The organism is Frankia sp. RB5, from assembly GCF_059816245.1.
This window is the reverse complement of record NZ_JCBATA010000009.1, coordinates 1-115343: the sequence shown is the minus strand read 5'-3', so window position 1 is coordinate 115343 and position 115343 is coordinate 1. Positions and strand designations below refer to the sequence as shown.

Genomic DNA, 115343 nt, shown 5'->3' with positions numbered 1-115343 from the left:
TGTGCGCCTCGACGTGCGGGTTCCCGCCGACGCGCTGGTCGGGGGCATGGCCGGGCTGAGCCTGCTGGTGGCGCAGGTGATGCCGCAGTGGCTGGTCGCCTCCTACGCCGCCGTCTACGCCGGGGTCGGCCGGGCCGTGTTCGACGCTGGGATCGAGCATGCCCGCGGCCGCACCGGCACCGGGCTGCCGCGGGGGCTCGCCGGGCTGCCCGCCGTGCGCGCCCGCTTCGGCCAGGCCGACGCCGCCCTGTCAGCGCTGGACGCGGTCGTCGACGAGTGCGCCCGCCGCGTCGACGCCGACCCGGGGTCACCCTCGACGAACCGGTGGGTGTGGCGGGCGAAACTGCTCGCCGGGCGCACCGCGCAGGACGTCGCCGCGTCGATCGTCGAGGCCTGCGGGACGTCGGTGACCCGCCGTGGGCATCCGCTGGAGCGGCTCTACCGCGACGCCCGCTGCGGTTCGCTGCACCCCGCGACGAGCGACGTGTGCGCGGACTGGCTGGGCCTCGCGGCGCTCGGCGGCGACCCGGACGCCGACGCGGATGTGGCCCGGTGGTGACCGCGGCACCGTCCGCCGCCGTGATCACCGGCCTGGGTTCGGCCTTCCCCGACCCCTACGCCCAGCAGAGCCTGTGGGACGACTACTTCGCGCATCGGTACCGGGGTGACGCGCTGGCGCGCCGGCTGTTCCTCGGCTCCGGCGTCCGCACCCGACACAGCGTGGTCGATCCCCGGCGGGAGGACATCAGCGACTGGTCGACGGCGGCCCGGATGCGCCGGTACCTCGACGAGGCCCCGCCGCTGGGTCGCCGGGCCGCGGGTGAGGCGCTGGCGGACGCCGGGATCGGCGCCGCCGAGGTGGGGCTGTTCGTCGTCGTGTCCTGCACCGGGTACGCGACGCCCGGCCTGGACATCCACCTGGCCCGCGAGCTGGGCATGGAGCCGTCGGTGCGCCGGCTACTGATCGGCCACATGGGCTGCTACGCCGCCATTCCGGGCCTGGGGGCCGCGGCCGATTTCGTCCGGGCCCGCCGGCAGCCCGCGCTCGTGCTCTGCGTGGAACTGACGTCCCTGCACGTCCAGCCCGCGGTCACACACCGCGACCTGGAACAGGTCATCGCACACGCCCTGTTCGGCGACGCCGCGGTGGCGGTCGTCGTTCTCCCCGACGCCCCCCACGGCCTGGAGATCCTCGACACCACCGCCGCGACCGCGCCCGCCAGCGAGGACCTGATGACCTGGCACATCACCGACCACGGTTTCCGGATGGGCCTGTCCCCGCAGGTGCCCGACGTGCTCGCCAAGCATGTCGAGGAGGCGACGGCGGCACTGCTCGTGCCGATCGCCGCGGACGTCACCGACGTCGGCGCGTGGGCCGTGCATCCCGGCGGCCCCCGCATCGTCGACGTCGTCGAGGAACGGTTGGGCCTGCGCCCTGGGCAGACCGCGGCGACCCGTCGGATCCTCGACACCCGTGGCAACTGCTCGTCGGGCACGGTCCTGCTCGTCCTCGACCAGCTCCGCCGGGGCCTGGCGACAGACGCGACCGTCGTCGCGATGGCCTTCGGCCCCGGCCTGACTCTGTGTCTCGCGCTGCTGCGCGCCCGCTGACCGACGTTTCCCCACCGACCTCAGCGTCCTCGACCCGACCGCAGCGTCCTCGACCTGAAACAAGCGGTTTCCGGCCGCCGACCGGTCGCCGAAGGCGGCGGGGAGGATCTCGCGCAGGAGGAGATCGAGCTGCCCCCGCCCGGGTTGCCCGAGGTAGGCGAGGCCGTCGCAGGGCGTCAGAGCCTCTCAGGCTTCGCGAAGCCGGACTCGAAGGCGATGATGACTGCCTGTGTGCGGTCCCGGGCACCGAGTTTGGCCAGCACGCTGCTCACGTGGGTCTTGACGGTCTGGACGCCCAGGTAGAGCCGGTCCGCGATCTCGTTGTTGGACAGTCCCTGGCTGATCAGCCGGAGTACAGTGGCTTCCCGGTCAGTGAGCGTAACCCGCCGCATCACCTCGACGGCCGCCTGGTCTATTGATCTGCTCGCCATGTGCCGGATCGCTTCGGGGAAGAGCAGGGTATCGCTCGATGCGACCAGATGTACGGCCTGGACGATCTCCGTGGGGCGCGCGCGTTTGAGTAGGAAGCCGGACGTCGACGGTCCAGTGGTCGTCCTGGCGACTGGCGCTGAACTCGCCGCCGAGGAGGATGGCCCGTTCCCGCAGTCCGCGCAGGCCTTTCCCCCCGCGTGGAAGGGTGGTGGACCTGCTCATCGCGTTGACGACACGCAGGTCAAGGCACGTGTCGTCGACACCGATATCGATCACCACCGCGCAGCCCGGCGCGTGCCGCAGGGCGTTGGTCACCGCCTCCTGCAGGATCCGGTAGGCCTCCTGGGACACGACGCCGGGGATGTCGCCGATCCGCGGACTGACGTCGGCGGTGACCGGGGCGCCGGCAGCCCGGGCGATGTCCAGGAGCGCGTCGAGATCAGCGAGAGTGGGTCGGGCGCGCACGCCTACTGGAGTGTCGCGGAGTATCCCCAGGGTTCGTTCGAGGTCGTCCATGGCGCGCCGCCCGGTCTCCTCGATGACGGTCAGGGCCCGCTCGACGAACGCGGGATCGGCGCCCGCGACCTGCCTGGCCGCGCCGGCCTGCAGGACCGTCACGGTAAGCGCATGACCGATGGAGTCGTGCAGTTCCGCGGCGAGCCGGTTACGTTCCAGGAGCTGGCCGGCACGATGTTCGACCTCCGCCAGCCTTTCGGCCGGTGACGGGCCGAGGAAGGCTTGGGCCACTCGTACCTGTAGCTCACCGACGGCGACCACGATCCACAGCAGCACAAGGACCAGTGGCGGGACGAGGAGCGGGCCCAGCAGCAGATGATCGCGGTCCAGTACCTCGATTCCGGCGGTGCGTAGCGGTCCCTGCCGCAACGGGGCGACCATGAGCTGGATGGCGAGAGCGACGGCGTTGACCGTCAGGGCCAGGACGGCGACTCCGAACCAGACACGGAGCAACAACCAGAGCCCGGTGCGGCGCAGGTCGGACAGAGTGCGCGAGCGGGCGACGCTGATCCTTGTGCTGTCCTGCGGTTTCAGGAGCAACCGTGCCTGGACGCCCTCCGCGTGGCGGGTCACGGGCACGAACGCGGCGAGAGCCAGCACCGGCAACGGGGACACCAGGCAGGTGAGCAGGGTGGTTGCCAGGGACTCGTCGAAGCCGGGCGCCACCATGACGCAGATACCGGCGAAGATCCCGCCCATGGCCAGGTGCAGCCAGCGCGTGTAGACCGCGGGCCGGAGCACCAGGGAGACAAGGATCGGCACCCTTCCATGATGCCTACGGCGATCCCCCGGGTGCCTCCCCCACAGGAGGGAGGGAAGCAGCGACGATTGGGGGATCCGCGCACAGCCCGGCGTGTCGCTCACTAGGAGCATGGCGACCGAGAAGGAACCACCGCCCAGAGCGCGTATCGACGTTCGGGATGTCACTAAACGCTACGGATCGACTGTCGCTGTGAAGCGGCTGAGTTTTCAGGTCGAGCCGGGTCGGGTGACCGCTTTTCTCGGACCTAACGGCGCGGGCAAGACGACCACCATGAGGATGATGCTCGGCCTCGACCGACCGACGGACGGCGAGGTGCTCATCAGTGGCAGGTCCTACGCACGGATCCAGGAGCCGCTGCGGCATGTGGGTGCGCTGCTCGATCCGGCTGCCGTGCATCCCGGGCGACGGGCTCGCGATCAGCTACTGGTCCTCGCCAGGAGCAACCGCATCCCAGATGTTCGGGTCGACGACATGCTCGACCGGGTCGGCCTGGCTGGTGCCGCCAGGCGTCGGATCGGCGGATTCTCCCTGGGTATGCGTCAACGGCTCGGGCTCGCAGCCGCTCTGCTCGGCGATCCTCAGGTGCTGATCCTGGATGAACCGCTCAACGGCCTCGACCCGGAGGGCATCCAATGGATCAGGAACCTGCTCCGGGAACTCGCCGACGACGGTCGGGTGGTCTTGTCCTCCAGCCATCTCATGAACGAGATGGCCGTAACCGCCGATCATCTCGTCATCATCGGAAGAGGCCGGCTACTGGCCGACGTCAGCATGACCGAGTTCAGTGCCCGGTACGGCCACGGCCGGGTCCGGTTGCGCACGACCCGACCCGAGCGGCTGGGCAGGGCACTGGCCGCCGAGGGGTTCACCCTGACCGCGACGAAAGGCGGGCTGTGGGAGGTACTCGAGGCACAGCCGGATCAGATCGGCGCGATCGCCGCCCGCGAAGGCGTGCCACTCCAGGAACTGCAGCCGCACAGCGACTCCCTGGAGGAGGCGTTCCTGCGGATGACCGCGGGTTCCGCTGAGTTCACCGCCGCTGCTGGACGAGAGGCGCTGACGTGACCCTGCGGCCGGTGCTGTATTCAGAGTGGACCAAGATCCGATCGGTCCGATCGATCGTATGGGCCCTGATGATGGCAGCTGTCCTGCTCGTCGGCTTCGGCTCCTTTGCCTGCGGGGCCTACGGCGACGGCGAAGCAGCACAACATGATTTTGATCCCCTGGCGCTGGCGTTCTGGGGGGCGAACTTCGCCCAGGTTGCCGTGGCCGTTTTCGCGATGCTGGCAATGGGAGGCGAGTACGAGAAGGGCACAATAACCACCTCTCTCACCGCCGTTCCCCAACGGACCCGGTTTTACGTTGGAAAACTCGCGGTCACGGCGGGAACTTCCCTGGCCGTCGCGGTTCCGGCCACCCTTGTCACGTTCTTCGCAGCGCAGGGTCTACTGGATGAACACGGAGTCCCCTTTGGCGATCCCGGCACGGTGCGCGGCGTGATTTCTCTGGTCCTCTACTTTCCGCTGCTGACCCTCCTCTGCGTGGGGCTCGCCACGATCTTCCGCGCGCCGGCTGCGACGATGGGGATTTTCCTGCCATTCCTGTTCCTTCTGTCTCCGCTGAGCATGGAGGTTCCCAGCCTACGGACGGTCGCTCAGTTCCTGCCTGATCGGGCTGGGCTGTACGCAGCCATGAACCTCCATTCGAATTCCGGCTTCGTCTACGACGCATGGCTGGGTCTACCGATTATGGCTGTATGGACGGCGGTGGCGGTCCTCGGTGGCTGGCACGCCTTGCACAGCCGTGACGCGTGAGCGACGTCCGGCTCGCACTTTGAGGCACCTGTCCGCCGCACCGATGCGCGGCCGCACTGTCGTGTCCACGTGTCCGCCGGGCGAGCAGGCGGCTGGTCACCCGGTCGCGCGTGGCCGCGGTCGTTTCGTCCGCTGGTGTGGGACCAGGCGCCGGCTCGTTCACAGGCTGCGTGTCATCCCGCCTCGAGTCATCCCGCCTCGACAGGTCCGGATGGTGTGGGCCAGGCCGTCGGCCAGCCGACAGGCGGTCCGATATGCACGGGAATTCCGCTGTGGGAGGATGCGCCCACCGTAGCGAGTCCAAAGAGCACAGTGACCCAGGACGGGACGTGCCGGCAGTCGATCGCAGCAGCATCATCGCCGCGCTCCCCGACTACGACGTCGGCCGCGAGCTCGGCTCGGGCGGGTTCGGCCTGGTCCTCTCCGGGTATCACCGTCCCCTCGCCCGCGACGTCGCCATCAAGGTGCTCTCAGCGCGCCCCGGTGCGACGGAGATGGATCTGCGCACCGAGGGGCGGGCGCTGAGCCGCCTCGACCATCCGCACGTCGCCCGCGTGCACGACTTCGTCGCCCGAGGCCGGCTGTATGTCCTGGTCATGGAACTGCTGCCCGGCGGCAACCTGGCCCACCAACGGCTGTCCGGGCCCGACGCCTGCCTGCTCGGCCTCGCCGTCGCGGACGCGCTGGCCCACGCCCACGATCTCGGCGTGCTGCACCGGGACATCAAGCCGGACAACATCCTGTTCACCACGACCGGACGGCCGAAGATCACCGACTTCGGCATCGCCGCCCTGCTGGCCGACCGGCCGCCGGCCACCGGCCAGCCGGCCAGCCCGGGCCACACCGTCATCGGAACACCGCGGTACATGGCGCCCGAGCAGGTTCACGGCACGGCGCTCGGGCCGTGGACCGATCTGTACGCCCTCGGCGTCACCCTGTACGAGCTGCTGACCGGGGCCGCGCTCTACCCACCCGGCCTGCCCGAACCCGAGATGCTCCGGCATCACTGCATGGTGGCGCCGCCGACGCCGTTCGGGGTGCCCGAGCCGATCGGGCGGGTGGTGCTGCGTGCGCTGGCGAAGGCGCCGGCGGCCCGGCAACCCGACGCGCGGGCCTTCGCCGCCGATCTCGCCGCCGCCGCCCGGGTCGTCTACGGCGCGGGCTGGCAGCGGCGCAGTGGCCTCGACGTACACCTCACCGAAACCGCCCGGTTCGTCGAAGCCGCGCCCCCCGATAGCGGGCACGTCGCCAGCGCGGCACCGCGGCCCGCGCGCGGCGGCGATCCCGCTGGCCCCGGCGACGAGGACACCACCCGCCTCGATCCATCACCCGCCAGTGACCCACCCGTGTCCAACCCGCCCGCGTTCCTCCCACCCGTATCCAGCCCGCCCGCGCTCCTCCCACCCACCTCCAACCCGCCCGCGCCCAGCCAGCCCGCCCAGAGCCCGCCTCTGCTGGTCCCGCCCGCCCACAGCCCGCCCGTGCTGGTCCCGCCGACCGGCGGGGCGCCCACGCAGGTCCCGGGTCCGCCGGAGGGCGGCGCCCGGGATGCCGAGACCGCAGCCGAGACCGCAGCCGAGACCGCGCCCGCGGCGGCGCCCGCGGCGCCCGGCGGCGGCGATGCCCGGGCCGGGAGGTGGCGGCGGGTCTGGCGCCGGCGGCGGGTGGCCGTCGTCCTGCCGGTGGTGCTGGCGCTGGTCGCGGCCACGGTCGCCCTGCTGTACCCGCGCCACGACGAGCGGGACGCGCCGCCGGCCGCGCTCCGCCCGCCCGCTGTGGCCCCGACGACGCCGCAGGTCACCAGCGACCCGGGGGCCAGGATCTGGCCGGTCGCCGGGACGGGCGGACCGGGCGTGCCCGTCAGTGGCGCGTTGGCGCTGCAGACCAGCCTCGGCGACCCGTTCGGCATCGCCGTCGACGCGTTCGGCAACCTCTACTACGCGGACTTCGGCAGCGACCGGGTGATGCGGATCAGCGCCCAGGGTGTGATCACGACCGTCGCGGGCAACGGCACCGCCGGCTTCAGCGGTGACGGCGGGCCGGCCACCGCCGCACGGCTCAACCAGCCCGCCGGCATCGCCCTCGGTCACGACGGCGACCTCTACATCGCCGACACGTTCAACCACCGGATCCGTCGCGTGGACCGCGACGGGATCATCAGCACCTTCGCCGGTACCGACGAGCACATCGTGGTCGGCACCGCGATCGGCTACCGCGACGCCGGTGCCGGGGATGGCGGCCCGGCGACCGAGGCGCCGCTGTCCTACCCGGGCTCGGTCGCCCTCGACGCCGCGGGCAATGCCTACATCGCGGACTTCGGCGAGAACCTCGTCCGCAGGGTCGACACCCGAGGGATCATCACCACGTACGCGGGCTCCCCTGGAGTCGGGTCCTTCGGCGACGGCGGGCCGGCCACCGCGGCGCTGCTCGATCATCCCTACTGCGTCGCGGTGGACGCGGCGGGCAACCTCTACATCGACGACTCCAACAACTCCCGGATCCGCAAGGTCGACACCCACGGCATCATCACCACCTTCGCGGGCGACGGCCGGCGTGGGTTCGCCGGCGACGGTGGCCCGGCCACCCGGGCGTCCCTGCAGGTGCCGCGGGGCGTCGCGGTCGACGCCGCCGGCAACGTCTACATCACCGACCGTGGCAACGGGCGGATCCGCAAGGTCGACCCACGCGGCGTCATCACGACCCTCGCCGGGTCCGCGCGCACCACCTACTCGGGGGACGGCGGCCCGGCGGGAGCGGCAGGCCTCGGCCGGCCCGACGGTGCGGTCGCCGTCGACCACCAGGGCCTCGTGTTCCTCTCCGAACGAATCTCCAAGCGGATCCGTGTGGTGGCGCCGTCGCGGCCGCCGGCCCGCGGCTGACCGTCGGATGGACGCTCGGAACAGTCAGATCGGGAGGCCGCGATGCCAGTCATCGACCGTGAGCGGGTGATCGCCGCCCTGCCCGGCTACGCGGTGGGCGACGAGCTGGGCTCCGGCGCGTACGGGCTCGTGCTCGCCGGGCGCCATCTGGGCCTGGGCCGGGACGTCGCGATCAAGGTCATGACCGCCGGCCTGGCCGGCAGCGCGGTCGCGATGGCGGGTTTCCGCACCGAGGCGCGCATACTCAGCCGGCTGGAGCATCCGCACATCGTGCGAGTCCACGACTATGTGGACGGCGGCCAGGTCGATCACAATCGGGCTGGCAACGGCGACCTGGCACTCCTGGTGATGGAGCTGCTCGGCGGTGGCACCCTCACCCGCCAGCGGCTGGGGCAGCGGGCCGCCTGCGCCGTGGCGCTCGCCGTCGCCGACGGGCTCGCCACCGCACACGAGGCCGGGGTGCTGCACCGCGACGTCAAGCCGGACAACATCCTGTTCACCGAGGCGGGTCAGCCGAAGCTGTCCGACTTCGGCATCGCGAAGATCTTCGACGGCACCGCGTCCACCGCCAGCCGCGTCGTCGGCACGGGCCGGTACATGGCGCCCGAGCAGATCACCGGTGGCCGGCTGGGGCCATGGACCGATCTGTACGCCCTCGGGGTGCTGTTGCACGAGCAGTTCACCGGGCGGCCGCTGTTCGGCTCCGGCCTGTCCGTGCCGGAACTGTTCCGGCACCATCTGCAGGTCATCCCGGCCGCGCCGGCTGGTGTGCCCGAGGGTGTCGCCGCGGTGGTGATGCGGGCGCTGGCGAAGCAGCCCGGGCAGCGGCAGCCGGACGCCCGGGTGTTCGCGCACGCGCTCGCCCTCGCCGCGGTCCGCGCGTACGGCCCGGACTGGACGGCTGGTACCGGGATCGTCCTGCGGCTTCCGGAGGAGTTGCGGGACCCGGTGCGCCACCGTGCGCGCCGCGCCCGGATCCCCGCCGGTCTCGGCGGATCCGGGCCGCGAGCGGACGGCGCCGCGGGCGCCACCGATCCGTTCGGCGGGGACGGCCCCGCCGGTCGCCGCGCCGCACGGTTCGCCAGGTTCGCCAGGTTCGTCGGGATCGGCGGGATCGGCGGGATCGGCGGGACCGGCGGGGCCGGCGGGTGGAAGCGCCGGCGGGTCGCCTTCGTCGCCGCGGCCGCCGCGGTCGTCCTGGCCGCCGCCGGCGGGGTCACCTACCTGGCCGTCGGCGGGCGCGACTCCGACCGGATGCCGGGCTGGGTTCCGACGACGCTCGCGGCGGGACGCATCACCGTCGCGATCGGCCTGGGCACCGAGGGTTTCTCCGGCGATGGCGGACCCGCCAGCCAGGCCGCGCTGAACAGTCCGCGCGGGATCACGGTCGACCGCCACGGCGACCTCTACGTCGCCGACACCGGTAACAACCGGATCCGCCGGGTCGACCGCCACGGCACCATCACCACCGTGGCCGGCAGCGGTATCCACGGCTTCGCCGGCGATGGCGGCCCGGCGACCAGGGCGAAACTGGCGTCCCCCGTGGGCGTCGCGGTCAGTGACGCCGGCGACCTGTACATCGCCGATCAGGAGAACCGCAGGGTGCGGCGGGTCGCCCCGAACGGTGTGATCACGACCGTCGCCGGCACCGGCAAGGCGGGCTATTCCGGAACCAACGACCCGCCCTCGCCCGGCTTCTCCTCCGACGGCGTCCCGGCCGTGTTCGCCCAGATCAGCGGGCCGAGCGGGGTCGCGCTCGGCCCGGACGGCAGTCTGCTGGTCGCCGACGGGGGGAACATGCGGGTCCGCCGGATCGACCGCGACGGCCTGATCTCGACGGTCGTCGGCTCCGGCGGGTACGGCTTCGGCGGCGACGGCGGGCCGGCGACCGGCGCCCGGCTGACCTACCTCGACGCGATGACGATCGACCCGTCCGACGGCGGCCTGTACGTCACCGATTCCGGTAACAACCGCGTCCGGCACGTCGACCCGCGCGGCATCATCACGACCGTGGCCGGCAACGGCACCGCGGGATTCGCCGGTGACGGCGGCCCGGCCACCCGCGCGCAGCTGACCGGGTACGGCGCCGCTGTCGCCCCCGGTGACGACGGCACTCTGTACCTGGCGGACGCCTCGGCGCACCGGATCCGCCGGATCGACCCGCGTGGCATCATCACCACGATCGCGGGGACGGGAACCTCGGGCAGCGCCGGCCTCGGCGGCCCGGCGACCGGCGCCGAGTTCGCCTGGCCCGAGAACATCCTGTACTACCGGGGCTACCTGCTCGTGTGCGACGCCAACGCCCACCGCATCGACGTGATCGCGGTGAAGCCGGGAACGTCCGGGCGAGGGCGCTGATGGTCGCCGTCGACCGGGACCGGGTCGCGGCGGCGCTGCCCGGCTACGCCGTCGGGCCGCAGCTCGGCGCCGGCGGGTCCGGCCTGGTGCTCGCCGGCCGCCACCGGGACCTCGACCGGCAGGTCGCCATCAAGGTGCTGGCCACGACCACTGCCGACCCCGCGGTCATGGACGCATACCGCACCGAGGCGCGCCTGCTCAACCGCCTCGACCATCCGCACATCGTCCGCATCCACGACTTCATCGCCCGCGACGATGTGTGCCTGCTCGTCATGGAGCTGCTGCCCGGCGGGCCGGTGGATGCCCGCCGGCTGACCCCGCCGGCGGCCTGCGCGGTCGCGCTCGCCGTCGCCCACGCCCTGGCCCGCTCGCACCAGGCCGGCATCCTGCACCGCGACGTGAAACCGGCCAACATCCTGTTCACCGCGCGCGGCCAGCCGAAGCTCACCGACTTCGGCATCGCGAAGATCTCCGAGGGGGCGGGCGGTGCGGCGAGCCGGCTCGCCGGCACTCCCCGCTACATGGCACCCGAGCAGATCCGCCGCGGCCGGTTGGGCCCCGCCACCGACATCTACGGGCTCGGCGCGGTGCTGCACGAACTGCTCCGCGGCGCGCCGTTGTTCCCCGCCGACCTGCCGGTGCCCGAGCTGTTCCGCCGGCACGTCGAGGTTGACCCGCCGCCGCTGCCCGGCGTCCCCGAGGCGCTCGCCGTGGTCGTCCAACGGGCCCTCGCCAAGGATCCCGCCGCCCGCCAGCCCGGCGGGACGGTGTTCGCCGAGGAGCTCACCGCGGCGGCCGACGCCGCGTTCGGACCCGGCTGGCTGCCCGGCAGCGGCGTCACCGTCGTGACCACGGCGTTCACCTCCGGCACGATCACCCCCGGCACGATCACCCCGGGGACGATCGACAGTGGCAGCACCGCTCGTGGTGCCGCGCCCGTCCACGTCACCGACGCCACCCGCCTCGCGCACCCCAGCCACCCCACCCATGCCCCCCACCCGTCGGACCCCTCGCAGCACCCTGTGGACGCCCCGGCCCCCGTGGACGCCGCACAGGCCGTGGACGCCCCACCGGCCGTGCGGCGCTCCGAGGTCCCGCGGCCCGCGCACCTCCCGCAACCCACCCCGGGAGCCTCGCCCGTCCCAGCGCCCAGGCATGTCCCCGCCAGCGGCGCGGGTGCGCGAGCGCCTGCCCCCCCGCCTGCGCCGGGGGCCTTCCGGCCCGGCGGGTATGCGCCCGGCGACCCGGCGGTCCGCCCGGCGGAGCTCGACGCGCCGACCTCGGCGCCGGACGGCGAGCGTCGCCGGCGGCGGTCACGGCGGCGCGCGGCGGCACTGGCGGGCACGATGGCCGCCGTCGTCGCCGGGATACTGGCCTGTCTGGGTGGGCTCGACGGCGGCGGGACGCAGCCGTCGCCGCGACCCCCGGTGACCAGCGCGGCGGACGCCGCCGACCTCACCGCGCCCGGACCGGACGGCATCGCGACCACCGGCCCGTTCGCCGCTCTGGCGGTGGCCGGCGACGGCACCGTCTACCTGGCCGACCGGGACAACCCGCGGATCATCGCCGTCGACCCGCGCGGTTACCTGCGCACCATCGCCGGCGGCGCGGAGAGCGGCTCGGCCGGCGACGGTGGCCCGGCGCTACGCGCGACACTGCAGCGTCCCCAGGGTCTGGCCGTCGATGCGGCCGGGGCATGCTACATCTTCGACGGCAGCAACCGCGTTCGCCGCGTCGACCCACGCGGGATCATCTCCACGATCGCCGGCGGCGGGACGGCGGTCGGCAGCGGCGGCGACGGTGGTCCGGCGCTGCGGGCGAGTCTCACCGCCGGCGGGCTCGACGTCGACGCGGCGGGCAACCTGTACCTGAGCTCCCTCGGGGTCCGCCGGATCGACCGGACCGGGATGCTCACCACGCTCATCGACACGACGTCGGACACCCGTCCCCGCCCGCTCGGCGACGGCGGGCCGGCCAGCGGCGGGGCGGTACGCTCGGCGTCCGCCGTGGCCGTCGACCACGCCGGCACCATCTACATCGCCGACTGGCAGGACAACCGGATTCGCCGGATCGACCCGCGCGGCATCGTCACCACCGTCGCCGGCAACGGCACGAAAGGCCTGTCCGGCGACGGCGGGCCGGCCACGGCGGCGCAGCTGAACGGTCCGCGCGGAGTCGCGGTGGACGCGGCCGGCACGCTGTACATCGCCGACACCTACAACCGGCGCATCCGCCGGGTCGGTGTGGACGGGATCATCACCACCTTCGCCGGCTCGAGCACCCAGGACCCCACCGCGTGGGACGGGGTGCCGACGCATGTCTCGCTCTGGAACCCGGAACAGGTCGCCGTCGGTCGCGCCGGGGACCTGTACATCGGCGACTCCCCCCGCGTCCTGCGGATCGACCCCCACGGAGTCGGCCACCTGCTCGCCCACTCGAGATCCTGACAACTCCCCGTGGCCGGGTGCGCGGGCCTCGAGATCGTGGACGGGATGATCGTCGCACGCCCCGATACCTCCAGACGCCACAACCGCCTCGTCAGGATCCTCACCGTCGCGCTTTCATCTCGCATTTCGCGGCGCGGCAGCCTCCCACGCCGGTCTGGCGCTGGTTCGGCCGACCGTCAAAGACAGGGAATCTGACAGAGAGTTTCCATTTTTCTGAATGTCTCCTGCTTGACCGTTTCGATCCACGGCAGCAATCTCAAGGTATGACCGGAGACGCCGGTACCGCACGCGAGGTCGTTCCGGGGCCTACAGAGCGTTCGCCGTCGGCGCTGCTGCGTGAGCCCACGGTCGGTCTGCCGGGGGCGGTCATTGTGGCGCTGCACGGGCCTGACCTGCGAGCGGGTTACCCCGATACTCCGGCGGCGCCTGGTCTTTCCCTGATGGAGCCCGGCGCGGCCCGGGAGTCCGTGGTGCCCGCGGTTGCCCGACCGAGGCTGTGCCCGATCCGCGCGCAGGTCCTCCTCCGCCACCTGGGACGTCGCCGAGGTCCAGACGTGGCCACATCGGTTCCCGGGCGTCCCCGGGCCGGTCCGGCCCACAATCCCGGAGCATGAACGCCACTGGCCCCATGACGGTGCGGCCGGTTCGCGGCCGCGCCACGCGCCGAGGTAGAGCGGGCACCGGCCGCCGGGCACGGCATCAGGTTCGGCCGGGCGGCCCAGACCTACCATCCCCGCGTCATCAGCCTCGCGGATGAGTGTCTTCCGGCGCGCAGCGGCTGAGCGTGGTGGGCGGCCCCCACTCCGGGGCTTCAGATTGCCTGCCGCCCTTTTGGGCAACTAAAGGTCCGTCGGCCGCCGTAATAGCAGTACAACGTCCAGGGACTGCGGCCGATCTCACATTTAGATCGATCAGCGACAGAACGCTGCGGCGATGTTTCCGGCCGGTGTGCACTGGAGTTGACCCTCTCAATATCGACTGTTAAAGTGAGAAATGATCGCCTTCCGGCGGGACCATCCGCCACGCAAGAAGGCAGGACGGCGATCATTCAGCCAGTGGCCAGTAATGCCGTCGATCGATGATTCGCAGTGAAGTGGGTGCCGCGCCCCTACCAGGCCTTCCGGCGCCCCAACCCCCATTCGCCGCGGGCGCTTGTGCGGGTGCCCAGGAATGTTGGAGCTGGCCCACGACCGCGGGCCGGTCTTTCGTGTGCCCGCTACCCGCGGGCCTGTCCCGACCACGGGGAGTGAATCATGCGTCTGCTGCTGGCGGAGGGAGACGAGGACGCGGCGCGCGACCTCGCCGCGCAGCTACGCCGCCACGGTTTCACCGTCGGCCTGGAGAGCACGGGGGCGGGCGTTCTCGCCTGGCCGACCAAGGTTGACTGCGTGCTGCTCGGCCTGGACCTGCCGGACCTCGACGCGCTCGAGGTCTGTCGGCGGCTGCGCAGCTACTGTCAGGTGCCCCTCATCGCACTGTCGTCGACGGGATCGGGGCAGCCCGACGCGGAGCCGCGGGACTCGGAACTCGACTGCGTGCTGGCCCTGCAGGCGGGATTCGACGACTACGTCCCGGCGCCGTTCCTCGGTCTGGAAGTGGCCGCGCGCATCGACGCCGTCCTGCGGCGGGCCCGGCCCATCCCGCTGGAGCACGACACGATTCCACGGCAGCCACCCGGAACGCGCGACCTCATCACACACGGCCGCCTGGTCATCAATCTGCGGACCCGCGAGGTCACCGTGGGGACCCGCCAGATCACCCTCACTCGCAAGGAGTTCGGGCTGCTCGTCCTGCTGGCAACCGAACCGGGCACGGTCTTCTCCCGGGAACGGATTATGGCGAGCGTGTGGCAGGACGAGACGTCGTTGTCGAGTCGCACCCTCGACACCCATGTGGCGACCCTACGGGCGAAGCTCGACTCGCGGGCGTGGATAGTCACCGTGCACGGAATCGGTTTCCGTATCGGCGGCGATGACTGAACGCCTCTTCTTGCCGTGCGACTGCACGCGCGTTTGAGCGTGCATGAACTGATCGGAGGCAGACGTGACTCGGATACTCGTGGCGGAGCGAGATCCGGCGGAGGCGAGCCGGGTCCAGGAGTCCTTTTCCCGGCAGGGGTTCGAGATCGTCGCGGCGTCAAGCGGGACGGCGGCGGCACACCTGGCCCGCAGCGCCGACCTGCTGGTGCTCGCCCTCGACCTGCCAGACCTCGACGGCCTGGAGGTCTGTCGACGCATCCGGCGGGCCAGCGCCGTCCCCGTGATCGGCACGGCGGCTCCGCACGCCGGCATCGACAACGTCGTCGCCTTCCGGTCCGGGCTCGACGCCTACCTGCTCCGCCCCTGTAGCCTGCGCGAACTGGTAGCCCGCGCTCAGGCGATCCTGCGCCGCACCCAGGGCCGTGCGCCGGTCGTCCCACCGATCTCCGCCGGCCCCGTGCACATTCACACCCAGGCCCGGGAGCTCTACGTCCACGGCCGCCCGGTCCGGCTGACCCGCAAGGAGTTCGACCTGCTGGCCCTGCTGGCAGCCCAGCCGGAGATGCTGTTCAGCCGCCGCCACATCATGGCCGCGGTGTGGGGCGACGAGTCGGCGCAGTCCAGCCGGACCCTCGACACCCATGTGAGCAGCGTACGAACCAAGGTGGGAGACGCGTCCGTCATCCGGACGGTGCGAGGGATTGGCTTTCGCATCGGCTACCGGGACGGCGACCTCGCCGCCACAGATGTTCCCGGCCAGTCGCTTGGAATTTCTCTGACGTAGGTTTACGGAAAGCTTGTCCTATTGCTTTGTTGACCTCTCCGGTGAAGTAGCGCAACAATGAAGGTGCGCGGAACGTGCGGCGGACGACCTGATCCGCATCCCTTTGCCCGCGGCCTTCATCACGGCCTGCGGCGTCTCCCGATTTCCCTGGAGGAATCGTGGCGTTCATCTCGGCCGGCGACGGCTATCTCACGGTCCTGAATCTTTTCGGTACGGACAGTCCGGACGGTCAGCGGCGACTATTGGAGGTCATGCGGGACATCATTGACTCGGCCGACTACGACGGCTGGATATCGTCCACCCTGTTCGGCGGCGAGGACGAGCCCGGCACCGCCAACTACATCCAGTGGCGCAGCGCGGCAGACCTCGAACGGCGCTACGAGGGAGAGAAGTTCCGGCACGAGACCATTCCACTGTTCAACGAGATCTCGACGTCCATCAGGCTGCTGAAGACAGAGGTGGTGTTCAGCCGGCTCCACCCGTCCCGGGAACGGATCGAGATCTCTCCCCAGGTCGACGACTACAGCGTGATCGTGGTGATGGGAGTGGAACCGGACAACCAGCAGGAACTCGTCGAGCTGTTCGGGCAGGACGACGAGTGGGTCACCACCGTGCCGGGCTACCGGTCCAACAGCATTCTGCGCGGCCTCGACGGAACCTTCGTCGTGAACATCGCCCAGTGGGAGAGCAAGGAGCGTTACGACGCCTTCCACCAGCTGCCTGAACAGGAGCGCCCCGCGGACGTGCGGGCGATACGGGAACGCGCACGGTCCCTGCTGACCTCACGGGACGCGAACACCTACCGGGTGGTGCACACCCGGTCCGCGGACGTCAGCGCGCCGTCATGACCGGCCCGGTGCTCATCGCCGGCGCGGGTCCCGTCGGGCTCATGCTCGCCGGCGAGCTGCGCCTCGGCGGCGCGGAGGTGGTGGTGATCGAGCGCCGCGAACGGCCCAGCGGCGAATCCCGTGGTCTGGGCTTCACCGCACGTACCGCCGAGGTGTTCGCCCAGCGCGGGCTGCTCGACGCCTTCGGTCCGGTCGAGACCAACCGGCAGGGTCATTTCGGCGGCATCCCGATGGATTTCGGCGTGCTGCCCGGGGCGTACTTCGGCGTGCGCGGTGTCCCGCAGGACCGCACCGAACGGGTGCTCGAGGACTGGGCCCGCGGGCTCGGCGCACAGATCCTGCGCGGTCACGAGCTTGTCGACCTCGCCGAGCAACCCGATGGCGTGCGGGTCGGGCTGACCGCGCCGGGCGGCCACGGCGAGCAGCGCGTCGAGCTCACCGGCTCCTACCTGGTGGCCTGCGACGGCGGGCGCAGCACGGTTCGCGCCCTCGCCGGCTTCGACTTCCCCGGCACTGACGCGACCAGGGAGATGTACCTGGCCGACGTCGTCGGTGCGTCGATCCGGCCCCGGTTCATCGGTGAGCGGGTCGCCGGTGGCATGGTGATGTCCGCGCCGCTGACCGACGGCGTCGACCGCATCATCGTCTGCGAACAGGGCACCGCGCACCGGCCGGGCCGGCGTGAACCGGAGTTCGCCGAGGTCGCCGACGCCTGGGCGCGCCTGACCGGGGAGAGTCTGCACGGCGCGCGGGCGAGCTGGGTCAGCGCGTTCACCGATGCGACCAGGCTCGTCACCGAGTACCGGCGTGGCCGGGTACTGATCGCCGGCGACGCGGCCCACGTCCACCTGCCCGCCGGCGGGCAGGGCCTGAGCCTTGGCGTGCAGGACGCGGCGAACCTCGGGTGGAAACTCGCCGCCGCCGTCGCAGGTCGGGCGCCGGCGGGCCTGCTCGACAGCTACCACAGCGAGCGTCGCCCCGTCGCCGAGCGGGTGCTGCGCAACACCCGGGCGCAGGGCCTGCTCTATCTCAGCGGCGCGGAGATCGAGCCGCTGCGGGCAGTCTTCGGCGAGCTGATGGAGCTGCCCGAAGTAGGCCGTCGGCTGTCCGGGATGGTCAGCGGTTTCGACGTCCGCTACGACGTCGGTTCCGATGACCATCCGCTGCTCGGCGCGCGGATGCCGGACGTCGCGGTGGGCTCGACCACGGTCGCGGCGGCGCTACGGCCCGCCCGCGGTGTGTTGCTCGATCCCGCCGGCACCACCATGCCCACCGGCTGGGCCGACCGAGTCGACGTCGTCACCGGGACACCGGGCGCCGGCTGGCCGGCGGACACCACGGCGATCCTGCTACGCCCGGACGGCTACGTCGCCTGGACGCGAGGCACGGCGGACGGCGGCCCGGCGCACGGCGAGCGCGGTCGCGGTCTGGTCGAGGCGCTCCGGCGCTGGTTCGGGCCGCCGCGCGGTGGCGCCCAGCACGGTCCGGCCCGACGCCACGCCGCCCTCGCCGGATGACGGCGTCCCGCCCCCACGGCCAGGAACGGAGGCCAGCCATGTACAGCACGCTGATCGTGGCGCGGATGAACCCGACCTCGAGCGGCGAGGTCGCGGACCTGTTCGCGCGATTCGACGACACCGAGATGCCGGGGCTGATGGGCACCCGGCGCCGAGAGCTCTTCCACTACCGCGGCCTGTACTTCCACCTGCAGGACTTCGACGGCGAGGCGGGGGAGACATCGATCCAGCAGGCGCGCGAGCGTCCCGCGTTCGTGCGGATCAGCGCCGACCTCACCCCGTTCATCGATGCCTACGACCCGGCGACCTGGCGTTCCCCGAAGGACGCGATGGCGACCCGCTTCTACCACTGGGCCGCCCGGTGAGCCGCCCAGCACCCGTCGAGCGGCGACGGGTGGTGATCACTGGAGTGGGCGTGCTGAGTCCCGGCGGGCAGGGGACCAAGGAGTTCTGGAGCCTGCTGTGCGAGGGGCGGACGGCCACGCGCACGATCAGCTTCTTCGATCCGTCGCCGTTTCGCTCCCAGGTCGCCGCCGAGATCGACTTCGATCCGCTCCTCGCCGGGCTGACCGCGCGGGAGGTCCGCCGGATGGACCGGGCGGCGCAGCTCGCCGTGGTCGCCGCCCGGGAGGCGGTGGCCGACAGCGAGCTCAGCTTCGACGAGCTCGACCCGTCCCGTCTCGGCGTGACGATCGGCACCGCGGTCGGCGCCACCACCGGCCTGGAGCGGGAGTACCGGGTCGTCAGCGACGACGGCCGGCTGCACCAGGTCGATCATCGCTACGCCACCCCGCACCTCTACGACTACCTGGTGCCCAGCTCGTTCGCGGCGGAGGTCGCCTGGGACCACGGCGCGGAGGGTCCCGTCGCGGTGGTCTCCACGGGGTGCACCTCCGGCCTGGACGCCGTCGGCCACGCCTGCGGGCTCATCCGGGAGGGTTCGGCGGAGGTGATGATCGCCGGCGCCGCCGACGCGCCGATCTCCCCGATCACTCTGGCCTGCTTCGACGCGATCAAGGCAACGACGAACCGCAACGACGACCCGGCGCACGCCTCCCGTCCGTTCGACGCCACCCGCAACGGCTTCGTCCTCGGCGAGGGCGCCGCGGTGTTCGTCCTGGAGCCCCTGGAGCGGGCGCGACGGCGCGGCGCGCGGATCTACGCCGAGATCGTCGGCTTCGCCTCGCGCTGCAACGCCTTCCACATGACCGGTCTGCGCCCGGATGGCGCGGAGATGGCCGAGGCGATCGGCCTCGCGCTGCGCGAGGCACGCCTGCGCCCCACGGCGGTCGACTACATCAACGCGCACGGTTCGGGCACCAAGCAGAACGACCGGCACGAGACCGCGGCGTTCAAGCGTGCTCTCGGCGACCACGCGTACCGCGTCCCGGTGAGCTCGATCAAGTCGATGATCGGTCATTCCCTGGGGGCGATCGGCTCGCTGGAGATCGCCGCGTCGGTGCTCGCGATCCAGAACGACGTGGTGCCGCCCACGGCGAACCTGCACTCCCCTGATCCGCAGTGCGACCTGGACTACGTGCCGCTGAGCGCGCGGGAGTGGCCGACCCGCACGGTGCTGAGCGTCGGCAGCGGCTTCGGCGGCTTCCAGAGCGCCATGGTGCTGCGCGGTGAGCCGTCGTGACCACGCTCGTGACCGGGATCGGGGTGGTCGCCCCGAACGGCCTCGGGGCCGACGACTTCTGGGCGGCCACTCTCGCCGGCCGCGGCGCGCTCAGCCCTGTGCGCCGCTTCGACGCCCGCGACTACCCGGCCCGCCTGGCCGGGGAGGTGCCGGGCTTTGACGCCGCCGCGTACCTGCCGAGCCGGCTGCTGCCGCAGACCGACCACATGACCCGGCTCGCGCTGGTGGCCGCCGACTGGGCGCTCGCCGACGCGGGTGTCGGCCCGGACACCTACGACCCCTACGACATGGGAGTGATCACCGCCAGTTCCGCCGGCGGGTTCGAGTTCGGCCAGCGGGAACTGCGCAACCTCTGGAGCCAGGGCAGCGAGTACGTCAGCGCTTACCAGGCGTTCGCCTGGTTCTACGCGGTGAACACCGGTCAGATCTCCATCCGCCACCAGATGAAGGGCCCCAGCGGCGTGGTCGTGACCGACCAGGCCGGTGGGCTCGACGCGCTCGCCCAGGCGCATCGCCAGCTCGTCCGGGGCAGCCGGCTGATCGTGTCCGGCGGGGTGGACGGCTCCCTGTGCCCGTGGGGCTGGGTGGCGCAGCTCGCCGGCGGCCGGCTGAGCACCAGTGCCGACCCCGACCGCGCGTTCCAGCCGTTCGACGACGCCGCCGCCGGCCACGTCCCCGGTGAGGGCGGCGCCATCCTCGTCCTGGAGGACGCGGGCGCCGCCGCCGAGCGCGGCGCGCCGCGCGTATACGGCGAGCTCGCCGGCTACGCGGCGACCTTCGACCCGTTGCCCGGCAGCGGACGCCCACCCGGGCTGCGCCGCGCCATCGAGGGGGCGCTCGACGCGGCCGGCGTCGAACCCGCCGAGATCGACATCGTCTTCGCCGACGCGGCCGCGGTTCCCGAGCTCGACCAGGTCGAGTCCGACGCGATCACGGCCGTGTTCGGACCGGGCGCGGTCCCCGTGACCGCGCCGAAGACGATGACCGGCCGGCTGTACGCGGGCGGCGGCGCCCTCGACGTGGTCGCCGCGCTGCTGGCCATCCGGGACGGCGTGGTGCCGCCGACCGTCAACGTCGAACGGGCCGCGCGCCACCGGCTGGATCTCGTCACCAGCCGCGCACGGCCGATGACGGTGAGCCGCGCGCTCGTGCTCGCCCGCGGCCACGGCGGCTTCAACTCGGCGCTGGTGGTGCGCGCCGCCCCCGGGACGTCTCGACACGCGAACGAGGAGGTACATGATGCGACTGACTCTGGATGATCTCAAACGTGTCCTGATCGAGGGCTCCGGCGCCGGGGAGGGCGTCGATCTCGACGGCGACATTCTCGACGTCACGTTCGAGCAGCTCGGCTACGACTCCCTCGCGCTGCTGGAGACCGCCTCGCGCCTGGCCCGCGAATACCGGATCGACCTGGACGACGACGCCGCGGTCGCGGCGAGCACCCCGCGTGACCTGCTCGACCTCGCCAACGCAACGGAGGGGGAGCCGGCATGACGGGCGTCGTGGCGCACCCGGAGGCCGCCGCCGCGGACTGGACGGTGTGCCCGGGCTGCCGCACGATGCTCTACGGTCGGCGGCTCGCCCGTGCCCTCGGGGTATGCCCGGACTGTGGCCATCACCACCGGCTGACGGCGGCGCAGCGCCTCGAGCAGCTCTACGACCCGGGCACCGTGGACCTGCACGACCTGCCCGCGAGCAGCCGCGACGTGCTCGGCTTCACCGATACCCAGCCCTACCCGGCGCGGCTGGAGCAGGCCCGCCGGCGCACCGGCCTCGCCGAGGGCGTGCTGGTCGCCAGCGGCCGGATCGACGGGCACGAGGTCGTCACCGCGGCGATGGACTTCCGGTTCCTCGGCGGCAGTCTCGGCACGGCCAGCGGCGAGCTCATCACCCAGGCGGCCGAGCTGGCCCTACGCCGCCGGGTACCGCTGTTGATCGTCTCCGCGTCCGGTGGCGCCCGGATGCAGGAGGGCCCGCTCGCGCTGATGCAGATGGCGAAGACGAGCGCGGCGCTGGCCCGCCTCGACGAGGCCGGCATCCTCACTCTCTCCCTGGTCACGGACCCGACCTACGGCGGGGTGGCCGCGTCGTTCGCGACGCTCTGCGATGTGATCATCGCCGAGCCCGGGGCCCGGCTCGGCTTCGCGGGCCGCCGGGTCATCCAGCAGACCATCCGCGAGTCCCTGCCGGACGACTTCCAGACCGCCGAGTTCCTGCTCGAGCACGGACTCATCGACGCGGTGCGCCCCCGCGCCCAGCTGCGTGCCACCCTCGGCCGTCTGGTGGCCGCCGTCCGCACCCACCCACCCGCGAGATCGGTGCCGGTGCCCCGGGCGCGGCCGGATGACCCGCCGTCGCACCAACCGGATGATCTGGTGGTCCGCGATCCCGAGGGGTTGGCGCAGGTCGACCCGTGGCGGGCGGTCCAGCAGGCGCGGGAACTCGACCGGCCGACGACCCTGGACTACGTCCACCGCGCCTTCGACGACTTCGAGGAGCTGCGCGGTGACCGTCTCGGCGCCGACTGCGCCGCGCTCGTCGGCGGCCTCGGTCGGATCGACGGTCGCGGTGTCGTGGTGCTCGGGCACCAGAAGGGCAGTACCGTCGCGGAACTCACGGCGCGCAGCTATGGCATGGCTAGCCCGGCGGGTTACCGCAAGGCGGCCCGGCTGATGCGCCTGGCCGCCAAGCTCGGGCTGCCGGTGGTCACCTTCGTCGACACCCCCGGGGCCTACCCGGGGCGCACCGCCGAGGAGGACGGGCAGGCCCTCGCGATCGCGCGGAGCATCTGGCTGATGGCGAGCCTGCCGGTGCCGGTGCTGACCCTCATCATCGGCGAGGGCGGGAGCGGCGGCGCGCTCGCCCTGGCCGTCGCCGACCAGGTGCTCATCGTCGAGCGCGGGGTGTACTCGGTCATCACGCCGGAGGGTTGCGCCGCCATCCTGTGGAACGACCCGTCGAAGGCCCCCGCCGCCGCGTCCGCGCTGCGGCTGGACGCCCGCAACCTGCTCCGCCTCGGCGTGGTCGACGGCGTGCTACGGGAGCCGGCCGGCGGCAGCCGCGCCGACCACGCCGAGGCCGCCCGGCGGGTACGGGCCGTGCTCACCGCCGAGCTCACTCGGCTGTCCGCGCGGGACGGCACCGAACTCCTGCGCGCCCGGCGCGAGCGGTTCCGCGCGTACGGCGCCGAGCTGACGGCGCGTGTGTCGTGACGGCGCCGCCTCCCACTCCCACCGACGAGCCGCAGGTGCGAACGCCGCTGGAACAGGTGCGCCAGCAGGCGGTCGAGTTGCTCGGCGAGCTGGGCCGCACGCCGCGCACGCTGCGGGTACGGGTCGGGGACACCGCCGTCGAGATCGAATGGCCCGAGCCCGCCGCGGCGGTCGCCCCCACCGCGGTCCTCGCCGGCACCGCATCGGCCGCACTCGGCCTCGAAAGCCCTGCCCCGGCGGCCCTGTCCCAGGCCGAGAACCCCACGTCCGACGGCGGACGGACCGCCGGCACGCCCGCGGCGGACGACGCCAGGTACGTCACCGCGCCGACCGTGGGGACCTTCTACACCGCGCCCGCACCCGGTTCGCCGCCGTTCGTCCAGGTGGGCGACGTGGTGTCCGCCGGGCAGCAGATCGGGATCATCGAGGCGATGAAGCTCATGATCCCGATCGAGGCGGACCAGGCGGGCCGGGTCACCGCGGTGCTACGGGTCGACGGCGAGGCCGTCGAGTACGGCGAGCGCCTGCTCGCCCTCGCCGATGGGGAGGCGTGAGTGGTGCGCAAGGTGCTCGTCGCGAACCGGGGTGAGATCGCGGTGCGAGTGCTGCGGGCCTGCCGCGAACTCGGCGTCCGCACCGTCGCGGTGTACTCGACCGAGGATCGCGAATCCGCCGCGGTGGCCCTGGCCGACGAGGCGGTGCACATCGGCCCGGCCCCGGCCAGGCGCAGCTATCTGCACATCCCGGCGCTGATCGAGGCCGCGCGCAAGACCGGCGCGGACGCTGTGCACCCCGGCTACGGCTTCCTGTCCGAGGATCCCGACTTCGCCGAGGTCTGCCGCGACAACGACCTGGTCTTCATCGGGCCGCCGCCGGAGGTGATCGCGGCGCTGGGGGACAAGACGGCCGCGCGGGCGCTGATGGCGGGCGCGGGCATGCCGCTGCTGCCGGGCAGCCTCGAGCCCCTGCGCCGCGCCGACCAGGCCCATGGCGTGGCCGAGGCCATCGGATACCCGGTCATCATCAAGGCCGCCGCCGGCGGTGGCGGCCGGGGCATGACGGTCGTGCGCGACGGCGAGGACTTCGTGCGGGCGTACACCGAGACGTCCGCGAACGCCCGGGCGCTGTTCGGTGACCCGCGGGTGTTCGTCGAGCGCTACCTGCCCTCGGCACGGCACGTGGAGATCCAGATCCTCTGTGACTCCCACGGCGGCGTCGTGCACCTCGGCGAACGGGACTGCTCGGTACAGCGGCGTCATCAGAAGCTGGTCGAGGAGAGCCCCGCCCCGGGACTGCCCGCCGACCTGGTGGAGCGGATGGCACAGGCGGCGGTGGCCGGGGCGAAGGCCGCCGGCTACGTGGGCGCCGGCACCTTCGAGTTCCTGGTCGGGCCGGACGGCGCGTTCTCCTTCATGGAGGTCAACTGCCGCATCCAGGTGGAACATCCGGTGACCGAACTGCGCACCGGGATCGATCTGGTCCGCCAACAGCTGCTGATCGCCGCCGGCGGCCGGCTGGACTTCGCCCAGGACGACATCAGCGCACGGGGCGCGGTGATCGAGTGCCGCATCAACGTCGAGGACCCGGACCGCGCCTTCCTGCCCGCCCCGGGACGCCTGGAGCGGTTCGTCCCCGCCGGCGGGCCCTTCGTCCGCGTCGACACCCACGGCTATCCCGGCTACCGGATGGCCACCAGCTACGACTCACTGCTGGCCAAGCTGCTGACCTGGGCGCCGACCCGCGCCGAGGCGCTCGCGCGGATGGACCGCGCACTCGCCGAGTTCACCGTGTCCGGGCCGGGCGTACGCACCACCATCCCGTTCCTGCGCCGCGTCCTCGCCGACGAGCACTTCGCCACCGGCACCCACGACACCACGATCGTCGACCGGCTGACCGGCCGGCCGGACCAGCGTTAGGAGGCCGCGCAAGCATGTCCGAGCAGACCAGCAGGACCGCCCTTGTCAGCGGAGCGACGAGCGGGATCGGACTCGCCGTCACCGAACTGCTCGCCGGCCGCGGGCACCGCGTCTACCTGTGCGCCCGGGACGCCGACCAGGTCGCGCTGACCGTGAAGCGGCTGCGGGCGGACGGCCACGAGGTCGACGGCTCCGCGGCCGACGTGCGCTCCCCCGAGCAGATCCGGGCGTTCGTCGTCGCGGCGGTCCGCCGTTACGGCAATGTCGACATCCTCGTCAACAACGCCGGTCGCAGCGGCGGTGGCGTCACCGCCGACATCGCCGACGACCTGTGGTTCGACGTGCTGCACACCAACCTCTCCAGCGTCTTCCTGATGACCCGGGACGTGCTGTCCGTCGGCGGCATGCGTGACCGGGGCTGGGGGCGGATCGTCAACATCGCCTCCACCGCCGGCAAGCAGGGCGTCGTGCTCGGCGCGCCGTACTCGGCGTCGAAGCACGGCGTCGTCGGGTTCACCAAGGCCCTGGGCAACGAGCTGGCCAGCACCGGGATCACCGTCAACGCCGTCTGCCCCGGCTACGTGGAGACGCCGATGGCGCAGCGGGTGCGCGCGGGCTACGCCGCCGCCTGGGACACCTCCGAGGACGAGGTCCTGCGGCGCTTCCACGCCAAGATCCCACTCGGCCGCTACTCCACCCCGCGCGAGGTCGCCGCGATGGTCGGCTACCTCGTCACCGACGACGCCGCGTCGGTCGCCGCGCAGGCGATCAACGTCTGCGGCGGTCTCGGCAACTTCTGATCCACACCCCTCGGGAGGGAACCCATGCCCGCGACCCGCACCGTCGAGCACGAGATCACCGTCGCCGCGCCGCCCGACCACCTCTACCAGCTCATCGCCGACGTCGAGAACTGGCCGTCGCTGTTCGCGCCGACGGTGCACGCCGAACAGCTCGAACGCGGCGAGTCCCACGAGCGCATCCGGCTGTGGGCGACCGCGAACGGCGCCGCGAAGACCTGGACGTCGCGCCGCGAACTCGACCCGGCGGCCCGCACCGTCACCTTCCGCCAGGAGGTCTCCCAGCCTCCCGTGGGCGCGATGGGCGGCGCGTGGATCATCGAGCCGCGCCCGGACGGCACCAGCCGCGTCCGGCTCACCCACGACTACCACGCCGCCACCGACGACCCCGCCGACCTCGCCTGGATCGACACCGCCGTCGACCGCAACAGTCGGGCCGAACTCGCGGCACTGCGCGACACCGCCGAGCTCGACCAGGGCGCCCCCGACCTCCTGCTGACCTTCGACGACGCCCTCGAGATCGATGGCAAGGCCGCCGACGTCTACGACTTCATCAACGACGCGCATCTGTGGGGCGAGCGGCTGCCGCACGTCGCCCGGGTCTCGCTGGTGGAGGAGACCCCCGGCCTGCAACTGCTGGAGATGGACACCCGCACCGCCGACGGCTCGACACACACCACCACCTCGGTGCGGGTCTGCCAGCCGTCCGAGCGGATCGTCTACAAGCAGGTGCGGGTGCCGGCACTGATGACCCTGCACACCGGGCGCTGGCTGCTGGAGGACCTCCCCGGCGGCGGTGTGCGCGCGACGTCGCGGCACACGGTCCGCATCAACGAGAGCAACATCCGTGCGGTGCTCGGCCCGAGCGCCGGGCTCGCCGACGCCCGCCAGTACGTGCGTACCGCGCTCGGCACGAACAGCCTCGCGACGCTTCGACACGCGAAGTCCTACGCCGAGGGACGCTGAGATGCCGGCGGTCCCACCCGACCCTGCCCCTGGAGCCGGCGCCGGTCCTGGCGCTGGCCCGCGCGCCGACGTCCTCGTCGTCGGCGCCGGTCCAGTGGGGCTCATGCTCGCCGGCGAGCTGCGGCTCGCCGGGGCGGCCGTCGTCCTGGTCGACCGGCTGCCCGCGCCGATGACCCAGTCGCGCGCCGCGCAGCTCAACACCCGCACCGCCGAGATCCTGCACGCCCGCGGCGTCGACGAGCTGCTGGCCGAGGCGCGGCCAGAACCACGCTCGCACTTCGGCGGGCTGGGTTTCGAGCTGTCCCACCTGGACAGCCCGTACGCGGGGAACTGGAAGGTGCCGCAGTACCGGACCGAGGCGGCGCTCGCCCGCCGGGCCCTGGCCCTCGGCGTTGAGCCGCGCCGCCCCTACGACCTCATCGCCCTCGACTCCCCCGCGGACTCGCCGGCCGGCTCCGCTGACGCCGGGGCCCACGTCGTCGCGACGGTGGTCGGCCCGAGCGGGCCGGTCCGGCTACGGGCCCGGTTCGTCGTCGGCTGCGACGGCGAGGAGAGCACCGTACGCCGTCTCGGCGGTTTCGACTTCCCCGCGAGCGCGCCCACCCGGGAGCTGCTGCGCGCCGACGTGCGCGGGATCGACATTGCCGAGCGCCGGTTCGAACGGCGCCCAGGCGGTTTCGCGGTCGCCGACGCCCGCGACGGCGTCACCCGGGTGATGGTGCACGAGCACGGGCGGACCGTGACCCGTCGCACCACCGCACCGACGTTCGCCGAGGTCGCCCAGCGCTGGTTCGCGGTGACCGGGGAGGACATCCGTCACGGCACCCCCGTGTGGGTGGACGCCTTCGACAACTCCCACGGCCAGGTGACCGGCTACCGCCGCGGCCGGGTACTGCTCGCCGGCGACGCCGCACACCGTCACCTGCCGATCGGCGGGCAGGCCCTCAACCTCGGCCTGCAGGACGCGGTCAACCTCGGGTGGAAGCTCGGCGCCGCCGCCCGCGGCGACGCCCCGGCCGGCCTGCTCGACACCTACCACGACGAACGCCACCCCGTCGGCGCCCGGATCCTGCGCGCCGTCGTCGCGCAGGAGGACCTGCTGCTCGGCGGCCCCGCGATCGACCCGCTGCGCGCCGTGCTGGCCGACCTGCTCGCCGAACCGACCGCGCGGGCCCAGCTCGCCGGCCTCACCAGCGGCGTGGACGTGCGTTACGGAGACGACCCCGACCCGCTCGTCGGCCGCCGGCTGCCCGCGCTGGACCTCGGCGGACGGTCGACCGACGAGCTGTTGCGGTCCGGCAGGGGCCTTCTGCTCACTCCCGACGCGGCCGACCCGAGCCGGCCGCGGCACCCGCGCGTGCGGGCCGTCTCCTGGCCCGAGCACATCCTGGTTCGCCCCGACGGCCACGTCGCCTGGCGGGGTACCGGCCGCGGCACCCCGGCCGGCCTGCCCGCCGCGCTGCGCCGCTGGTTCGGTCCCGCCGCCACCGACGTCAACCACCCGATCTCGCCCCGACCGGATGAGGAGCTCGCGCCATCATGACCCCCGAGCGGATCCCCCCGCACGCCCGCATCCTGCAGCTCGCGACGTCCAGCTGGATGTCCGCGGCCGTGAGCGCCGCCGCCACCCTGGGCGTCGCCGACGCCCTCGCGGACGGCCCCCGCGGCGTCGGCGAGCTGGCGAGCGCCGTCGACGCGCACCCGCCGACGCTGTACCGCCTGCTGCGCGCCTGCACCGAGTTCGGCCTGTTCGAGGAACTCGACGGGCAGGTGTTCATCCTCACCGACGTGGGCCACGCGCTGCGCTCGGACAGCGCGAACTCCATGCGCGCCTTCGCCCGCTGGGTCGGCGAACCCGCCGAGCGCTACACCTGGTCGAACCTGGTCACCTCGGTGCGGACCGGCCAGCCCGCCTTCGAGGTGACCCACGGCCGCGACGTCTGGGACTTCATGGCCGGCCACCCGGACACCGCCGCGGTCTTCAACGACGCGATGACGAGCGCCTCCAACCAGATGATCGCTCCCGCGGTGCGCGCCTATGACTTCACCGGGCTGCGCCGGATCGTCGACGTCGGCGGCGGGCACGGCGCGCTGCTTGCCGAGACGCTGCGGGCCTACCCCGACCTGCACGGTGTGCTGTACGACCAGGCGGACGTGGTCGCCGGCGCCGGCGAGTCGCTGCGCGCCGCGGGCGTCGCCGACCGGGTCGATATCGTCGCCGGCAGCTTCTTCGACGCCGTGCCGCCCGGCGCCGACGCCTACCTGCTGTCGAACGTCATCCATGACTGGGACGACGACGCGTCAGGGCGGATCCTCACCCGGGTCCGCGACGCGATGTCGCCGGCCGCGCGGGTCCTGCTCGTCGAGGTCCTCATGCCGAGCAAACCGGAACCGTCGCCGACGGTGAAGCTGATGGACCTCAACATGCTCGTGCTGTGCGGCGGCAAGCAGCGTACCGAGGCCGAGTTCAGCGACCTGCTGCGCGGCGCGGGCCTCGAACTGACCCGCATCGTGCCCGGCGGCTTCTGCAGTGTCGTCGAGGGCGCGCGGGCATGACGCCCCCCGAGACGCCCGAGCCGGGGCCGGGGTCGGCGGGGTCGGCGGGGCTGGGGCTGGCGGGCAAGGTCGCGGTGGTGACCGGGGGTGCGGGCGGAATCGGGGCCGAGACCGCGGCGGCGCTGGCGCGGGCCGGCGCGAACGTCGTGATCGCCGACGTCCCGACCGCGCCGCTCGACAAGGTCGCCCACGAGCTGTCCGCCGCCGGCCTGACGGCGGTGGCCCATCCGGTCGACGTCGCCGACGAGGACAGCGTGCGCGACCTCGTCCGGTTCACCGTGGACACCTTCGGCGGCCTGGACGTGCTGGACAACAACGCCGCGCTGACGTCGGCGATCCCCCGCGACCGCGACGTCGTGACCATGTCCGTCGAGCTGTGGGACGAGGTCATGGCGGTGAACCTGCGCGGGCCGATGCTGCTGTGCAAGCACGCCGTGCCGGTCATGATCTCCCGCGGTGGCGGTTCGATCATCAACATCGCCAGCGGCCAGGGCCTGGCCGGAGATCGCGCCATGGTCGCCTACGGCAGCTCGAAGGGCGGCCTGATCGCGCTGACCCGCTTCATCGCGGCGGCCTACGGGGAGTTCGGCGTGCGCTGCAACGCGGTCGCGCCCGGCCTCATCCGGACGCCGGCGCTCGACGCCGACATGCCCCCGTTCGTGCGGGAGGCGTTCCGCCGCGACAACCTGGTGCCGCGCCTGGGCACCCCCGCGGACGTCGCCACCGTGGTGGCGTTCCTCGCGTCGCCGGCGGCGGGCTTCGTCACGGGGCAGGTCCTCCCGGTGGACGGCGGCTTCCTCGCGCACCTGCCCACGATGTCCCCGGCCGCCCAGTCCCCACCGGCGCCGTCCCCACCAGCGCCGGCGCGCCTGTGCTAGATTGGTTTTGGAAACCAACTATCGGTAATCCTAACTAGATCGGTAATCCTAACTAGAACGCCCAGGCTGACGCGAACGGCCGGGCCTCGAGAACAGGGAGTCGCATGAGCACCGTGGCAGTCGTCGGCGGCGGTTACGGCGGCATCACCGCCGCGAAGGCCCTGGACGACGTCGCCGACGTCCTCCTCGTCGAGCCCCGCGACACCTTCGTGCACAACGTGGCCGCCCTGCGCGGCCTGGTCGATCCGAGCTGGCTCGAGCGGCTGTTCCTGCCGTACGACCGGCTGCTCGCCCGCGGCCGGGTGGTGCGCGACCGCGCCGTCGGCGTCGACCCCCATGGCGTCACCCTCGCGTCCGGTGACCGGATCGCGGCCGACTACCTCCTGCTCGCGACCGGTTCGACCTACCCGTTCCCCGCCAAGGTCGACGTGCACGACAGCCGCCTCGCCCGGGACCGCATCCGGGCCACCCACGAGGCCCTGGCCGGCTCGGCGAACGTGCTCGTGCTGGGCGCCGGGCCCGCCGGGCTGGAACTCGCCGGCGAGATCAGCGCCGCCTGGCCGGACAAGACCGTCACGGTCGTCGACCCGGCAGGCGACCTGCTCGCCGGCACCGGCCTGCCGGACGAGCTGCGCGCCGAGGTCCGCGCCCAGCTCGTCGCCCTCGGCGTCACCCTGCTGCTCGGCGACTCGCTGAGCGAGCCCCCGCCCTCCGACCCGGGCACCGCCAAGACCTTCACCGCCACCACCACCGGCGGCGCGCGGGTGGACGCGGACATCTGGTTCCGCTGCTACGGCGTCACGCCGACCACCGACTACCTCGCCCCCGAGCTCGCCGCCCACCGCACCCCAGGCGGCCAGCTGCGGGTGACCCCGGCCCTGCACCTGCCGGGATACCGCCATGTCTTCGCCATCGGTGACATCACCGATATCGCCGAGCCGAAGATGGCCAAGGCCGCCGAGCAGCACGCCGGCGTCGCCGCGACGAACATCCGCGTCCTGCTCGGCGGCGGCGACACGTTCGTCGACTACGAGCCCGGCCCGCCGGGCATCTCGCTGCCCCTCGGGCCGGCCGCCGGCGCCTCCTACGCCCCGTCGGTGGGTGTCCTCGGCGCCGAGCAGACCTCCCAGATCAAGGGAACGACCATGCGCATCGAGTCCTACCTGGAACTGCTGAATCTCCGATGACCAGCGAAGCAGCGCCGGCGGCCGGGCCCGCGGGCCCGGCCGGGTCGGCGAGCGTCGTGGTGGTCGGGGCGGGCCCGACGGGCCTGCTGCTCGCCGGTGACCTCGCCGCGGCCGGGGTGGCGGTGACCGTCGTCGAGCGGCGCCCGGCCAGCCAGAGCAACCTGACCAGAGCCTTCGGCGTGCACGCCCGCACGCTCGAGTTGCTGGACGCCCGCGGCCTCGCCGAGGAGCTGGTGGGCACCGGGCAGGCGATCGGCGAGCTGCGGCTGTTCGGCACCGTGCCGTTCGACATCACCCGGCTGCCGTCGCACTATCCCCTGCTGCTGGTCACCCCGCAGTACGAGGTGGAGAAGCTCCTGCTGCGGCGCGCCGAGCGGCACGGTGTCCGATTCCGCCGCGGCACCGAGCTCGTCGGCCTCGCCCAGGACGCCGAGGGCGTCACGGCGTCACTGCGCCAGGGCGCCACGGCCTCGACGCTGCGCGCCGACTACCTCGTCGGCGCCGACGGGGTGCGCAGCACCGTGCGCGCCGCGATCGGGCTGCCCTTCCCCGGCCGGCCCGTGATCAGCTCGGTGGTCCTCGCCGACGTGCTGGTCACCGCCGAGCCGCGCCTGGCCGTGCAGGTGCGCGGCGATGGGGAGGCGTTCGGCTTCCTCGCGCCGTTCGGCGACGGATACTGGCGCTTCGGCGGCTGGGAACGGTCCCGCCGCGACGTGCCCGACACCGCCCCGGTCGAGTTCGAGGAACTACGGTCCATCATTGAGCGCGCCTTCGGCGACGACTACGGCATGCACAGCCCGCGCTGGCTCGGCCGCTACTCCAGCGACGAGCGCCAAGTGCCACGCTACCGCGTCGGCCGGGTGCTGCTCGCCGGCGACGCCGCGCACCAGCACTCGCCGGCCGGCGGCCAGGGCATGAACACCGGACTGCAGGACGCGGTAAATCTCGGCTGGAAACTGGCGGCCATCACGCGCGGCTGGGCGCCCGACGCCCTTCTGGACACCTACCACGACGAGCGGCACCCCGTCGGCCGGGCGGTGCTGCGCAGCAGCGGGCTCAACCTGCGCCTCGCGATGGCCCGCGGCCCGGCCGAGGTCGCGCTGCGCACGGTCCGCAAGGCCGTCGTGCGGCACGTGCCCGCGGTGAGCCGCGCGGCGATCGGCGAGATCACCGGCATCGGCTACGCCTATCCCGCGCCGCGCGGCGCCCACCGCCGCACCGGCCGCCGTGTCCCCGACCTCCCCCTGGACGTCGGTCGGCTCTACGAGGCGCTGCGCGGTGGCGGATTCGTCCTCATCCTCCCACCGGGAACCGCGTTCGACGTCCCGGGCGACTGGGCCGATCGCCTCACCGTCTCCCACCGGTCGGACGGGGGCGATCCCGACCTCGCCCTGCTCGTCCGCCCCGATGGCTACGCCGCCTGGGCAGCCAGCGCCCCGACGGCAGCGAAGCTCGAGACGGGCCTACGCCCCTGGCTCGGCGAGCCCACGACTCCCGGCACGCTGGCCAGCACCGGCTGAGGGCCGCCGCCGTCCAGGGGCGCGAGACGGCCCGCGGAGCGCGCACGGCCGTGGGCGCGTGCGCGGTCCACGAGGGTGGAGAGCGTGATCGGCCCGGCGCGGCTGCGACGCGCGCTACGAGGCGACCGCTACGAGGCGACGGGGCCGAAGACGGCGGGGACGTCCTCGGTGAGGACGAGGTGGGTGGCGATGCGGTTCAGGTGGTCGCGGTCGTCGGTGGGCATGCTGGTGGCGAGGTCGGTCAGCCGCTGGCTGATCTCCTCGTAGAAGGTGTCGGTGAGGGCCTTGCCGGCGGGGGTGAGGCTGACGGTGATGGCGCGGCGGTCCGTCGCCGACATGGAGCGGCGAAGGTAGTCGCGCCGCTCCACCCGCTCGACCAGGCCGGTGACGCTCGACTTGTCCAGCCGCAGCATCGCGCTGATCTCACCCATGCCGCGAGGCGAATCCTTCAGTACGCACATCAGCTGGGCCTGCGGGACGGACAGGCCATGCGTGGCACAGACATCCGCGTAGATCGCATTGACCAGGTAGGACAGCCGTACCAAGGCCACCGGTGTCGTGAACACGCCGCTCACCGTGGGATCCCACCTTCTCCTCGCGTGAAAGGCCACCTTATCGCCCTCGGGCGGTGTGGCCATGGACGATGGTTTGTGATACCTACTATATGTGATGCGTATCAAAATGTGGACAGGCGTCAGGACGCGAACGGCCGAGCCGGCGGGAGAGTCCTCATGAGCGCCGAGCCGGCCGCCGCCGCGGTGGGGGCACCGGCCGCCACTGCGAGTGACGGGGTGCGCCGAGCAGGGGTGCCGCTGGGCGCGGTGGTCGCGATCGCCTGCACCGCGCAGTTCATGGTGGTGCTGGACACCACGATCGTGAACGTCGCGCTGCCGGACATGCGCCGGGCGCTGGACCTCTCGGTCGCCGGGCAGCAGTGGGTGGTCACCGCCTACCTGGTGACCTTCGGCGGCTTCCTGCTGCTGGCCGCCCGGGCGAGCGACCTGCTCGGCCGGCGCCTGGTGTTCCAGGCCGGACTGGTCGTGTTCAGCCTCGCGAGCCTCGCCGGGGGCCTCGCGGGCAACGGCGCGACGCTGCTGGCCGCACGGGCGGTGCAGGGGCTCGGCGCGGCCGCGCTCGCCCCGGCGAGCCTCAGCCTGATCACCGCCAGCCACCACGAACCGGCGGACCGCACCAGGGCTCTGAGCGTCTGGAGCGCGGCCGCGTCCAGCGCCGGGGCCGCCGGGATGATCCTCGGCGGCGTCCTCACCGACGGGCTGAGCTGGCGGTGGGTGCTGTTCGTCAACGTTCCTATCGGGTTGGCGCTCTACCTGGCCACCGTCCGACTGCTCGCCACCTCCGCGCCCAGTCGGGAGCGGCGCCTCGACCTTCCCGGCGCCGTCCTCATCACCGCCGCGGTCGCCGCGCTGGTGTTCGGCATCTCGCGGGCGACCCAGAGCGGCTGGGGCTCGGCGGAGGTCGTCGCCTCCCTCGTCGGCACGGCGGTGCTGCTGGGTGTGTTCGTGCTGGTCGAGACGCGGGTGGCGCAGCCGTTGATCCCGCCGAGCATCTACCGCCATCACAACCTGCGACTGGCGAACCTGATCACGGCCGCGCTCGGCGCACTGATGACCTCGACGATCTTCTTCCTGTCCGTCTACCAGCAGCAGCTGCTCGGCTACAGTCCGCTGCGCACCGGCCTGTCGCTGGTTCCGTGGACGCTCGTACTGGTCGTCGGCACGTTCGCCGCGCGTCGACTGATGCCGCTGCTGCGGCCCGTGCCGCTGCTGGTACTCGGCTCGCTGTGCACCGCGTCCGGGCTGGTCTGGCTGTCCTGGCTGCCCGCGAGCCCGGCCTACCTCACCCATGTGCTGGGGCCGACGATCGTGCTCGGCGTCGGGATGAGCCTCGTCGTCCTGCCGGTCACGGTGCTCGCGACCAGCGGGGTCGCGCCGACCGAGGCTGGCCTGGCCTCCGGGCTGCTCAACATGGGCCGCCAGATCGGCGGCGCGCTCGGCCTGGCCATCCTGGTGACCGTCGCGACCACCGTCACGAACCACACCCACGGCCCTGGCGCCACCGCGACCGTACACGGGTATCACATCGCGTTGCGGGTCGCGGCCGGGCTGAGCGCGGCCACCGCCCTCGGGGCGTTGCGGCTGTTGGCCCGGCGGCCGGCCGAGCCCGAGCCGCACCCATCCCGACCTGGATAATTGGGATTGACGATGGTGGGCGAAGCGGACTAACTTGTGGGTGTCGCGAAAGGTCGGCACTACTAACTAATACGCCGTAGGCACACTCTGGAGTGACGCACGGCGACGGGGGGAGTGGTGGTCATGCCTCTGCGGCGGCCCGTCCCGCTCGTCGCCCGCCGCCATGTCGACCTGTGCCGACTGTGCGCGGCGCTCTGTCGGACGGCGAGCTAGCGCCACCACTCCGCTGCTCCGTCGCCCGGCCCTCGAGATCGTCCGCTGGCAGGGCGCTGTGGGCATTTCTTCACCTTTTCGACCGAAAATGAGGTCTTCAATGCCCGCACGTCGGCACCGACTCATCCCTGTGCTGCCGGTCGCCGCTGTCGCCGCACTGCTCGCGCTCACCTCCTGTGGCAGCTCCTCCGACGGTGACGCCACCGGCGCCGGCCAGCCCGGTGGCACCCTGCGGATCGCCGCCGACGCCGACCCCGGCTGCCTCGACCCGCAGCAGACCGGCCAGCTGCAGACCCTGGACATCACCCGCGGCCTGGTCGACTCCCTGACCGACCAGGACCCGAAGACGGGCGCGATCGTCCCCTGGCTCGCCCAGTCCTGGACCATCAGCCCCGACGCCAGAAAGTTCACCTTCACCCTGCGCTCCGGCGCGACCTTCAGCGACGGCACCCCGGTCGACGGGCAGGCGGTCAAGGCGAGCTTCGACCGCCTGTCCAAGCTCCCGCCCAACGGCGCCCCGGCGTACATCAAGGGCTACACCGGCACCACGGTCACCGACGCCACCCACGTCACCGTCGGCTTCACCCAGCCGAACGCCCAGTTCCTGCAGGCGACCTCGACGACCGGCTTCGGCATCCTGTCGGTGGCCACCGCGAGCAAGCCCCTGGCCGCGCGCTGCCGCGGCCAGATCATCGGGTCGGGACCGTTCGTGCTGAAGAACTACACCCCGAACCGCTCCGCCACGATCACGAAGCGTGCCGGGTACGGCTGGCCGTCCTCGCGGGCGGTGAACAAGGGCCAGGCCCACCTCGACACGGTGGCCTTCACCTTCGTCGCCGAGGACGGCGCGCGCACCGGTGCGCTGCGGTCCGGGCAGGCCGACGTCGGTGAGGCCATCCAGCCCAGCGACCAGGCCCAGTTCACCGACGGCGGGTCGGCCAGGCTGTTGCTCGCCGCCGCGCCCGGGCTGGTGCCGCCCCTGTCGCTGAACCACCGCGGCATCCTCGCCGATGAGAAGGTCCGCCGGGCGCTGCTGATCGGCGTCGACCGCGCCGCGCTGGTCTCCACCGTCTTCAACGCGAACTACCGGCCCGCGACCAGCGTCCTCGCCTCCACCACCCCCGACTACGTGAACCTGGCCGACAAGCTGCGCTTCGACCCCGCGCAGGCCGACCGGCTGCTCACCGAGGCCGGCTGGGTCCCCGGCGCGGACGGCATCCGGACCAACGGCGGCCGGCGGCTCTCGCTCACCTGGCTGATCCCGGCCCCGATGCCGCCGGCGGACGAGGCGGTCCAGGCGCAGCTGCGCAAGCGCGGCGTCGACCTCCAGCTCGACGCGGTACCGCCGGCCCAGTACGTCGCGCGGCAGAGCGCCGGCCAGTTCGACCTCACCGCCGTCGCCGTCACCCGCGCCGACCCGGACGTGCTGCGCAACATCTTCTCCACCCGGGGCGCGAACCTGTGGCACCTGACACCCAGCCCACTGGACGGCTACCTCGACGCCCAGGCCGCCGCGACCAACCCGGCGGACCGGCGCACCGCCGTCACGAACGCGGTCACCTGGATCCTCGACCACGCCGACACCGTGCCGCTCTACGAGGGCTCCGTCGTCCACGGCGTGTCGACGAAGGTGCGCGGCCTGCGGCTGACCGCCTCCACCCAGCTTGACCTGCACGAGGCATCCCTTGGGTGAGCCGGCCGGGCAGCGGCCGTCGTCATGGCGGCGGTTGCCGCCGCGGGGCGGGCCCGGGTCGCGGGGCGGGGTGGGCGCGGGCGCGCACCTGCTGGGCCGGGTCGCGCTGCGCCGGGTGCCGCAGGCGGTGGCCGTGGTCTGGGCCGCGTTCACGGTCACGTTCCTCGCCGTCCGCGTCCTGCCCGGCGACCCGGTGGCCCTGATGCTGACCGGCAGCAACGGCTTCTCCACCCCGACCCCGGAACAGATCGCCCAGGCCCGCGCCGACCTCGGCTTCGACCGGCCGCTGGTCGTGCAGTACCTGCACGCCCTGGCCGACGCGGCGCATGGCGACTTCGGATCGTCGATCCAGACCGGCCGATCGGTCTCCTCGGTGATCACCGAGGCGTTGCCGTCGACGCTGCGGCTCGGCGCCACCGCGCTGCTCATCGCCCTCGTCCTCGGCTGCGCCGTGGGCCTGCTGGCGAACCTCGCCCCGGCCGCGTTCCTGCGCCAGGTCCTGCGTTCGGTGCCGGCCGCCGGCATCTCGCTGCCCTCGTTCTGGGTCGGGCTGATGCTGCTGCAGCTGTTGTCGTTCCGCTGGCACCTGTTCCCCACCCTTGCCGGCGGCGGCCCGCGCGAGCTGGTCCTGCCCGCCTGCACGCTGGCGCTGCCCGGCGCCGCCCTCGTCGCCCAGGTGGTCGGCCGCAGCCTGCACGACAGTCTGCACCGCCCGTGGGCGGACACGATGCGGGCCGCCGGGATCGGCCCCGGCCGCCTGCTCGTCGGCCACGGGCTGCGGCACGCCGCCCTGCCGACGCTGACCGTGCTCGGCCTGCTCGTCGGCAACCTCATCGGCGGCGCCGTCGTCGTCGAGACGGTGTTCTCCCGCCCCGGCATGGGGCTGATCGTCCAGGCCGCGGTCGGCGCGCAGGACCTGTCGGTGGTGCAGGGCGTCGTCGTCGTCGCCGCGGTCGGCTACGCCATCACGAACCTCACCGTCGACCTGCTCTACCCCGTGCTCGACCCGCGGCTACGGGGCGGCGCTCTCGTGGCGGCGGCCCAGGAGGGTGAAGCCGGATGAGCGCCGTCGACTCCGCACCCACCACCGAGGCCGCACCCACCACCGAGGCCGCGTCCAGCACCGAGGCCGCACCCAGCACCGCCGAGGCCGGGCGGATGGGGGCCGTGCGCCGGGCGGCCCGGTACGCCGCCAGGCATCCCGGCGTCGTGCTGTCCGCCCTCGCGCTGCTCGTGGTACTCGGCTGGATGATCGTCCCCGGCTGGTTCTCCCACCAGTCCCCGAACACCGGGGACGGCGCGCACCGGCTGCGAGCGCCGAGCGAGCACCATCTGTTCGGCACCGATCAGCTCGGCCGGGACGTCTACGCCCGGGTCGTCCACGGCGCGTCGCTGTCGCTGCGCACCGCGCTGGCCGCCACTGGCGTCGCCCTCGGCGCTGGCGTGCTGCTCGGTCTGCTCGCCGGCTACCTCGGCCGGTGGGTGGACCTCGCGATCATGCGGATCGTGGACGTCACCCTGTCCATCCCGCCGGTGCTGCTGTCCCTGCTCATCATCAGCGCGCTCGGATTCGGCACAGTGAACGTCGCGATCGCGGTGGCGCTCACCAGCGTGGCGAGTTTCGCCCGCCTGACCCGCGCCGAGGTCCTGCGGGTGCGCACCGCGCCGTTCGTCGAAGCGGCCACCCTCTGCGGGGCCCGCTGGTGGCGGATCCTCGCGCGGTACGTCGCGCCGGCGTCTGTCGGCCCCGTGCTCGCGCTCGCCGCACTGGACTTCGGGTTGGTCGTCCTCGCCGTGTCCGCGTTGAGCTTCCTCGGCTATGGGCCGCCGCCGCCCGCGCCGGAATGGGGAGCGCTGGTCGCCGGCGGCCGCGACTACCTGGCCACCGCCTGGTGGCTGACGGCGATGCCAGGCCTGACCATCGCGGTCGTCGTACTCGCCGCGAACCGGCTGTCCCGGGTCCGCGAGAACGAACGGAGCCGGCCATGAGCGTCGCGGCCCACCAGGATCCGGCCCAGCCCTCCTCGGCCGCCCTCCCCCACGTGGCCACCTCTCCCCACGCAGCCGCCTCGCCCCACGCGGCCGCCTCGCCCCACACGGCCACGTCGCCTGACGCGACCGCCTCACCCGGTGCGGGCCGCCCGCTGCTGCGGGTACGCGGGTTGCGGGTGACCTACCGGGCCGAGTCCGGTGGGCGCGCGATCGCGCTCGACGGCGTCGACCTCGACGTGCCGGTCGGGCGGATCACGGCGGTCGTCGGCGAGTCCGGCTCGGGCAAGACGACGCTGGCACATGCGCTGATCGGCCTGCTGCCCGAGGGCGGCCAGGTCGACGCGGGCAGCATCGACCTGGCCGGACGGGACCTCGCAGGCCTGCCGGAACGGGCCTGGCGGGAGGTCCGCGGCGCCCGCGTCGGACTGATCCCGCAGGACCCGGGAGTCAGCCTCGACCCGGTGTGCACGATCGGCCGGCACGTCACCGACGTCCTGCGTGCCCACCGGCGGCTGCCCCGCGCCGCGGCCCGGGACCAGGCCATCCGGTTGCTCACCAACGCCGGGATCCCCGACGCCTCGACCCGCTTCCGGCAGTACCCGCACGAGCTCTCCGGCGGTCTGCGCCAGCGGGTGCTGATCGCGATGGCCACGGCCGCGGGCCCTGAGCTGCTGGTGGCCGACGAGCCGACGTCCGCGCTCGACGTCACCGTGGCCCGCCGCATCCTCGACCACCTCGACACCCTGGCCGCCGCCGGCACGACCATCCTGCTGGTCACCCACGACCTGCTCGTCGTCGGCGACCGCGCCGACCACGTCGTGGTGATGTCCGGCGGCCGGGTCGTCGAGGCCGGACCCACCGAGCGGGTGCTCACCGACCCCCGCGAGCCCTACACCCGTCAGCTTCTCGCCGACATCCCCGGGCGCGCCCTGATCTGCCGAGCCGCCGGCCAGCCCGTCGGATCCGGTGAGCCCCACGAACCCAGCGAGCCCAGCGAGCCCGCGGACAGTCCCCCCTCCGCGACCACCCGACGCCGACCCGCGGCGTTCGCGACGTCGCAACGTGCGCGGACAGCGGATCCGAACGCGTCGGCCCCGGACCTGCCCGTCCCGGCCTCGCTGGTCGCGCCGCCGCCGTTGCTGGTCGCCGAGGGGCTGCGGCTGGTGTACCCGGGGCGCGGTCCGCGTACGGCGGCGGTCGACGACGTCAGTTTCACGATCCCGGCGGGTACGACGATGGGGCTCGTCGGCGAGTCCGGCTCGGGCAAGAGCAGCATCGCCCGGCTGGTGCTGGGCCTCGTCCGGCCCACCGCCGGCACCGTGCGGATCGGCGACCAGGAGGTCACCGGGCTGTCCGGCGCCCGGCTGCGCGCCCTGCACCGCAACGTCCAGCTCATCTACCAGAATCCCTACAGCTCGTTGAACCCGCGATTCACCGTCGAGGAGATCGTCGCCGAGCCGCTGCGCAACTTCGGGATCCTCGGGCGCGCCGAACGGCCGGCGCGGGTCGCGGACCTGCTGGCCGACGTCGCGCTTCCCGCGGCCGTCGCCCGGCGCAGGGCGGCGGAGCTGTCCGGTGGGCAGCGTCAACGCGTCGCGATCGCCCGCGCCCTCGCGCTGACCCCGCGACTGCTCGTCTGCGACGAACCGGTCTCCGCGCTCGACGTGACCGTGCAGGCCCAGATCCTGCGGCTGCTGCGGGAGCTGCGGGACTCCCACGGGCTGACCTATCTGTTCATCTCGCACGACCTCGCCGTCGTGCGGGAGCTCGCCGACCAGGTCGCGGTGCTCCACCGTGGCCGGCTCGTCGAGTTCGCCGACACCGAGCGGCTGTTCGCCGATCCCCGCGACGACTACACCCGCACCCTGCTGGCCGCGATCCCCGGCACCCGATGATGAGGACACGATCATGGATCTTGGGCTGATCAGTTTCGGCAGTCTCCTGCCGGACCCGCGTACCGGCGTCGCGTTGAGCCAGCGCCAGCGGCTGCGCGACGTCGTGCGCGCCGCGGCGGACGCCGAGGAGTTCGGTTACGCCTGGTACGCCGTCGGCGAGCACCACTTCGGAGAGCGTGACGTGATCCCGTCGCCGGCCGTCGTGCTCGCCGCCATCGCCGAACACACCAGCACCATCCGGCTCGCCACCGGCACCACACTGGTGGCGAACCGTGACCCGGTGCTTGTCGCCGAGGACTATGCCCTCGTGGACCTGCTCAGCGACGGCCGCCTCGAGCTCGTCGCCGGCGCGTCGTTCTTCCCCGACCCGTGGACGGTGTTCGGACACGACCCGCAGGTGAAGGCGGCGCGCAAGCGCGAGGCCGTCGAACTGCTGCTGCGGTTGTGGACCGAGGACCGGGTGACGTGGCAGGGCCGGTTCCGACCGCCGCTGGACGACGTGCGGGTGCAGCCCCGCCCCGCCCAGGCCGCCCCGCCGCTGTGGATCAGCGCCGGGGTCGGCTCGGGGTCGGTCCGCCTCGCCGTCGACCACGGCCTGCCGCTGATCGCCGGGACCACCGCGCGCCCACCCGTTGACTTCGTCGACGTGTTTGACGCCTACCGCCGCGAATGGTCCCTCGCCGGTCGCCCCGGACCCTCCGGGCGGCTCGGCGCCGCGAGCCACGTGTTCGTCGCCCCCACGTCCCAGGCGGCCCGCGCCACCTGGTCGCAGTACATCACCAGCTACCTGTCGGCCCGGCTCCCCTCGCACGGCGGCTCGCCGCGCCCGTTCGACTTCGACGAGTACATCGGTCCCGACGGCCCGGCGATCTGCGGCAGCCCCGCCGAGGTCGTCGACCGCCTCGGCGCCCTGCACGGCCTGTGGGGCCACGACCTGCACCTGCTCGCCATCGACATCGGCGGCATCCCCGCTGACGAGGTCCGCGCCGCCACCGAGCTGCTCGCCTCCGACGTCCTCCCGCAGGTCGCCTCCCTCGGCGCCACTGCCGCGCGACCCCCGGCCGACCCGGTGGCGTCGCGTGCTTGACCCGGACGTGCGTGAGCTCGCCGCCGGCCGCAACCTCGGCTATCTCACCACGCTGATGCCCGGCGGCGAGCCGCAGACCAGCATCGTCTGGCAGCACGCCGACGACGAGCACATCCTCGTCGGCACCCAGACCAGCCGCCAGAAGTACCGCAACATCCTCGCCGACCCGCGCGTCACCATCCTCCTGCACGACGCCGCCAACCCCCGCCGCTACATCGAGGTCCGCGGCCGCGTCGTCGCCACCGAGACCGGCCCGCCCGCGATCGACCTGGCCCACATCACGTTCACCAAGTGGACGGGCAGCCCCACGCTGCGCCCCGCCGACGGCGAACGCGTCCTGCTGCGCCTGCGGGCCGACCGCATCCATCGAAAGGACTGAGTTGACCCCACCGGACCTCCCCCACGGTGCCAGCGCCGGCCCTGCCACCAGCCCCGATGTCGGTACCGTCGTGGGCGGTGACCCGGTGCCGCCGCTGGTCGACGCCGCCTGGCTCGCCGTCCATCGCGATGACGTGATCATCGCCGACGTCCGCTGGTACCTTGACGGACGCAGCGGGCACGACGCCTACCTCGGCGGCCACCTGCCCGGCGCCATCTGGGTCGACGTCGACACCGCCCTGTCCGCGCCACCCGACCCGGCCGGCGGGCGCCATCCGCTGCCCGATCCGGCCGCGTTCGCGCGTTCGCTCGGCGACCTCGGCATCCCGGCCGATGCGGTCGTCGTCGCCTACGACGACGCCGGCGGCGGCTACGCGGCCCGGCTGGTATGGCTGCTGCGCATCCTCGGTCAGCCCGCGGCCCTGCTCGACGGCGGCCTCGCCGGCGCTGGTGCGCTCGAGACCGGACCGGTGCGCCGCGAGCCGGTCACCCGCGCCGTCCTCGACTGGCCCGCTGCCCGGTTCCGCACCGCTGACCAGGTTGAACAGGCTCTCGCCGCGGGCACGTCCGTGGTGCTCGACGCGCGCGCGGCCGGCCGGTACAGCGGCACCGAGGTGCTGCCCAGCGATGTCCGCTCCGGGCACATCCCCGGCGCCCGCAACGCCCCGTGGGCGGCGAACCTCACCGCCGCCGGCACGTTCGCGCCCCGTGGCGAGCTGTACGACCGTTACCACGCCCTGGGCGTCGAGGAGGACACCGAGGTGATCGTCTACTGTGGCAGCGGAGTCACCGCCTGCCACGATCTGCTGACGCTGGAGCTGCTCGGCGTCGCCGACACCGCGCTGTACCCCGGCTCCTGGTCGGCATGGTCCGCCGACCAGACCCGGTCCGTCGCGACCGGCGCGGAGGCCGGGACCGCTCCGTCCGCGCCGGGTGTGGGGACGGTCGAGCGATGAGCGCACTGACCGGTTGTAAGGTTCCGAATCGGGCGCTCGATCTCGCCCTGCGCCGCGCGTAACACCACGACCGGCTCAGTCGGGTCCTCCCCGTCCGCGCCGGCGAACCCGAAGCCCACTCCTGCCCGGCCGATTCACCGTCAGTGTCCCGAACGGCAGGCGCCAGGACACCGGAATCGACGCAACGCCTCACAGGACACGTCCCGGACCACATCCACGATCCTGCAGACCGGGGCGGTAGGTCAGCTTCCGCTGGTCATCCCGACCTTGCCGGCATCGCCGTCGGTACCTTCTACCGAGCCAGAAAAGGCCGATGGCAGCACCCGTCCCCGACCGTGTGGCCACCGCCCGCCACCTACCGAGAGATGCGAGAGTTGGCTACCGAGATCCTGCCCGGCTGCCAATACCGCCGCCACCTGCTATTGCGCTACAGCATTATCTGGCACCGCCCCACCACTCTATAACTGAGACAGGCCACCATGCTCGGGAAGGGCGAAAGATGTGAGGATCGAACCGGCGGACGACGCCATGTTCCGCGAACGCGACGCCTGGCGCTACGACCCGCCTTACGACTTCTACGACAGCGACGGCCTGCCCGTGAAGAACCCTGAGCTGTTCTTCGCGGTGCGCGACGACGACGGCGCCCTCGTCGGGTTCTACTTCTTCGAGCCGGTCGACGACGGGCTGTTCTACGGGTTGGGCCTGCGGCCGGATCTCACCGGTCGTGGGCTCGGCGAACAGTTCGCGCTGGCGGGTCTGGAGTTCGCCCGCCCCATCTACGGCCGGTGCCGCGTGGTGCTCGATGTCGCGTCCTTCAACGAACGCGCCATCCGCCTGTACCGGGGCCTCGGTTTCGCCGAGACCGGCCGGCATACCGAGACGTTCGACGGTTACGGGCCCGTGGAGTTCGTCGACATGGAAAAGCCCGGCTGAACGCCCTCCGCGTCGGGCTGGTCGATGCGGAGCCCCCCTCGGGATTGACTCGTCCGCTGCCCCACACCCGGCCCTTGATGGCGGGCAGCACGCCGCGCAGCCGCTCGTCGTCCTCGAAAAGGATCCATGCCCTGGTCGAGGATCTTGCCATGATGGTCTTATGAGCCCTGCCATCGTGGGAATCCGGATGTGGTGCGAGCTCGCCTCAGCCGGCCCGATGGCTTCTTTCCGTCGAGACCCGCACAACGCCGCCGGTGGCGAGGGTGGTGCCGGGGGCGGCCGGGCGGTGGCCAATGGCCCGCTCGGCCCGGTGCTTGCCCCGGCGCCGGGGGTGGTGCCGGATCCGACCTCGGCTCCAGGGCTGGTTCCGAGGCCGGCCGCATTGCAGGGTTACCGGGATGCGGGCAGCGGGCTCTCCTTCACGGTGCACGAGTTCGCCGAACTGTCGGACGGCCTGGAGGTCACCCTCCTGGATGACCGGGGCTGGGGCATGTCGCGCCGCGGTGGGACTCCCGACGAGATCCTGGCCGAGCTGACGGTCGAGGAGATCGCACGCATGGTCTATATGGTCCTGCTGCCGGATTGGGCCGATGTTGACCACCCGCTTCCGCCGCACCTCGCCGCGGTCGAGGGCAGCGGAGGGGCACAGGACTGGGATCTGCTCGTGGAACGGCTGCGAGCGTTCGGGGTGGTCTCCACGCCGGCCGAGCTCATGCGGATACCGCGCCGCCTCGACCTCGGCGACCACCTCCGCGCGTCGCTGGCCACCCCTGCTGAATAACACGTGTGGCTCCGGACACCGGCCGGCCCGAGTCGGCCACCGGCGACCCGTCCGGCATCGTCGCCGAGGACGTCGACAGCTGCAGCTGCGCGGCGGACGACGGCGCCCAGCCGCTCGCCGTGTCGGCGTGCTGTCGTTGCGCTACAAGCAAGCACCCCCTGTCATCGCCGTCGTCGGGGGGTCCCATCATCTGCGCGGTGAGCGAGAGCGCGCAGGCGAACGGAGGCCCGGCTGCCACTGATGGCTTTCCCTGGCGGCCATCCGCCTCGGCGGGGCCGGTGACCGCGGTCGCCGGCCCAGGCGCGTCGCTGGCATCGGGGTCACCGGCCCCGGGCCCGGCCGTCGAGGCGTCGTCGACCGAGGAGCCGGACCTCTGCGCGGCGGTGCTCCAGGCACAGCGCGGTGACGAGCGGGCCTTCCGGCTGATCTACCGAACGATCCAGCCCGGTCTGCTGCGGTATCTCCGGGTGCTCGTCGGCGACGACGCCGACGACGTCGCGTCCGAGGCCTGGCTGCACATAGCCCGGGACCTGGCGACGTTCCGCGGCGACTTCGACGCCTTCCGCGGATGGACGGCCACAATCGCCCGCCACCGTGCGCTGGACCACCTTCGTCGACGGACCCGTCGCCGCAGCGAGTCCATGCCCGTCGAGATGATGCTGACGGAGGTGGCCGCGCCCGACGACACCGCGGGGGGAGCCCTGGAGTCCATCTCCACCGAGGCCGCCCTGCGCCTGATCGCGGCCCTGCCGTTGGACCAGGCGGAGGCGGTGCTCCTGCGGGTGGTCCTGGGGTTGGACGCGAAGACCGCCGGACGTGTCCTCGGTAAGCGCGCCGGCGCGGTCCGCGTCGCGGCGCATCGGGGGTTGCGCCGGCTTGCCGAGCAGCTCGGTGAGCGCGGGATCACCGAGGCCGCTCCCCCGGAGGCGGGTGAACATGGACGCAGGCACGGCACACGGCGATGATCATGGTCTGTGGCCAGGTGTAACACCGGAGACGGCTCCAACGCTGAAGGACGTGAGATGACCACACGCCGACCCCGCCGGATCGGTCGGGGCGACGCGGAGCGGATGCTTCGCGGCGCTCCGGTCGACGCTGGGGCCGGTCCGGATCACCTCGCCGACCTGCTCGCTGCCGCGGCCGCCCCGGCCCGCGACGGCGAACTCGACGGTGAGGAAGCGGCCGTGGCCGCGTTCCGGGTGGCGCCTCTCGCCCCTGTCACCCAGCCGCGGAGAGAACCCATGTCCAAGCTGTTGCTCGCGAAGCTCCTCACCGTGAAGGTCGCCGCCACGGCACTGGGCGCCGTCACCCTCGGCGGCGTCGCCGTCGCCGCCACCACCGGGAACCTTCCCGTCACCGGTGGACGTGGCGGCGCGGCCGTTTCCTCGACGGCCACCCCCTCCGCCGAGGTCACGGCGCCGTCGCTGCCCACGCCGAGCGCCGGCGCGCACGTCTCGGCGCAGCTGCTCGGGCTGTGCCACGCCTACACGGCGGCGGCCGGCGCCGGCGCCGGCGCCGACGCGGCTCTCGCCTCCCCGGGCATGAGCGCCCTGGTCACAGCCGCTGGTGGGCGTGCCCAGGTCGACGGCTTCTGCGCGAACGCCCTGGCCGCGCAGACCGGTGTCACGGCGGCACCAGGCGTGGCCGGGGGTGCGGAGGCCGGGGCGACAGGTGCCGGTGTCGGCGCGAGCACCGGGCCGACGGATGTCGGCGGGCGGGGTGTGGGTCTGGGTGTGGGCGCGAGTGCGGGCCCGAACGGCGCGGGTCTCGGCGTTGGGGTGGGGTCGGGTGCCGGCGTCGGCACGCACGCCGGGCCGACGGGCGCCGGCCTCGGCGCGCAGGTTCCGGGTGCGGGTGTGGCCGCGACCGCGAGCCCGGGTCGGGTGGGACTCGGTGTCGGGCTGGGGTCCGGTGCCGGCGCGACGACCACCGCGTCGCCCGGTGCCGCCGGTCTCAGCGCCGCTGTGAGCGCCGGCGCCTCGCCGTCGGCGCACCGCTGATCGGATGGTATTCGCACAGCCTGCGCTCCCGCCGCACCGCGCGGTGGGAGCCCGGGCGAGATCGCTACGGAGACCACGACCAGCGATGACCGACGACCTTCGCCGTTCCTGTCCGTCGTGGTGCCGGGAGCCCGCCGGGCACCTGCACCCGCAGAGCGGCGGGCCGGGCGACTGCCACGCCGCCGAGATCGCCGCGGTCCGCCTCGGCGAGATTCCCGGCCTGCGCGGCGCGACGCCGCCGATCCACGTGAAGATCGAGCAGTATGTCACCGACGCGACGGCGTATCCGCCGGTGATCTCGCTTGATTTCGGCGGCGCCGGCGAACCCAGCGGCAGCGACTTCCTCACCCCCGAGGAGGCGTACGCCCTCGCCGCCGCCCTTCGCCAGGCGGTCATCACCCTGCGGACCGCCGGTTGCTCCAGGGGTGGACAGCAAGTTCCCCCAAGTGCAGGGGTCGTGCCAGGTCGTCAAGCAGAACCGGGGCGCTGAACGGTTTCTGGCTGTGGACGATGTCGGGCCGCGGGCCGGCCACGACCGTTCGGCCCGGGTGGTGTGGCCGACATCAGCATGACTGGCAGCTCAGGGCGGATCCGGAGAAGCCGCGCGATGAGCTGGCAGCCGGGCTCGATGTGTTCTCATAAAACATGGAGAAACACTCTGGCCGCTCACCCGCTCACACCACTCCGCCCCCGCCGAGGCAAGAGACCACACGCCGATCACTGGGGCTGTAACACCAGTCGACGAGCGTGCCGGTCGGGAGCGCGGTTCAGTTCCACAGAGTGGCGATCGGGGCGGCGACAATGCCCTCGCCGAGCGGGTAAACCCGCTTGCCAGTGTGCAGGACGACACCGGCGACGAAACGGTCACCGAGTTCGTCGCGCAGCCAGGCAAGGTGGCGTGCCGCGTCACGGCCGGGCCCGGCGTCGGCCTTGACCTCGACCCCGATCACCCGCCCGCCACCCAGCTCGACAAGCACGTCGACCTCATGGCGACCACCCTCCTGACGCAGATGGAACAGGCGCGGCCGACTGGCACTCACCGGCACCTCAGCCCGCAGCTGCGCGACCACCAACGTGTCCAGCAGCCGACCCAGCAGATCACCGTCCCGCAGCACCGCCCGGACATCGACCCGCAACGCCGCCCCGATCAGCGCCGGATCCACCACATAACGCTTCGGAACCTGCACCAGACGCTTCAACCGATTAGTCCACCACGACGGCAGACTGTCCACGACCAGCAGATTGCGCAACAGACCGTCGTAGGCATCGGCGGTCTTCGCGTTGATCCTCGCCGCCTCGAACACCGTCCTGTTCGCCACGATCCCCGCGGAGTTCAACGCCAGCACCTCGACATAGCGGCGCAGCCTGTCCGGATCCCGCGACTCGCCCAGCAGCTCCACATCACGGGTCAGAAGCTGATCCAGATAGCTCTCCAACCACTCCTGACCCCGGGCAGCCGACAGGCGCAGCGCCGGCTCGGGAAAGCCACCCCGCAACGCCAGCCCCAGATAGCCGGGCAGATCCGGCGGATCAGCCGGCGACGACAGCGCCTCCACACCCGCCTCGGCGATCCGGTCGACAAACGACGGCCCGTCCACCCGCCCGGCGATCTCCCGCAACGACAGACCACTCATCGCGACCCGGACCAGACGACCCGTACCCGGCCAGTTCTCCGCCTGCAGATCCGCCCGCACCGACCCCGTCACCAGAAACCGGCCCGACCCCGGCCACGCATCCACCGACCGCTTGATCGCCCCCAACACCCCCGGCACGACCTGCCACTCATCCAACAGCACCGGCTCGGGAAACTGACGCAACGCCGCATCCGGATCCGCCCGAAACGCCACCGCCTCCGCCGGCTCATCCAGACGCACCACACTGCGCGCATGCCGCGCCGCCGTCGTCGTCTTCCCCGCCGCCCGCGGACCGACGATCAGCACCGCCGGCAACTCGCCGAACATCTCATCGATCTTCGCATCCACCAACCGAGGCAGATACGAACTCTCCACAACCCCTCCGACCTGGACAGCAATCGATGGCTACCGGCACCACACGGAGACCGATACCATCATCCTACAGGTGGCACTACCAGTTTCACGCGCTCTCTGCTGCCACTCCGCTGCACTCCGCCCGCTGGCCCACCGCACCCGCCACTCCCGCCACCGCGCGGAGAAACCCACCCCCGGCAGGCAGCAACACAGCCGGGTCGTCCCCGGGCGGTCAGCGGGACGGGCACGATGGCGGTCTGGCCGGTATGGCCGGTATGGCGGTCGGCGGGATCGCCATACCGCGCACCGGGTGCTGGCGTCACTCGCTGAGCGCCGGTCGGTCAGGCACCGAAGGTGATCGTCTGTGTGGTGTGGTCACCGACCTGGATCGCGGTCGGTCCGGCGAACGTGTTGCCGCTCAGGACATGCCCGCCGGCCTGCTGGTCGGCGGACTGCGCGACGGCGACGGCCTGGGCCAGCGCGGCGGCGAAGGCCCGATCACGATCGGCGGCATCCTCCAGTGCCAGGCTGAGACGCTGACGGGTGCGCTCGGACAGTTCCCCGGCGCCGGCCTGCGCTTCCTCCTCGACGTGGGCGAGGACGGGGTCGTCCTCCCCGAGTGCCTGGCTGACGAGGTCGTGCACGCGGTCGAGACCGGCGTCGACGATCCGGCCGGTCTCCTCCTCCATCCGCTCCCCGACCCGGCGCGCCCTGCGCACGGCCCAGGCGAACACCACACCGACCGCAATCTCGATCCCGGTCACGCTCACTCCCCGAACCTGCGTCTCCGCGCGTCGTCGCCGGCACTGTGCGCTCGTCGCCGGCACTGTGCGCACCAGTATTCCGCGCGTCTCCCCACTGCGGCGATGCGGACGGCCCGATGTCGTCCACGTCGGACGAACCGTGGCGGACCGGCACCCCTCGTGCGCCACGCCGCACCAGAGTGGTCGTCCGCTCAGGACCTGGTGTCGGCCTGCCATCTGTGCAGCACGCCAGCGATCGCCACGGTGTTCGGATGCTCCGCGCCCAGCACCCGGGTGAAGTCGGTGATCACCCGTTCCAGCAGGGTCATCGCCTCCGCGGCGCGCCCCGCCTGCCAGTAGAAGGCGGCCAGGTTGCCCCGCATCATCAGGGTGTCGGGATGGTCGGGGCCCAGAATCCGGCGTCGGTCGGCGAGCAGCGTCTCGGTGGCCGCTGCCGCCCCGGCGGCGTCGCCTGCCTGACCCAGCCAACGGCACAGGTGGTGGCGGGTGGTGAGGGTGTCGGAGTGATCGGGACCGAGGATCCGCAGCTGGTCGGCGAGCAGGGCCTCGAACGCGGCCACCGCCCCGGCCGCGTCCCCCCTCTGGCCACACAGGGAGGCGAGGAGGTGGCGGGTGGTCAGCGTGTCGGAGTGATCGGGACCGAGGATCCGCAGCTGGTCGGCGAGCAGGGCCTCGAACGCGGCCGCCGCCTCGGCCGTGTCTCCCGACGTACCCCGCCAGCGGGCCAGCTCATGGCGGGTGGTCAGGGTGTCGGGGTGGTCGGGGCCAAGGATCCGCAGCCGGTCGGCGAGCAGGGCCTCGAACGCGGCCACCGCCCCGGCCGCATCCCCCTGCTCCCCCTGCCAGTAGGCCCGGTTGTGGCGGGTGGTGAGGGTGTCGGGGTGCTCGGGACCGAGAGTCCGCAGCTGGTCGGCGAGCAGTGTCTGCGTGGCCGCCGCCGCCCCGGTCGCGTCCCCCGCGCGCCCCCGCCAGTGGGCCAGCTCATGGCGAGTGGTCAGCGTGTGGGGATGGTCGGCGCCGAGAATCCGCAGCTGGTCGGCCAGGATGGTGGTGAGCGCGGCGGCCGCCCCGGCGCTGTCTCCGGCCTGCCCCCGCCAGTGGGCCAGCTCATGGCGGGTGATCAGGGTGGCGGGGTGGTCCGGCCCGAGAAGGCGCAGCCGGTCGGCCAGCAGGGTGGCGGACGCCGCTACCGCCCCGGCCACATCCCCCGACTCCCCCCGCGAGCGCGCCAGGTTGCCCCGCGCGGCCAGGGTGTCGGGATGCTCGGGGCCGAGAAGGCGCAGCCGGTCGGCGAGCAGGGCCTGGAACGCGGCCGCGGCGCCGGCGGCGTCCCCCGCCCGCCCCCGCATGAAGGCCAGGTTGTGGCGGGCGGTCAGGGTGTGGGGATGGTCGGGGCCGAGAACGCGCAGACAGTCGGCGAGCAGGCGGTCGAAGGCGACCGCGGCCGCGGCGGCGTCCCCGGCCTGCCCCCGCCAGGAGGCCAGGTTGTGACGGCTGGCGAGCGTGTCGGGGTGGTCGGGCCCGAGGGTCCGCCGGGCGGTGGCACACAGCCGGTCGAAGTATCCGGCGGCGGTGGTGGCCAGGCCGCTCTGGCCAAGACTGGTGCCGGCGTGAAAGAGCACCGGGTGCACGCCGGGGTTCCACAGCCCCTGGGCGGCGGTGGTGTGCACGGCGTTGGTGTTGGCCCGCAGGATCTGCGCATGCCCCGGGTCGGACTCCACCCGCGGCCAGACGGCGAGCAGCCCGTCGCCCGCCACCCGGGCCACCTCGGCCAGCCGGTCGGGGGCGAGCCGGTCACGCACGGCGCGTTGGATCAGTTGATGCACGCGTAGCAGCCCCCCGCCGGGGGTGGGGGTGTGCTCGGCGAGGCTGAGCAGGCACAGGCAGGCAACCGCGTCCGCGGCGTCCTGCGCGTCCACCGGCAGGTGGTCCCCCGCCGCATCGCCTCCGTCGTCGCCAGGCGGGCGGCGGTGTGCGGCCAGGTAGGTCCGGGCCGGCGGGCTGGTGAGCACCTGCGTGGGAATGCCGTTGGGGTCCAGCACCGCGGCCAGCTCGAGGAGAGGACCGGCCAGGCCGCGTGGGCGCAGGGTGTTGGCGCGGTCGATGGACAGGGCCCAGGCCGCCGCCACCGGGGCGAGCTGACTGTCCGGCAGGCTGTGCGGGGCCAGCTGGTCCAGCGTTCTGGCCTGGTCGGCAAGGCGGGCGCGGTAGGCGGCGCAGTCGAGATGCGCGGAGTCCGCGAGGTAGGCGGCCGCCTGCGCCAACGCCAGCGGCAGGTGGTTCAGGTCCGCCGCCAGCCCCTGGATCTGCCCGGGGTCATCGGTGCGACCGTGCGCGGCCAGCGCCGCTGTGACATAGGCCTGCGCCTCGGCTGGGGTGAACAGGCCGAGGTCGACCCGGACCCGGCCGGAGCCGGTCAACGCCGCGTCGCGACGCCGGGTGGTGATCAGCACCTGCCCGGCCGCGGTGTCGGGCGGCCACAGACCGGTCAGGTCGGCGGGGTCGGCGACGTCGTCAAGGACGATCATCCAGCGCTCCTCGGTGCGCACCAGCCAGTCCAGCAGCTTCCGGGCGGCTGCCCGCGGATCAGCCGGGTCGGCGCCGAACAGGGCCTCGGCGGCCTCGGCGTAGCCGGTGAGGATCTGCTCGCGGTGGGCCGCGGTCACCCACACGAGTGCGTCCACCCGCCCGGATTTCCAGACCTGGTCGGCGTGGTGGGCTGCGAGCTGGGTCTTGCCGACCCCGCCCATGCCGGTCAGAACCTGGCACGTGCCTGCGCCGACCGCCGCGCGTGCCAGCTGATCGACGGCGGCACGAGGGTGGAAGAGGCCGGCGACCGGCGGCACGTTCCCCACCCTCACCGGCCACTCCACTGCCGGCCGCGCCGCCGGGAGGTGAACGTGAACGTGCTGGTTGTTGCGGTCGCCCATCTGCACGGCGGTGGGTCCGTGGAACAGGCTCCCGATCAGGCCGCGCCCGCCGGCCTGCCGCCGCGCGCGGCCCACGTCGACGGCCGCCCGAGCCAGCGCGGCGGCGAGGACCGGATCCTGGTCGGCGGCCTCCTCCAGAGCCAGCCGCAGTCGCCGGCGGGTGCGGTCGGTGGGCTGCTCCCGGCCGTCGCGGGCTTCCTGGCGCACCCGGGCCAGCACCGGGTCGTCCTCGCCCAGCGCCTCGCGGACCAGGTCGTGGACGCGGCCGAGAGCCGGGGCGACGATCCGGTCGGTGTCCGCGTGCGCCTGCTCGCCGACGTGGCGCTCCTGGCGCACCATCCAGGTGAAGACCGCTCCGACCGCGGTGTCGATCCCGTTCATCCCCGGCCCTCCGATCCACCTGTGCATGTTCGCCCACACAAGGTAGTCGACAGCCTCCCCCGCCCGGTGGCCGCGTGACCCGGCTCGACGATCCGCTCGGCGACCTGGCCCGTCGACCAGTGGCGAGGCGGCGGCGAACACGCCTTCGGCTTCAGCGTCGGCGGGCCGGGATTCTTCTGGACCTGGCCGGCGGTGTTCGTCGGCCAGGTCCTGGTCGCGCTGATGTCCGCCGGGCCTGGGCCCAGCGGGCCGAGGGCAGGCTGTACCGGCACGTCGACACCCAGGAGCTCGACCTGGACGAGCGGATGCACACGACGCCCTGGTTCCACGCGACGAACATCCCGAACGCGCCGGCCACGAACCTGGTCCAGATCGGCATCGGCGGCTGGCAGGCGCCCCGGGCCGGGGTGAAGGTCGGCCGGGCGCGGGGCACGCCGGTCATGACGGTGGGCGACGTCGAGCGGGTCGGCATCGACAAGATGCGTTCACCAGCCCCTCAGCAAGACACCATCGTCGGTGTCGAGCGTGCAGGCAGCACAGACGAGGGTGTTCGCCGCGGAGTCACTGCGGCTCCGGCGCGTCGCTGTCCGGGTCTGCCAGGTACGCGTTTGCGAGGTACGCGCCGTTGAGCGGGGTGCGTCGCGCCAGGATGACCCGATGGCGCAGGCGCCAGCCGTGATCGGTGCGCCTCAGAGTGTCGAGGTAGGTCGCGCTGACACACCGCCCGTCTGCCATGACTGCCAAGCCCTTGGATTGGGCGGTGGCCTCATCGCCGTCGTCGCCGGTGATGACGACGTTCGTGACGTGATGAGCGATCGGGTTGCCTACCCCGAGTTCCAAGCCGGCGCGACGGATCTCGTCGATCCCCACGAACATTCCCATTCCCATCCCCATCCCGACGTCGGTGACGTCGTAGACGACATCTGGGGTGAACAGCTCCTCGAGTCGGTCGAGCTGACCCTGGTCGAAGAGGTGCCCGTGCAGCGACAGCGTTTCGGCGATCGCCCAGCGATCCTCAGCGCTCAGCACACAAACTCCTTTCCGGGGACTTCCTCGCTTCACTGCCAGGTAAGCTAGCGGGGATGTCCCCGGAAAGCAACCCAATCCAAGATCGCGACGCCGGACGCAGAGCCCGCCGCGTCGATGCCGCGCGCAACCGCGCCGCGCTCGTCGCGACCGCCCGGAGACTGTTCGACGAGCGCGGCGTCGACGTACCTCTGGACGAGATCGCCAAGATCGCGGGACTCGCCAACGCCACCCTCTACCGGCACTTCCCGACCCGCGCCGAGCTGATCGTGGCGGTCTACGCCACCGAGCTGGAGGACCTCAGACAGGCAAGTGACGACCTGCTGGACCGACCCGACCCCGGCCAGGCGCTCGCCGCCTGGCTGCGCCTGTTCGCGCACCACCTGGCTACCAAGCGTGAGCTAGCGCTCGCGCTGCCCGACGGCAGCGAACGCGGGGCGCTGTTCAGCTCATGGCACGCCACCATGCAGGACGCCGCCGCGCAACTCCTCAACCGTGCCCGTTCCGCCGGTGCCGTCCGGGGCGACGTGTCTACGCCCGACATCCTCGCGCTCGTCAGCGGCATCGCCCTCACCGGTCTGCCGAACTCCCGGCTCGACACACTGCTGGACCTCGTCAGAGACGGCTGGGCCTCATCGGCCAGGGCTCTGCCGGGCGGGTAGGCATGTTCAGGACGCCACAGCAGCACGACGTGCCGGCGGGCGCTTCGGGACGCCATGCCGGAGCAGGCACGACCGGATAGTGCTGGCCGCGCCGCCGTACTGGCCTGCGGTCTCGACCAGCGTCAGCCCGTCCAGGTACATCCGCTCGACCTACTTCGGGCTGCTCGTCGGTGAGTCGCCGACCTCGGCGAACACCAGAGGCGCACGCGAGCTGGAGGAGGACACGCTGAGCCGCCGACGCTGGAGCTCGGCCCCGACCACCGCACGACTCCTGACAGTCGCACACATCGATGGGACCACGACTGGCCACGGTTGCCGGCTCAGTCCTGGCGCCTGAGCCATTCCGTCAGGACTTCGGTCTGGTGCTCGCCGGGGGCCGGCGGCGGAGCCAGGGCGCTGCCGGCCCGCTCGTCGCAGTCGTGCCAGCGGATCGCGCTGCGCATGAGTGGCCAGCTCCCGGGCTCGCCCTCGATCAGTTCGCGCGCGGCGAAGTGCGGATGCTCCATGATCTCCGGAGTCCGCAGGACCGTCGCTCCGGGGCAGTCCCAGTCGACGAAGCGCTGGTCCCACTCGGCGGCGGTGGCGGTCGCGAAGATCCCGCCCAGCTCCCGTCGCAGCGACGCGTCCTCCTCGCCGAACTCGATCTCGCCGCCGGTGTGCAGGTCGACGAGGTCCGGCCGTCCCACGCCGGCGCAGAAGTTCACCCAGAACTTGCGCTCGAGCGCGCCGAGCAACACCGGCCTGCCGTCCTTGGACAGGTAGGTGTCGTAGAAGGGGCCAAGCGATCGTTCGTGGGCGTCCCACGGCTCGCCCGTTCGGGTCGTCAGCAGGATGTCGGTGCGGTGCGCCTCCACCGCGGCGTCCCAGCAGGAGATGTCGATCCAGGCACCGTGACCGCCTCGGCGGACCTCGGCGATCGCGGCGCAGACGGCGATCGCCGCGTTACTGGCCCCCAGTTCGTTGCCCCAGCTGGAGAAGCTCCAGCCCACCCGTGGTTCACCGTCACGCGTCTCCAGCACCACGCTGTCGGCGAGGGAGTCCATGTTCAGGCCGTGCGACGGCAGGTTGGCCAGCGGTCCGGTCTGACCGAATCCCGTCAGGGAGCAGACAATCAGCGACGGACGCGCACGCCGCAGCGCCGCGAAATCGATGCCGATGCCGGCCCAGAAGCCGGGGAGCTGGTTCTCCAGGATGACGTCGGCGACGTCGGCCAGGGCGAAGAAGGTCTCCCTGTCAGCCTCGTCCTTCAGGTTCAGACAGATACTGCGCTTGCCCCAGTTGTAGCCGACATGCTGCGCGCTCTCACCGTCCACGAGCGGCGGTATCGCTCGGATGCGGTCGCTGCGACCCGGGTTCTCGACCTTCACCACGTCAGCGCCCAGCGCGACCAGCTTGTTGCCGGTCAGCGCGGGCGGAATAAGAATTCCGAGGTCCAGAACCCGGACGCCGGCCAACGGAAGATAGGACATACGAGGTCTCCTTGTCTGGGAAGCGGCTTCTCCGCCTGGCGGCGCTCAGCTCATTGCCCGGACGTCCGCGTCAACGCCCGTGAACCCCCCGTCTCGGCTCGCCGGCCCGGCTGGCTCGCTCACGGCCGCAGCCCGATGCTTGCCGACGTTCGACATGAGTGTCAACATCTCGACATCATGTCGAACACGCAGGACCGCGGCCGGCCGCCGAGCGCGACGGCGGATGACGAGGCGAGCGCGCTGAACGCGGGCGGACGGAGCCAGGCCCGACGCGGGCTGATCGAGGCGCAGGTGCGGTCCACCGCGGCGGAGGTCTTCGCGACGAAGGGCATCGCGTCCACGCGCATCCAGGACATCGCCGACGCGCTGGGCACCAGTCGCACCGCGCTCTATCACTACTACCCGAGCAAGGACGACCTGCTCGCCGACCTGGTGCGCGACATCGCCGACGAGGCCACGGCCGTCCTGCGGGCCGCCGTCGACCGTGCGCAGCCGGCGGACCCGGCGGCTCGCCTGCACTTCGCCGTCCGGGCGCTTGTCCACCTCTCCGTGGACAATCCCGGTCGGGCCCGCCTGCTGGACCTGGTCGCCCGTGACCTTCCCCAGCCCGCGAGCCAGGAACTCGCCGAGCGCAACAGCCGCTTCTTCCGCGGCCTCGCCGAGCTGATCAGAACCGGCATCGACGCCGGTGTCCTGCGCAGGGTCGACGAGCACGTAGCGGCCCAGACCATCGGCGGCATGACCCGCGCGGTGGCCTGGTGGTACGACCCCGCCGGTTCCCGCTCCGCGGACGAGATCGCCGACCAGATCGCCGACACCGCCGTGGCCGGACTACGCAGGTCCACGGCCCCCCGAACGATGTCCACCGGCGTCCTGGCCTCCGTCGCCCGACTGCGAGCAGAACTCGACCGCTTCGAACAGACCACCACCGACCCGCCGTGACCTCGCAGGACGTCCCCCGGTTGGCTCCAGGTCGGCGCCGGATGTGAGAGCAGGTGACCCGGTAGCGACGAACCGCCCGGTGACCCGGATCATCGGGCCGGTCCGCCCTCGGCGCACAACCGCCGCGGGCCCAGACCTCACACCGACGAGAGGACACCATGATCGACGATGTCGCGCTCATCACCAGCAACGAGGGCAAGGCCCGCGAATACACCCTTCTTCTGGGCAGGGAGATCGTCGCAACCTCGATGGACCTCATCGAGATCCAGTCCCTGGACGTCGTGACCGTGGCGGAACACAAGGCCGCTGACGCCTACGCGAAACTCCGGCGCCCGGTACTCGTGGACGACTCCGGTCTGGCCGTGACCGCCTGGAACGGCCTTCCCGGCGCGCTCAGCGCCCACTTCCTGGGCGCCGTCGGCATCCCCGGGCTCCTCGCCATGGCGGCAGGCCTTCCCGATCGCGGCGCCTCTATCACGACCGCGATCGGCTACGCCGACGCCACCGGCGTCCACGTCGTCGCCGGCACCGTGCACGGCACCCTGACCAGCGTCCCCCGCGGCAGCAACGGCCACAGTTTCGACACCGTCTTCATACCCGCCGGCGGCACACAGACCTTCGCCGAGATGCCCACCGAGCGGAAGAACGCGATCTCCCCCCGCCGCCGGGCCACCGACGCCCTGCGCACACACCTCACGCTCGCCCGTTCCTGAACCACCACCGGCACGGTGGATGTCGCTGCGTCAGTGCGGCGCGACGCGCCGGTCGGCCTCGCCGTCGAAGAGCACCTCGCGCCTGTCCGGGAAGTGCCGGAAGAAGGCGCGCTCGAGCGGGTGTTCTCGTCTTCCGCACGACGCCGCTGATCGACTCCCGCCGGCGTGGCGCGGCATCGGGCAGAGTGGGGCGATGCGCCTGATGCTGCTCCGCCACGGCCAGACTCCCCACAACATCGTGGGTGCGCTCGACACCACGCGACCGGGGGCCGAGCTGACCGCCCTGGGTCACGCGCAGGCACGGGCCGTCCCCGACGCCCTGCGCGGCGAGCGGATCTCGGCGATCCACGCCTCCGTCCTGATTCGCACGCAGCTCACCGCGGCACCCCTCGCCGAGGCGCGGGGGCTCGCGGTCTCGGTGGCGGAGGGCATCGAGGAGGTCTCCGCGGGCGAGCTGGAGCTGCGCACCGACAGGGCATCCGTCGCCCGGTACATCGGCGTCACCCACAGCTGGATCGACGGTGACCTGGACCGCGTCATGCCAGGCGGGTCCAGCGGCCACGAGTTCCTCGCCGGCTACGACGCCGCCATCGCCGCCATCGCGGCCGCGTGGGACGGGCAGGGCGCCGTCCTGGTCGTCAGTCACGGTGCCGCGATCCGGGCCTGGGTGGCCATCCGGGCCGGCGGCGTCGGGACCGTCGAGGATCGGTGGCTCGCGAACACGGGCATGGTCACCCTCGACGGCGACCCGCTGGCCGGCTGGAACCTCGTGCGATGGCACGCCGAACCGCTCGGCGGATCCGCCTCCGCCGCCGTCACCGCGCACGACGTCACCGGCGCCCCGATCGACGAGGCCGAGAGCCGCGCCACCGGATAGCGCCGCCGCTGTGGGCGTGAGCTTCGGGTGGGTTCCCGTTTCACCGCGTCGCCGGCTACCAGGGGAGCCAGCGCAGCTGTTGGGTCCGTTCCGCGTCCGCCCAGGAATCGGCCGTCGGGTCCGGCGTCGGCAGCGGGCGCAGGATGCTCAGCGGGAGGGTGTTCTCCGGGTCGTCGTGGGGGGTCGGCCTGGCGGCGTCCGCGACCGGGCGCCGCGCGTGCCGGGAGGCCGGCCGGGCGTCGCCTTTCCTCGCCGGGAACTTGCCGTTGAACATCGTCCGCAGAAACGCCGACCGTGCGATCACGAACTGGTGGATGGCCAGGGTGATGCCGATGACGAGCGCGGTGACCAGCAGCATCTGCGGCCAGGCGAGCGAGGTGTCCAGCCCCAGCAGGTTCGCGACGATGTAGATCCAGAAGAAGTGGAACAGGTAGACCGTGTACGCGGAGTCGGCGAGATAGCTCACCCAGGCGCGCGGCCCGGGCACCAGTCGCGCGCCGAGGGCGAGCAGGGCGGAGACCAGCGCGGTGGAGAACACCGTCTCGCTGAGCACCTGCCCGGTGCCGTAGCCGGCCTGTGCGATCCAGCCGCGGTTGCCGGCGAGCACGACCAGACCTGAGGCGACGAGCAGGATCGGCGCGGGCCGCTGGAAATGTGCGAGCAGCCGGCGGCGGTCGAGATAGAGCAGCAGGCCGAGGCAGTAGAACGGCAGGTGCTGCAGGGTCATCCGGGCGATCTCGCCGACCGCGCCGGTGCCGAGCACCGGTTCGGCCACGGCCCGGCGGAATCCGTGCAGCACGATGGTGAACGCCAGCACACCCAGCACGATCACCGCCATGGCGGGACTCCGCGACACGGTCGCCCGCTGGTAGAGCGGAAGCCGGACCAGCCGGGTCAGCAGCATCACCGCGGGAGGTGTGCAGAGCACGTAACACAGCAGGGAGATGAGGAACCACAGATGCAGCGGCCAGTGCAGCTCCCCCTCGGGGTGCGGGATGGTCCGCCCACGTAGGAAGTCCTGGAACGAGATGTTCGGGTCGTTGTGGAAGTTGTAGGTCATCCACAGGGTGGGTGGGTTGAACAACACGAACGTGCAGACGAGCGGGGTTCCCACGGCGGCGAAGCGGCGGCGGACCGTGCGGGCCGCCCCGTACTTGCCGACCAGCATCGCCGAGAGGAATCCGGAGATGAGGAAGAAGCCCTGCATCCGGAACAGGCCGGAGGCGAAGGCGATGCCGTGGAAGACCCGGTCGTGGCCGAGCGTGGACACGTGGACGAAAACGCCGACCAACATGAACGTGCCACGCAGCCCGTCCAGATGGTAATAGTGCGCGCCCTGGCCGTGGGCATCCCGAGCGGCTCTCCCCAGGTGCGCCGTCGACCGATAATCCTCATCAGCTTCACCTGCGGGCACTGTGCAGACAGTAGCGTTATGATCACATCTTTACCACTACACGGCAGCAAGCAGACCCAATGAGACGCAGGCGCGTCGCGAGTTCTGCCCGCAGGCCAGCCGGTCCGTCGACAACCGGACATCAACGCGCTCGGCACGCAACCTCGTCGATTAGGGCATAAAACGGACAGGCGTCTGGCGTCGGCGCGTCACCCCGCGGGCCGGGCGGACGACAGGCCGGACATTCTCATGGCGACGCGATACCAGGAATGCGCCGACCCGCTCGCACAGCGGCGCGATCAGGCCGGACCGGCGGGCGTGCTCAGGCCCACCAGGCGTCGAGCGCCTGCAGGTGACGGCGCATCCGGTACTGGGCGAGCGGCCCGTCGCCGGCGAGGATCGCCTCGAGGATCCGGCCGTGGACGTCGTGCACGGTCCCGGCCTCGGTCCCGGCCTCGGGCGTGGCCTCGGGAGTGGGCTGCACCGCCGGGGGGATGCCGGGCGCGGGGGCGTCCGCGTCGGCGGGCCACCGGTCCTCGCCTGGCGGGACGGGAGCGCCGGCGTGCCGGGCGGAGACGGTCAGCATGATCTGCAGGAACAGCGCGAGGATCGGGTTGCCGGCGAGTTCCGCGATCCGCAGGTGGAAGTGGTGCGACAGCGCCGCGACCTGCTCAGGCGGGGTGGCGGCCGTGACCTGGTGCGCCGCCCGCAGCGCCGCGCCGCGCGACCCGTCGGTGCCCCGGGCGACCAGCAGACCGATCGCGCCGAGCTCGGCGACGTCGCGGACCACCCGCAGCTGGGCGGCATCGACCCCGCGGTAATCCAGGTACACCGCCATCGCGTCGATGCTCGCCGACGGATCGGGCTCGGAGATCACCAGCCCGCCGTAGGGCCCGCGCCGCATCCGCGCCACCGAGTGGTATTCGAGCAGGCGGATCGCCTCGCGGAACACCGCACGGCTGACGTCGAGACGGGCCTGCAACTCCGTCTCCGAACCGAAGATCTCGCCGACCCGCGCGCCGCTGGCGATGATCTCCGACATCAGCCGGCGCGCGACGGTCTCGGCGAGCTTGCCCCCGCCCGGTGCCGCGAGCGCGAGCGACGGGCGCCGCGCGATCGGCTCCTGGCTCGTCGAGAGCAGCCAGTCCCGCATGGCCGTGAGATGGCGCAGCATGCGACGCTCGGCCAGCGCCGCGTCACCGGCCACGATCGCCTCGACGATGGCCGCGTGCGCCCGGTCCGAGTCGGCGCAGAGCGCCCGGGTGTGCGCGGCGTCCTGCGCCGGCGGGACGGTCGCGTAGCGGGTGGTGAGCTCGCACAGCACGTCGACGAACAGGCTGAGCGCCGGGTTACCGCCGAGGCTGCCCAGCAGCCGGTGCAGCTGCCCGCGGGCCGCCGGGTCGAGCTCGCCGCGTTCGCGCTCCGCGGCGAGCACACGGCGCAGGGAGACGATGTTGTCCTCGGTGAGTGCCTGCGCCGCGAGCCGGGCGGCGAGCGGCTCCACCAGCATCCGCACCTCGAGCAGATCCTCGATGGTCGTGCCGATGTACTCCAGGTAGACGACCACCGCGATGGTCAGGGGGGCGGCGTCGGGGGCGCGCAGCACCAGCCCGCCGCGGCGACCGCGGCGCATCGTCGCGACGCCATGGTGCTCCACCAGCCGGATCGCCTCGCGCAGCACCGCACGGCTCACCCCGTAACGCTCCAACAGGTCCGTCTCGGAGGCGTAGGACGTGCCGACCCGCCAACCGTCGCGGGCGATGTCGTCCTCGATGCGCCGCGCGAGCCGGCGGGCGAGCTTCACCTCATGCGGCCGCCTGCGGCTGTTCAGACCGGAACCAGACTCACCCGGCATGGTCCCGCGATCGGGATCCGCCAACGACGCGCCGCGCGGTGCCCGCGCTCCTTCCACCACCGTGCCCCGAACTCCTCCGAGTCGACGCCACAGAGTATACGGAGGCAGGAGCAAAAGAGTACTCAAAGCCGCCCGCCCGTCATCCGCCGCGAACCGGGGCCGCGCCGGCGGGCGGCCGGCCCGGTGCGTCGGCGGCGGCTCAGTGACCGGACCGCGGCCGGGCGAGCACCTCCTGGGCGAGGGAGGCGACGTGGGTGCCGTCGCGGCCGTGGATGGTCCCCGACACGAGCCCCCGCCCGCCGGCTGCCGACTCGCACGACATCTCGAACAGCGCCCAGTCGTCGAACCGGACCGGCCGGTGCAGCCACAGCGTGTGCGAGAGGCTCGCGACCATGGTGTGCGCGGGATCGAGCCCGGCCGCGCGGGTGACGACGAACGCGGTGTTCAGGTCACTGGCGTAGGTCAGCGCGCGGGCGTGGGCCGCCGGGTCGTCGGACAGCGGCGTGCGGCTGCGCATCCAGACCCGCCGCTGCACCCCCTGCCCGCCGCCGGCGAAGGGCATCAGTTCGACGATCTCCAGGGGCGCTCGGCCCGGGTAGTCGTCGGTGGGGCCCGGGTGGTGCACCGCCCGCCGCGGCGGCACGACCCCGGCCGGGAAGGGCCGCGCCACGTCGGCGCCGTCCTCGCCGCGGTGGAACGACGCCGTCATCGTGAAGATCGCCCGCTCGTCCTGTGTCACCGTGACCTGCCGGGTCAGGAACGAGCGCCCGTCGCGCACCCGATCGACCCGGAACAGCACGGGCCGCCCGGGCGCCCCCTCGCGCAGGAAGTAGCCGTGCAGCGAGTGGACGGCGAACCCGGTCGGCACGGTGCGCTGGGCCGCCCCCAGCGCGCGGGCCGCCACCTCCCCGCCGAACAGCCGCGCCAAGCCCGGCGGCGCCACCGTCGGCGCGCGGAACACGTCGGCCTCCAGCGGCACCACGTCGAGCAGTGCCAGCATGCTCACCTCACCGCCATCGTGGGCCGAGTGTGGACTGACCATCGCTGCATCCCTCGCTCCCACCCGCCCGACGAGTGCGCCCGCGCGACGGGCCCGCGCCCCGGCCACGGCGCGGCGGGCCCCCGCCGGGGCCATCGGGGCTTCGGGGCCGTGGGCGAGCAGGTCGCGGCCGGCCACGGCGAATCCTGTCCGACGAGGCGGGCGCCGCGCAACGTCAGCTCGCTTACCGTGGGTGTCACCCAGGCGCCGTGATTCGCCCTCCCGCGGGGTGCCGACGACGGAGAAGGCATGCAGCATCTCGTCGGTGATCACGTCGGCCATGGCGTCCCACTCGCCGCGCTTGGACAGGGTGTTCAGCTCCGTCTGCGCCTCACCCCAGCCGTGCAGGTCGAGGACGGGCCGGTAGGCGGGGGTGGAGGCGTAGAAGGCGATCTGCCTGCGGGTGCCGAACGACGCCGCGGCCATCTCCTCCTCGGTGCGACCCACCGTCATGAAGGACGGGCCGGCGATCGCGAAGCCGTCCAGGTCGGCGTGGCCGCTTCTCGCCTGCCCGCGCAGGGCGTCCGGGCGTCCCCGAGGCAGTTCCTTGTGGCTTGTGCCGGCCCGGGCGCTACCGAAGATGCCGTAGCCAGGGTCGAGGGTGTGGGCGACCGCCTCCAGCCGGGGCAGGCCCACGGCGTCGCCGCCCAGTCCCGGTACGGCCCCGTCTCGGCGTCCTCGGCCATCTCAGCGGCCCTTCCACACGGGCGTGCGCTTCTCGGCGAACGCGCTCGCGCCCTCCCGCGCGTCCTCGGAGGCGAAGACGGGGTTGATCAGCTCGTCCTGGCGCCTCCAGCCGTCCTCGACGGTCCAGTCGCCGGCCGAGCGGGCGATCTGCTTGGTGACCGCGACGGCCAGCGGGCCGTTGGCGGCGATGGTGGCGGCGAGCGCCACCGCCTCGTCGAGGGCGCCGCCGGTCGGCGTGAGCCGCTGGACGATGCCGAGCTCGTGGGCGCGCCGGGCGTCGATCGGATCGCCGGTGAGCAGCAGTTCCAGCGCCGCGCCGAGCGGGATGCGCCGGGGCAGCAGCATCGCGGCGCCGGCGGCGGCGACCAGCGCCCGCCTGACCTCCGGGACGCCGAAGCGCGCCGTCTCGGCGGCGACGACGATGTCGCAGGCGAGCAGCATCTCGAAGCCGCCGGCCAGCGCCCAGCCCTCCACCGCGGCGATGAGCGGCTTGCGCGGCGGCGCCATCGTCAGGCCGGCGAAACCCCGGCCCTCGATCATCGGATACTCGTCGTGCAGGAACCCCTTGAGGTCCATGCCCGCGCAGAAGGTGCCGCCCGCGCCGGTGATCACCCCGACCCGCAGCTCGTCGGACGCGTCGAGCTCGTCCAGCGCCACGGCGACGCCCCGCGCGACGCCGAGGGTGGCCGCGTTCTTCGCCGCCGGCCGGTTGAGGGTGATGACCAGCACGCCGTCGCGACGCTCGGTCAGGACCTCGGGTGCCTCGCCTGTCTCAGCCATCCCGTCCCCTCCGCTCCACTCCTGCGGACGCTTCCACCACGCCCCCGGCGCCGCCCCGCGGCCCACCGGGCCACCCACCCGCACATTGAGGGTACTTAAGTTACTCAGTGTGCTCAAAAAGCGCCGCGGGTCAGCGCGGCGCCGTCCGGATGGCGCCGTCGAGACGGATCACCTCCCCGCGAGGCCGGACGCGCCGCCGGTGACGAGGGCGGACTTGCCGCTGATGTCCATGGGGACTTCCGTTCTGTGGAGGAGCCACCGGCCGGCGGGTCGGGCGCGGCGACGCGCCTCGATCGGTTGTCTGTCACACCATCGGGGTTGTCCGCTACTGGGACCACTGTTACTGGGACCACTGTTACTGGGACCACTGTGGTTGTCCCTACCGGGTCGAAGGAGAGCAGGTCATGGCCATCGCGATCAGCGAGGAACACCGGGAGTTGGCCCGCACCACGCGGGCGTTGCTGACGCGGCACGAGGCGCGGGCCGCGGGCCGCGCGTTACTGGAGTCGGCGGACGCGCCGCTGCCCGGCTTCTGGAAGGAGTTCGCCGACCTGGGTCTGCTCGGCGTGCACCTGCCCGAGGAGCACGGCGGGGGCGGCGCCGGGCTCGAGGAGCTGGTGGTCGTCGTCGAGGAGCTCGGCCGCGCGGTCGCGCCCGGCCCGTTCGTGCCCACCGTCGCCGCCTCCGCGGTGATCGCCGCGTGCGGCGACGAGACGGCGCGGGCCCGCCATCTGCCGGGCCTCGCCGGCGGGGACACGGTCGCCGCCGTGGGCCTGCTCGGCGACCTGCGCCTGGCCGACGGGGTGCTGTCCGGGCAGGTGCCGGTGGTGCTCGGCGGCGCGCTGGCGTCGCTGTTCGTGCTGGTCGCCGGGGACGACGTGGTGATCGTTGCGGCGGACGCGCCGGGGGTGTCGGCCGAGGTGCCCGCGGCGCTCGACCCGGGTCGCCGCTCGGCCCGGCTGCGCCTGGACCGGGTCCCGGTCGCCGCCGGCGACGTGCTCGTCGGCGCCCGCCCGCGGGCCGAGGCGCTGACCCGCACGGTGCTCGCGGCCGAGGCGGTCGGCGGGGCGCTGGAGACGGTCGAGGTCGCGACCGCGTACGCGAAGGTGCGCGAGCAGTTCGGCCGGCCGATCGGGGTGTTCCAGGCCGTCAAGCACCATCTGGCGAACATGCTGGTCGCCGCCGAGCTTGGCACCGCGGCGGTGTGGGACGCCGCCCGCGCCGCCGGGGACGGGGCGTCCGACGAGGTGTTCGCGCTGGCGGCGGCGACGGCGGTGGCACTGGCCGTCCCGGGGTTCGCCGACAACGCCTCGCTGAACATCCAGGTGCACGGCGGCATCGGCTTCACCTGGGAGCACGACGCGCACCTGCTGCTGCGGCGGGCGACGACCCTGCGCGCCGTGTTCGACCCCTCCGCCGCCGCCGCGGATGTCACCCGGCTGGAGCTCGCCGGGGCGGTGCGGGAGTCGTCGCTGGAGCTGCCCCCGCAGGCGGAGGCCCGGCGTCCGCAGGTGCGGGCGCTGGCCCGCGAGCTCGCGGCGCTGCCCGTCGCCGAACAGCGCGAGCGGCTCATCCAGACCGGCTACGTCCAGCCGCACTGGCCGCGGCCGTGGGGCATCGAGGCGCCCGCCGGCCTGCAGCTCGTCATCGACCAGGAGTTCGACGAGGCGGGGGTCACCCGGCCGTTCTACAGCATCACCGGCTGGGTGATCCTCACCCTTGTCCAGCACGGCACCGCCGACCAGGTCGAGCGGTACGTGCGCCGGGCGCTGGCACAGGAGGAGATGTGGTGCCAGCTGTTCTCCGAGCCGGCCGCCGGCTCCGACGCGGCCGGCATCCGCACCCGGGCCGAGAAGGTCGAGGGCGGCTGGCTCGTCAACGGCCAGAAGGTCTGGACCAGCGGCGCCCACCTGTGCCGGCGGGGCTTCGCGACAGTGCGCACCGACCCGACGGCACGCAAACACGCCGGCATCACCATCATGATCATTGACATGGAGCATCCGGGTGTCGAGGTCCGCCCGCTGCGCCAGACGACCGGCTCGGCGGAGTTCAACGAGGTGTTCCTCACCGACGTGTTCGTCCCCGACGCCGACGTCGTCGGCACGCCGAACCAGGGCTGGACGGTCGCGCGGGCGACGCTCGGCAACGAACGGGTCAGCATCGGCGGGGGCGGCGGGGGCGGCGACTTCGACGTCGACGACCTCCTCGGCCTCTACCGTGCCCACGGCGCCGGGGTGCCGGCCGCCGCCGAACGGGTCGGCGGCCACCTCGCGACAGGCCACGCGCTGCGGGCGCTGAACCTGCGCAGCGCCACCCGAGCGGTCACCGGCGACGGACCCGGCCCGGAAGGCAACATCACCAAACTCGTCCTCGCCGAACGCGCCCGGTCCAGCGCCGACCTCGCCCTGGCGTTCGCCGGCCCCGCCGCCGCGTTCGCCGAGGGTCCCGGCGAGGCCGCCGGTCGGCTCGCACTGGCCTGGCGCGGCCTCACCATCGCCGGCGGCACCTCGGAGATCACCCGCAACCAGATCGCCGAACGCATCCTAGGCCTGCCCCGCGACCCCCTGCAGAAGTAGAACCGCCGACCGGCCCGGGTGGCCCAGTTCCGGGCCACCCGCGGCGCGGCCCGGCCCAGCGATCGCGGCCGCGGCGCCCGCCCTGGCCGACCGCGTCGAGACCGGAACCATCGGCGTCAACCACTACGCGCTCGGCCTGGCCGCCCCGTTCGGTGGCGTCGAGATCGCCGAAGCGGGCTACCAGATGCGGACGCGGTCGGCGGGGTCGAGCCAGAGGCCGTCGCCGGGAGCGGTGTCGAAGACCTCGTGGAACTCGTCGAGGTTGCGGACGATGTTGGCGCGCAGCTCGGGCGGGCTGTGCGGATCGATGGTGAGGTACTGCCGCTCGAGTTCGATCCGGCGCTTCATCCGCCACACGTGGGCCCAGTTCAGGAACAGCCGGCGGCGGTCGTCGCGCGGCGCCTCGCCGCCCTGAGAGAGGCCGTAGGCCTGGTGCGCGATGGTGAGGCCGCCGAGGTCGCCGATGTTCTCGCCGACGGTGAGCGCGCCGTTCACCTTCTCCCCCGGCAGGTTGCGCGGCTCGAGCGCGTTGTACTGCTCGACGAGCTTCGCCGACTTCACCTCGAACGCCGCCTTGTCCGCGGCGCTCCACCAGTCGTTGAGGTTGCCGGCGCCGTCGTACTGGGCGCCCTGGTCGTCGAAGCCGTGGCCGATCTCGTGGCCGATGACCGCGCCGATGCCGCCGTAGTTCTCGGCCGGGTGGGCCTCGGCGCTGAAGAACGGCTTCTGCAGGATGCCGGCCGGGAAGCAGATCTCGTTGGTGCCCGGGTTGTAATAGGCGTTGACGGTCTGCGGGAGCATCAGCCATTCGTCCCGGTCGACGGGCGTCCCGATCTTGGCGAGCTGCCGGTCGGTCTCGAAAGCGGCGGCGGCCAGGGCGTTGCCCATCAGATCATCCGGGCTCACCCGCAGGCCGGAGTAATCCCGGAACCGGTCGGGATAGGCGATCTTCGGCCGGAAGGTGTCAAGCTTCTCGTACGCCCGCCGCTTGGTCTCCTCCGTCATCCAGTCCAGCCGGGAGATCGACATGCGGTAGGCCGCGAGCAGGTTCGCGACGAGCTCGTCCATCTGCGCCTTGGCATGCGGCGGGAAATGACGGGCGACATACTCCCGCCCCACCGCCTCCCCGACCGCGCCCTGGACGAAGGACACCGCCCGCTTCCACCGGGCCCGCAGCTCGGGCGTGCCGCTGAGGGTCCGGCCGTAGAAGTCGAAGTGGGCCTCGACGAACGCGTCGGGCAGGTAGGACGCGGTCGCGCGCAGCACCTGGGCCGCCAGCCAGTCCCGCCACGTCTCGATCGGCGTGTCGGCGAGCACCGTCGACAGGTGCGCGAGGTACGACGGCTGCCGCACGCACACCTCGGCGAGCGTCGCGTGCGGGCCGGTGAGCTGCCCACCGAGGCCGCTGACGTACGCGTCCCAGGCGAAGGCCGGGCAGAGCACGCTCACGTCCTCGACCGTCATCAGGTTGTAGGTCCTCTGGACGTCGCGGGTCTCGGCCCGCTCCCAGTGCCCCTTGGCGAGCAGGGTGTCCAGTTCGAGGATGCGCCCCGCGGCGCCCTCGGGGTCGGGGTGCTCCCCCAGGTCGAGGATGCGGGCCAGGTAGGCGAGGTACCGCTCGCGGATCTCGGCGTACTTCTCGTCGCGGTAGTACGACTCGTCCGGCAGGCCGAGGCCGCCCTGGCGCACGTTGACCAGGTAGCGGTCGGAGTCGCGGTCGTCGGTGTCCACGTAGGTGCCGAACAGTCCGTGGCCGCCGGCGCGCTCGAGCGTGCCGAGCACCGCGGCGAGCTCGCCGATGTCACCCAGCCCGCGCGCGGCGTCCAGCAGCCGCCGCACCGGGTCCAGCCCGCGCGCCTCGATCGTCTCGACGTCCAGGAAGGACTGGTAGAGCGCGCCGATCCGCCAGGCGTCCTCGTCCTGGCTGGCTGGGCTGCGCTGGCCGGCTGGGCTGCGCTGGGACGCGAGGTCGGTGATGATGTCGCGGACCTGCCGCTCGGCGGTGTCGGCGAGCTGCACGAACGGGCCCCAGCTCGAACGGTCGGACGGTATCTCCGTCTCGGCGAGCCATCGGCCGTTCACATGGCCGAAGAGGTCGTCCTGCGGTCGGACGTCGAGGTCCATGCCCGGGCGGGCGTCGTCGAGAATGCTCACGAACCGACAGTCTCCATTCGATCCGGCGTTCAGGAAAGGTCCACGGGGTTCCGGCGCGGCCCGGCGGGCAGGGACCAGAGGTGCCCGAGGTGCGGTGGGAGCCCCATCAGCTGCGCGCCGCGTTCGCCCGCCGGCTGTCGGAGCTGTTCGGACGGGACGTCCCCGCCTACCCGACGCTGCTCGCCGCGACCCGGGAGGTGAACCTGCGGGTCCTGGGCAGCCAGGGCGCGCGGGCCGAGCGCCTCGGCGACCTGTCCCGGGTGGGTGACGAGCGGCACGGAGCGATCCGGGTGGGCACACCGCGCGAGCTGTCCCAGGTCGGGCGGATCTTCGCCGCGATGGGCATGTATCCGGTGGGGTTCTACGACCTGCGCGAGGCCGCGACGCGTGCGGTGCCGGTCGTCGCCACGGCGTTTCGGCCGCTCGACCCGCCGGAACTGGCCCGCGGCCCGTTCCGGGTGTTCACCTCGATGCTGGTTCCCGGCGACCGGCGTTTCTTCACCGCCGATCTCGGCCGCCGTCTCGACCATGCCCTGGCCGATCGGACGTTGTTCCCCCCGCTGCTGCTGGACCTCGCCGACCGGGCGATCGCCTGGCACGGACTCGACCCTGCGGATGCCGAGTCCTTCCTGGCGCTGGCGACGGACGCGCTGCGGCTGTCGCCGGAGCCGGTCGACCGCGCGTGGTTCACCGAGCTGTCCCGGGTCTGCGCCGTCGCCGCCGACATCGGCGCCGGCCGCACGACACACCTGAACCATCTGACGCCACGCGTCCTCGACATCGACGAGCTGTACGCGGTGATGCGCGGACGGGGCCTGGAGATGATCGATACCATTCAGGGCCCGCCCCGCTGGGCCGGCCCGGACCTGCTGCTGCGCCAGACGTCCATGCGGGCCCTGGCCGAGCACCGCCCGTTTCGGGAACCCGACGGCACGATCACCCACGGCACGGTGCGCGTCCGCTTCGGCGAGGTCGAGTCGCGGGGTATCGCGGCCACCGTCCGCGGCCACGCCCTCTACGACGAGCTGACCGCCAAGGTCGAGGAGACCGTCGCCGACGCGACCCGGTCCGCCCCGGTCCCCGCCCCTGAGCGGGCGCGGCTCGCCGCGGAGCTGTGGAACCGTCGGGTGCCCGCCAGCGAGGCCGCGCTGGCCCAGCACGACCTGGCCTACTTCACCTACACGGTGGAGCCGGACGGACGCCACCCCGGCGGCCCACCCCCGCTCACCCTGCCCGACCTGCTCGACCAGGGCTGGATCCGTGCTGAGCCGATCGTGTACGAGGACTTCCTGCCCCGCTCCGCCGCCGGGATCTTCCAGTCGAACCTCGACACCGCCGGCCGCCGCGACGCCGCCGCCCCCGGCACCGAGCTGGACGCCGCCTGGCTGGCGGGCGCCCTCGGCCGCCCCCTGCACGATCCGCACACCCTGTACGACCGCCTGCGGCGGGACTCCGTTGCCCGAGTCGCCGAACAGCTGGGCCTGCCCGGTCGCCTCCTCCCCGTGACCGTGTCCCCTGGAGACGACGCCCCCTGAGCTCGGCCGGCGGCGTCCTCCCTGTGCAACCTCCGGGACGCGGATACCCGCCCGTCACGCGCCACACCATCCGCTAGCCCGTCCGATTGCCCCGGCCGGTCCCGACGGTCAGCAGGGTTTCGTGCGTCACTGTGTCCACTCTCCGGTTGGCCGGCCCTCACCGACCGATCGATCGGTCCGCACGTTCCCGCGGTAACACCGTTTTTCGCCCTTCTGGTGATCGTCCAAACCCGACCGGAGCCTTTGCGCCAAGGCAAAAAACTGTCGGAGACGGGTGCGACGATCAGACCCGTCCGATGATCGTCCGCGCACCCCTGAACCAGGTGACCACCATGACGCCCGACCCCACACCCCCACCCACCACCACGCCCGGCACCACCCCGCCCGGCACCGAGCCGGACACGGCCACACCGCCCGCCACCGCAACACCCACCGAGGAGGACGCCGAGGACCTCGCGGAACTCGCCGATCTCGCCCTCAACGCCGACAACGTGCCCGCCGAGGTACTCGGAGACGCGATCCGCCGCTGGTCCGGACGCCTCGCCGCCGGCACCTGCCTATGGCTGTGCCTCATCGCCGTGTCCGACCAGAAGAAGATCTGGCAGACAGACGGCCAGCCCTCCGATCAGCAGATCACCCTTCTACCAGGACTGATGCACTGTCGTCTCGATTCTCGTGGATCTTTAGCAGGCGCGGTCGCCGCAGCCGCAGGAGACGTCGCCGTTGGTGATGGCGCGGGCCATGGCCGCGCGGCGTCGACGGTGCAGGGTCACGCCGCCAGCGCGTACCTGGGTACCGAATGCAAGCCCGAAACAACCCGGAAGCGACTACCGGGCGGAGTCGGGAACGACGACGACCGGGCAGTGGGCGTGGTGGACGCACTGGTGTGCGGTCGCCCCGAGCAGCAGGCCGGTGAAGCCACCGGCACCCCGGGATCCGAGCACGAGCAGGCGGGCGGCCGCCGCGGCGGTGAGCAGCGTCGTCGCGGAACCGCCGAGGGCGAGTCGGATGTCGACGTCGATATCGGGCACCTCCGCCAGGCCCGCGCGGACGTGGTCGTCGAGCGCCTGCCGCACAGTGCGTTCGATCGCCTCGCGGTCGGTGTCGGCGTGCTGACCGAGATGCAGGCCGAGGGTCGGCAGCCAGGCGTGGACGACGTGCAGGGGCGCGGCGTGCAGGACCGCCTCCGCGGCGGCCCAGCGCAGCGCGTTCAACGACGTGGCCGAGCCGTCGACCCCGACCACCACCGGTGCCGTGGCGGCGGAATCGGTGTCGGCGGTGGATGCGGTGCCGGCGGCGGATGCGGCGTCGGCGGCGGATGCGGTGCCGGCGCGCACCACGACGACGGGACGCGTCGCCTCGTGCAGGCAGGCGGCGGTCACCGAGCCCACGAGGTAGCGGTGCAGTCGCCTGCTCCCCCGGAGCCCGACGACCAGCAGGTCCGCGGTCGACGACGCGGACAGCAGCGCCTCGGCGGCGTCCGCGTAGACCGCGCGTTCCGTGACGGGCACGGGCCGGCGGGGATCGCGCGCCCGGGCGACCGAGTCCTGCAACACCCGCAGGGCGGCGCCCTCGACGCTGTGCGAGCCGGGCGCGTAGGCGCGCTCCCGCACCTCCCGGGGACAGTCGTCCGGTGCCCAGGCGAGGACGGTGTCAAGACGATCGCCCCGCAGCCAGGCCTCGCCGACGGCCCACCGCAGCGCCGCGTCGGCGTCACGCGAACCATCCACACCCACCACGATGCCGGCCATCACACCCTCCGTTCCCGGGCGGCGGCTGCCCCGACCCGCCTCCAGCGTCCCCGCAGTGGCCCGGATGGGCGAGCGCGGAGCAGCCCCGCCATGATGATCTTCAAGAGGCCTGTCGGGAGGCCTGTCAGGAGGCGATGTCGATCGCCAGCCTCGGCGGGTTCGCCAACTCGTGCACCTGGAAGCCGACCCGGCCGTCCACGCCCAGGCCGAGGTGGACGTATCCCAACCACTACGTCCCTTGTTGTTCCCGTGCCCTCGGGCACCAGGAAAGGCATTGGTCATTTGGAACGGAGCGAAAACTCCTGATCTTCATGCGGAGTTCTGCATAAGTCCCGCCCGGACGACGGCGACCGGGCAGGCGGCATGGTGGACGCACTGGTGGCTGACGGAGCCCAGCGTCAGGCTGGTGAATCCGCCGCGGCCCCGCGATCCCACCACGACGAGGCTCGCGTCGCCGGACTGCCCGATCAGGGCGCGCGCGGGCGCGTCCTCGACCAGCACCGGTTCGACCCGCAGGCCCACCGTGTCCTCATGTGCCTGGTCGAGGCAGTCGTCCAGCAACGCCCTGGCCGCCTTCTCGAAGGCGGTGACGTCGACGCCGCCGGCCATTCCCGTCACGGCCGGCGGGCAGTGCCGGGGGTCCCAGGCGAGCAGCACGACGAGCGGGGCCTTCCGTCGTCGCGCCTCGGCCATCGACCACCGCAGCGCCGCGTCGGCGTCCGCCGAGCCGTCGACTCCGACCACGATTCCACCCATCGCCGCACTCCTCAGCTCTGCTCCTGTTCCCCGCACCGACGACTGTCCTGTATCCGAGGATGGCGATCAGGGGACGTTTGTGCAGGTCCGCGCACAACCTTTGCTCGGAAGGCACGGGACCTTCGGCAGGGTGTTCCGCACTTCGTGTCCTTTCCGGCTCCGCCACCGTGACCGCCCGCGCGTCCGGTTCTCACGGGTGCACCCGCGCGCGCGTGCCGGTCACGGTCTGGATGTCGTCCGCAGCCGTTCTGCGCAGTTTGCGCGCCAGCTCCGCCAGTGCTCGTGACGCCGCCACCTCCGCGCCTATCTCCGGAATGTCGTAGTCGTCGGGATCGCACCGGGCGACCCCGGACGCCAGCACCTCCTGGCCAGCGCCGCACCGCAGCATCGCGTCGGCTCGCGTCTCGCCCTCGTCCTCGGACAGGAAGATCTCCACCGTCCAGGTGTCTTCGCGGATCATGAGACCCCACCACCTTCCGCCTCCAGAGCTCCGTCTCCAGAGCTCCGTCTCCAGAGCACAGCCTGCCCCCTCACCTCCCGGTCATCCGCGCGGCGGCGACGGCGGCCTGGCCGTAGCTCAGCCCGCCGTCGCCCGCCGGCACCCGCTCGTTCAGCAGCGGTTCGAGACCGGCGTCCGCCAGCGCGCCGACGACGCCTGCGGCCAGGCGCTGGTTGTGCAGCACGCCGCCTGACAGACAGACCGTGCGCAGGCCGTGCCGCCGGGAGACGTCCTCGCACAGCGCCACCGTGACGGCAGTGATCGTCGTGTGGAAACGGGCGGCGAGGATCCCGACATCGACACGGTCGGCGAGGCCGTCCAGCAGGGCCCGCAGAGTCGGCCGCGGATCGTAGACGAGCAGCTCCCCCTCGCGCGCCAGCCGCCAGGGCAGCTCGCCACCGACATCGCCGTCGTGGGAGCCATCGCCGTCGTGGGAGCCGGCGGCCGCTTCCAGGGCCAGGGCGGCCTCGCCCTCGTAGGTGATGTCGTCGCGCAGCCCGAGCAGTGCCGCCGCGGCGTCGAACAGCCTGCCCGCGCTGGAGGCGACCGGCGTGTTCACCCGTCGGTGGATCATTCTGGCGATGACCGCCGCCTCGCCCGCCGGCAGGCGATCGAGCAGTGGCGCGGCGAGGTGCGGGCCGCCGGTCCACCGGCCGAGGTCGCCGTCCTGATCGCCGTCGCCGAGTTGCTCGGCGCCGAACAGGTAGCCCAGGGCCATGCGGGCGGGGCGGCGGATCGCGGCGGCGCCGCCGGGCAGCGGTGCCCGGGCGAAGCGGGCCACGCGCCGGTAGGCCGCCAGGTCCGCGACGAACACCTCGCCGCCCCACAGCGTGCCGTCGTCGCCGAGTCCCAGGCCGTCGTAGACGACGCCGATGAACCGGCCGGTCACGCCGTGCTCGGCGGCGCAGGACGCGGCGTGCGCGTGGTGATGCTGCACGGGGATCCGCCGGTCGGCGGCGAACCGTTCGGCGTGGCGGGTCGACAGGTAGTCGGGGTGCAGGTCGTGGGCGACCACCTCGGGGGTGATCCCGACCACCGCGGACAGCTGCGCGAGGGTGCGCTCGAACGCGGCCAGCGTGGGCGGCGAGGCCAGGTCGCCGGTGTGCGGCCCGACGACCGCCGTCGGGCCGGCCGCGAGGGTGAACGTGTGCTTGAGCTGGCCGCCGACGGCGAGCACGGGCCGGGAGGCGGCGTGCGGGAGCGGCAGGGGGCACGGCGCGTAGCCGCGGGCGCGGCGGATCACGGTGGCCCGGCCCGCGACCACCCGGGCGACGGAATCGTCGTACCGGGAGCGGATCGCCCGGTCGTGACCCAGGAAGCCGTCGGCCACCGGGCCGAGATGTCGGCGGGCGTCGGCGTCGGCGATGGCGATCGGTTCGTCCGCGCGGTTCCCGCTGGTGACGACCAGCGGGCCGCCCACCTCGGCGAGCAGCAGGTGGTGCAGCGGCGTGGTCGGCAGGAACACGCCCAGCCGCGGGGCACCCGCCGTGACCTCGTCCGCCAACGTCGGCGCCGACACCAGCGCCGGCGCCGGCACCAGGGCCGGCCCGGGGCGACGGCCGGCGTCGAGGAGCACGACCGGGCGGGCGGCGCCGGTGAGCAGCTCGGCCTCCGCCGTGTCCACCTGGGCGAGAAGCCGGGCCGCGTCGAGGTCGGCGACCATGACCGCGAACGGCTTGGCGGGACGATGCTTGCGGGCACGTAGCCGGGCGACGGCCGTGCCCGAGGCGGCGTCGCACACCAGCTGGTAGCCGCCGAGTCCCTTGACCGCGGCGATGCCGCCGGCGCGGATCAGCGTGACCGCGGCGTCGAGCGCGTCCTCGCCGTGGGCCTGGGCCGGCGCGGCCGGATCGACGTCAGTGGACCACCAGGTGAGCCGGGGGCCGCAGTGCGGGCAGGCGATCGGCTCGGCGTGGAAGCGGCGGTCCGCCGGGTCGGCGTACTCGCGCGCGCAGTCGGCGCACATCGGGAACGCGCGCATCGTGGTGCGTTCCCGGTCGTAGGGAAGGCCGTCGATGATGGTGGCGCGCGGCCCGCAGTCGGTGCAGGTCAGGAACGGGTACCGGAAGCGTCGGTCCCGCGGGTCGAGCAGCTCGGCGAGGCAGGCCGGGCAGGTGGCGAGGTCCGGTGGGATCTCCCGCACCTCCGGCCGCGAGCCGCCGGCCGCACGCCGGGCGGACGTCTCGACCCGGAATCCGGAACCCGGGCTCGGCGGCGGCGAGGGCGGTCCCGTGGCGTGCACGGCGGTCACGCGGGCGTGCGGTGGCGCGTCGGAGCGCAGGCGGGTGGCGAGCGTGGCGAGGGCGTCGGCCGGCCCGGCGGCCTCGACGACGACCCGGCCGTCGTCGTTGCGGACACAGCCGTCCAGGCCGAGACCGGTCGCGAGCCGGTGGACGAACGGCCGGAACCCGACGCCCTGCACGGTTCCGTGCACCTCCAGCCGCTGGGCCATCCGCGGGGCCACCGGCCCGGCCCGGTCGGGGGGACGGTCGTCCTGTTGGTGCATGACGCGCAGTCTGCGTCCCGGCCGGCCGTGTCACAAGGGCCGTTCGGGCCGACTCGCGACGTGGTTCAGGAGATGATCCTTCGCGCGGCGTGCCCCCATGCCGTGATCCATGGCCAGCGGGACTGACGAGCCTTCCGGCCAGGCCGCGGGCGCTGCCTCACAGCCGTGGGCAGAGCCCGTCGTGGACGTGCCCGGCGGGCTGGGCACGGGGCGCGACGCCGTCGGGGAGGCGCAGCCCGGCGCAGGCCGCCCTCACCGACGTGGCGGGACGGCCGAGCAGGAAGCCCTGGCCGTAGGGGATGCCCGCCTCGATGACGGCGTCGAACTCCGCGCGCGTCTCGATGCCCTCCGCCACCACCCATCCGCCGATCTCCTCGGCGACCCTGGCCAGTCCCGCCGCCACGGCACGGCGGGCCGGATCGGCCTCGATGCCCCGGGTGATGTAGCCGTCCATCTTGATGACGTCGGGACGCAGGTGGAGGAGCTGCTCGAGCCCCGAGTAGCAGCTGCCGACGTCGTCCACCGCGATGTGCGTTCCGTGCCCCCGCAGCATCTCGGTGGCGAGCAGCAGGTCGTGGTCGTCGCCGATGTGCTCGTGCTCGGTGATCTCCACCGCGACCCGTTCCGGCGTCCCGGTCGCGAGGACCAGGTCGAGCAGACCCCGGACCACGGTGTCGGGCGAGGCGTTCACGCTCAGCAGGACGCCGCGGGGCACGTCCGACAGCGCCCGCAGCGAGTTGCGCACGGCCGCCAGCTCCAGCTCGCGCCGCAGGCCGACACCCGCGGCGGCGGCGAACATGTTCTGCGGCTCCTGCCCGTCCGCGGTGAACCGCGCCAGCCCCTCGACGCACACGACGCGGCCGCTGCTCAGCTCGACGACCGGCTGGAACACAACCTCCGGGGCGCCCTGGTCGAGACACTCGCGCAGATGGCTCCAGACCGCGCTGCGCTCGTTCCACAGCTGGCGGAGGTCGATGACGAACTCGGTGAGGAAGGTGGCGAGCAGCCGCAGGATCCCGCGATCACCGTCGCGCAGCGCCGGGCACGGCTTCCTGGCGACGCATCCCAGCACGCCGTACTCCCGGCCCTCCGAGTCGTTGATCGGCGTCGCGGCGTAGGAGCCGATGCCGCGCTCCCGGACCACCGACAGGTCACGGGTGCGCGGATCGCCGCGCACGTCGGGCAGGAAGGACGGAAGGTCACCGTCGAGGACCTTCGCGTACAGGGAGCCGTCCCGGCTGAGCCGACGGCCGAGGCTCAGGCCGAACCGGCCGAGGTCGCCGCTGGCGACCTGGAGCACCAGTTCGTCGTCGTACAGCCGCCCGAGCCACGCCAGGTCCATGCGCAGGCTGCGGCGCAGGACCTCCAGCAGATCGACGAGCACCGTCCATGGTTCCCCTTGCGACGGCGCCTGCGCCTGGCCCCCCGACCGCGACGGGCCACACCACGCCGACTCCTCCACACCCGCGACCTACCCGTAGTAATCACCACCACACCAGATCGTCAGCTCCTCCTTGTGCGCGACCGCGACGAGGCCACGAGCCGGTGTTCCCACGGCGCGGACCGGGAAGGACATCGGGGTGGGTCCGCGCCTTCGGGGTCCGCCACCGGTCTGCCCGGTCCTCGCGCGACGTGCCGGTGGGCGAGCGGCGCGGCACCCCGTGGGGGGACTGGTGACGAACCGGAAGGGCCTGCACACGGACAGCCTGACCGGACTGCAGACCCGTGCCAGCCTGGCGCGGACGTATGATCCGGCCCTTGCCCGGATGCTGAGCGCCGGTCGGCAGGTCGTCCTGATGGCCGTCGAGCTCGACCATGCCCGGGACATCAGCATCGCGCTCGGCTACGACGCCGGCGACGAGCTGATCGCGACGTTCGCCCGCCGGCTGCGCATGGCGCGTCCACGGCCGCTGTCCGCCGCCCGCATCACCCGCGACGAGTTCGCGGTCCTGCTGCGCTGGCCACCCGCCGCACCGGCGGCGTCGACGCGGGTCGACCCGACCCCGGAGGGGCTGGCGCAGGCGATGCTCGGCCAGCTCACGGGCCGGATGCGGATCGGGGGCATGGAGATCGAGGTGGAGGCGACGGCGGGGCTGGCCGCGGCGCCCTCGTGCGGCGAGGAGGTCGACACGCTGCTCGCGCGGGCCGACGCGGCGTTGTGCGAGGCCCGGCGCGCCGGGCGGCGGATCGGGGTGTGGACGCCCGACGTCGCCCTCGCCCAGTCATGGGAATGGGAGCTGCACGCGCAGCTGCGGTCCGCGATCCGCGAGGGCGAGCTGGTGGTGCACTACCAGCCGATGCGCCAGGCGGCCACCAGGCGGACCACCGCCGTCGAGGCACTGGTGCGCTGGCGGCACCCGGTGCACGGCCTGCTGGCGCCGGCGGCGTTCCTGCCGATGGCCGAACGGTCCTCGCTCATCGTCGACCTGACCTGGTGGGTCCTGGACGAGGCGCTGCGCCAGTGCGCCGAGTGGCGACGGCGGGGGCTGTCGGTCTGCGTCTCGGTCAACGTCTCCCCGCGGGTGCTCTCCGACGACGCCCTGCCCCGGGTGGTCGACGAGCGCCTCACCGCCCACGGCCTCGACCCGGACGTGCTCACACTGGAGATCACCGAGGAGGCCCTCATCCCGCGGCCCGCCCACGCCGCCGCCATGCTGGCGCGGCTGCGGGTCCGCGGCGTGCAGCTGTCCCTGGACGACTTCGGCACCGGCTACAACTCCATGGAGATCCTCAAGGCGTTGCCGTTCAACGAGATCAAGATCGACCGGGGGTTCGTGTCGGACGCCCAGGGCAGCATGCCCGACATCGCGATCGTCCAGTCGGTCATCGACCTCGGGCACCGGCTGGGCCTGCGGGTCGTCGGCGAGGGCATCGAGGACGAGCACAGCGAGCGCCTGCTCACCGAACTCGGCTGCGACCTGCTGCAGGGCGTCGCGCTGTCCCCGCCGCGCCCCGCCGACGAGCTGACCGCCCTGCTCTCCCCCGCGCCCGGGCGCCCCGAGGACATCCCGGCGTACGTGGCCCACCCGCCACGGGCCGCCGGACCCGGCGAATCCCCGGACGCACCCGCGGCCGGGCGGCCGGACACCAGCGCGGCCGACGGTGCCAACCCGGCCAGCGGTGCCAACCCGGCGGAGAGGGCTGACGCGGCGGAGAGGGCTGACGCGGCGGAGAGGGCTGACGCGGCCCGAGGCGCGGTGCCGGAGGGCGGCCGGCGGGCCCCCGAGCCGCCCGACGAGACGGACCGGTGCGCCGCGCTGCGCACCTACCGGATCCTCGACGAGCCCGCGGAACCGGCGCTCGACAGCCTCACCACGCTCGCCGCCCAGCTCGCCGACTGCGCGCGCGGCCGCCTCGTCCTCGTCGACGCCGACCGCGAGTGGTGCGCGGCCGGCGCGGGGGCCGGGGAGTCCGCCGCGCGGGTGGGGGCGGCCTCGCACGCCGTCGGCGCCGGTGACGATCTCGAGGTCCCCGACGCGGTCGCCGACCCGCGCTTCGCCGCCGCGTCGCGCCGGGATCCGGCCCGGGCCCGTTTCCTCTGCGCGGTCCCCCTGCGCACCCGCGGCGGGAACGCCCTCGGCGCGCTGTGCGTGCAGGACCCCCGGCCTCGCCGGCTCACCGCCGGGCAACGCGCCGGGCTGCACGCGCTGGCCGCGCACACGATGCACCTTCTCGACGCCCGCCGGGAACGGCTGATGGGCGAGGAGACCACGGCCGCCCTGCGTGACCTCGACCAGTTCTGGCGACCCCAGGACCTGCCCACCGCGGCGAGCCTCACCGCGGACGTGGTCCGTTCCCTGACCGGCGCGGACGCCGTCGGCGTGATGCTGGCCGACCTGCCCGGCGCGGCCGTCTTCCACGCGGCCGGCTCCTCGCACACCGACGGCACCGAGCCGTTCACCCGCGTCGGCATCCCACTGACCGCGGACGAGCACACCGGCCTGCGCATGCTGGCCCGCCTGCGCGATCCGATGTTCATCCCGAACGCCGCCGAGTCCTCGCTGATCCCCGCCGAGAACGTGCGTCAGCTGAACATCCGCTCGGCGCTGGTGCTCCCGCTGCCCGACGTCGGCGGGCGGCTGGGTCTGATCACCGTGCGCTGGACCCGGCCGATGGGTGCGCTCGACCCGCCGATCCTGCGCTCGGCGACCCTGTTCGCCGCCGCGGCCCGCTACACCCTCCTGCGCCTGCACCGCCTCCACACCCAGCGCGCGCACGACCCGTCCCCCGAGCCACCGGACACCTCCGACCACCACTCCGCCAACGGTCACGTCGACGTCCGGTAGCCGGCTCGCCGGGATGGGTCAGTTCTGGTCGGGGACGAGGACCCAGCCGTCCGGGGCGGGCTCGGTGCCGACGGGGCCGTTGACCCTGCGCAGGACGGCGACGTCGACGCCGTTCTGGGCGGCGATCAGGTCCCAGCTCTCGAACTCGCCGCCGCTGTCGACGACCGCCTGGGTGCTGTGGAACCCGGGAAGAAAAATCTCCGGTTCGCCGTCGCCGCAGTGGCCGTCCCTCGTCAGCCGCGGATTGTCCTGCAGCACCGTGTCGAGGGGGACGCCGGTGGCCTGTGCCAGCGCGGCCAAATCACCGTCGTCCCACTGACGAACGGCCAGGCGAAGCGGCTAGCCGAGGGACGCGCTCGCCGCTCGCAGTTCGTCCAGAGCGGCCAGGGTGTGGTGAGCGAGCTCGTCCCCGTCGGCGCGGTCGCCCTCCGACCACGCGGCGAACCCTCGCCGGAAGGCGAGGACGCCCAGTTCACCGGCGATGGCCGCGGTCGACTCGGGCACCCCGCGGGCGACCAGCGCGGTGGCCATCGCGGCCGCGAGGCTGACGCTCTTGAGGGCGTCACGCGCCCGCAGTTCGGTGCTGGCGGCGACGGCCGCCTTCAGCCGGGGCGCGAGCTCACGATTCAGCGGGCCCATCGCGCCGGAGACGCGCTCCAGGCCGACGGCGACCGCCTGTAGTGGGCTGGCGGCCGCGGGGGCCTCGGCGATCCCCTCGGCCAGCAGGCGGCTCAGCGTCTCCTGCCCGGCGACCAGCAGCTCGCGCTTGTCGGGGAAGTACCGGAAGAAGGTGCTCTTCGTGACCCCGGCGCGCTCGGCGATCTGCGCGACCGTCGTGGCGTCATAGCCCTGCTCGGTGAACAGGTCGACGGCGGCCACGACGAGGCGCTCGCGCGCTCCCGGCTCCCACCGTCCCATGGGACCATCATAGGCGATGGGACCTTTGTCCCATCACCCTGATACGGTGACGGGACAAGAGTCCCATCGTTGCGGGAGAGTCCGTCATGCGCGTCCTCGTCACCGGTGGCACCGGTCTGATCGGTTCCGCCGTCGTCGCCGAGCTCCTCGGCAATGGCCACACCGTCCTCGCGCTCGCCCGCTCCGACGCGTCCGCGCGGGCGCTGCAGGCGGCCGGCGCCGAGCCGCTGCCGGGCGGCCTCGCGGATCTGGCCGTCCTGCGCACCGGCGCGGGTCAGGTCGACGGCGTGATCCATCTGGCCTTCCACCACGACTTCAGCACCGCCGAGTCCGTCGCGGCGTCGGTTGCCGAGGAGGGGGCCGCTCTCGCCGTTCTGGGGGAGGCACTCGTCGGCAGCGACCGCCCGTTCGTCACGGTCTCGGGGACGCCCGCCGCGGCGGGCCGCGTCTCCACCGAAGCCGATCCGCCGGTGATCGAAGGGCCGGTCGGGGGTCGCGGTCGCGCGGTCGCGGCGGTGCTGGGCCTGGCGTCGCAGGGGGTCCGGAGCACGGCCGTCCGGCTGCCGCGCACGGTCCACAACGAGGGCAGGGGTGGCTTCGCCGGCATACTGACCGACATCGCGCGCCGGACCGGCGTCGCCGGCTACCCGGGCGACGGCACGCAGCGCTGGCCTGCCGTGCACGCCCTCGACGCGGCGGTCCTCCTCCGGCTCGCCCTGGAGTGCGCGTCGGCCGGGACGTCCTGGCACGCCGTGGCCGACGAGGGCGACCAGGTCCGCGACATCGTCGCGGTCATCGGCCGGCGTCTCGGCCTGCCCGTCAGATCGGTGCCGGCGCAGACCTACGGCCCGCTCGGCGGGATCTTCTCGGCCGACCAGCCCTCGTCCAGCGCCCACACCCGGGCGGCGCTCGGCTGGCAGCCGAAGCACCCGAGCCTGCTCGACGACCTGGAGAACCTCCAGCCCTGACGCGCGGGCGGGGCTACCGGGCGCCGGCGGGAGCGGCGGCCGCAGTGGTCAGGGCGCGCAGGGGGCGGGCGAGGGTGGTGCTGAAGAAGTCGAGCGCCGCCTCGGCGGCGGTGCGCTCGTCGACCGCGTAGGCCACTGCGGCGGCGCCGAGGCCGCCGGCGGTCGCGGACTCGCTCGACGGCGAGCACCCGTTACTGACCGGCGCGGGTCGCCCGGGCGTCCGCGGGCGTGTGCGAGGCGCGGGCGCGGGTATGCGCGGGGGGCGGCGCGCGCCACCGCGCGCCGGGAAGCGGCCTGCGCACCCGGGCGTCGGCGGGGAGCAGGGCACCGGACGCCGCGGGGACGTGGACGTCTCAGGAAGGGGTCGACATGGGCGGGTCCGAGCGGGTACTCGAGAGGCTCGAACGGCGACGGGAACTTGATCCGGTCGCGAAGCGCGTCGCCGGGTTCTGGTCGGCGCGGCTGCGGTCCCCACGGGCACGTGACGTTCTCAGCGGCCGCGCGCTGGGCCATCCGCTGCACCCCGCGGCCGTGATCCTGCCGGCCGGCACCCTGCTGAGCGCCACCCTGCTGGACCTTACCGGCGGCGCCCGGGTGCGCCCGGCCGCGCGCCGGCTCGTCGGCATCGGGCTGCTGTCGGCCGCGCCCGCCGCCCTGGCCGGCTGGTCGGACTGGCTGGACACGGCCGGGGCCGAGCGCCGGGTCGGGCTCGTGCACGCCACCTCCAACATCATCGGCATCGGCTGCTACGCGGCGTCCTTCTGGGCGCGGCTGCGCGGCCGGCGCGGCGTGCTCGCGGGCCTCGCCGGAGCGAGCGCGCTCGGCGTCGGCGGCTGGCTCGGCGGCCATCTCGCCTACGCGCAGGGCGTCGGGGTGGACACCACCGCGTTCCAGCACGGCCCCGCCGACTGGACGGACGTGCTGGCGGCCGCCGAGGTCACCGAGACGCCGCGCAGCGTCGACGTCGGCGGGGTGTCGGTGCTGCTGGCCCGGGTGGACGGCCGGATCGTCGCGCTGGGCAACCGCTGCACCCACCGGGGCGGTCCGCTCAGCGAGGGCCGCCGCGACGGCGACTGCGTCCAGTGCCCATGGCACGGCAGCCGGTTCGCGCTGACCACGGGCGAGGTCGTCCAGGGCCCGGCGACCCGCCCGCAGCCGGTGTACGCCGTGCGCGAGGTCAACGGGCGGGTCGAGCTGCGCCGCGCCGAGATCCGGGCGCTGCGGGCGAATCCCGTCAGCCCGTCACCCGACCGGGTGCTCGCCGGCCGGCACTGACCCGCGTCCCGCACCCCCGAACACGTCGGGGGTGCGGACGTGCTCGGGGCGGAAGCCGAGGCCGATCAGCCGCCCCATGGCCCGCCGCCCGGCGACGGCCACGACCTCCGGCGACCCCACCCGCCCCCACAGCCGCCTCACCCCGCGACCCGCCCACGATGCGCGGCGGTCGGGCGCCGGTTGGGCCGCCGGGGCGCCGACACCGGGCAGCATGCGGCCGACCAGCGCGCCCTGCGCCGTCTGGATGTGCTGCATGAGGCGCACCGGCCAGCCGCGGCGGCGCTGCACCCGGCGCAGGTCGCGGGGGCGGACCCGACCGTCACGCAGGCGGGCGGCGAGCAGGTTCGCGGTCGCCACCGCGTCCGCGACGGCGTAGTTGACGCCGACCCCGCCCGCCGGCGACATGGCGTGCGCCGCGTCGCCGATGCACAGCAGTCCGGGGCGGTACCAGCGGACCAGCCGGTCCACCCGGACGACCAGCGTCTTCACCTGCTCCCAGTCGATGATCGTGGCGACCACCGGGGCGAGGACCGGGGCGACGGCGGCGATGTGCGCGCGGAAGGCGGGCAGGCCGTCGGCCCGCAGCCGGTCGAGGGCCTCCTTGCGGACGACCAGCCCGCACTGCCAGTACTCGCGGCGGTCCAGGGTGATGAGCGCGCTGCCGTCCCGGACGTGCGCCAGGGTGAACGTCGCGTCGCCGGGGCTGTCGCCCTTCGGTAGCCGGAACCACAGCACGTCGAAGGGCACGCCGCGGGTGCGCACCGGCAGCTCCGCCTGGGCCCGGATGATCGAGTGCCGGCCGTCCGTGGCCACCACCAGGTCGGCGGTGAGCTCCGCGTCGCCGCCCGGTCCGCTCGCCCGCACGCCGACGACCCGCCCGCCGTCCCAGAGCAGGTCGGTGGCCCGGGTCCGCATCGCCAGGCGGAACGTCGGGTAGGCCGCCGCGTGCCGGGCGAGGAAGTCCAGGAAGTCCCACTGGGGCATCAGCGCGATGTACGAGCACGGCACGTGCATCCCGCGGAAGTCGACGAAGCGCCGCGCGCGGCCGTCGACCCGGATGGTGAGGTCGTCGGCCCGGGTGTGCGGGATGCGCAGGAACTCCTCGAGCAGGCCCAGCTCGTCCATCACGGCCATCGTCGACGGGTGGATCGTGTCGCCGCGGAAGTCGCGGGCGAAGTCGGCGTGCTTCTCCAGCACCACCACCTCGACGCCGGCCCGGGCCAGCAGCAGTCCCAGCATCATCCCCGCCGGCCCGCCGCCGACGACGACGACGCGCGACCCGGACAGCCCGGTTGTCTCCATCACGGCTCCCCTGACCTCGTCGGGTGACGCCGGGGTGGCTCCCCTCGTGGGCCGTTCTGCCCCGTTGACGACCACTCACGCCGTCAGAGCCAGGCGCCGCGGACCGCCCGGCGCGGGTCGGCGGCCAGGAATCCGAGCGTCGTCCCGTCGAGACCCCGCGGCGCCTGGAACAGGCGGCGCTCGGCCGGCCCTGACGGTCACGGCGCGTAGATCCGGGCGTGCGCGGCCCGGACCGCGGCGCGGCGCACGGGGCCGAACGTCCCGGCCGTGCGCAGGGCCACGCGGGCGGCCATCGCGCCCGGGCCTCCGTGGACGCCACCGCCCGGGTGCGCGGACATCGACGCCAGGTAGAGCCCGCGCACCGGGGTCTCCGGCCGGCCCAGGCCCGGCACGGGCCGAAACATCAGCTGCTGGTGCAGCCCGGCGGTGCCGCCGTTCAGCGCGCCCCGGTGCAGGGCGGCGTTCGCCGCCTGCAGGGCCAGCGGGGACTGGACGTCCCGGCCCACGACGCGATCACGGAAGCCGGGTGCCATCCGCTCGATCCTGCGTTCCGCCCGGTCCGCGAGCCGGGCGACGTCCTCGGGCCCCCAGCGGCCGGTGATCTGTTCACCGCCGGCGTCGGCGCGCGGTTCCTGCGGCACGTGGAAGTAGGCCCAGGCGCTCTCGGTGCCGGCGGGTGAGCGGGTGGGGTCGGCGGTCGTCATCTGCCCGATCACGAGGAACGGGTCGTGGGGAATCGTCCGGCATGCGAGCTGCGCCGACATCAGCGTCAGATCGTCCATCGTGCCGCCGAGATGGACCGTGCCCGCATCCGCGCACCGCGGGTCCGACCAGGGGATCGGGCCGCGGAGCGCCCAGTTGACCTTGAAGGTCGAGTTGTCCCAGTGGAACCGGGCGAGATCATCGAGCAGTCGGGCGGGTAGCTGCTCCGCGGCGACGAGGTGCCGGTACAGGGACACCGCGTTCACGTCCGCGATGACCGCACGCCGGGCCCGCAGCGTGCTGCCGTCCGCCAGCCGGACGCCCTGCGCCTGGCCGTCGCGGACGAGGACGCCGGCGACCGGCGAGGCGGTGCGCACCATTCCACCGCGGACGCGCAGGCGGTGGACCAGCGCCGCGGTGAGCTGGCCCGCGCCGCCCGTCGGGACGGGGTAGCCCACGTCCTGGCCGAGCATTGTCAGCAGCCAGCCGAACAGCGCCGACCCGGCCGCCTCCGGGGCGAGGTCGGTGTGCAGGGCGTTGCCCGCCAGCAACAGGCCCGCGCCGTCGCCGGCGAACTCCTCCTCCGCGAACCGGCGCACCGGAAGGGTGGCGAACCGGGCGAACCGCAACGTCCCCGCCGCTCCCAGCGCCCGGGCGAACCGGATTCCGGCGCGCACCGGCGGAAACGGCACCCCCACGAGCGCCTCGACCAGCGGTTCCCGGACCGTCCGCCAGCGGTCGAACAGCGCGCGCCAGGCGGGCCCGTCCGCCGCCGCGTAGGAGGCGAGCGACTCCGCAGTGCGGTCCAGGTCCGTCGACAGCACGGCGCACCTGCCGTCCGCGGTGGGATGGGCGAGCACGCTCGGCGCCCGCGACCAGCGCAGGCCGTGCTCCTCCAGGCCGAGCCCGCGCATCACCGGGGACGCGGCGGTCAGCGGATAGAAGGCGCTGAACAGGTCGGTGACATACCCGGGTGCGACCGCTTCGGCCGACCGGCAGGCGCCGCCCGGCTCGTCCGCCGCCTCGCACACGATGACGTCCCACCGCGCGTCCGCGAGCAGGTTCGCCGCCACCAGCCCGTTCACCCCGGCACCGATCACGATCGCGTCGGCCACGGCCGCCCTCCAGCTCAGGTCCCGGCCGCCCCGCGACGGCCCTCACGGGGCGGCGGCGAGACATCGTCACGGTCCAGACCGTCCATAACCGTTTCCTACCCCCGTCTACCTCATCGCCGGCGGCACGGGAGGCGGGCGCGGCTCGGGCACGACGGGTTCGGCGATCCCTCCAGCCCCACCAGCGGCGCGGCCGCCGGCACCTGATCGGCGCGTCAGCCGGGGGTGACGGCGTTGCGGACCGCGTCGACGGCCTTCTCCGCGGCCTGGCCGATCCTGTGGACGGTGGGGCGGCCAGCCGGGTGGGCGGCGCCGGCAACGCGGCGGTCGCCGGGGCCGCGCTCGGCGCCCGGACCCGGCTCGCCGCCGTCGTCGGCGACGACCCGCGGAGACACCTCACCAGGATGCACGACACATAGGAGTCATGCGATTACACTCCGCGTCAGATTTGCGCCCGTCCGAACGAGGAGTACTGGTGATGGCCGCACTGCCGAGGACACGCCGTCCGTGGAGAACGGGAGCCAGCGCGCTCGTTACCGCCGTCGTCGGGTGCACCGTCGCGTTGACGCCGACCGCGGCGTTCGCGGGACAGGCCGCGCTCTCACCCGGTCACGGACCGGCGGGCGCCGACGTGCCCCCGCCGGCCTCCGGCGCCCGGGTGGCATGGGCGTGGGGTGCGAACTGGGCCGGCCAGCTCGGCAACGGCGGCCGGATCGACGAGCATCGCCCCTTCCCGGTCGCCGGGGTCGACAGCGTCACGGCGATCGCCGGCGGGTCCTCCTCCGGCTACGCCCTGCGCCGCGACGGAACCGTCTGGGCCTGGGGCGCCAACCGTGTGGGCCAGCTCGGCGACGGCACCACCACAGATCACGCCACGCCCGTGCGGGTCGAGGGCCTCACCGAGGCGACCGCCATCGCCGGCGGCGACGAGTCCGCCTACGCGTTGCGCCGCGACGGCACCGTCTGGGGCTGGGGTCTCAACATCGCCGGCCAGCTGGGCAACGGCACCACCACCGACAGTTCCACACCGGTCCAGGTCAACGGTCTCCACGACGTGACAGCCCTTGCCGCCGAGACCTGGACCACCTATGCCCTGCGCCGCGACGGCACGGTCTGGGCCTGGGGCAGCGGCGGCAACGGGCAGCTCGGCAACAACACCGCCACCGCCAGTTCCACTCCGGTGCAGGTCAGCGGACTGACCGGGGTGAGAGGCATCGCCGCCGGACGCGGCGCCGGGTACGCGATCCTCGCCGACGGCACCGTGCGTTCCTGGGGCTGGAACTACTTCGGCGGTCTCGGCGACGGCACCACGACCGACAGCAGCGTGCCCGTCCAGGTCAGCGGGCTGGATCAGGTCGTCTCCCTCGCCGCCGGATGGAGCTCGGCATACGCCGTCCGCCGGGACGGCACCGTCCGTTCCTGGGGGTACAACGGGGCCGGCCAGCTCGGCGACGGCACCACCGTCGACCGGCGGGCACCCGTCGAGGTCGAGGGGCTCGGCGGCGTGCGCGCCGTGACGGCCGGCGAGTACTGGGCCCAGGCGGTGCGGGTGGACGGCACGGCCTGGGCCTGGGGTGCCAACGACCAAGGCCAGCTCGGCGACGGCACCACCACCACCAGCTTCACACCGGTTCAGGTCGCCCTGCCGGTGCCCGTCACCGCCCTCGGCGCCGGCTTCCAGACCGGGTACGCCCTGGGATCCGCCCGGCCGCGCCCGGGACACGGACCCGGCCGGGGCGCGCCGTCGGCCCGGCTGTCCGTCACGCCGCCCCGCGGCTTCGCCCCGACCCGCGTCACCGCGAACGCGGCCGGCTCAGCGGCCGGCGCGGCACCCCTCGTCTCGTACACGTTCGACTTCGGCGATGGCACCATCGCCGGACCCGGTTCCAGCCCGACGGCGACCCACGTCTACCGCACCCCCGGCAACTACCGGGCCACCGCGACCGTGACCGACAGCACCGGCGCCACCGGCGGCCGCACCGTCACGGTGCCGATCGAGGCGCCGACCGGGCCGGGCATCTTCTGGGAGTCGGCCGCCGTCCCGCCGGGCTGCAACCACTGCACCGCCATCAGGATCATCAGCACCGGCACTGCCCCGCTGGAGATCAGCTCGGTCACCGCGGCGGAGAACAGCACCGCCGCGGTCACCAACGAGTGCCCCGCAACGCTGCCGGTCGGCGACTCCTGCGTCGTCTGGTGGACCACCATCGACGGCCGGCCCGGATCGAACAAGAACATCACCGTCCATCACAACGCCCCTGGTGGCGTGACCACCATCTCTCCCGGCGGCGACGAGGTCCGCTGACACCGCGATCCCCTGGTGCGGCCCTCGTCCGGTCAGCGGTTGCCGGGCATGGCGCTCACCTGACCGAGGACGGACTCGCTGTCACCCTCGACGCCAGGTCGCCCAGGCTCACAAACCAAACGTCACGATCCCCAGCGACCGTACTGCCGGGCGGCGTTCGGCGCCGTGGTGCACGCGAGGGCGCGGGGCTACTCGGCGGCGAGGACGGCGCCGGCCTCGGTGCCCTGGCTGGGGGGTCGGGGAGCGGCGCCGGCGAGCAGGTCGCGGATCTCGGTGAGCAGGCGGGCCTCGTCGCTGATCGCGGGCTCCGCCTCGGGCTGCGGATGGCCGCGCCGGCGCAGGTCGTTCGCCTTCGCGATCGGCAGGACGACGAAGAAGTAGACGGTTGCCGCGACGATCATAAACGTGACCAGGGCGTTGAGGAAAAGGCCGTAGCGGAAGACGCTGTGGTGGATCGTGAACCGCAGGCCGGCGAAGTCCGGCTTGCCGCCGATCGCGGCGATCAGCGGCGTGAGCAGGTTGTCGACCAAGGCCTTCACCACGGCGGTGAAGGCGGTGCCGATGACGACTGCCACCGCGAGGTCGACGATGTTCCCCCGCATGAGGAACTGCTTGAACCCGGTTAGGCCGGGACGGATGAGTCGAGTGGTCGGTTCGACCACTCCCCGGCCACGGTCGACGACCTTCCTGAAGCCGAACACGGACTACTCCTTAGCGCTTCCGACGGGGACCTGGCGGTGGGGCAGCGCCCCGAACCGGCGCCGAGATCAGCACCGCGTTCCGTTATCTCCGACCGAAGGCGGATGTAACCCGCCTCGGCCCGCCCCGGGCACCGCGCTGGCACCCACTGGTGCTCATCGGAACGCTTTCGTAGCGTCGCAGGGTGATGACGGCATCGCCTAAAGGGACCCGACCGAACAGACACGAGGAGACGCGAGACTGATGGCCACCTTGCTGTTCGCCATGACCGGAGCCGCGTACTGGACGTTGCGGGATGGCACCCGCCATGCCACCGGCTACTGGGCGGAGGAGTTCGCCGCCCCGTACCGGACGCTCGCCGCGGCCGGCCACCGGGTCGTCGTCGCCACGCCCGGCGGGGCGATCCCGACGGTGGACATGATGAGCCTTCGCCCCGACCTGGCGGGCGATGCGCGGACCGCCCTCGACCTGGAGAACGTCATCCGTTCCGCGGAGGAGATGCGCAGGCCGATCCAGATCCGCGACGCCCGTCTGGCCGACTATGACGCCGTCTACTTTCCCGGCGGTCACGGGCCGATGGAGGACCTGTGGAACGACGCCGACGCCGGCCGGCTGCTGACCGCGGCGCTCGCCTCCGGCAAACCGCTGGCCGTCGTCTGCCACGCCCCGGCCGCGTTGCTCGCCACCCGGATTCACGGCGTCTCCCCCTTTGCCGGCTATCGGGTCACCGGCTTCACCAACGACGAGGAAAACGCCGTGGGCCTCGGCCCGAAGGCACGCTGGCTGTTGGAGGACGCCCTGAACGACCTGGGCGTCCACTTCACCCGCGGCGAGATCTGGAAGCCCTACACGGTGGTCGACCGCAACCTCTACACCGGGCAGAACCCCGCGTCCGCCGCCGTGCTGGCGCAACGGCTGCTGGCGGTACTGTCCTGAATGGACCGCAGAGCGCCGATCATTGGCGAGCCCGCAAACAAAACGACCGTCAGCCGGTCCGACGAGATCAGGGGCCCACCCGCGCCCGTTCAGCCACCCGACCGGGCGCGGGCGCCAGCCCCCGCACCTTTCCCCCGCCCATGCGTTCCCTGCCGGCCGCCGGCCGCGTCTTCCTGGCCTTGCCGCCCTCGCCGGCATCGCCGCCCCCACTGGCATCGCCGCCCTCACTGGCATCGGCCTGCTCCTGGTCGCCGTTGCCGGCGTCGGAGCGTTCCTCTGTGCCGCTCTCCTGCGACCCGGCCTCGGTGCGCTCCGTGTCCTCGCCGGCGGGCGCACCCTCGTCCCCGGAGGTGTCCCGGTCCTGATCCTCCAGATCCTTCCGCTGCTCCTCCTGGCCCTCCTGTTCCTCCTGGCCCTCCTGGCCCTCGAGCTCGTCGGGCTGGGCGACGACCTTGCCCTCCTGGATCTCGCCGCGCCACGAGCCGGTGGCCTCGTTGCGCATTGTGATGAAGCGCCGGAAGTGCTTCAGGTCGAGACGGGCGCGGCGCCCGCCCGCGCGCCAGATGTTGCCGGTCTTCTCGAAGAACCCGCTCGGGTAGTACTCCATGCTCAGCAGCAGGCGCGTGAGGTCGTCGGCCAGCGGATGGAAGGTGACGACGCCCTTCGTCGACCCTTTGGCGCCCTGCGCGGTCCAGGCGATCCGGCGGTCGGGGATCTGCTCCGTCGTCGTCCCCTTCCAGGAGCGCCGCGACTTGAAGACCTTGATCCGCCAGTTCTGCTCGGTCTCACTCTTCGCGTCGACGCCCTCCACCCCCTTCATGAACCGGGAGAACTGGGGGAACTGGGTCCACTGGTCGTAGGCGACCGACACCGGCACGCCGACGTCGAGCGCCTCCTGGATGTTCGTCACCTTCTGCTGCCCCGACCGCTGCTTGGACTTGCCGCGCCGGAACAGACCCCTGATCTTGTTCTTGGCGGAATCCATCGCGGTGCCGGCTGCCGCCCGCATCGGCGACTGTCCCTCGGCGATCCGCTTCGCCCCCCCGAGCAGCGCGGAGCCCTCGCCGCCCTCGCCGCCTCCGCCCAGCTTCTCGGCGCCGGCGGTGACGCGCTTGCCGAGATCTCCGGCCAGATTCGTGGCCTGTGCCTTGGCGAGATCCTTCGCCTCCTGGCGGAGCCGCTCGCTGGCGGGGCTGTGTCGCAGTGCGTCCAGCAGTCCCGTCGGCCTGGTGCCCGTCGCCTCGGTCATCACATCTCCTTCCGGCCTGCCCGCGGCTCCCGCGCACGTGCCTGACGACCGGCGGGGGCACGCTCCGGTCCGGCGTCCCTGGTCCTGGCCGCGGGTGCCGGCTCCGCCAGCTCGTCCTCGCCCTCGCCCTCGTCGCCCTTGCTCTGCTCGCGCTCGTCCCTGGCTGCCTCGCTCTCGACGCCCTCGGCGGCCCCACCCTCGGTGCCCTGTGCGGTCTCGAACTCCTCGCTCTCGGCAGCCTCGTCCTCATCGCCGTCGGCGGTCTCGCCCTGGTGGCCCCCGCCCCCGGCGTCCTGTTCGTTCTGGCCGTCTTCGGCCTGGTCCTCCTCGTCCTGCTGGTACTGCTCGTCCTGGGGGGTCTCGTCCACAGCGCGTTCGTCCTCAGCGCCCTCGCCCTGGTCGCCGGCCGCGCGCCCGCGGCTGGTCACGGCGCCCGCCACCGCTGACACCGTCCCGGTCGCGGCCTTCCCGACGCCACCGAGCTTCTTCTTGGCACCGGCGACATCTTCGGCACCGCTCTCCTCCCGACCGTTGCCCCCGGCGTCGGGGACGAGGCGGCTCAGTCGCCCGTGGAGGCCGTCGGCGAGGCGTTCCGCCTGAGCCTCGTAGGCCGACAGCAGCGCCTGGCGCACCGCGTCGGCCGCCGGGCCGCGCAGTTGCGCGATGATCTGCTGCCCCTCCTCGGACCGCAGCAGCGTCACCACCTGGTCACGCAGGATGTCCTGGGCGTTGTATTTGCGACCGGTGAGCCACATGGCGGTGCGGACCGCGAACTTCGCCTTCTTGGTGCGGCCCAGCAGGTATCCGCCGACGAGCGCACCCGCGATCTTCGCGTTGCTCACGACTCCTCACCTTTCCCCTGGTCGGTGCGATTGGTTGGATCTCCCCAGCCCCACCGCCCGGTGCCGGCGAAGGTGTCCCCGGCTGCCTCCCCTGGACGACCCGTCCAACCCGCCTGTGGGTCGTCCTGGGCCACCCGGCCGCCGAGTTCGGGAGGCAGGTCGACGAAGCTGACGGCCGGCAGCGGGCCGACCTGCTCGATCACGAGTTCGGGATGCGCGACGCGGGCGCGACGCAGGGCGGCGCCGAACTCCGCCACGTCCTCGGTCGCCACCATGAAGGCCCAGCTGAGCACGGGATCCTCGGGGCCGCCGTGGCGCCGGCGAGACCGGTCGGCGCGCGCCAGCGGCCGCAGCAGCGCCAGGACGTCCTCCGCCTGCGCGATCCGGCGGGCGACGACGAGGTCGGCGACGCGCTCGCCGAGACGGATCCGGCTGTCCAGGTCGGCCGGGATGGTGGTCCCCGCCAGCGCAGACCCGGGAAGCACGGCGGCGAGTGCGCTGCGCTCGTCCTCCTCCGCCTCCACGCGCAGTTCGACCACACCGTCGATGGCGTCGAGCCGTTCGGGCAGCATGTCCCCGACCGGTGCCAGGACCTCGTTGCGCACCGACTCCTCGTCCGGCGCGACGGTGCCCAGCCGCATCGGCAGCACCGGGCCGGCCTCGAGCAGGAGCCGCAGGATGTCGACATGCCGCATCGCCTCCTGCTCGCCGAGGACGCCGAGTCTCGCGGTCGCGCTGACGGCCGCCGCGAGCGGACCGAGGCGGACCAGATGGACCGGGCCGCCCGGCTCGCCGAGGCCGACCGGCGCGGGCTCAGGCTCGGGATGATCGACCTTCGTCACGCCGTACACGATCACGGACATCTCACGCCTCCCGTCCGCTGCGGCGTTCCGAGGGCACGCGGCGCTCGTCCTGGGCTCGCCTGCGGGCCGGCTCGGTCTCCTGGTCGTCGACCGACCCGCTGGCGCCGGACAGCGAGTCCCGCAGCGCGCCGACCACGTCGCCGCCGGCGTCCTTCAGGCCGCCGAGCGCCCCCTGGGTCGCGCCCTTCGCCTTGTGCCGCGCGGTGCCGTCGGTCACCTCGTGCATCAGCCCGGGCAGACCCGCCACCTGTTCCTGTGGTCGCAGATCGAGCCGGTTCACCGCCTCCGCGAACCGCAGATAGGTGTCGACGCTGGCGATCACGATCCGGGCGTCGATCGTGAGGATCTCGATGCCGACCAGCGCCACGCGCACGTAGGCGTCGATGACGATGCCCTTGTCCAGCACCACGTCGAGGACGTCGGCGAGCCCACTGGGCTGCGGGGCCCGGCCGACGGGGTGACTGACGACGCTCATCGCGAGCACCTCGCCTTCAGCGAGACGACATCCTCTGGCGCGGCCGATGGCCGCTGGTGGGACGTCTCGGCTACTCCGGACGTTTCGGTTGTTGTAGACGTTGTCGCCGCGGCGGTCTCGGCCGGTTCGGCCCGGGCGGCGCGGTCGGCGCGGTCCCCCGCCGCGGGCGACGCGAACGAGCGCGCGCCGGGGGGCGCGGGCGCGCCCAGGACGTCGCGCGCGAGGGAGACGGCCTCGTCCGCGTCCTGATCGGACAGCGCGAGCGAGGTGCGCAGCCGTTCGATGCTGCGCCGGACCTCGATCAGGCTCCGGCCGAGGTCCTCGACCTGGTCGTCCGAGAGGTCGCCGCCGTCCATCCGCCGGATGGCCTGGCGTTCCAGCAGCTCGCGGAGCAGCTCCAGGACGGCCACGACGAGCTGGCCCAACCCCCGGCCGACGTCCTCGGGGTCCGCATCGAGCCGCAGTGCCTGGCGCCGCTCGGCCCCGCCCCGCGCCGCGGGCCCGCGCGCCGTCATGGCGGTGTGCCCATCATGACGGCCTCCCGGGCGCGGACGCGGACCCGCCGGGCGAACCGCCGCGGCGGCCGCCCTCGATCGCCGTCTGGACACCGACGAGCAGCAGGCGCAGATCGACCTTGAGCAGTTCCACCCCTGCCAGTGCGACGACGACCTGCCCGCTCACGACAGCGCCGCTGTCCACCAGCCGGTCGAGCAGGTCCACCAGTGCCTGCCCCTGTGGGGGAGCCTGCGCCCGTGGGGTGGGCTGTGCCCGCGGGGACGCGCCGGGGACGTGGTAATAGGTGCCGCCGGCCGCCGGGGCGGCCGCACGTGCGCGGGGCACGGCCGTCGGATCAGCCATCGCCGGCCTCCGCTCCGCCCTGGCCGGTGGCGGGAGCACCTGGCGCGCCGACGAGACCGGGCACGGCCGGCGAGCCGATGACGGCGGGCACGTCCAGCGGGTCCAGGGCACCGAGCGTGACGTCGACGAACGAGTACGGCGGCCACGGGCCCGTCAGCTCCGCCGCCAGCCCGGCGGCGCGCACCTCGTCGACCGCCCGCCGGGCAGCGTCGAGGAAGGCTTCCTCCCGCGCCGTGTCCACCAGGTAGGCGCGGTCGAACAGGCGGCCCGGCCGCCGCCCGCGGGTGGTCGCGTCGCGTGCGTGCGCGCAGAGCGCGTGATCCACCCGGTCGAGGAGCTGCGCGGTCTGGACACGCTGGCGTTCGGCCGCGTGCAGCGACGCCCGGCGTGACGCGAGGTACTCCGCCCCCGCGCCGCGCCCGCGCGCTTCGCCCTCCGCCGCGTCCTGCGCCCTCGGCGGGCCGGTGGGTTGGGGCCGGCCTTCCTCCCGCTTCGCAGGGCTGTCCCGGCCGGCGTCACGCTCGACGCGCAGCCCCCATTCGCGGGCGCCGCGGACGGCGGCGAGCAGCGCGGTGAGGCCGCCGTCCGGATCGTCGAGGACCTCGGCGGCGTGGTCCGGCCCGCGCAGGACCGTGCCGAAGCGCAGCGGCAGAACGCTTCCGCGTTCCATGAGCTCCCGCAGGACGGCATCGTGGCGCTGCGCGAGCGCCGCCAGCCGGCCGGACTCGCTCAGGTCCTCCTCGATCCCCTCCAGCAGGCCGACGTCGATGTCCGAGACGACCAGCGCGAGCCCGTCGCGGGCGATCGTCCGCGCGGGGCCGGCATCGTCGTGCAGGCGCGTGATCCCGCCGACGTCCACCCCCGCCGGCGCCACGCCGTACGCATACAGGCCCGTGCGCACCGCCGTAGTGGCTTCCCGCGGCGCGGGGGCGCCGTCGCCGCCGCCGGTCCTCTCCTCGGCGACAGGTTCGGCGACGGGTTCGGCGACGGAGTCCTCGGCGGTCTCGGTGACCGGCTCGGGCGACGGGGTGTCGACGATCGGGGGAGGTGCCGAGGCCATGATCTGCGCGGCGATCTCCGTGGCGAGCCGTTCGGCGATCCGACGACGGGCGAGCTGCTGGGCCTCGGGCACCGCGTCGGCCAGCACGCCCGGCGCGAGGCGCCGGCCCAGCTCGCTCAGCGGGTTCGTCATCGCGCTCTCGCCGCCCCGGCCGGTCGCTCACCATCGGCGGCGGGTGCCGCGGGCTCGGCCGCGACCGCACGTCCGGTGGCGGGGATCGCCGCGTCGTCGTCCGACGCGGCCTCGAGGGCGTTCAGCCGAGCTCGCAGGCGCGCGTTCTCCGCGCGCAGCTCGCGCGGGCTGCGCGCCCGCACCTGACCCTGGCTCTCCGGCAGGAGATCGCGCTGGTCGCGCTGGTCGTCGGACTGTGCCTCGCGGGCCCGCGACGAGTAGAAGGGATCGGTCGTCCACCAGTCCAGGCCCATCTCCCGGGCGGTGTCGGCCGAGGCGATGAACAGCCGCAGCTTGAGGGTGAGCAGCTCGACGTCGAGCACGCTGACCACCACGTCGCCCACGATCACGACGCCCTTGTCGAGGACGCGTTCGAGGACGTCGGCGAGGGTGTCGGTCCGGGTGCCGCTCCAGCCCCGCAGCGGCGCCGATGGCGAGGCTGTCGCCATGGGCCCACGACTGCCCCTGACCGCCGGATTGGCGGCGGTCGCGGCGATGTCCGGTCGTGCCATGGTGACCCCGTCGGGGAGCTGGTCGCGTCGAGGCGCTGCTGGGTCCGGCAGCGTTCCCAGGTCGTCGTTCTCCGGTCATGCGGTGCGGGTCGCGCCGCCGGTCCTGGTCCGTCAGCTGTCGGTCGCGCCGCGCACGAAGCGCCGCAGACGCTCGTAGCCGATCAGGCCGCCCTCGTCGTCCACGTCGATGCGGTAGGTCGCCACCACGCTGGTGGTCGAGGGGATCCGCTCCAGCTCGACCACGTCCGCCAGCACCGACCAGCCCTCGTCCGTGCGCCGCACCCCGGAGACCCGTTCGGGTTCCTGGCGGGAGACGGCGGCGAACTGGCGCAGTGCCGCGGGCAGGATGTCGGTCACGTCGGACCTCCCCGTCCGAGGCGCTGCCCCGGGACCGGGCGGGTCGTCGGCGGCGCCCATGAGCCACCCGCCGTCCTCGTCCGAGTTCGTGGGTACGCGACGGCGCGGTCGCCGTCACGGCGGGGGCACGGCGTCGAAGCCAGGGCCTTAGACCTCAGGCCCTTCCCCGCCGGTCCGCCCCGAAACCCCGGGCCGGGGCCGCCCGTCAGCCAGGCCCGCGCGGTGGTTTGGGACGGGCCGGAGGGGCATGGCCGAACAGGAGGACAGCCGCGCCCAACAAGGAGGATCTCGTGACCAGGACCGAAGCGGACGCCGAGCGAGCCGCGGCCGCCGGCCTTCCCGAGGACGATGTGGTGGGCATCCTGCTCACCCAGCACGCCCGCATCCGCGACCTGTTCGCCGAGGTGCGAACCGCCACGGGTGAGCACAAGGAGCGGGCCTTCGACGAGCTGCGGGCGCTGCTCGCCGCGCACGAGACCGCGGAGGAGATGATCGTGCGCCCGGTCAGCCGGCAGTCCGACCGGCAGCTGGCCGAGGCCTGCAACGAGGAGGAGCACAAGGCCACCAAGATGCTCAGCCGCCTGGAGAAGATGGACGTGCACAGCGACGACTTCGCCTTCGAGCTGGCGCGGTTCGAGCAGTCCGTCTCGGAACACGCCGAGCACGAGGAACGCGAGGAGTTCCCCCGGCTGCGCGCCGCCCGCCAGGAGGAGCAGCTCGAGACCATGGGCCGCCGGCTGCGTACCGCGGAGCGGTTCGCCCCGACGCACCCGCACGCCTCGACCGCGGGCTCCACGACCGCGCAGTGGACCGTCGGCCCGATCGCCTCGATCATCGACCGCGTCCGCGACGCGGTCCGCTGACCGCCATCAGGGCCCGCTGACCCGCGTCAGGGCGTGCGGCCACCCCCGTGGCGAGGTCGGCCGCGTCCTCGAGCGGGCCGCCGGAAGCCAGCGGCGGGGCCTTCCCGCCCGCGCGGTGGCGCAGGGCGATCGTACGGCCCCAGAAGGTTCCGGCTCGCAGCGCGGATCATCGGGCCAATGGGGGATCCCGCCGGTAGGAAAGTCCTGACCGGCACCGGGCGGCGCGTTCAGCGCCGCGTCGTGTCGCACCGACCGCGCGGACCAGAGCGACCTCCATCACAGGTCAACCGGGAGTTACCGTCGCGAACACGGCGAGACCCACGCGGTGACAGGAGCATCAGCGTCGGTGAGCTCTGCATGCCTTCACGCAACGGTGGGGCCGGCGGTCAGGCCGGGGCGTCGAGGTGCGGGCGGGCCGCTGTCAGGATGTCGTGAATGGTGCTGGGGGTGACGAACAGGGCCTCAGCCATCTCCCGTTCGTCGGCGCCGGCGGACTGGCGGGCGAGCACCTCCCGCTCCATCAGGGTGAGGCCGGGGGCGGGCGGGAGGGGACTCTGCGGCTGACCGAGCGCGGCGAGATCGTCGCTGACGCGTGCGTGCAGGGCGCCCGCGCCACAGCGCCAGGCGAGGTCCGCGGCCTGGCGCAGCAGCCGGATGGCCTGGGCCGGGTCCTCCCGCCGGCCGAGCGCGTGCAGGGCGCGGGCGTGTTCCAGTCGGGACGGCGATGGCGCGAGCAGGGCGTCCGCCTCGCGCAGCTCGGCGAGTCCAGCGGCGTCGCCGCCGGCGCCTCGCGGCGAGGCGTGTCCGACGGCGTCCCCCTGCTGCGCGCGCAGTTCGCCGAGAAGCCGTAGGGTGCGGCCGACGAAGCCCGGCTCGCCCCAGCCGCGGGCCAGCGCCAGCTCCTCCTCGACCAGGGTGATCGCCTCGCGGTGACGGCCGAGTCCGGCCAGGGCGAGGGCGCGCGTCGAGCGCCACGGCCACCACGCCGGGTTGTGGGCGCAGGCCATCAGCGAGCGGACCTCGTCCAGGCTGGCCAGCGCCTCCTCGTGGCGCCCCTCCGCGACGAGCAGGCGGGCCAGCATCTCGCCGAACAGTCGGTTGCCCTCGGCGGAGCGCGGGTCGCGGGCCACCCGATCGGCGTGCGCGCGGGCCGCGGTCAGCTCGCCCGCGTCGACCAGCACGCCGATGAGATACGCGTTGCTGTACCCGGAGCCGAAGCTGAGCCCCCACGTCCTCGACTGGTCGCTGGCGACCTGGAACGACTGGCGGGCGGCCCGCAGATCGCCGTGTCCCCACTCCGCGTAACCGCGCCAGAGGTTGGCCGCCAGTGCCCCGAAGACCGACCCGACCCGGTGGGCATGGGCCAGCCCGTCCTCCCACAGCCACTGGGTGTCCTCGCCGGCCAGGTGCAGCGTGACGCCGGCGACCGTCCACAGCAGCCCCAGGTCCACCCGGGTCAGCACGCCGTCGGCGGCCGCGAACCGGGCCCGGTCGATCGCGCCCGCGCGCCCGGTGCCGTCGAGCAGCGACTCCCAGGCGAGCGCGGCGGCGAGCATCCGGGCGCCAGGGCCGGCCCCGGTCACGGCCGGGGCTGGGCTGCGCCGCCAGAGGGCCGGGTCGAGGTCGTTCATGTAGCCGCCGATACGGGCGAGGCCCAGCAGGCCCTGGCGGTCATCGTCCAGATCGGCGGGGAGCTCCTCGGCGACCCGGTTGCCGAACCGGGTCGCCTCACTCGGCGACCCCGCGAACACCAGGGCCCTGGTGAGCATCTGCGCGACCTGCACCCGCTGGGACCCCACCTCCAGTGCCTCGTAGGCCTCGGTCAGGTGGGTGACGGCGGCGATCGCGTCGGTGAGGACCGCCGCCTGGGCGAGTTCGACGAGCAGCGGACCGCGGGTGGCGGGCTCCGGCTGCTCCCGCAGCGCCCGGGCCAGGTAGGCCGCCGCGGCGTCGGGGGCGCCGCGCGCACGGGCCCGCGTCGCCGCCTGGCGCAGGATGTCGACCGCCCAGGCATCGCCGCGGTGCGGGACCTGGAGCAGATGGGCGGCGATCTGCTCCGGCGCGGCGCCGGACCGGTGCAGCGCGCGGGCGGCACGGTCGTGATGAAGCTGGCGCTCGCCGGGCGGAATGTCCCGGTAGACCGCGTCGGCGACCAGCGGGTGCACGAAGCCCAGGGGATAGTCGTCGCGCAGCACCTCGGCCCGGGCCAGGGTGCCCACGGCCGCCGCCGTGGAGGCCTCGGACAGTCCGGCCAGCGTCGCGACGGTCGGCAGCACCGCGCCACCGCCCAGCACCGCGATCCAGCGGGCCACGGCGACGCTCTCCCCCGGCATCCGGGCCAGTCGCATGAGCACCAGGCTGGACACCGCCCGCGAGCCGATCGCGCTGACCGCGCCGGCGTGCGCCCCGTCCGGGGTGATCCCCTCGCTCTGCAGCGCCCGCAGCAGCTGCCGGACGTACAGCGGGTTGCCGGCGGTGGCCTGGTGGCAGGCGGCGACGAACGCGTCCTCGGCCCGCCCGCCGAGCCGGGCCCGGACCAGGTCGGCCACGCCGTCGCGGCCCAGCGGCGCCGGGCGGATCACGATCGTGCCCGGATCGCCGGTCAGCTCGGCGAGCAGCCCCTCGTCCTCGCTCGGTTCGCCGGTACGCAGGGTCGCGACGATCGCGAGCGGCTGGCCCTCGGCGCGGCGCGCCAGGTAGGACAGGAACCGCAGCGACGCGCTGTCGCACCACTGCAGGTCGTCGACGGCGAGCAGGACGGGACCGTCGGCGGCGAGGCGCACGGTGAGCCAGTACAGCCCGTGCAGGACGGCCACCGAGGTGTCGGGCCGCGCCGGAGCGTCCACCGTCGAGGCGGGCGCCGCGTCCTGGACGTCGAACACCGTCGCCGCCCGGGCCGCGGGACCGGCCAGGACGTCGCCACCCGCGCCCTGGCCGGCGACGGCCGCCTCGAACAGCTGGCGCACCGCGCCGAAGGCGAACTCCTTCTCCAGCCCGCTGCCGCGGGCGGTGAGGACCCGCACGCCCCGCCCGGCCGCGAGCTGGCGGGCCTCGGCCAGCAGGCGGGTCTTGCCGATGCCGGCCGGACCCTCGATGACGACCAGGCGTGCCTGCCCGTCGACGGCGTCGTCCACGCAGCCGGCGAGCTCCGCGACCTCACGCTCCCGGCCGACCAGATCCTCCGCCGCCCGGCGCCGCGCCGGCGGCGGGTCGGCGCGCCCGGCCATCGCGCCCGCACCGGGCTCCCGGGCCGTCGGCACCGCGACCGGCGCGCCGCCCGTGCCCGCGGAAGCCGGCGCGGACACGGGAACGGGACCGGCGGCGACCGGTATGGCCAGGGCCGGGGACTGGGTGAGGATCTCGGCTTCCAGGGCGCGTAGTGCCGGGCCGGGATCGATGCCGAGCTCGTCCGCGAGGACGCCCCGCGCCCGGCGCAGCGCCGCGAGCGCGTCGCCCTGGCGATGGGCGCGGTAGAGCGCCAGGACGAGCAGCCGCCATCGCTCCTCCCGCAGCGGCGCCTCGGCGACGAGGGCCTCGATGTCCGGCACCACCACGGCGCTCTCGCCGCGTGCCAGCCGGGCGGCGACCAGCTGCTCGCGCGCTACCTCCCGCAGCTCACCGAGGCGGGTGATCTCGCCGCGGGCCCACGACTCGTCCCGGTACTCGGTGAACGCCGGCCCCCGCCACAGACCCAGCGCCCCGCCCAGGACCGCCAGGCGCTCGTCCGGCCCGGCCAGGGCGTCGGCCTGGCGCAGAAGACCCTCGAACCGCCAGGCGTCGACCGTGTCGGGACCGACCGCCAGCGCGTATCCCGCCGGGCCCAGCCGGACGATGACCGAACCCCGCGAGCGCGCCGCCCGCTCCGGCTCCAGGCGCCGGCGCAGGTGGGAGATGTAGGACTGCAGGGCGCCGCTGGCACCCGGCGGCGGCTCGTCCCCCCACAGCAGGTCGACGAGGCGCTCGGCGGGCATGGCGTCACCGCGGGCCAGCACCAGCAGCGCGAGCACGGCCCGCTGCCGGCGGCCGCCGAGATCGAGCAGCTCGCCCTGGCGAGACGCGGTGACCCCGCCGAGCACGGTGATCCGCAACCCGTCCGCATCCCCCGGCACGCCCGCTCCCCCTCCGCACACCAGCGACCGCGCGGGAGCCCGCGCGAACGCGTCGGCGCCACGCGACGGCGTCACCGCCGGACCAGCGCGTCCGCCTGTCCCGGGCGGACGCCACGGCGGCGCCGTGTCAGCCAGCCGCTCACTTAAGACCAGAAGTCAGTAAATCGCAAGTCGTTCGCAGGTCATCGGTGCGCAGGTGCCCGCAAGCCACTCGCAGACCGCTCCCAAGGGGTGTCCCGCACTGTCGTCCTCGTCCCACCCGCACCGCTCAGGGAGATCACCGATGACCACCGAAACGCTTCGCACCGACACCGCCCAGGCCGCGACGCCGCGCCCGGGCGGCCTGCTGCTGGCCGGCGACCCCGGCTACGACGCGGTCCGCACCCCCTGGAACGTCACCGTCGACCAGCGCCCGGCGGCCGTCGCCCACCCGGCCGACGCCGCCGAGGTGGCCGCGCTCGTCCGGCAGGCCGCGGCGGGCCGGCTGCGGATCGCGGCCCAGGGCACCGGCCACGGCGCCGCCGCGCTGGGCCCGCTCGACGACGTCGTGCTGCTGCGGACGGCGCGGATGAACGGCGTCTCCATCGACGCGCGGGCGCGACGGGCCCGGGTCGGCGCCGGCGCCCGCTGGCTCGACGTGGTGGAACCGGCCGGCGCCGCGGGGCTGGCCGCGCTGCACGGCTCGTCCCCCGACGTCGGCATCGCCGGCTACTCGCTGGGCGGCGGGATGGGCTGGTACGCCCGCCGCCTGGGCCTGCAGGCAAACAGCGTCACCGCCGTCGAGCTGGTGACGGCCGACGGTGCGCTGGTCCGCGCGGACGCCGAGCACGAGCCGGACCTGTTCTGGGCGCTGCGTGGCGGCGGCGGCAGCTTCGGGGTGGTCACCGCGCTGGAGTTCGCGCTCTACCCGATCCCCACCGCGTACGCCGGCCTGCTCGCCTGGGACTGGCGGCACGCCGAGCGGGTGCTGACCCGCTGGGCCGACTGGGCGCCCACCGCACCGGACGCCGTCACCACCTCGCTGCGCCTGCTGCAGGTGCCGCCGATCCCGGAGATCCCCGAGCCGCTCCGCGGGCGGCAGCTCGTGGTCATCGACGGCGCGGTGCTGGCGGACAACCCCGACGCCGAGCGCATCCTGGCACCGCTGCGGGAGCTCGGGCCGGAGCTCGACACGTTCACCCGCCTGCCCGCGCCGGCCCTCGTCCGGCTGCACATGGATCCCGAGGGGCCGACCCCGGTGGTGTCCGGCTCCCGCATGCTCGCGGCACTGCCGCCGGCGGCGATCGGCGCGATCCTGGACACCGCCGGGCCGGACTCGGGCACCTCGCTGCCGGTCCCCGCCGAGCTGCGCCAGCTCGGCGGCGCGCTGGGCCGCCCGGCGCCGGGCGCGGGCGCCCTGTCGATGGTCGACGGCGCGTTCCTGCTGTTCACCTGCGGCATCGCCGCCAGCCCCGAGACGGCCGCCCACGGCCTCGCCGACACCCGCCGGGTGACCGACGCGCTGGCGCCGTTCGCCTCGGGCCGCGAGTACCTCAACTTCGTCGACCAGCCCGCCGATGCCGCGACCGGCTACGACCCGGCGACCTGGGCCCGCCTGCGGGCGATCCGCGCCTCCGTCGACCCGGACGGCCTGTTCGTCGCCAACCACCCCGTCCCGCCCGCCGCGTAACGGACTCGCGCCACGCTCGCGATCACAGCCCGAGACACTCACGACTCGACGAAAGGCCGCCCGCAGCCGTGACCACGACCCGCTCCCGACCGTCCGTGTTCATCCCGAGCGCCCGGGCCGCGTCCGTGAATGTGCCTTCCCGCCCCGGCACCGTCGCGCCCGCGATGACACCGGTTCGGTCCGCACCGCGCCGGCCGCCGGCCGAACGCGGGCCAGCCGAACGCGGGCCGGCCGGGCCCAATGTCGACCGCCTCGTCGTGACGGTGCTGATCGCGGACGTGCGCGGCTACAGCGGCATCGCCGAACGGACGGACCCGGTGGTGCTCGCCGGCCAGCTCGACGAGCACCGGCGGGAGATGGCCGCCGCGATCCGCGCCGAGGGTGGCACGATCATCCAGTACGCCGGCGACGCCCTGGTCGCCGCCTTCGGCCTCCCGTCGACCGGCCCCGATGGTCCGGCGCCCGCTGATCGAGAGGCGCAGGCCGATCGGGAGGTGCAGGCCGATCGGGAGGTGCAGGCCGATCGAGAGGCGCGGATCGATCACGAGATGCGCGCCGAGGAGGAGACCCGGGCCGATCACGAGGTGCGGGCCGATCACGAGGTGCAGGCCTGCCGCGCGGCGCGGGCCATGCACCAGCGCCAGCGGGCGCTCGACGTCACCTGGGCCGCGCGGGGCCTGGCACCGTTCGGGCTCGGCATCGGGGTGTCGACCGGCGAGGTCGCGGCGGGCGTCCTCGGCGGCGACGCCCGGCTCGGCTACACCCTCGTCGGCGACACGGTGAACCTCGCCGCCCGGCTGCAGGCCATGGCCCGCCAACCAGGCACAACCATCGTGTCCGACGCCACGCTCCGCGGCCTCCATCACCTCGGCGCCCACCTGCTCGCCCTCGCGCCGACCACCGTCAAGGGCCGCGCCGGAGTGGTCAGGTCCTTCTTGCTGACCGAGTCGTCGAGGGAGGAACCGAGGCGGGCGCGACGCGGACCGCTCGCTGCCTCCTCACCATCCCGTCTCAGGTCGTCACCGGCTGGTCGCCGGTCACGTCCTGCTTCAGCCGACGCACCTTCCGATATTCCCAGGCACCACCCGCGGCGCTGGCGACTCCGGCCACGGCAGGGATCGCTACCTGCAGGTAGTACGGATCGACGCCCACCGGCTGGACGGTCTCCGAATCCTGCGGATCGTAGACGATGTCGAGGTGATCACCAACGGCTCCATGCCCTGGCGAGGTCATCAGCTCCGCCACAACGACTCGGCCGGTGACGGTGGTGAACCGGGCCATGTACGTCGGATGGGCGTCAGCACTGCGAATTTCGACGATCTCCCCAGTTACGGTTACCCCGCGCATGGCAAGGCTGTGTTCGAAATAAAAACCTGCGGCGGCAATGAGCAAGAACATCGCGGCGCACACCAGCAATACTCCAACGCGGGCTCTCACCGTATACCCCCTCGCCCCATCAGACCATGGCACTCCCGCGGCCCACATCGCGCCTCGGATTGTGATCCTCGTTGGTGCTGTCGCGCGGCGGGTCGCGGCAGTGTTCTGACCGTTTCACGACGGCCGGTGCCGCATATTCCGTGGCAAAACGGACAGGAAGCCGTGAGTCCGCGACACGGGCCGCTGTCCCCCGCACGCACTTCCCACCTGTCGCCTGACAGACGACGATCTCCCGGCAGCGAGACACCGTCTGCCGAGGAGTCGCGCCACCGGGTGTCCGGATTCGCGGCGGCGGAGCCCGGGCCGGTGGCGGGTGGCGAGTAGCGTGGCGGAGCGTGAGTCTGGATCGGTGGCGGGATCGGTACGCCGAGCGTGCTCAGGGGATGATCGCGAGCGAGGTACGGGCGCTGTTCGCGGTGGCGTCCCGGCCGGAGATCGTGTCGCTGGCCGGGGGTATGCCGGCGGTGGACGCGCTGCCGATGGAGGCGGTCGCGGCGACCGTGGCCGAGGTGGTGACCCGCCGGGGCGCGCAGGCGTTGCAGTACGGGTCGGCGCAGGGTGATCCGGATCTGCGGGCGCGGATCTGCGACGTGATGGCGCTGGAGGGCATCACCGACGCCCATCCGGACAGCGTGGTCGTGACGGCCGGCTCCCAGCAGGCGCTGGACCTGCTGACCCGGGTGTTCGTCGACCCGGGCGACGTGGTGCTGACCGAGGGCCCGACGTACGTCACGGCCATCAACACGTTCGCGGCGTACCAGGCGCGGATCGTGCACGTGCCGATGGACGACGACGGGCTGGTCCCGGACGGCCTGGCGCAGATGCTGCGGCGGCTGGCGGCCGAGGGTGCCCGGGTGAAGCTGCTGTACACGGTGCCGACGTTCCAGAACCCGGGCGGCATCACGCTGACGGCCCAGCGCCGCGCCGAGGTGGTGGAGATCTGCCGGCGGGCCGGGGTGCTGGTCGTCGAGGACAATCCGTACGGGCTGTTGTCGTTCACCGGTGAGCCGGGGCGGGCGATACGCGCCGACGCCCCGGATGACGTGGTGTATCTGGGGTCGTTCTCGAAGACGTTGGCGCCGGGGATGCGGGTGGGGTGGGCGCTGGCGCCGCCGGCGGTGACGGCGCGGCTGGTGCTGGCGGCGGAGTCGGCAATCCTGTCGCAGTCGATGTTCACCCAGCTGTCGGTCGAGCATTACCTGGCGACGCAGCCGTGGGCGGAGCAGCTGAAGGGGCTGCGCGAGCTGTACCGAGAGCGCCGGGACGCGATGCTCGACGCGCTGGCCGCCTCGATGCCGGTGGGGGCCCGGTGGACGCGCCCGGACGGCGGGTTCTTCGTCTGGCTGACCCTGCCGGGCGGCGTGGACACGAAGGCGATGCTGCCGCGGGCGATCGCCGCCCGGGTCGCCTACGTTCCCGGCGTCGGCTTCTACGCGGACGGGTCGGGCCGCAGCAGCATGCGACTGTCCTACTGTTATCCCCCGGCCGAGCGCGTCCGCGACGGCGTCGAGCGGCTGGCCCAGGTCATCACGGCCGAGCTGCGCCTGCGTGACACGTTCCGGTCCTGATCCCGTGAGTTCGGTGGAGGACGAGACGTTGACCGATCTGGGCCGGGTGCTGATCCTCGCGGGCGGGCTGTCGCCCGAGCGGGAGGTGTCGCTGCGGTCGGGTGGCCGGCTGCGGGACGCGTTGACCGGCATCGGCGTCGAGGCGGAGCTCGCCGACGTCGACGCGGCCACGCTGCCGGCGCTCGCCGCCGACCCGCCGCAGGTGGTGTTCCCGGTGCTGCATGGCATCTCCGGCGAGGACGGCACGATCCGTGAGGTCCTCGACCTGTACGGCCTGCCGTACGTGGGCGCGGTGCCGCCGGCGTGCCGGGTGGCGTTCGACAAGGCGACGGCGAAGGCGGCCGTCGCCGCGGCGGGCATCGCGACACCGGAGGCGGTCACGCTGCCGCGGGAGGCGTTCCATGACCTCGGCGCCAGCACGCTGATCGAACGGATCGTGGCCCGCCTCGGCCTGCCGCTGGTCGTCAAGCCGCGGGCGGGCGGATCCGCGTTCGGGGTCAGCCGCGTCGGCGACGCCGGCGAGGTCGCGGAGGCGCTGATGGGCTGCTTCGGCTATCACGACTGGGCGATCGTCGAACGGGCCGTCGACGGCGTGGAGATCGCCGTCGGCGTGGTCGACACGGGGGAGGGTCCGGTCGCACTGCCGGCGGTCGAGATCGAACCCCGCGCCGGGGACTACGACTACGCCGCCCGCTACACCGCCGGCGCCACCAACTTCTACACCCCGGCCCGGCTCGACGAGGCGATCCTGCGCGCCGCCGCGCGGACGGCGATCACCGCGCATCAGGTGCTCGGCCTGCGGGACCTGTCCCGCACCGACATGATCGTCGGCGCGGACGGGATCCCGCGGTTCCTCGAGGTCAACGTCGCCCCCGGCCTGACCGAGACGAGCACCTGGCCGATGGGGCTGCAGGCCGCCGGTCTCGACCTCGCCGTCGTCTGCCGCGACCTCGCCGCCCGCGCCCAGCGCCGCGGTGACGCCGGCGTCTGAGGACCCTCAGGGGCCCGGAGGACCGTCAGGGTACGTAGCGCGGCAGGGCGCCGACGCCCGCGGCCGGCGATTCGGGCGTGCTGGCGGGGACGATCAGGATGTCGGCGTCGGTGCCGATCGCGGCACGCAGCAGGACGTCGACGAGGGCGCCCTGGCGCGCCCGCTCACCGAGGGCGGGCAGGTCGTCGGGGCGCAGCGCGAGGTCGGTGGGACGCGGGCCGAAGGAGATCGGCGCGTCCTCCTCCAGATCGTCGGACAGCAGGAGCGTGGCCACCCGCGCCTCGGCGAGCCCCGCCACCGTCTCGGCCGGCCCGTCGAGAACGATCGACGCCGCCGGCACGGCGCCCAGTTCGTCCGGGCGAGTTGCTCCCTCGGCCGACGCAGCAGAGCCGGTCGGGGCGGCGGCGCCGGCCAGGGCGGCGCGGCGGCGCCGGCGCTGGTCGAACTCGGCGAGGACGCCCGCCACGTCCCGGCGGGACTGGTCGCGCAGCAGATCGGCGACCTGGGCGGCGATGACCTCCGCCGAGCCGTCGTCGGCCCGGCCGCCGCCCGACACGACCCGGGTGCGCGCGTCGAGCGACGCCGGCAGCTGGCCGCGGACGAGGGCCACGGCCTTCGGGTCACCCGCCATGACGATCATCCAGGCGCCGAGGCCGGCCGCCGTCTTCTCCAGCAGCTCGGCGGCGGCACGGGCGCCGATCCGCCAGTCCTCCTCGACGCGGTGCTGGTAGCGGGCGGCGGACCAGCCGCCCCTGCCGGTCTTGTGCCACGGATGGGGCGTCGCCTCGATGCCGGTCACCACCGGCTCCTCGCCCGCCGCCGGATCGTCCCGGTAGGCGAGCACGTCGACGCCGAGACGGTCCACCAGCGCGAGGACGTGCGGGACGCGGCTCTGACCCCAGGCCACCAGGGGCAGCAGGTAGGGCAGCGCGCCGACCCGGACGATGTCGGTGTCGATCGGGTCGGGCAGGTGGCGCTCGTAGCGGACCGCCCCGCCGGCGGCGACCAGCATGCGGGTCCCGCCTTCCGGGTGACCGCCCCGGGCCCGGCGCAGCGCCTTCACCGTCGCGGCGTCGACGCCGAGATCGGCGTGGGCGAGTCGGGTGAGGGTGTCGTCCCAGCGTGCCTCCAGCTGCTGGTAGGCGTTCGGCTGGCCGCTGTGCGCGCCCAGGTAGACGGTGACCACCTGGCCGTCGTCGCTGTACGCCGTCCGGAGTTCCTTGAGATCCATCGCGCGGCTCCCGTCCTGATGATCCGAGCGTTGTGGGCCCGCCCGGCCTCGACCGGGCGTCCGACCGGGACCCTTTCCGCGCTGCTCCGCGAAAAACGCCACGGCGGCCCCGACAACGCCGCTGGTTCACGCCCCCGAGCGCTACAGACAGCGCCGACGGCAGGTCGACGGCGCGCCGACCGCCGCGACCCACGTTCCCGTCAGAAGGCAGCCGGATGGGCGGGCGCGTCGTTCCTGATCTCGTTGGCGAAGCTGGTGTTGGCGACCAGGCCCTCGTCCGGTGGCTTCGGGGCGTCCTCGGTCGCGACCGGGCCGGACCGCTCCCCGAAACGCAGCGGCGAGACCGCGTCCGTGGGATCGGCGCCCGCGAGGATCGCCGACGCGTCCGGCACGGTGGTCGGGAAGCTCTCCTCCCGATGGGTCACGTCAGACCCGGGTCGGCGGCGCGCGCGGGCCAGGCCCGCGGCAGCGACACCCGCGCCGAACGCCGTCGCGACGAGTGCGGCGATCCGCAGGCGACCGCCGCGACGGTCGTCACCGGTCCGGTCGAGCTCCTCCGCCAGGTGCGGCGAGGTCATGTGCACTCCCCACGTCGATCGAAACGGGCATCGAGGCGGACGCCGCCGCCGGTGGCCGGTCAGCGGGCCCGGGCGGTGGCGCGCCGGTTCGCCTTGTCGATGGCGTCGACCAGCTCGTCCTTGGTCATCGACGACCGGCCGCGGATGTCCAGCTCCCGCGCGACCTCCTGCAGGTGCCGCTTGCTCGCGCGCGCGTCGACGCCGCCGTGGCTGGTCCCGCCGGCGCCGCGGGGCGTGGCGGCCCGCTGGTCGGACGGGCCCTTGCTGCCGCCGGCCTTCGGCTCCCAGTGGTCGCCCACCTTCTCGAAGGAGTGCTTGAGCGCGCTGAACGCGGTCTGATGGGCGCGGCGCCCCTCGCCATACTCCTGCACCGCCGCGTCGTGCGTCTTGATCCAGGTGCGCTGGGCCTTCCTCGGCGAGCGCGCGATCGTGGACGGTAGTTCCTTCGCTCCAGGCATCACGTGTCTCCTCTCGGTGTGGTCGGGATCCTCGTTGTGGTCGGGATCCGTGGCTGCCCGGCGTCCTGCGGCAGGCCGGCATCGGCCCGCTCCTCCTCGGTGCGCCGGGCGAGCGCGTCGTCGTCCAGGTGCTCGGGCGCTCCCGCGTGATAGGGCCGCAGGCGCTCGCCCTCGGCCGCCCGCGTCGCGGCCTGCTCGGTGCGCTGGTCATGAGTGGTCATCGCGCTCTACCTCCCGACCGTGTGCTCGCCACCCCGCGGTTCGCCGAGGCGGCGGTCGTCAACGGACATCACGACTGCGCCGTCCCCCGGGTGCGCACAACAAAACGCCGACCTACCCGCCGCCGGCCCGTCTATGACCGCCGCGACCACGGCGCGCACGGCTCCTCGACGACCTTGCACACCGCACGCGCATCCCCGCATCCCCGCATCCCCGCGCTCACTGCCCAGCCCGGGCTCACGTTCGCCCGAGCCCTCGCTGCCGCCGCGGTGGTAACGCCGCCCCCGCCCACGACGGCTGACGCTGGCGCGAACGCCGTTTCTCACGCCGCGTTCAACGGCGGTACTCCGGCGCCATCGCCTCAGCCATCCGGAGGTGCGGTGCCGCGTCGGCGGGCCTGCCCTGCCGCTCAAGCACTCGCCCCAGCAGCAGCTGCACGTACGAATCGGATGGCGACGCCGCGGCCAGGTCCTCGAGAAGAGTGCGGGCCGCGCCGAGCTGGGCGGAGTGGAAGTAGGCACGAGCCGCCAGCAGCCGCAGATTCGGATCACTGACGTGGGCATCCAGCAACGGGCGCAGGAGTTCCAGCGTGCCAAGCGGATCACCGCGCTCAAGCAAGGCCTCGGAATGCCGGAACCGTTCGACCTCTTCCGGGAGCTTCCGCCCTTCACGCCCTTCCCGGGCGCGGAGGAACTCCGCGATCGTGGCCGCCGACTGGGCACCGACGAGCAGGTCCTCGCCCACGACGAAGGTCGGGGAGGTCGTGACGCCGATCGCCTTCCCGCGCAGGAGCTGTTCCCGGACAGCGGCGTCACCGGCGCCCTCGACGAGCAGCCCGCGCGCCCGCGGGACACCGAACCGTTCGGCGGCATCGGCAAGGTCCACAAGCACCTCAGTGGAACTGATGTCGACCGCACCGATGAAATGCGCCTTGAAGATCTCCTCGATCACAGCGCCCTGCGTATCGGCTCCGCCGTGCTCGAACGACAGCGCGACGAGCCGGTGCGCGGCGTGGCTGTTGGCACGCCAGGCCGCGCCCCACGGCGGCCCGAGCCCTTCTGCCGCCGCGATCTCCCGCACCCGCGACCGGTTCTCGGTGGGCGACAGACCCGGAGTGCACTGCGTCAACGCGGCGTCCACCACCGGATCCAGCAGCTCGCGGGCGAGCGGGGACGCCGGCGTCGGCGCCATCGGGTCAATCCGAAACGGACGCCACACCGCCTCAACCGGTGCACCATCCCACTCCGCCAGGGCAGTCTCGATCCGCCGCTTGCCGATGTACGACCAGGGGCAAACCACATCCGCCCAGATTTCCACCCGCATAGTCGCATTCTAAGAGCACAGATTTCGCTACGCACAGCGCCACGCAGCGACGGGTGTACGCGGCGACGACTCCCATCACCGGTTCGCGTCACTGACGGACCGACAGCAGATTCTGTACCTGATCGTGGTATCGCTGTCGATCGTCGCGACCGGGCTGCTTGTCGCGCCGACGAGCCCGCATCGGGCTCTGTTCCGCCGTCCGGAGAAGGTGATGCTGTGGGCCCACCGGGTGCAGGCGGACCAGGCGCGAGCCGTTTCGGCAGCTCGCCGGTGGGCGTCGGCACCTAAGGGCAGTCGGTATGTCGCATGTCCGCCACATGCCGGCCATCCTCTCCAGCTAACGGGTGACGGCCGACCCACCTTCCAGCAGCCGCCACCGTCACCGTCAGCGACGAGAGGCGTGACGATGCAGGGAAGACGCGTCCACCTGGCTCGACCATTCCGACGCGGGAGCGGGCCCGCGTCGGAGGATGCGGGCGGCGACGGCGGCCGGCGGCCATTAGCCAGGCCGTTCGTCGTGCTCGCCTCGGCAGCCGCGGTCCTGTCCGCCGCCGTGGCGCTGAGCTCGTGCGGCAGCGGCGCGGACGCCGGCACCCGGGCCGCGGCGCCGTCCGCCGTGCCGACGCCGTCGCGGCCGGCCGGACCCGCCGCCGACCTGTCCACCGAGCTCTCCGGCGGCGACGGGCCGTTCCTGGGCCTGCCGAACCAGGCGGACATGACGGGGCACCACTTCGTCGAGCACGAGTACGCCGCCGCCGGCACCGCGACGGACTACAAGGCACAGGGCGCGCTCACCCATGACGGCCGGTGGACGTTCACCCCGGACGGCACCGCCCCCTACCGCACCCGGGTGCTGGTCCGCCGCCCGGCGTCGGCCAGGGCCTTCAGCGGCACGGTCGTCGTCGAGTGGCTCAACGTCAGCGGCGGGCTGGACGTCGACCCCGACTGGGCGAGCACGCAGGAGGAGATCCTGCGCCGCGGCGACATCTGGGTCGGCGTGTCCGCCCAGCGGATCGGCGTGACCGGCGGCGATGTGGCGGTGGGCGGCGGTCCGGGCAGCGACGGGGCCGGGAAGGGTCTCACGGGCATCGACTCGGCGCGCTACGGCTCCCTGACGCATCCCGGCGACGGCTTCTCGTTCGACATGTTCACCCAGATCGCCCGCGCGGTCCGGGCCGGGGCGGGGCTCGGCGGGGCCCGGCCGGCGCGGCTCATCGCGGCCGGCGAGTCGCAGTCCGCCTTCGCGATGGTCACCTACTACAACGGCGTGCAGCCGCTGACCCACGCCTTCGACGGCTTCCTCATCCACAGCCGCGGCGCCAGCGGACTCCCGCTGGCCGCACCCGGCACGGCCGCGGGCATCGCCGACGCGCTCGCCGCCGCCGTGCCGACGGCCCTGCGCACCGACCAGTCCGCCCGGGTCCTCGACATCCAGACCGAGTCTGACCTGGTCGGCCTCCTGAACTCGAGCGTGTCACGCCAGCCGGACAGCGACCGCTTCCGGCTGTGGGAGGTCGCCGGCACCGCGCACGCCGACGCGCACCTGCTCGGCCCGGCCGCGGCGCAGACGGACTGCGGGGCGCCGATCAACGACGGCCCGATGCACATCGTCGCCAAGGCGGCGCTGCGGTCCCTGACGACGTGGATCAGCACCGGGCAGGCACCGCCGACCGCGCCCCGCATCGAGCTCACGGCGGGTGACAGCCCGCAGATCCGCCGGGACGCCGACGCCATCGCGCTGGGCGGCGTCCGCACCCCGCCGGTGAACGTTGCGGTGGACGTCCTGTCCGGAGTACCGGGCCCCCATCCGTCCACCTACTGCCTGCTGCTCGGCTCGACCAGGCCGCTGCCCGCGCAGCGGATCGCCGAGCTGCACCCGAACCGGGCGGCCTACGTGGCCCGCTACAACGCCGATCTCGCCCGGACCATCGCGGCGGGATTCGCGCTCGCCGACGATCGTGCCGCCCTCGCCGCCTACGCGAAGCCCGACCGGATTCCCGCGTAGCGCGGACCATCCGGCGTCTGCCGGCCCGGCCGTCCCGCGAGCGAAGGCGGGAACGGCCGGGCCGGCAGCGGAACGTGGGCCCGCCACGTGTGTCAGGACCCGCGATGCCGCGCCGCCGGGTTCTCGCGTCGCAACGGGATGGTGCGCTCAGCTCATCGACTTGCGGAAGTCCCAGCTGACGATCTTCTCGGGGACGAGCCGGAGCCAGGCGTGCCGGCCGTCGTTGACGAGGGCGCCGCCGGAGTACTTGGCGCCGAACAGCCGCTCGGGCTCGACGAGCTCGTCGTTGGGCTCGCCGGTGCGGGGTACCTCACCGACCTGCTCGACGCGGCCGGTGATCTCGACGCCGCGCAGTTCGTGGTAGTCGACGCCGGCGTCGACGAGGACGCTGACATTCGGCTCGCGCTCGAGGTTGACCCAGCGCTGGCTGCGCACCAGCGAGTTGAACCACAGGGCGGTGCCGTCCCAGGCGAACCACAGCGCGGAGACATGGGGCCGGCCGGCCTTGTCGAGACTGGCGAGGCGGCAGGTGCGCTCCTCGGTGAGGAACGCGTCGCGCTCCTCGGGCGTCATCGCGATCCGCCGGCCGCGGCGCTGCTCGGTGACCATGGGTGTCAGACCTCCGGTGCGGTGAGGGATTGTTCCGGTCGGCAGGGGGCGGGACGTTCAGCGTCCGGTCCACACCGGCGGGCGCTTCTCCAGGAACGCGCGGACGCCCTCGGCGAGGTCGGCGCTGTCCTTGACGCTGTCCAGCGCCTCGCCGGTGGCCGCCCAGCCGGCCTCGTCGCCCGCGGCGAGCAGGCCGTTCATCGCGGCGAGGCTGGCCTGGACGGACAGCGGGGCGTGGCGGGCGAGGCGCTCGGCGAGGTCGAGCGCGGCGGGCAGGGCCTGGCCGGGCTCGGCGACCACGTTGACGAACCCGGCGTCGCAGGCGCGCTGGGCGCTGATCGGCTCCCCGAGCAGGACGAGCTCGCGGGCGAGGTTCACCGGGAAGACCTGCAGGGCGCGGAACAGCGCGCCGGAGGTGGGCAGCAGGCCGCGGACGACCTCGGGCAGGCCGAGGCGGGCGTCGCGGGCGGCGACCACCAGGTCGCAGGCCATCGCGATCTCCAGGCCGCCACCGAGGGCGAGCGCCTCGATCGCGGCGATCAGCGGCTTGCGCCGGGTACGCCGGATGATGCCGTACTCGCCGCCGCGCTCGGTGCTGTAGTCGCCGCCGGCGGACAGGTCGCTGCCCGCCGAGAACGCGCGGCCGGTGCCGGTCAGCACCCCGACCCACAGCTCGGGGTCGTCGTCGAGGCGGTTGAAGGCGACGTCGAGCTCGTCGGCCATCGCCCGGTCGACCGCGTTGCGCTTCTTCTCGCGCAGCATCGAGATGACGAGGACCCGGCCGTGGGCCTCGGCGTGGACCAGCGCGTCGGTCATCAGGCGCCCCCGAGCACGGCGCGGGTGTTCGCGATCTCCTCGGGGCGCAGGTAGACGGCCATGCGGGTGACCAGCCCCGCGTCGTCGACGGTGAAGTGGTCGACGACGGTGTGGGTCCGCCCGGCCTCCTCACCAGGCAGCTGGGCGCTGATCTCGATGACGCAGACGTTGCCCTCGGCGACCGCGCTGCTCGCCCACACCTTCGCCGGCGCGATCACGCGCAGCCCGGCGGAGTAGAAGCCGTGAATGGCCTCGCGGCCGCGGAACTCCTCGCCGATGGGTGCGAGGAAAAGCCCGTCGGGCGCGAAGATACTTGCAATCTCGTCATAGCGACGCTCATTGATCAGATGTAAGTAACGGTCGACGGCGGCCCGCGCTGCTGACATTCTTTCCACCCATCTTCCATCGAGCATTTTCAATGTTATTTTACGTGAATTGCGGGAATGTTCCGTCGCGCGCGTTTAAGAGAAAGTCCGGCGAACCAGCCGGAGAGTGGAAGTTGTCCGACTACTGTCCGTCCAGGCGGGAGAAATA

99 protein-coding genes and 2 pseudogenes (1 of these 101 running past the window's edge) are annotated in these 115343 nt (G+C 73.4%); 56 read left to right on the top strand and 45 right to left on the bottom strand.

All coding sequences use genetic code 11. The features are described from left to right. Together AC6EXY_RS06800 and AC6EXY_RS06795 are read left to right on the top strand one after the other, a co-directional pair. Positions 1 to 559 carry the end of an acyl-CoA dehydrogenase family protein gene (locus AC6EXY_RS06800; protein ID WP_243407545.1) on the top strand. Its footprint begins 692 nt before the window's first position, so 559 of the gene's 1251 nt are visible here — the last part of the coding sequence; the start codon falls outside the window, past its left edge; the stop codon is at positions 557 to 559. Next, entirely contained in the window at positions 553 to 1611 is a 1059-nt protein-coding gene (locus tag AC6EXY_RS06795) for a type III polyketide synthase (protein WP_243407546.1), read from the top strand. Before AC6EXY_RS06800 ends, AC6EXY_RS06795 begins: the two co-directional genes overlap by 7 nt. A 176-nt stretch (positions 1612 to 1787) precedes the next feature. Here AC6EXY_RS06795 and AC6EXY_RS06790 read toward each other — a convergent pair whose 3' ends face one another. Further along, the gene (locus tag AC6EXY_RS06790; RefSeq protein ID WP_243407547.1) at positions 1788 to 2003 is read right to left on the bottom strand and encodes a response regulator transcription factor; all 216 of its coding nucleotides are present in this window, start codon (positions 2001 to 2003) and stop codon (positions 1788 to 1790) included. Then, positions 1981 to 3321 carry a sensor histidine kinase gene (locus tag AC6EXY_RS06785; protein WP_243407548.1) on the bottom strand — a complete coding sequence of 447 codons (1341 nt, stop codon included), beginning with the start codon at positions 3319 to 3321 and terminating at the stop codon, positions 1981 to 1983. Before AC6EXY_RS06785 ends, AC6EXY_RS06790 begins: the two co-directional genes overlap by 23 nt. Before the next feature lie 190 nt (positions 3322 to 3511). Between AC6EXY_RS06785 and AC6EXY_RS06780 the strand changes: the two genes are divergently transcribed. From AC6EXY_RS06780 to AC6EXY_RS06670, 23 genes are all read left to right on the top strand, one after another. Then, positions 3512 to 4387: an ATP-binding cassette domain-containing protein gene (locus AC6EXY_RS06780; RefSeq protein ID WP_499816839.1), complete on the top strand. Its 876-nt coding sequence runs from the start codon at positions 3512 to 3514 to the stop codon at positions 4385 to 4387. Further along, positions 4384 to 5136: an ABC transporter permease gene (locus AC6EXY_RS06775; RefSeq protein ID WP_101832012.1), complete on the top strand. Its 753-nt coding sequence runs from the start codon at positions 4384 to 4386 to the stop codon at positions 5134 to 5136. Before AC6EXY_RS06780 ends, AC6EXY_RS06775 begins: the two co-directional genes overlap by 4 nt. Positions 5137 to 5465: 329 nt before the next feature. Further along, positions 5466 to 8015: an NHL domain-containing protein gene (locus AC6EXY_RS06770; protein WP_499816840.1), complete on the top strand. Its 2550-nt coding sequence runs from the start codon at positions 5466 to 5468 to the stop codon at positions 8013 to 8015. A gap of 42 nt (positions 8016 to 8057) precedes the next feature. Then, entirely contained in the window at positions 8058 to 10373 is a 2316-nt protein-coding gene (locus tag AC6EXY_RS06765; RefSeq protein WP_499816841.1) for a serine/threonine-protein kinase, read from the top strand. Continuing rightward, positions 10373 to 12820, top strand: coding sequence for a serine/threonine-protein kinase (locus tag AC6EXY_RS06760; RefSeq protein ID WP_499816842.1), 2448 nt, complete (start codon positions 10373 to 10375; stop codon positions 12818 to 12820). Before AC6EXY_RS06765 ends, AC6EXY_RS06760 begins: the two co-directional genes overlap by 1 nt. A gap of 1253 nt (positions 12821 to 14073) precedes the next feature. Next, positions 14074 to 14799 (top strand): response regulator transcription factor, encoded by a 726-nt coding sequence (locus tag AC6EXY_RS06755; RefSeq protein ID WP_101830498.1) that lies wholly within the window; start codon positions 14074 to 14076, stop codon positions 14797 to 14799. Between the two features lie 64 nt (positions 14800 to 14863). Beyond that, positions 14864 to 15583 carry a response regulator transcription factor gene (locus AC6EXY_RS06750; RefSeq protein WP_101830499.1) on the top strand — a complete coding sequence of 240 codons (720 nt, stop codon included), beginning with the start codon at positions 14864 to 14866 and terminating at the stop codon, positions 15581 to 15583. Between the two features lie 158 nt (positions 15584 to 15741). Next, complete coding sequence (locus AC6EXY_RS06745; RefSeq protein WP_207770178.1) at positions 15742 to 16431, top strand: antibiotic biosynthesis monooxygenase family protein; 690 nt, start codon at positions 15742 to 15744, stop codon at positions 16429 to 16431. Further along, complete coding sequence (locus AC6EXY_RS06740) at positions 16428 to 17948, top strand: FAD-dependent monooxygenase (protein WP_101830500.1); 1521 nt, start codon at positions 16428 to 16430, stop codon at positions 17946 to 17948. The genes AC6EXY_RS06745 and AC6EXY_RS06740 overlap by 4 nt, the downstream gene beginning before the upstream one ends. 38 nt (positions 17949 to 17986) lie before the next feature. Beyond that, positions 17987 to 18313 (top strand): TcmI family type II polyketide cyclase, encoded by a 327-nt coding sequence (locus AC6EXY_RS06735; protein ID WP_101830501.1) that lies wholly within the window; start codon positions 17987 to 17989, stop codon positions 18311 to 18313. Further along, positions 18310 to 19590, top strand: coding sequence for a beta-ketoacyl-[acyl-carrier-protein] synthase family protein (locus AC6EXY_RS06730; protein WP_101830502.1), 1281 nt, complete (start codon positions 18310 to 18312; stop codon positions 19588 to 19590). Before AC6EXY_RS06735 ends, AC6EXY_RS06730 begins: the two co-directional genes overlap by 4 nt. Then, complete coding sequence (locus AC6EXY_RS06725) at positions 19587 to 20849, top strand: ketosynthase chain-length factor (protein WP_101830503.1); 1263 nt, start codon at positions 19587 to 19589, stop codon at positions 20847 to 20849. Before AC6EXY_RS06730 ends, AC6EXY_RS06725 begins: the two co-directional genes overlap by 4 nt. Beyond that, positions 20830 to 21084, top strand: coding sequence for a phosphopantetheine-binding protein (locus AC6EXY_RS06720; protein ID WP_243407236.1), 255 nt, complete (start codon positions 20830 to 20832; stop codon positions 21082 to 21084). The genes AC6EXY_RS06725 and AC6EXY_RS06720 overlap by 20 nt, the downstream gene beginning before the upstream one ends. Next, positions 21081 to 22802: an acetyl-CoA carboxylase, carboxyltransferase subunit beta gene (gene accD, locus AC6EXY_RS06715; protein WP_101830505.1), complete on the top strand. Its 1722-nt coding sequence runs from the start codon at positions 21081 to 21083 to the stop codon at positions 22800 to 22802. The genes AC6EXY_RS06720 and accD overlap by 4 nt, the downstream gene beginning before the upstream one ends. A gap of 35 nt (positions 22803 to 22837) precedes the next feature. Then, positions 22838 to 23356: an acetyl-CoA carboxylase biotin carboxyl carrier protein gene (locus AC6EXY_RS06710; protein ID WP_499816844.1), complete on the top strand. Its 519-nt coding sequence runs from the start codon at positions 22838 to 22840 to the stop codon at positions 23354 to 23356. Next, on the top strand, positions 23357 to 24718 hold the full coding sequence (locus AC6EXY_RS06705; RefSeq protein WP_101830507.1) for an acetyl-CoA carboxylase biotin carboxylase subunit: 1362 nt from the start codon (positions 23357 to 23359) through the stop codon (positions 24716 to 24718). It begins immediately after the preceding gene. A gap of 14 nt (positions 24719 to 24732) precedes the next feature. Further along, entirely contained in the window at positions 24733 to 25518 is a 786-nt protein-coding gene (locus AC6EXY_RS06700) for an SDR family NAD(P)-dependent oxidoreductase (RefSeq protein ID WP_101830508.1), read from the top strand. A gap of 24 nt (positions 25519 to 25542) precedes the next feature. Then, positions 25543 to 26481, top strand: coding sequence for an aromatase/cyclase (locus tag AC6EXY_RS06695; RefSeq protein WP_101830509.1), 939 nt, complete (start codon positions 25543 to 25545; stop codon positions 26479 to 26481). 1 nt (position 26482) lies between these two features. Further along, the gene (locus AC6EXY_RS06690; RefSeq protein ID WP_101830510.1) at positions 26483 to 28024 is read left to right on the top strand and encodes an FAD-dependent monooxygenase; all 1542 of its coding nucleotides are present in this window, start codon (positions 26483 to 26485) and stop codon (positions 28022 to 28024) included. After that, on the top strand, positions 28021 to 29037 hold the full coding sequence (locus tag AC6EXY_RS06685) for a methyltransferase (RefSeq protein ID WP_101830511.1): 1017 nt from the start codon (positions 28021 to 28023) through the stop codon (positions 29035 to 29037). The genes AC6EXY_RS06690 and AC6EXY_RS06685 overlap by 4 nt, the downstream gene beginning before the upstream one ends. After that, the gene (locus AC6EXY_RS06680; protein WP_499816845.1) at positions 29034 to 29915 is read left to right on the top strand and encodes an SDR family NAD(P)-dependent oxidoreductase; all 882 of its coding nucleotides are present in this window, start codon (positions 29034 to 29036) and stop codon (positions 29913 to 29915) included. The genes AC6EXY_RS06685 and AC6EXY_RS06680 overlap by 4 nt, the downstream gene beginning before the upstream one ends. Positions 29916 to 30019: 104 nt before the next feature. After that, a complete protein-coding gene (locus tag AC6EXY_RS06675; RefSeq protein WP_101832285.1) occupies positions 30020 to 31102 on the top strand; it encodes an FAD-dependent oxidoreductase in 1083 nt (360 codons plus the stop codon). Further along, on the top strand, positions 31099 to 32622 hold the full coding sequence (locus AC6EXY_RS06670; RefSeq protein ID WP_101832284.1) for an FAD-dependent oxidoreductase: 1524 nt from the start codon (positions 31099 to 31101) through the stop codon (positions 32620 to 32622). Before AC6EXY_RS06675 ends, AC6EXY_RS06670 begins: the two co-directional genes overlap by 4 nt. A gap of 128 nt (positions 32623 to 32750) precedes the next feature. Here the strand turns inward: AC6EXY_RS06670 and AC6EXY_RS06665 are convergent, their stop codons facing one another. Continuing rightward, positions 32751 to 33197 carry a MarR family winged helix-turn-helix transcriptional regulator gene (locus tag AC6EXY_RS06665; protein WP_165818418.1) on the bottom strand — a complete coding sequence of 149 codons (447 nt, stop codon included), beginning with the start codon at positions 33195 to 33197 and terminating at the stop codon, positions 32751 to 32753. 156 nt (positions 33198 to 33353) lie between these two features. Between AC6EXY_RS06665 and AC6EXY_RS06660 the strand changes: the two genes are divergently transcribed. The 13 genes from AC6EXY_RS06660 to AC6EXY_RS06600 all read left to right on the top strand — a co-directional run bounded on the left by AC6EXY_RS06660 (position 33354) and on the right by AC6EXY_RS06600 (position 47250). Next, positions 33354 to 34832: an MFS transporter gene (locus AC6EXY_RS06660; protein ID WP_101832282.1), complete on the top strand. Its 1479-nt coding sequence runs from the start codon at positions 33354 to 33356 to the stop codon at positions 34830 to 34832. Positions 34833 to 35145: 313 nt separating this feature from the next. Then, the gene (locus AC6EXY_RS06655) at positions 35146 to 36738 is read left to right on the top strand and encodes an ABC transporter substrate-binding protein (protein WP_165818417.1); all 1593 of its coding nucleotides are present in this window, start codon (positions 35146 to 35148) and stop codon (positions 36736 to 36738) included. Next, entirely contained in the window at positions 36731 to 37801 is a 1071-nt protein-coding gene (locus tag AC6EXY_RS06650; RefSeq protein ID WP_499816846.1) for an ABC transporter permease, read from the top strand. Before AC6EXY_RS06655 ends, AC6EXY_RS06650 begins: the two co-directional genes overlap by 8 nt. Further along, the gene (locus tag AC6EXY_RS06645; RefSeq protein ID WP_101831758.1) at positions 37798 to 38727 is read left to right on the top strand and encodes an ABC transporter permease; all 930 of its coding nucleotides are present in this window, start codon (positions 37798 to 37800) and stop codon (positions 38725 to 38727) included. The genes AC6EXY_RS06650 and AC6EXY_RS06645 overlap by 4 nt, the downstream gene beginning before the upstream one ends. Continuing rightward, positions 38724 to 40625 (top strand): dipeptide ABC transporter ATP-binding protein, encoded by a 1902-nt coding sequence (locus AC6EXY_RS06640; protein ID WP_499816847.1) that lies wholly within the window; start codon positions 38724 to 38726, stop codon positions 40623 to 40625. The genes AC6EXY_RS06645 and AC6EXY_RS06640 overlap by 4 nt, the downstream gene beginning before the upstream one ends. Positions 40626 to 40638: 13 nt before the next feature. Continuing rightward, a complete protein-coding gene (locus tag AC6EXY_RS06635) occupies positions 40639 to 41712 on the top strand; it encodes an LLM class flavin-dependent oxidoreductase (protein WP_101831756.1) in 1074 nt (357 codons plus the stop codon). After that, positions 41705 to 42091, top strand: a complete 387-nt coding sequence (locus tag AC6EXY_RS06630; RefSeq protein ID WP_101831755.1) for a TIGR03618 family F420-dependent PPOX class oxidoreductase — start codon at positions 41705 to 41707, stop codon at positions 42089 to 42091. The genes AC6EXY_RS06635 and AC6EXY_RS06630 overlap by 8 nt, the downstream gene beginning before the upstream one ends. A 1-nt stretch (position 42092) precedes the next feature. After that, positions 42093 to 43046 carry a sulfurtransferase gene (locus tag AC6EXY_RS06625; RefSeq protein ID WP_243407480.1) on the top strand — a complete coding sequence of 318 codons (954 nt, stop codon included), beginning with the start codon at positions 42093 to 42095 and terminating at the stop codon, positions 43044 to 43046. Positions 43047 to 43547: 501 nt separating this feature from the next. Continuing rightward, positions 43548 to 43979, top strand: a complete 432-nt coding sequence (locus AC6EXY_RS06620; protein ID WP_101831754.1) for a GNAT family N-acetyltransferase — start codon at positions 43548 to 43550, stop codon at positions 43977 to 43979. Positions 43980 to 44139: 160 nt separating this feature from the next. After that, positions 44140 to 44760, top strand: a complete 621-nt coding sequence (locus AC6EXY_RS06615) for a hypothetical protein (RefSeq protein WP_243407479.1) — start codon at positions 44140 to 44142, stop codon at positions 44758 to 44760. 383 nt (positions 44761 to 45143) lie between these two features. Continuing rightward, positions 45144 to 45725, top strand: a complete 582-nt coding sequence (locus tag AC6EXY_RS06610; protein ID WP_243407481.1) for an RNA polymerase sigma factor — start codon at positions 45144 to 45146, stop codon at positions 45723 to 45725. Positions 45726 to 45782: 57 nt separating this feature from the next. Further along, the gene (locus tag AC6EXY_RS06605; protein WP_101831753.1) at positions 45783 to 46760 is read left to right on the top strand and encodes a hypothetical protein; all 978 of its coding nucleotides are present in this window, start codon (positions 45783 to 45785) and stop codon (positions 46758 to 46760) included. Between the two features lie 85 nt (positions 46761 to 46845). Beyond that, complete coding sequence (locus tag AC6EXY_RS06600; RefSeq protein WP_499816848.1) at positions 46846 to 47250, top strand: DUF6907 domain-containing protein; 405 nt, start codon at positions 46846 to 46848, stop codon at positions 47248 to 47250. Positions 47251 to 47527: 277 nt separating this feature from the next. On the opposite strand, the gene AC6EXY_RS06595 is transcribed toward AC6EXY_RS06600, so the two are convergent. The 4 genes from AC6EXY_RS06595 to AC6EXY_RS06580 all read right to left on the bottom strand — a co-directional run bounded on the left by AC6EXY_RS06595 (position 47528) and on the right by AC6EXY_RS06580 (position 53852). Continuing rightward, positions 47528 to 48721, bottom strand: a complete 1194-nt coding sequence (locus AC6EXY_RS06595) for an ATP-binding protein (protein ID WP_499816831.1) — start codon at positions 48719 to 48721, stop codon at positions 47528 to 47530. A 368-nt stretch (positions 48722 to 49089) separates the two neighbouring features. After that, on the bottom strand, positions 49090 to 49512 hold the full coding sequence (locus tag AC6EXY_RS06590; protein ID WP_499816849.1) for a chromosome partitioning protein: 423 nt from the start codon (positions 49510 to 49512) through the stop codon (positions 49090 to 49092). Between the two features lie 191 nt (positions 49513 to 49703). Further along, complete coding sequence (gene fxsT / locus AC6EXY_RS06585; RefSeq protein ID WP_499816850.1) at positions 49704 to 52823, bottom strand: FxSxx-COOH system tetratricopeptide repeat protein; 3120 nt, start codon at positions 52821 to 52823, stop codon at positions 49704 to 49706. Positions 52824 to 53384: 561 nt separating this feature from the next. Beyond that, positions 53385 to 53852, bottom strand: a complete 468-nt coding sequence (locus tag AC6EXY_RS06580) for a nuclear transport factor 2 family protein (RefSeq protein ID WP_207770527.1) — start codon at positions 53850 to 53852, stop codon at positions 53385 to 53387. Positions 53853 to 53905: 53 nt separating this feature from the next. Between AC6EXY_RS06580 and AC6EXY_RS06575 the strand changes: the two genes are divergently transcribed. Then, on the top strand, positions 53906 to 54511 hold the full coding sequence (locus AC6EXY_RS06575) for a TetR/AcrR family transcriptional regulator (RefSeq protein WP_101834483.1): 606 nt from the start codon (positions 53906 to 53908) through the stop codon (positions 54509 to 54511). A 320-nt stretch (positions 54512 to 54831) separates the two neighbouring features. Here AC6EXY_RS06575 and AC6EXY_RS06570 read toward each other — a convergent pair whose 3' ends face one another. Continuing rightward, positions 54832 to 55980 (bottom strand): CaiB/BaiF CoA transferase family protein, encoded by a 1149-nt coding sequence (locus AC6EXY_RS06570; RefSeq protein ID WP_499816851.1) that lies wholly within the window; start codon positions 55978 to 55980, stop codon positions 54832 to 54834. 177 nt (positions 55981 to 56157) lie between these two features. Between AC6EXY_RS06570 and AC6EXY_RS06565 the strand changes: the two genes are divergently transcribed. The 3 genes from AC6EXY_RS06565 (at position 56158) to AC6EXY_RS06555 (ending at position 58512) form a co-directional block, all read left to right on the top strand. Further along, positions 56158 to 56922: a TetR/AcrR family transcriptional regulator gene (locus tag AC6EXY_RS06565; RefSeq protein ID WP_165818608.1), complete on the top strand. Its 765-nt coding sequence runs from the start codon at positions 56158 to 56160 to the stop codon at positions 56920 to 56922. Between the two features lie 158 nt (positions 56923 to 57080). Continuing rightward, complete coding sequence (locus tag AC6EXY_RS06560; RefSeq protein ID WP_101834476.1) at positions 57081 to 57635, top strand: non-canonical purine NTP pyrophosphatase; 555 nt, start codon at positions 57081 to 57083, stop codon at positions 57633 to 57635. A 202-nt stretch (positions 57636 to 57837) separates the two neighbouring features. Further along, a complete protein-coding gene (locus tag AC6EXY_RS06555) occupies positions 57838 to 58512 on the top strand; it encodes a histidine phosphatase family protein (RefSeq protein WP_499842313.1) in 675 nt (224 codons plus the stop codon). A gap of 55 nt (positions 58513 to 58567) precedes the next feature. Here AC6EXY_RS06555 and mdoC read toward each other — a convergent pair whose 3' ends face one another. The 4 genes from mdoC to AC6EXY_RS06535 form a co-directional block, all read right to left on the bottom strand. Then, positions 58568 to 59926, bottom strand: coding sequence for a glucans biosynthesis protein MdoC (gene mdoC / locus AC6EXY_RS06550; protein ID WP_423748155.1), 1359 nt, complete (start codon positions 59924 to 59926; stop codon positions 58568 to 58570). Between the two features lie 301 nt (positions 59927 to 60227). Then, a complete protein-coding gene (locus AC6EXY_RS06545) occupies positions 60228 to 61709 on the bottom strand; it encodes a FadR/GntR family transcriptional regulator (RefSeq protein WP_499842312.1) in 1482 nt (493 codons plus the stop codon). Positions 61710 to 61959: 250 nt separating this feature from the next. After that, positions 61960 to 63435, bottom strand: coding sequence for an LLM class flavin-dependent oxidoreductase (locus AC6EXY_RS06540; RefSeq protein WP_101834469.1), 1476 nt, complete (start codon positions 63433 to 63435; stop codon positions 61960 to 61962). Positions 63436 to 63486: 51 nt separating this feature from the next. After that, entirely contained in the window at positions 63487 to 64266 is a 780-nt protein-coding gene (locus tag AC6EXY_RS06535) for a crotonase/enoyl-CoA hydratase family protein (RefSeq protein WP_101834467.1), read from the bottom strand. A 404-nt stretch (positions 64267 to 64670) separates the two neighbouring features. On the opposite strand from AC6EXY_RS06535, the gene AC6EXY_RS06530 reads away from it, so the two are divergent. Next, positions 64671 to 66842, top strand: a complete 2172-nt coding sequence (locus AC6EXY_RS06530; protein ID WP_101834466.1) for an acyl-CoA dehydrogenase family protein — start codon at positions 64671 to 64673, stop codon at positions 66840 to 66842. A gap of 177 nt (positions 66843 to 67019) precedes the next feature. On the opposite strand, the gene AC6EXY_RS06525 is transcribed toward AC6EXY_RS06530, so the two are convergent. Next, the gene (locus AC6EXY_RS06525; protein WP_101834464.1) at positions 67020 to 68996 is read right to left on the bottom strand and encodes a M13 family metallopeptidase; all 1977 of its coding nucleotides are present in this window, start codon (positions 68994 to 68996) and stop codon (positions 67020 to 67022) included. A gap of 80 nt (positions 68997 to 69076) precedes the next feature. On the opposite strand from AC6EXY_RS06525, the gene hglS reads away from it, so the two are divergent. After that, positions 69077 to 70531, top strand: a complete 1455-nt coding sequence (gene hglS / locus AC6EXY_RS06520; protein ID WP_499816854.1) for a 2-oxoadipate dioxygenase/decarboxylase — start codon at positions 69077 to 69079, stop codon at positions 70529 to 70531. Positions 70532 to 70814: 283 nt separating this feature from the next. On the opposite strand, the gene AC6EXY_RS06515 is transcribed toward hglS, so the two are convergent. From AC6EXY_RS06515 to AC6EXY_RS06490, 6 genes are all read right to left on the bottom strand, one after another. After that, entirely contained in the window at positions 70815 to 70952 is a 138-nt protein-coding gene (locus AC6EXY_RS06515; protein ID WP_499816855.1) for a hypothetical protein, read from the bottom strand. A gap of 406 nt (positions 70953 to 71358) precedes the next feature. Then, positions 71359 to 72282 (bottom strand): universal stress protein, encoded by a 924-nt coding sequence (locus AC6EXY_RS06510; RefSeq protein WP_499816856.1) that lies wholly within the window; start codon positions 72280 to 72282, stop codon positions 71359 to 71361. A gap of 309 nt (positions 72283 to 72591) precedes the next feature. Further along, a complete protein-coding gene (locus AC6EXY_RS06505; RefSeq protein WP_101834460.1) occupies positions 72592 to 73038 on the bottom strand; it encodes a universal stress protein in 447 nt (148 codons plus the stop codon). Between the two features lie 190 nt (positions 73039 to 73228). Beyond that, positions 73229 to 73498: a DUF1876 domain-containing protein gene (locus tag AC6EXY_RS06500; protein WP_101834458.1), complete on the bottom strand. Its 270-nt coding sequence runs from the start codon at positions 73496 to 73498 to the stop codon at positions 73229 to 73231. Positions 73499 to 73568: 70 nt separating this feature from the next. Further along, the gene (hypF, locus tag AC6EXY_RS06495) at positions 73569 to 76043 is read right to left on the bottom strand and encodes a carbamoyltransferase HypF (RefSeq protein ID WP_499816857.1); all 2475 of its coding nucleotides are present in this window, start codon (positions 76041 to 76043) and stop codon (positions 73569 to 73571) included. Between the two features lie 157 nt (positions 76044 to 76200). Continuing rightward, entirely contained in the window at positions 76201 to 77427 is a 1227-nt protein-coding gene (locus tag AC6EXY_RS06490) for an EAL domain-containing protein (protein ID WP_243407990.1), read from the bottom strand. A gap of 289 nt (positions 77428 to 77716) precedes the next feature. Between AC6EXY_RS06490 and AC6EXY_RS06485 the strand changes: the two genes are divergently transcribed. Next, on the top strand, positions 77717 to 80329 hold the full coding sequence (locus AC6EXY_RS06485; RefSeq protein WP_499816858.1) for an EAL domain-containing protein: 2613 nt from the start codon (positions 77717 to 77719) through the stop codon (positions 80327 to 80329). An 18-nt stretch (positions 80330 to 80347) separates the two neighbouring features. Here the strand turns inward: AC6EXY_RS06485 and AC6EXY_RS06480 are convergent, their stop codons facing one another. Together AC6EXY_RS06480 and AC6EXY_RS06475 are read right to left on the bottom strand one after the other, a co-directional pair. Further along, positions 80348 to 80629 carry a hypothetical protein gene (locus tag AC6EXY_RS06480; RefSeq protein WP_101834452.1) on the bottom strand — a complete coding sequence of 94 codons (282 nt, stop codon included), beginning with the start codon at positions 80627 to 80629 and terminating at the stop codon, positions 80348 to 80350. A 39-nt stretch (positions 80630 to 80668) separates the two neighbouring features. Next, the gene (locus tag AC6EXY_RS06475) at positions 80669 to 81247 is read right to left on the bottom strand and encodes a TetR/AcrR family transcriptional regulator (protein WP_101834451.1); all 579 of its coding nucleotides are present in this window, start codon (positions 81245 to 81247) and stop codon (positions 80669 to 80671) included. An 86-nt stretch (positions 81248 to 81333) separates the two neighbouring features. Between AC6EXY_RS06475 and AC6EXY_RS06470 the strand changes: the two genes are divergently transcribed. Further along, on the top strand, positions 81334 to 82215 hold the full coding sequence (locus AC6EXY_RS06470) for an SDR family oxidoreductase (protein ID WP_101834449.1): 882 nt from the start codon (positions 81334 to 81336) through the stop codon (positions 82213 to 82215). Positions 82216 to 82228: 13 nt separating this feature from the next. Here AC6EXY_RS06470 and AC6EXY_RS06465 read toward each other — a convergent pair whose 3' ends face one another. Further along, positions 82229 to 82351, bottom strand: coding sequence for a hypothetical protein (locus AC6EXY_RS06465; protein WP_499816859.1), 123 nt, complete (start codon positions 82349 to 82351; stop codon positions 82229 to 82231). A gap of 233 nt (positions 82352 to 82584) precedes the next feature. Between AC6EXY_RS06465 and AC6EXY_RS06460 the strand changes: the two genes are divergently transcribed. Beyond that, positions 82585 to 83490 (top strand): Rieske (2Fe-2S) protein, encoded by a 906-nt coding sequence (locus AC6EXY_RS06460; protein WP_499816861.1) that lies wholly within the window; start codon positions 82585 to 82587, stop codon positions 83488 to 83490. Here AC6EXY_RS06460 and AC6EXY_RS06455 read toward each other — a convergent pair. From AC6EXY_RS06455 to AC6EXY_RS06445, 3 genes are all read right to left on the bottom strand, one after another. Further along, positions 83458 to 84792, bottom strand: a complete 1335-nt coding sequence (locus tag AC6EXY_RS06455; RefSeq protein WP_499816862.1) for an FAD-dependent oxidoreductase — start codon at positions 84790 to 84792, stop codon at positions 83458 to 83460. The genes AC6EXY_RS06460 and AC6EXY_RS06455 overlap by 33 nt on opposite strands. Before the next feature lie 197 nt (positions 84793 to 84989). Beyond that, entirely contained in the window at positions 84990 to 86609 is a 1620-nt protein-coding gene (locus tag AC6EXY_RS06450; protein ID WP_499816863.1) for a phytoene desaturase family protein, read from the bottom strand. Positions 86610 to 86821: 212 nt separating this feature from the next. After that, positions 86822 to 87016: a hypothetical protein gene (locus tag AC6EXY_RS06445; protein WP_165818298.1), complete on the bottom strand. Its 195-nt coding sequence runs from the start codon at positions 87014 to 87016 to the stop codon at positions 86822 to 86824. Positions 87017 to 87084: 68 nt separating this feature from the next. Between AC6EXY_RS06445 and AC6EXY_RS06440 the strand changes: the two genes are divergently transcribed. Beyond that, on the top strand, positions 87085 to 88911 hold the full coding sequence (locus tag AC6EXY_RS06440; RefSeq protein WP_101831038.1) for an RCC1 domain-containing protein: 1827 nt from the start codon (positions 87085 to 87087) through the stop codon (positions 88909 to 88911). Between the two features lie 188 nt (positions 88912 to 89099). Here AC6EXY_RS06440 and mscL read toward each other — a convergent pair whose 3' ends face one another. Then, positions 89100 to 89612, bottom strand: coding sequence for a large conductance mechanosensitive channel protein MscL (mscL, locus tag AC6EXY_RS06435; protein WP_101831037.1), 513 nt, complete (start codon positions 89610 to 89612; stop codon positions 89100 to 89102). Between the two features lie 241 nt (positions 89613 to 89853). Here mscL and AC6EXY_RS06430 point away from each other — a divergent pair, with 241 nt between their 5' ends. Then, complete coding sequence (locus AC6EXY_RS06430) at positions 89854 to 90546, top strand: type 1 glutamine amidotransferase domain-containing protein (protein ID WP_207770226.1); 693 nt, start codon at positions 89854 to 89856, stop codon at positions 90544 to 90546. A 67-nt stretch (positions 90547 to 90613) separates the two neighbouring features. Here AC6EXY_RS06430 and AC6EXY_RS06425 read toward each other — a convergent pair whose 3' ends face one another. From AC6EXY_RS06425 to gvpO, 9 genes are all read right to left on the bottom strand, one after another. Further along, a complete protein-coding gene (locus AC6EXY_RS06425) occupies positions 90614 to 91795 on the bottom strand; it encodes an SRPBCC family protein (protein WP_499816864.1) in 1182 nt (393 codons plus the stop codon). Next, positions 91795 to 92637, bottom strand: a complete 843-nt coding sequence (locus AC6EXY_RS06420) for a hypothetical protein (protein ID WP_499816865.1) — start codon at positions 92635 to 92637, stop codon at positions 91795 to 91797. The genes AC6EXY_RS06425 and AC6EXY_RS06420 overlap by 1 nt, the downstream gene beginning before the upstream one ends. Beyond that, entirely contained in the window at positions 92634 to 93500 is an 867-nt protein-coding gene (locus tag AC6EXY_RS06415; protein WP_101831033.1) for a GvpL/GvpF family gas vesicle protein, read from the bottom strand. The genes AC6EXY_RS06420 and AC6EXY_RS06415 overlap by 4 nt, the downstream gene beginning before the upstream one ends. Position 93501: 1 nt before the next feature. Continuing rightward, the gene (locus AC6EXY_RS06410) at positions 93502 to 93975 is read right to left on the bottom strand and encodes a gas vesicle structural protein GvpA (protein WP_101831041.1); all 474 of its coding nucleotides are present in this window, start codon (positions 93973 to 93975) and stop codon (positions 93502 to 93504) included. After that, positions 93972 to 94490 (bottom strand): gas vesicle protein K, encoded by a 519-nt coding sequence (locus tag AC6EXY_RS06405; protein WP_101831032.1) that lies wholly within the window; start codon positions 94488 to 94490, stop codon positions 93972 to 93974. Before AC6EXY_RS06405 ends, AC6EXY_RS06410 begins: the two co-directional genes overlap by 4 nt. Before the next feature lie 13 nt (positions 94491 to 94503). Beyond that, the gene (locus tag AC6EXY_RS06400) at positions 94504 to 94833 is read right to left on the bottom strand and encodes a gas vesicle protein (RefSeq protein WP_101831031.1); all 330 of its coding nucleotides are present in this window, start codon (positions 94831 to 94833) and stop codon (positions 94504 to 94506) included. Next, a complete protein-coding gene (locus AC6EXY_RS06395) occupies positions 94826 to 96025 on the bottom strand; it encodes a GvpL/GvpF family gas vesicle protein (RefSeq protein ID WP_101831030.1) in 1200 nt (399 codons plus the stop codon). The genes AC6EXY_RS06400 and AC6EXY_RS06395 overlap by 8 nt, the downstream gene beginning before the upstream one ends. Continuing rightward, positions 96022 to 96513 (bottom strand): gas vesicle protein, encoded by a 492-nt coding sequence (locus AC6EXY_RS06390; protein WP_499816867.1) that lies wholly within the window; start codon positions 96511 to 96513, stop codon positions 96022 to 96024. Before AC6EXY_RS06390 ends, AC6EXY_RS06395 begins: the two co-directional genes overlap by 4 nt. 174 nt (positions 96514 to 96687) lie before the next feature. Further along, positions 96688 to 96933, bottom strand: a complete 246-nt coding sequence (gene gvpO, locus AC6EXY_RS06385) for a gas vesicle protein GvpO (RefSeq protein WP_243407336.1) — start codon at positions 96931 to 96933, stop codon at positions 96688 to 96690. 290 nt (positions 96934 to 97223) lie between these two features. On the opposite strand from gvpO, the gene AC6EXY_RS06380 reads away from it, so the two are divergent. Further along, positions 97224 to 97796 (top strand): hemerythrin domain-containing protein, encoded by a 573-nt coding sequence (locus AC6EXY_RS06380; RefSeq protein WP_101831027.1) that lies wholly within the window; start codon positions 97224 to 97226, stop codon positions 97794 to 97796. A 386-nt stretch (positions 97797 to 98182) separates the two neighbouring features. On the opposite strand, the gene AC6EXY_RS06375 is transcribed toward AC6EXY_RS06380, so the two are convergent. Next, positions 98183 to 101905, bottom strand: coding sequence for an ATP-binding protein (locus AC6EXY_RS06375; RefSeq protein ID WP_499816868.1), 3723 nt, complete (start codon positions 101903 to 101905; stop codon positions 98183 to 98185). A gap of 283 nt (positions 101906 to 102188) precedes the next feature. On the opposite strand from AC6EXY_RS06375, the gene AC6EXY_RS06370 reads away from it, so the two are divergent. Together AC6EXY_RS06370 and AC6EXY_RS06365 are read left to right on the top strand one after the other, a co-directional pair. After that, positions 102189 to 103574, top strand: coding sequence for an FAD-binding oxidoreductase (locus AC6EXY_RS06370; RefSeq protein ID WP_101830719.1), 1386 nt, complete (start codon positions 102189 to 102191; stop codon positions 103572 to 103574). A 245-nt stretch (positions 103575 to 103819) separates the two neighbouring features. Further along, a pseudogene (locus AC6EXY_RS06365) lies at positions 103820 to 104485 on the top strand (adenylate/guanylate cyclase domain-containing protein); the annotation flags it as partial. A 100-nt stretch (positions 104486 to 104585) separates the two neighbouring features. Here the strand turns inward: AC6EXY_RS06365 and AC6EXY_RS06360 are convergent. Continuing rightward, positions 104586 to 104984, bottom strand: coding sequence for a DUF3592 domain-containing protein (locus tag AC6EXY_RS06360; protein WP_243407278.1), 399 nt, complete (start codon positions 104982 to 104984; stop codon positions 104586 to 104588). Between the two features lie 410 nt (positions 104985 to 105394). Here AC6EXY_RS06360 and AC6EXY_RS06355 point away from each other — a divergent pair, with 410 nt between their 5' ends. Together AC6EXY_RS06355 and AC6EXY_RS06350 are read left to right on the top strand one after the other, a co-directional pair. Beyond that, positions 105395 to 106579 carry an aminotransferase-like domain-containing protein gene (locus AC6EXY_RS06355; RefSeq protein WP_101830717.1) on the top strand — a complete coding sequence of 395 codons (1185 nt, stop codon included), beginning with the start codon at positions 105395 to 105397 and terminating at the stop codon, positions 106577 to 106579. A 28-nt stretch (positions 106580 to 106607) separates the two neighbouring features. After that, positions 106608 to 107570: a D-alanine--D-alanine ligase family protein gene (locus AC6EXY_RS06350; protein WP_101830720.1), complete on the top strand. Its 963-nt coding sequence runs from the start codon at positions 106608 to 106610 to the stop codon at positions 107568 to 107570. Between the two features lie 25 nt (positions 107571 to 107595). Here the strand turns inward: AC6EXY_RS06350 and AC6EXY_RS06345 are convergent, their stop codons facing one another. From AC6EXY_RS06345 to AC6EXY_RS06325, 5 genes are all read right to left on the bottom strand, one after another. Further along, complete coding sequence (locus tag AC6EXY_RS06345; RefSeq protein WP_101830716.1) at positions 107596 to 108801, bottom strand: baeRF2 domain-containing protein; 1206 nt, start codon at positions 108799 to 108801, stop codon at positions 107596 to 107598. A 200-nt stretch (positions 108802 to 109001) separates the two neighbouring features. Beyond that, on the bottom strand, positions 109002 to 109379 hold the full coding sequence (locus AC6EXY_RS06340; protein WP_101830715.1) for a hypothetical protein: 378 nt from the start codon (positions 109377 to 109379) through the stop codon (positions 109002 to 109004). A 59-nt stretch (positions 109380 to 109438) separates the two neighbouring features. Next, entirely contained in the window at positions 109439 to 109837 is a 399-nt protein-coding gene (locus AC6EXY_RS06335; RefSeq protein WP_101830714.1) for a ChaB family protein, read from the bottom strand. Then, entirely contained in the window at positions 109837 to 110058 is a 222-nt protein-coding gene (locus AC6EXY_RS06330) for a hypothetical protein (RefSeq protein ID WP_101830713.1), read from the bottom strand. Before AC6EXY_RS06330 ends, AC6EXY_RS06335 begins: the two co-directional genes overlap by 1 nt. A 331-nt stretch (positions 110059 to 110389) precedes the next feature. Next, the gene (locus AC6EXY_RS06325) at positions 110390 to 111379 is read right to left on the bottom strand and encodes a DsbA family protein (protein ID WP_101830712.1); all 990 of its coding nucleotides are present in this window, start codon (positions 111377 to 111379) and stop codon (positions 110390 to 110392) included. Positions 111380 to 111467: 88 nt separating this feature from the next. Between AC6EXY_RS06325 and AC6EXY_RS06320 the strand changes: the two are divergent. Continuing rightward, positions 111468 to 111599 (top strand): annotated as a pseudogene (locus tag AC6EXY_RS06320) (DUF6328 family protein); the annotation flags it as partial. 297 nt (positions 111600 to 111896) lie between these two features. Next, complete coding sequence (locus AC6EXY_RS06315) at positions 111897 to 113384, top strand: alpha/beta hydrolase domain-containing protein (protein WP_101830711.1); 1488 nt, start codon at positions 111897 to 111899, stop codon at positions 113382 to 113384. Between the two features lie 147 nt (positions 113385 to 113531). Here AC6EXY_RS06315 and AC6EXY_RS06310 read toward each other — a convergent pair whose 3' ends face one another. The 3 genes from AC6EXY_RS06310 to AC6EXY_RS06300 are packed head-to-tail and all read right to left on the bottom strand — an operon-like array spanning position 113532 to position 115195. Next, positions 113532 to 113993, bottom strand: a complete 462-nt coding sequence (locus AC6EXY_RS06310) for a pyridoxamine 5'-phosphate oxidase family protein (protein ID WP_101830710.1) — start codon at positions 113991 to 113993, stop codon at positions 113532 to 113534. 57 nt (positions 113994 to 114050) lie between these two features. Then, positions 114051 to 114809 carry an enoyl-CoA hydratase-related protein gene (locus AC6EXY_RS06305; RefSeq protein ID WP_101830709.1) on the bottom strand — a complete coding sequence of 253 codons (759 nt, stop codon included), beginning with the start codon at positions 114807 to 114809 and terminating at the stop codon, positions 114051 to 114053. Beyond that, positions 114809 to 115195 carry a nuclear transport factor 2 family protein gene (locus tag AC6EXY_RS06300; RefSeq protein WP_165818263.1) on the bottom strand — a complete coding sequence of 129 codons (387 nt, stop codon included), beginning with the start codon at positions 115193 to 115195 and terminating at the stop codon, positions 114809 to 114811. Before AC6EXY_RS06300 ends, AC6EXY_RS06305 begins: the two co-directional genes overlap by 1 nt. Positions 115196 to 115343 lie beyond the last annotated feature (148 nt).

Coding starts and splice junctions, on each gene's coding strand:
- AC6EXY_RS06790 (WP_243407547.1), bottom strand. CDS start 2,003: ATGCGGCGGGTTACGCTCACTGACCGGGAAGCCACTGTACTCCGGCTG.
- AC6EXY_RS06765 (WP_499816841.1), top strand. CDS start 8,058: ATGCCAGTCATCGACCGTGAGCGGGTGATCGCCGCCCTGCCCGGCTAC.
- AC6EXY_RS06760 (WP_499816842.1), top strand. CDS start 10,373: ATGGTCGCCGTCGACCGGGACCGGGTCGCGGCGGCGCTGCCCGGCTAC.
- AC6EXY_RS06755 (WP_101830498.1), top strand. CDS start 14,074: ATGCGTCTGCTGCTGGCGGAGGGAGACGAGGACGCGGCGCGCGACCTC.
- AC6EXY_RS06740 (WP_101830500.1), top strand. CDS start 16,428: ATGACCGGCCCGGTGCTCATCGCCGGCGCGGGTCCCGTCGGGCTCATG.
- AC6EXY_RS06735 (WP_101830501.1), top strand. CDS start 17,987: ATGTACAGCACGCTGATCGTGGCGCGGATGAACCCGACCTCGAGCGGC.
- AC6EXY_RS06720 (WP_243407236.1), top strand. CDS start 20,830: ATGCGACTGACTCTGGATGATCTCAAACGTGTCCTGATCGAGGGCTCC.
- accD (WP_101830505.1), top strand. CDS start 21,081: ATGACGGGCGTCGTGGCGCACCCGGAGGCCGCCGCCGCGGACTGGACG.
- AC6EXY_RS06700 (WP_101830508.1), top strand. CDS start 24,733: ATGTCCGAGCAGACCAGCAGGACCGCCCTTGTCAGCGGAGCGACGAGC.
- AC6EXY_RS06695 (WP_101830509.1), top strand. CDS start 25,543: ATGCCCGCGACCCGCACCGTCGAGCACGAGATCACCGTCGCCGCGCCG.
- AC6EXY_RS06690 (WP_101830510.1), top strand. CDS start 26,483: ATGCCGGCGGTCCCACCCGACCCTGCCCCTGGAGCCGGCGCCGGTCCT.
- AC6EXY_RS06685 (WP_101830511.1), top strand. CDS start 28,021: ATGACCCCCGAGCGGATCCCCCCGCACGCCCGCATCCTGCAGCTCGCG.
- AC6EXY_RS06680 (WP_499816845.1), top strand. CDS start 29,034: ATGACGCCCCCCGAGACGCCCGAGCCGGGGCCGGGGTCGGCGGGGTCG.
- AC6EXY_RS06675 (WP_101832285.1), top strand. CDS start 30,020: ATGAGCACCGTGGCAGTCGTCGGCGGCGGTTACGGCGGCATCACCGCC.
- AC6EXY_RS06670 (WP_101832284.1), top strand. CDS start 31,099: ATGACCAGCGAAGCAGCGCCGGCGGCCGGGCCCGCGGGCCCGGCCGGG.
- AC6EXY_RS06660 (WP_101832282.1), top strand. CDS start 33,354: ATGAGCGCCGAGCCGGCCGCCGCCGCGGTGGGGGCACCGGCCGCCACT.
- AC6EXY_RS06655 (WP_165818417.1), top strand. CDS start 35,146: ATGCCCGCACGTCGGCACCGACTCATCCCTGTGCTGCCGGTCGCCGCT.
- AC6EXY_RS06645 (WP_101831758.1), top strand. CDS start 37,798: ATGAGCGCCGTCGACTCCGCACCCACCACCGAGGCCGCACCCACCACC.
- AC6EXY_RS06640 (WP_499816847.1), top strand. CDS start 38,724: ATGAGCGTCGCGGCCCACCAGGATCCGGCCCAGCCCTCCTCGGCCGCC.
- AC6EXY_RS06635 (WP_101831756.1), top strand. CDS start 40,639: ATGGATCTTGGGCTGATCAGTTTCGGCAGTCTCCTGCCGGACCCGCGT.
- AC6EXY_RS06615 (WP_243407479.1), top strand. CDS start 44,140: ATGAGCCCTGCCATCGTGGGAATCCGGATGTGGTGCGAGCTCGCCTCA.
- AC6EXY_RS06605 (WP_101831753.1), top strand. CDS start 45,783: ATGACCACACGCCGACCCCGCCGGATCGGTCGGGGCGACGCGGAGCGG.
- AC6EXY_RS06600 (WP_499816848.1), top strand. CDS start 46,846: ATGACCGACGACCTTCGCCGTTCCTGTCCGTCGTGGTGCCGGGAGCCC.
- AC6EXY_RS06595 (WP_499816831.1), bottom strand. CDS start 48,721: ATGTTCGGCGAGTTGCCGGCGGTGCTGATCGTCGGTCCGCGGGCGGCG.
- fxsT (WP_499816850.1), bottom strand. CDS start 52,823: ATGAACGGGATCGACACCGCGGTCGGAGCGGTCTTCACCTGGATGGTG.
- AC6EXY_RS06575 (WP_101834483.1), top strand. CDS start 53,906: ATGTCCCCGGAAAGCAACCCAATCCAAGATCGCGACGCCGGACGCAGA.
- AC6EXY_RS06570 (WP_499816851.1), bottom strand. CDS start 55,980: ATGTCCTATCTTCCGTTGGCCGGCGTCCGGGTTCTGGACCTCGGAATT.
- AC6EXY_RS06565 (WP_165818608.1), top strand. CDS start 56,158: ATGTCGAACACGCAGGACCGCGGCCGGCCGCCGAGCGCGACGGCGGAT.
- AC6EXY_RS06560 (WP_101834476.1), top strand. CDS start 57,081: ATGATCGACGATGTCGCGCTCATCACCAGCAACGAGGGCAAGGCCCGC.
- AC6EXY_RS06555 (WP_499842313.1), top strand. CDS start 57,838: ATGCTGCTCCGCCACGGCCAGACTCCCCACAACATCGTGGGTGCGCTC.
- AC6EXY_RS06535 (WP_101834467.1), bottom strand. CDS start 64,266: ATGGCTGAGACAGGCGAGGCACCCGAGGTCCTGACCGAGCGTCGCGAC.
- AC6EXY_RS06530 (WP_101834466.1), top strand. CDS start 64,671: ATGGCCATCGCGATCAGCGAGGAACACCGGGAGTTGGCCCGCACCACG.
- AC6EXY_RS06510 (WP_499816856.1), bottom strand. CDS start 72,282: ATGGCCGGCATCGTGGTGGGTGTGGATGGTTCGCGTGACGCCGACGCG.
- AC6EXY_RS06505 (WP_101834460.1), bottom strand. CDS start 73,038: ATGGGTGGAATCGTGGTCGGAGTCGACGGCTCGGCGGACGCCGACGCG.
- AC6EXY_RS06500 (WP_101834458.1), bottom strand. CDS start 73,498: ATGATCCGCGAAGACACCTGGACGGTGGAGATCTTCCTGTCCGAGGAC.
- hypF (WP_499816857.1), bottom strand. CDS start 76,043: ATGCACCAACAGGACGACCGTCCCCCCGACCGGGCCGGGCCGGTGGCC.
- AC6EXY_RS06475 (WP_101834451.1), bottom strand. CDS start 81,247: ATGGGACGGTGGGAGCCGGGAGCGCGCGAGCGCCTCGTCGTGGCCGCC.
- AC6EXY_RS06470 (WP_101834449.1), top strand. CDS start 81,334: ATGCGCGTCCTCGTCACCGGTGGCACCGGTCTGATCGGTTCCGCCGTC.
- AC6EXY_RS06460 (WP_499816861.1), top strand. CDS start 82,585: ATGGGCGGGTCCGAGCGGGTACTCGAGAGGCTCGAACGGCGACGGGAA.
- AC6EXY_RS06455 (WP_499816862.1), bottom strand. CDS start 84,792: ATGGAGACAACCGGGCTGTCCGGGTCGCGCGTCGTCGTCGTCGGCGGC.
- AC6EXY_RS06440 (WP_101831038.1), top strand. CDS start 87,085: ATGGCCGCACTGCCGAGGACACGCCGTCCGTGGAGAACGGGAGCCAGC.
- AC6EXY_RS06430 (WP_207770226.1), top strand. CDS start 89,854: ATGGCCACCTTGCTGTTCGCCATGACCGGAGCCGCGTACTGGACGTTG.
- AC6EXY_RS06425 (WP_499816864.1), bottom strand. CDS start 91,795: ATGACCGAGGCGACGGGCACCAGGCCGACGGGACTGCTGGACGCACTG.
- AC6EXY_RS06415 (WP_101831033.1), bottom strand. CDS start 93,500: ATGTCCGTGATCGTGTACGGCGTGACGAAGGTCGATCATCCCGAGCCT.
- AC6EXY_RS06410 (WP_101831041.1), bottom strand. CDS start 93,975: ATGAGCGTCGTCAGTCACCCCGTCGGCCGGGCCCCGCAGCCCAGTGGG.
- AC6EXY_RS06405 (WP_101831032.1), bottom strand. CDS start 94,490: ATGACGGCGCGCGGGCCCGCGGCGCGGGGCGGGGCCGAGCGGCGCCAG.
- AC6EXY_RS06400 (WP_101831031.1), bottom strand. CDS start 94,833: ATGGCTGATCCGACGGCCGTGCCCCGCGCACGTGCGGCCGCCCCGGCG.
- AC6EXY_RS06395 (WP_101831030.1), bottom strand. CDS start 96,025: ATGACGAACCCGCTGAGCGAGCTGGGCCGGCGCCTCGCGCCGGGCGTG.
- AC6EXY_RS06390 (WP_499816867.1), bottom strand. CDS start 96,513: ATGGCGACAGCCTCGCCATCGGCGCCGCTGCGGGGCTGGAGCGGCACC.
- AC6EXY_RS06370 (WP_101830719.1), top strand. CDS start 102,189: ATGACCACCGAAACGCTTCGCACCGACACCGCCCAGGCCGCGACGCCG.
- AC6EXY_RS06355 (WP_101830717.1), top strand. CDS start 105,395: ATGATCGCGAGCGAGGTACGGGCGCTGTTCGCGGTGGCGTCCCGGCCG.
- AC6EXY_RS06345 (WP_101830716.1), bottom strand. CDS start 108,801: ATGGATCTCAAGGAACTCCGGACGGCGTACAGCGACGACGGCCAGGTG.
- AC6EXY_RS06340 (WP_101830715.1), bottom strand. CDS start 109,379: ATGACCTCGCCGCACCTGGCGGAGGAGCTCGACCGGACCGGTGACGAC.
- AC6EXY_RS06335 (WP_101830714.1), bottom strand. CDS start 109,837: ATGCCTGGAGCGAAGGAACTACCGTCCACGATCGCGCGCTCGCCGAGG.
- AC6EXY_RS06330 (WP_101830713.1), bottom strand. CDS start 110,058: ATGACCACTCATGACCAGCGCACCGAGCAGGCCGCGACGCGGGCGGCC.
- AC6EXY_RS06325 (WP_101830712.1), bottom strand. CDS start 111,379: ATGCGGGTGGAAATCTGGGCGGATGTGGTTTGCCCCTGGTCGTACATC.
- AC6EXY_RS06310 (WP_101830710.1), bottom strand. CDS start 113,993: ATGGTCACCGAGCAGCGCCGCGGCCGGCGGATCGCGATGACGCCCGAG.
- AC6EXY_RS06305 (WP_101830709.1), bottom strand. CDS start 114,809: ATGACCGACGCGCTGGTCCACGCCGAGGCCCACGGCCGGGTCCTCGTC.
- AC6EXY_RS06300 (WP_165818263.1), bottom strand. CDS start 115,195: ATGTCAGCAGCGCGGGCCGCCGTCGACCGTTACTTACATCTGATCAAT.